This window comes from Psychrobacter fozii, assembly GCF_003217155.1.
Lineage (GTDB): Bacteria > Pseudomonadota > Gammaproteobacteria > Pseudomonadales > Moraxellaceae > Psychrobacter > Psychrobacter fozii.
In genome coordinates, this window is record NZ_QJSU01000002.1 from 1 (window position 1) to 115,343 (window position 115,343).

The 115,343-nt window shown below is 42.7% G+C and carries 94 protein-coding genes, 2 tRNA genes, 1 rRNA gene and 1 pseudogene (1 of these 98 running past the window's edge); 69 read left to right on the top strand and 29 right to left on the bottom strand.

All coding sequences use genetic code 11. The features are described from left to right. The 8 genes from rrf to DFP82_RS02840 all read left to right on the top strand — a co-directional run. Nucleotides 1-89, top strand: a 5S ribosomal RNA gene (gene rrf / locus DFP82_RS02805); the annotation flags it as partial. Nucleotides 90-190: 101 nt separating this feature from the next. After that, nucleotides 191-598, top strand: a complete 408-nt coding sequence (locus DFP82_RS02810; RefSeq protein ID WP_245905623.1) for a hypothetical protein — start codon at nucleotides 191-193, stop codon at nucleotides 596-598. A 258-nt stretch (nucleotides 599-856) separates the two neighbouring features. Further along, nucleotides 857-1,159: a hypothetical protein gene (locus DFP82_RS02815; RefSeq protein WP_110922232.1), complete on the top strand. Its 303-nt coding sequence runs from the start codon at nucleotides 857-859 to the stop codon at nucleotides 1,157-1,159. A gap of 67 nt (nucleotides 1,160-1,226) precedes the next feature. Beyond that, nucleotides 1,227-2,066 carry a TIGR02391 family protein gene (locus DFP82_RS02820; protein ID WP_110922233.1) on the top strand — a complete coding sequence of 280 codons (840 nt, stop codon included), beginning with the start codon at nucleotides 1,227-1,229 and terminating at the stop codon, nucleotides 2,064-2,066. Nucleotides 2,067-2,202: 136 nt separating this feature from the next. After that, complete coding sequence (locus DFP82_RS02825) at nucleotides 2,203-3,660, top strand: HEPN domain-containing protein (RefSeq protein ID WP_110922234.1); 1,458 nt, start codon at nucleotides 2,203-2,205, stop codon at nucleotides 3,658-3,660. 97 nt (nucleotides 3,661-3,757) lie between these two features. Beyond that, complete coding sequence (locus DFP82_RS02830) at nucleotides 3,758-4,171, top strand: OsmC family protein (RefSeq protein ID WP_110922235.1); 414 nt, start codon at nucleotides 3,758-3,760, stop codon at nucleotides 4,169-4,171. Between the two features lies 1 nt (nucleotide 4,172). Beyond that, the gene (locus tag DFP82_RS02835) at nucleotides 4,173-4,637 is read left to right on the top strand and encodes a flavodoxin family protein (RefSeq protein ID WP_110922236.1); all 465 of its coding nucleotides are present in this window, start codon (nucleotides 4,173-4,175) and stop codon (nucleotides 4,635-4,637) included. 79 nt (nucleotides 4,638-4,716) lie between these two features. Continuing rightward, entirely contained in the window at nucleotides 4,717-5,364 is a 648-nt protein-coding gene (locus tag DFP82_RS02840) for a DUF938 domain-containing protein (protein ID WP_110922237.1), read from the top strand. 418 nt (nucleotides 5,365-5,782) lie between these two features. On the opposite strand, the gene DFP82_RS02845 is transcribed toward DFP82_RS02840, so the two are convergent. Continuing rightward, the gene (locus DFP82_RS02845; RefSeq protein ID WP_110922238.1) at nucleotides 5,783-6,574 is read right to left on the bottom strand and encodes a dienelactone hydrolase family protein; all 792 of its coding nucleotides are present in this window, start codon (nucleotides 6,572-6,574) and stop codon (nucleotides 5,783-5,785) included. Between the two features lie 297 nt (nucleotides 6,575-6,871). On the opposite strand from DFP82_RS02845, the gene DFP82_RS02850 reads away from it, so the two are divergent. Continuing rightward, nucleotides 6,872-8,959 carry a catalase gene (locus DFP82_RS02850; RefSeq protein ID WP_110922239.1) on the top strand — a complete coding sequence of 696 codons (2,088 nt, stop codon included), beginning with the start codon at nucleotides 6,872-6,874 and terminating at the stop codon, nucleotides 8,957-8,959. Nucleotides 8,960-9,052: 93 nt separating this feature from the next. Here the strand turns inward: DFP82_RS02850 and DFP82_RS02855 are convergent, their stop codons facing one another. Both DFP82_RS02855 and DFP82_RS02860 read right to left on the bottom strand, forming a co-directional pair. Beyond that, complete coding sequence (locus tag DFP82_RS02855; RefSeq protein ID WP_110922240.1) at nucleotides 9,053-9,943, bottom strand: DUF3142 domain-containing protein; 891 nt, start codon at nucleotides 9,941-9,943, stop codon at nucleotides 9,053-9,055. Nucleotides 9,944-9,962: 19 nt separating this feature from the next. Next, nucleotides 9,963-12,236 (bottom strand): PA5441 family protein, encoded by a 2,274-nt coding sequence (locus DFP82_RS02860; protein WP_110922241.1) that lies wholly within the window; start codon nucleotides 12,234-12,236, stop codon nucleotides 9,963-9,965. Nucleotides 12,237-12,500: 264 nt separating this feature from the next. Between DFP82_RS02860 and DFP82_RS02865 the strand changes: the two genes are divergently transcribed. Next, nucleotides 12,501-13,289, top strand: a complete 789-nt coding sequence (locus DFP82_RS02865) for an MBL fold metallo-hydrolase (protein ID WP_110922242.1) — start codon at nucleotides 12,501-12,503, stop codon at nucleotides 13,287-13,289. Nucleotides 13,290-13,353: 64 nt separating this feature from the next. On the opposite strand, the gene DFP82_RS02870 is transcribed toward DFP82_RS02865, so the two are convergent. From DFP82_RS02870 to DFP82_RS02900, 6 genes and pseudogenes are all read right to left on the bottom strand, one after another. Continuing rightward, nucleotides 13,354-13,429 (bottom strand) — tRNA-Lys (locus DFP82_RS02870). Between the two features lie 160 nt (nucleotides 13,430-13,589). Beyond that, a tRNA-Lys gene (locus DFP82_RS02875) sits at nucleotides 13,590-13,665 on the bottom strand. Nucleotides 13,666-14,022: 357 nt separating this feature from the next. Then, complete coding sequence (locus DFP82_RS02880; protein WP_245905637.1) at nucleotides 14,023-15,972, bottom strand: MacB family efflux pump subunit; 1,950 nt, start codon at nucleotides 15,970-15,972, stop codon at nucleotides 14,023-14,025. A 198-nt stretch (nucleotides 15,973-16,170) separates the two neighbouring features. Then, nucleotides 16,171-17,508: an efflux RND transporter periplasmic adaptor subunit gene (locus tag DFP82_RS02885; protein WP_110922244.1), complete on the bottom strand. Its 1,338-nt coding sequence runs from the start codon at nucleotides 17,506-17,508 to the stop codon at nucleotides 16,171-16,173. Between the two features lie 263 nt (nucleotides 17,509-17,771). After that, complete coding sequence (locus DFP82_RS02890; protein ID WP_227680850.1) at nucleotides 17,772-17,948, bottom strand: hypothetical protein; 177 nt, start codon at nucleotides 17,946-17,948, stop codon at nucleotides 17,772-17,774. Between the two features lie 167 nt (nucleotides 17,949-18,115). After that, nucleotides 18,116-18,298, bottom strand: a pseudogene (locus DFP82_RS02900) (IS5/IS1182 family transposase); the annotation flags it as partial. Nucleotides 18,299-18,480: 182 nt separating this feature from the next. On the opposite strand from DFP82_RS02900, the gene DFP82_RS02905 reads away from it, so the two are divergent. Beyond that, nucleotides 18,481-19,419 carry a 3-hydroxyacyl-CoA dehydrogenase family protein gene (locus DFP82_RS02905; protein WP_110922246.1) on the top strand — a complete coding sequence of 313 codons (939 nt, stop codon included), beginning with the start codon at nucleotides 18,481-18,483 and terminating at the stop codon, nucleotides 19,417-19,419. A gap of 363 nt (nucleotides 19,420-19,782) precedes the next feature. On the opposite strand, the gene holA is transcribed toward DFP82_RS02905, so the two are convergent. The 3 genes from holA to leuS are packed head-to-tail and all read right to left on the bottom strand — an operon-like array spanning nucleotide 19,783 to nucleotide 24,362. Further along, a complete protein-coding gene (holA, locus tag DFP82_RS02910) occupies nucleotides 19,783-20,853 on the bottom strand; it encodes a DNA polymerase III subunit delta (protein WP_110922247.1) in 1,071 nt (356 codons plus the stop codon). A gap of 60 nt (nucleotides 20,854-20,913) precedes the next feature. Next, nucleotides 20,914-21,615 carry an LPS-assembly lipoprotein LptE gene (locus DFP82_RS02915; RefSeq protein WP_110922248.1) on the bottom strand — a complete coding sequence of 234 codons (702 nt, stop codon included), beginning with the start codon at nucleotides 21,613-21,615 and terminating at the stop codon, nucleotides 20,914-20,916. Between the two features lie 59 nt (nucleotides 21,616-21,674). After that, entirely contained in the window at nucleotides 21,675-24,362 is a 2,688-nt protein-coding gene (gene leuS, locus DFP82_RS02920) for a leucine--tRNA ligase (RefSeq protein ID WP_110922249.1), read from the bottom strand. Nucleotides 24,363-24,506: 144 nt separating this feature from the next. Here leuS and DFP82_RS02925 point away from each other — a divergent pair, with 144 nt between their 5' ends. From DFP82_RS02925 to DFP82_RS02935, 3 genes are all read left to right on the top strand, one after another. Then, the gene (locus DFP82_RS02925; protein ID WP_110922250.1) at nucleotides 24,507-25,127 is read left to right on the top strand and encodes an STM3941 family protein; all 621 of its coding nucleotides are present in this window, start codon (nucleotides 24,507-24,509) and stop codon (nucleotides 25,125-25,127) included. A gap of 37 nt (nucleotides 25,128-25,164) precedes the next feature. Next, a complete protein-coding gene (locus tag DFP82_RS02930; protein ID WP_110922251.1) occupies nucleotides 25,165-25,542 on the top strand; it encodes a Spx/MgsR family RNA polymerase-binding regulatory protein in 378 nt (125 codons plus the stop codon). Between the two features lie 85 nt (nucleotides 25,543-25,627). Continuing rightward, nucleotides 25,628-25,987 (top strand): hypothetical protein, encoded by a 360-nt coding sequence (locus tag DFP82_RS02935; RefSeq protein WP_110922252.1) that lies wholly within the window; start codon nucleotides 25,628-25,630, stop codon nucleotides 25,985-25,987. Nucleotides 25,988-26,089: 102 nt separating this feature from the next. On the opposite strand, the gene argB is transcribed toward DFP82_RS02935, so the two are convergent. The 5 genes from argB to DFP82_RS02960 form a co-directional block, all read right to left on the bottom strand. After that, on the bottom strand, nucleotides 26,090-26,992 hold the full coding sequence (argB, locus tag DFP82_RS02940; protein WP_110922253.1) for an acetylglutamate kinase: 903 nt from the start codon (nucleotides 26,990-26,992) through the stop codon (nucleotides 26,090-26,092). 218 nt (nucleotides 26,993-27,210) lie between these two features. Further along, nucleotides 27,211-29,004: a phosphohexomutase domain-containing protein gene (locus DFP82_RS02945; protein ID WP_110922254.1), complete on the bottom strand. Its 1,794-nt coding sequence runs from the start codon at nucleotides 29,002-29,004 to the stop codon at nucleotides 27,211-27,213. 137 nt (nucleotides 29,005-29,141) lie between these two features. Continuing rightward, a complete protein-coding gene (gene dut / locus DFP82_RS02950; protein ID WP_110922255.1) occupies nucleotides 29,142-29,606 on the bottom strand; it encodes a dUTP diphosphatase in 465 nt (154 codons plus the stop codon). Between the two features lie 104 nt (nucleotides 29,607-29,710). Next, nucleotides 29,711-31,114: a magnesium transporter gene (gene mgtE, locus DFP82_RS02955; RefSeq protein WP_110922256.1), complete on the bottom strand. Its 1,404-nt coding sequence runs from the start codon at nucleotides 31,112-31,114 to the stop codon at nucleotides 29,711-29,713. 129 nt (nucleotides 31,115-31,243) lie between these two features. Beyond that, nucleotides 31,244-33,277, bottom strand: coding sequence for a UvrD-helicase domain-containing protein (locus tag DFP82_RS02960; protein WP_110922257.1), 2,034 nt, complete (start codon nucleotides 33,275-33,277; stop codon nucleotides 31,244-31,246). 773 nt (nucleotides 33,278-34,050) lie between these two features. On the opposite strand from DFP82_RS02960, the gene ndhC reads away from it, so the two are divergent. The 14 genes from ndhC to DFP82_RS03030 all read left to right on the top strand — a co-directional run bounded on the left by ndhC (nucleotide 34,051) and on the right by DFP82_RS03030 (nucleotide 51,336). Beyond that, entirely contained in the window at nucleotides 34,051-34,674 is a 624-nt protein-coding gene (gene ndhC, locus DFP82_RS02965; protein ID WP_110922258.1) for an NADH-quinone oxidoreductase subunit A, read from the top strand. A 164-nt stretch (nucleotides 34,675-34,838) separates the two neighbouring features. Next, nucleotides 34,839-35,507 carry a NuoB/complex I 20 kDa subunit family protein gene (locus DFP82_RS02970; RefSeq protein ID WP_110922259.1) on the top strand — a complete coding sequence of 223 codons (669 nt, stop codon included), beginning with the start codon at nucleotides 34,839-34,841 and terminating at the stop codon, nucleotides 35,505-35,507. A 108-nt stretch (nucleotides 35,508-35,615) separates the two neighbouring features. Further along, on the top strand, nucleotides 35,616-37,391 hold the full coding sequence (nuoC, locus tag DFP82_RS02975; RefSeq protein ID WP_110922260.1) for an NADH-quinone oxidoreductase subunit C/D: 1,776 nt from the start codon (nucleotides 35,616-35,618) through the stop codon (nucleotides 37,389-37,391). A 174-nt stretch (nucleotides 37,392-37,565) separates the two neighbouring features. After that, complete coding sequence (gene nuoE / locus DFP82_RS02980; RefSeq protein ID WP_110922261.1) at nucleotides 37,566-38,075, top strand: NADH-quinone oxidoreductase subunit NuoE; 510 nt, start codon at nucleotides 37,566-37,568, stop codon at nucleotides 38,073-38,075. Next, a complete protein-coding gene (gene nuoF, locus DFP82_RS02985; protein WP_110922262.1) occupies nucleotides 38,072-39,496 on the top strand; it encodes an NADH-quinone oxidoreductase subunit NuoF in 1,425 nt (474 codons plus the stop codon). Before nuoE ends, nuoF begins: the two co-directional genes overlap by 4 nt. A gap of 10 nt (nucleotides 39,497-39,506) precedes the next feature. Next, the gene (gene nuoG, locus DFP82_RS02990) at nucleotides 39,507-42,590 is read left to right on the top strand and encodes an NADH-quinone oxidoreductase subunit NuoG (RefSeq protein WP_110922263.1); all 3,084 of its coding nucleotides are present in this window, start codon (nucleotides 39,507-39,509) and stop codon (nucleotides 42,588-42,590) included. A 1-nt stretch (nucleotide 42,591) separates the two neighbouring features. Then, nucleotides 42,592-43,635 carry an NADH-quinone oxidoreductase subunit NuoH gene (gene nuoH, locus DFP82_RS02995; RefSeq protein ID WP_110922264.1) on the top strand — a complete coding sequence of 348 codons (1,044 nt, stop codon included), beginning with the start codon at nucleotides 42,592-42,594 and terminating at the stop codon, nucleotides 43,633-43,635. A gap of 55 nt (nucleotides 43,636-43,690) precedes the next feature. Next, nucleotides 43,691-44,239: an NADH-quinone oxidoreductase subunit NuoI gene (gene nuoI, locus DFP82_RS03000; protein ID WP_110922265.1), complete on the top strand. Its 549-nt coding sequence runs from the start codon at nucleotides 43,691-43,693 to the stop codon at nucleotides 44,237-44,239. Further along, nucleotides 44,236-44,955: an NADH-quinone oxidoreductase subunit J gene (gene nuoJ, locus DFP82_RS03005; protein ID WP_110922266.1), complete on the top strand. Its 720-nt coding sequence runs from the start codon at nucleotides 44,236-44,238 to the stop codon at nucleotides 44,953-44,955. Before nuoI ends, nuoJ begins: the two co-directional genes overlap by 4 nt. 98 nt (nucleotides 44,956-45,053) lie before the next feature. Then, nucleotides 45,054-45,362, top strand: coding sequence for an NADH-quinone oxidoreductase subunit NuoK (gene nuoK / locus DFP82_RS03010; protein WP_041753378.1), 309 nt, complete (start codon nucleotides 45,054-45,056; stop codon nucleotides 45,360-45,362). A 4-nt stretch (nucleotides 45,363-45,366) separates the two neighbouring features. Beyond that, entirely contained in the window at nucleotides 45,367-47,241 is a 1,875-nt protein-coding gene (nuoL, locus tag DFP82_RS03015; RefSeq protein WP_110922267.1) for an NADH-quinone oxidoreductase subunit L, read from the top strand. Between the two features lies 1 nt (nucleotide 47,242). After that, nucleotides 47,243-48,868 carry an NADH-quinone oxidoreductase subunit M gene (gene nuoM, locus DFP82_RS03020; protein ID WP_110922268.1) on the top strand — a complete coding sequence of 542 codons (1,626 nt, stop codon included), beginning with the start codon at nucleotides 47,243-47,245 and terminating at the stop codon, nucleotides 48,866-48,868. A 3-nt stretch (nucleotides 48,869-48,871) separates the two neighbouring features. Further along, nucleotides 48,872-50,350 (top strand): NADH-quinone oxidoreductase subunit NuoN, encoded by a 1,479-nt coding sequence (gene nuoN / locus DFP82_RS03025; RefSeq protein WP_110922269.1) that lies wholly within the window; start codon nucleotides 48,872-48,874, stop codon nucleotides 50,348-50,350. 164 nt (nucleotides 50,351-50,514) lie between these two features. After that, nucleotides 50,515-51,336, top strand: a complete 822-nt coding sequence (locus tag DFP82_RS03030) for a ferredoxin--NADP reductase (protein ID WP_110922270.1) — start codon at nucleotides 50,515-50,517, stop codon at nucleotides 51,334-51,336. A 108-nt stretch (nucleotides 51,337-51,444) separates the two neighbouring features. Here DFP82_RS03030 and DFP82_RS03035 read toward each other — a convergent pair whose 3' ends face one another. Continuing rightward, nucleotides 51,445-52,242, bottom strand: coding sequence for a hypothetical protein (locus DFP82_RS03035; protein WP_110922271.1), 798 nt, complete (start codon nucleotides 52,240-52,242; stop codon nucleotides 51,445-51,447). A 533-nt stretch (nucleotides 52,243-52,775) separates the two neighbouring features. Between DFP82_RS03035 and DFP82_RS03040 the strand changes: the two genes are divergently transcribed. Together DFP82_RS03040 and DFP82_RS03045 are read left to right on the top strand one after the other, a co-directional pair. Then, the gene (locus tag DFP82_RS03040; RefSeq protein ID WP_110922272.1) at nucleotides 52,776-53,663 is read left to right on the top strand and encodes an energy transducer TonB; all 888 of its coding nucleotides are present in this window, start codon (nucleotides 52,776-52,778) and stop codon (nucleotides 53,661-53,663) included. 134 nt (nucleotides 53,664-53,797) lie between these two features. Next, nucleotides 53,798-54,682: a mechanosensitive ion channel family protein gene (locus DFP82_RS03045; protein ID WP_110922273.1), complete on the top strand. Its 885-nt coding sequence runs from the start codon at nucleotides 53,798-53,800 to the stop codon at nucleotides 54,680-54,682. A 10-nt stretch (nucleotides 54,683-54,692) separates the two neighbouring features. Here DFP82_RS03045 and ybeY read toward each other — a convergent pair whose 3' ends face one another. Continuing rightward, nucleotides 54,693-55,307 (bottom strand): rRNA maturation RNase YbeY, encoded by a 615-nt coding sequence (ybeY, locus tag DFP82_RS03050; protein ID WP_110922274.1) that lies wholly within the window; start codon nucleotides 55,305-55,307, stop codon nucleotides 54,693-54,695. Nucleotides 55,308-55,497: 190 nt separating this feature from the next. Further along, the gene (locus DFP82_RS03055; RefSeq protein WP_110922275.1) at nucleotides 55,498-56,589 is read right to left on the bottom strand and encodes a PhoH family protein; all 1,092 of its coding nucleotides are present in this window, start codon (nucleotides 56,587-56,589) and stop codon (nucleotides 55,498-55,500) included. A 559-nt stretch (nucleotides 56,590-57,148) separates the two neighbouring features. On the opposite strand from DFP82_RS03055, the gene DFP82_RS03060 reads away from it, so the two are divergent. The 4 genes from DFP82_RS03060 (at nucleotide 57,149) to DFP82_RS03075 (ending at nucleotide 62,496) form a co-directional block, all read left to right on the top strand. Further along, nucleotides 57,149-58,495: an FAD-dependent monooxygenase gene (locus tag DFP82_RS03060; protein WP_245905638.1), complete on the top strand. Its 1,347-nt coding sequence runs from the start codon at nucleotides 57,149-57,151 to the stop codon at nucleotides 58,493-58,495. Nucleotides 58,496-58,596: 101 nt separating this feature from the next. After that, nucleotides 58,597-59,886, top strand: coding sequence for an FAD-dependent monooxygenase (locus tag DFP82_RS03065; protein WP_110922277.1), 1,290 nt, complete (start codon nucleotides 58,597-58,599; stop codon nucleotides 59,884-59,886). Nucleotides 59,887-59,942: 56 nt separating this feature from the next. Beyond that, nucleotides 59,943-61,220: a hypothetical protein gene (locus tag DFP82_RS03070; protein WP_110922278.1), complete on the top strand. Its 1,278-nt coding sequence runs from the start codon at nucleotides 59,943-59,945 to the stop codon at nucleotides 61,218-61,220. A gap of 31 nt (nucleotides 61,221-61,251) precedes the next feature. After that, nucleotides 61,252-62,496 (top strand): hypothetical protein, encoded by a 1,245-nt coding sequence (locus DFP82_RS03075; RefSeq protein ID WP_110922279.1) that lies wholly within the window; start codon nucleotides 61,252-61,254, stop codon nucleotides 62,494-62,496. A gap of 3 nt (nucleotides 62,497-62,499) precedes the next feature. On the opposite strand, the gene DFP82_RS03080 is transcribed toward DFP82_RS03075, so the two are convergent. Then, nucleotides 62,500-63,411 (bottom strand): LysO family transporter, encoded by a 912-nt coding sequence (locus tag DFP82_RS03080; protein WP_110922280.1) that lies wholly within the window; start codon nucleotides 63,409-63,411, stop codon nucleotides 62,500-62,502. A 206-nt stretch (nucleotides 63,412-63,617) separates the two neighbouring features. On the opposite strand from DFP82_RS03080, the gene DFP82_RS03085 reads away from it, so the two are divergent. The 3 genes from DFP82_RS03085 to DFP82_RS03095 are packed head-to-tail and all read left to right on the top strand — an operon-like array spanning nucleotide 63,618 to nucleotide 68,266. Continuing rightward, the gene (locus DFP82_RS03085) at nucleotides 63,618-66,257 is read left to right on the top strand and encodes an alpha/beta fold hydrolase (RefSeq protein ID WP_110922281.1); all 2,640 of its coding nucleotides are present in this window, start codon (nucleotides 63,618-63,620) and stop codon (nucleotides 66,255-66,257) included. A 3-nt stretch (nucleotides 66,258-66,260) separates the two neighbouring features. Then, on the top strand, nucleotides 66,261-67,454 hold the full coding sequence (locus DFP82_RS03090; protein ID WP_110922282.1) for a patatin-like phospholipase family protein: 1,194 nt from the start codon (nucleotides 66,261-66,263) through the stop codon (nucleotides 67,452-67,454). Next, the gene (locus DFP82_RS03095; RefSeq protein ID WP_110922283.1) at nucleotides 67,451-68,266 is read left to right on the top strand and encodes an SDR family NAD(P)-dependent oxidoreductase; all 816 of its coding nucleotides are present in this window, start codon (nucleotides 67,451-67,453) and stop codon (nucleotides 68,264-68,266) included. The genes DFP82_RS03090 and DFP82_RS03095 overlap by 4 nt, the downstream gene beginning before the upstream one ends. Nucleotides 68,267-68,297: 31 nt before the next feature. On the opposite strand, the gene DFP82_RS03100 is transcribed toward DFP82_RS03095, so the two are convergent. The 3 genes from DFP82_RS03100 to nadA all read right to left on the bottom strand — a co-directional run bounded on the left by DFP82_RS03100 (nucleotide 68,298) and on the right by nadA (nucleotide 72,304). After that, a complete protein-coding gene (locus tag DFP82_RS03100; RefSeq protein WP_181416231.1) occupies nucleotides 68,298-69,173 on the bottom strand; it encodes a phosphatidate cytidylyltransferase in 876 nt (291 codons plus the stop codon). Nucleotides 69,174-69,252: 79 nt separating this feature from the next. After that, complete coding sequence (gene nadB, locus DFP82_RS03105; protein ID WP_110922285.1) at nucleotides 69,253-71,163, bottom strand: L-aspartate oxidase; 1,911 nt, start codon at nucleotides 71,161-71,163, stop codon at nucleotides 69,253-69,255. 1 nt (nucleotide 71,164) lies between these two features. Then, complete coding sequence (nadA, locus tag DFP82_RS03110; protein ID WP_110922286.1) at nucleotides 71,165-72,304, bottom strand: quinolinate synthase NadA; 1,140 nt, start codon at nucleotides 72,302-72,304, stop codon at nucleotides 71,165-71,167. 418 nt (nucleotides 72,305-72,722) lie between these two features. On the opposite strand from nadA, the gene DFP82_RS03115 reads away from it, so the two are divergent. From DFP82_RS03115 to DFP82_RS03130, 4 genes are all read left to right on the top strand, one after another. Beyond that, on the top strand, nucleotides 72,723-73,742 hold the full coding sequence (locus DFP82_RS03115) for an NUDIX hydrolase (RefSeq protein WP_110922287.1): 1,020 nt from the start codon (nucleotides 72,723-72,725) through the stop codon (nucleotides 73,740-73,742). 170 nt (nucleotides 73,743-73,912) lie between these two features. Then, nucleotides 73,913-74,773 (top strand): carboxylating nicotinate-nucleotide diphosphorylase, encoded by an 861-nt coding sequence (gene nadC / locus DFP82_RS03120; RefSeq protein ID WP_110922288.1) that lies wholly within the window; start codon nucleotides 73,913-73,915, stop codon nucleotides 74,771-74,773. Nucleotides 74,774-75,105: 332 nt separating this feature from the next. After that, a complete protein-coding gene (locus DFP82_RS03125; protein WP_110922289.1) occupies nucleotides 75,106-75,747 on the top strand; it encodes a MarC family protein in 642 nt (213 codons plus the stop codon). 275 nt (nucleotides 75,748-76,022) lie between these two features. After that, a complete protein-coding gene (locus DFP82_RS03130) occupies nucleotides 76,023-77,405 on the top strand; it encodes an NAD(P)-binding domain-containing protein (protein WP_110922290.1) in 1,383 nt (460 codons plus the stop codon). Nucleotides 77,406-77,643: 238 nt separating this feature from the next. On the opposite strand, the gene DFP82_RS03135 is transcribed toward DFP82_RS03130, so the two are convergent. Next, nucleotides 77,644-78,246, bottom strand: a complete 603-nt coding sequence (locus DFP82_RS03135; RefSeq protein ID WP_110922291.1) for a LysE/ArgO family amino acid transporter — start codon at nucleotides 78,244-78,246, stop codon at nucleotides 77,644-77,646. 183 nt (nucleotides 78,247-78,429) lie between these two features. On the opposite strand from DFP82_RS03135, the gene DFP82_RS03140 reads away from it, so the two are divergent. From DFP82_RS03140 to DFP82_RS03150, 3 genes are all read left to right on the top strand, one after another. Further along, on the top strand, nucleotides 78,430-79,161 hold the full coding sequence (locus DFP82_RS03140; RefSeq protein WP_110922292.1) for a hypothetical protein: 732 nt from the start codon (nucleotides 78,430-78,432) through the stop codon (nucleotides 79,159-79,161). Nucleotides 79,162-79,381: 220 nt separating this feature from the next. Then, the gene (locus DFP82_RS03145) at nucleotides 79,382-80,065 is read left to right on the top strand and encodes a hypothetical protein (RefSeq protein ID WP_110922293.1); all 684 of its coding nucleotides are present in this window, start codon (nucleotides 79,382-79,384) and stop codon (nucleotides 80,063-80,065) included. A gap of 45 nt (nucleotides 80,066-80,110) precedes the next feature. After that, nucleotides 80,111-80,662, top strand: coding sequence for a hypothetical protein (locus tag DFP82_RS03150; protein ID WP_110922294.1), 552 nt, complete (start codon nucleotides 80,111-80,113; stop codon nucleotides 80,660-80,662). A gap of 253 nt (nucleotides 80,663-80,915) precedes the next feature. Here the strand turns inward: DFP82_RS03150 and rluB are convergent, their stop codons facing one another. Then, the gene (gene rluB / locus DFP82_RS03155; protein ID WP_110922295.1) at nucleotides 80,916-81,863 is read right to left on the bottom strand and encodes a 23S rRNA pseudouridine(2605) synthase RluB; all 948 of its coding nucleotides are present in this window, start codon (nucleotides 81,861-81,863) and stop codon (nucleotides 80,916-80,918) included. A 552-nt stretch (nucleotides 81,864-82,415) separates the two neighbouring features. Here rluB and DFP82_RS03160 point away from each other — a divergent pair. The 17 genes from DFP82_RS03160 to DFP82_RS03240 all read left to right on the top strand — a co-directional run bounded on the left by DFP82_RS03160 (nucleotide 82,416) and on the right by DFP82_RS03240 (nucleotide 102,251). Continuing rightward, complete coding sequence (locus DFP82_RS03160; protein WP_181416232.1) at nucleotides 82,416-83,507, top strand: polysaccharide biosynthesis/export family protein; 1,092 nt, start codon at nucleotides 82,416-82,418, stop codon at nucleotides 83,505-83,507. Nucleotides 83,508-83,516: 9 nt separating this feature from the next. Continuing rightward, a complete protein-coding gene (locus tag DFP82_RS03165) occupies nucleotides 83,517-83,993 on the top strand; it encodes a low molecular weight protein-tyrosine-phosphatase (RefSeq protein ID WP_110922296.1) in 477 nt (158 codons plus the stop codon). 31 nt (nucleotides 83,994-84,024) lie between these two features. After that, complete coding sequence (locus DFP82_RS03170; RefSeq protein ID WP_110922297.1) at nucleotides 84,025-86,286, top strand: polysaccharide biosynthesis tyrosine autokinase; 2,262 nt, start codon at nucleotides 84,025-84,027, stop codon at nucleotides 86,284-86,286. 54 nt (nucleotides 86,287-86,340) lie between these two features. Beyond that, nucleotides 86,341-88,344 (top strand): polysaccharide biosynthesis protein, encoded by a 2,004-nt coding sequence (locus DFP82_RS03175; protein WP_110922298.1) that lies wholly within the window; start codon nucleotides 86,341-86,343, stop codon nucleotides 88,342-88,344. A gap of 73 nt (nucleotides 88,345-88,417) precedes the next feature. Continuing rightward, nucleotides 88,418-89,734 (top strand): lipopolysaccharide biosynthesis protein, encoded by a 1,317-nt coding sequence (locus tag DFP82_RS03180; protein WP_110922299.1) that lies wholly within the window; start codon nucleotides 88,418-88,420, stop codon nucleotides 89,732-89,734. Between the two features lie 69 nt (nucleotides 89,735-89,803). Next, nucleotides 89,804-90,820 (top strand): glycosyltransferase family 2 protein, encoded by a 1,017-nt coding sequence (locus DFP82_RS03185; RefSeq protein ID WP_110922300.1) that lies wholly within the window; start codon nucleotides 89,804-89,806, stop codon nucleotides 90,818-90,820. Then, nucleotides 90,813-92,003: a hypothetical protein gene (locus DFP82_RS03190; protein ID WP_110922301.1), complete on the top strand. Its 1,191-nt coding sequence runs from the start codon at nucleotides 90,813-90,815 to the stop codon at nucleotides 92,001-92,003. The genes DFP82_RS03185 and DFP82_RS03190 overlap by 8 nt, the downstream gene beginning before the upstream one ends. Nucleotides 92,004-92,016: 13 nt before the next feature. After that, nucleotides 92,017-93,099 (top strand): polysaccharide pyruvyl transferase family protein, encoded by a 1,083-nt coding sequence (locus DFP82_RS03195; RefSeq protein ID WP_110922302.1) that lies wholly within the window; start codon nucleotides 92,017-92,019, stop codon nucleotides 93,097-93,099. Then, nucleotides 93,096-94,088, top strand: coding sequence for a glycosyltransferase family 2 protein (locus tag DFP82_RS03200; RefSeq protein WP_110922303.1), 993 nt, complete (start codon nucleotides 93,096-93,098; stop codon nucleotides 94,086-94,088). Before DFP82_RS03195 ends, DFP82_RS03200 begins: the two co-directional genes overlap by 4 nt. Nucleotides 94,089-94,153: 65 nt before the next feature. Next, nucleotides 94,154-95,266 carry a glycosyltransferase gene (locus DFP82_RS03205; RefSeq protein WP_245905625.1) on the top strand — a complete coding sequence of 371 codons (1,113 nt, stop codon included), beginning with the start codon at nucleotides 94,154-94,156 and terminating at the stop codon, nucleotides 95,264-95,266. A 146-nt stretch (nucleotides 95,267-95,412) separates the two neighbouring features. Continuing rightward, entirely contained in the window at nucleotides 95,413-96,453 is a 1,041-nt protein-coding gene (locus tag DFP82_RS03210) for an EpsG family protein (RefSeq protein WP_110922305.1), read from the top strand. After that, complete coding sequence (locus DFP82_RS03215) at nucleotides 96,453-97,316, top strand: glycosyltransferase family 2 protein (protein WP_110922306.1); 864 nt, start codon at nucleotides 96,453-96,455, stop codon at nucleotides 97,314-97,316. The genes DFP82_RS03210 and DFP82_RS03215 overlap by 1 nt, the downstream gene beginning before the upstream one ends. A 31-nt stretch (nucleotides 97,317-97,347) precedes the next feature. Next, nucleotides 97,348-98,529 carry a glycosyltransferase gene (locus DFP82_RS03220; protein ID WP_110922307.1) on the top strand — a complete coding sequence of 394 codons (1,182 nt, stop codon included), beginning with the start codon at nucleotides 97,348-97,350 and terminating at the stop codon, nucleotides 98,527-98,529. After that, nucleotides 98,526-99,149 (top strand): sugar transferase, encoded by a 624-nt coding sequence (locus DFP82_RS03225; RefSeq protein ID WP_110922308.1) that lies wholly within the window; start codon nucleotides 98,526-98,528, stop codon nucleotides 99,147-99,149. The genes DFP82_RS03220 and DFP82_RS03225 overlap by 4 nt, the downstream gene beginning before the upstream one ends. Before the next feature lie 102 nt (nucleotides 99,150-99,251). Then, nucleotides 99,252-100,451 carry a DegT/DnrJ/EryC1/StrS family aminotransferase gene (locus DFP82_RS03230; protein WP_110922309.1) on the top strand — a complete coding sequence of 400 codons (1,200 nt, stop codon included), beginning with the start codon at nucleotides 99,252-99,254 and terminating at the stop codon, nucleotides 100,449-100,451. A gap of 294 nt (nucleotides 100,452-100,745) precedes the next feature. Beyond that, complete coding sequence (gene folD, locus DFP82_RS03235) at nucleotides 100,746-101,624, top strand: bifunctional methylenetetrahydrofolate dehydrogenase/methenyltetrahydrofolate cyclohydrolase FolD (RefSeq protein ID WP_110922310.1); 879 nt, start codon at nucleotides 100,746-100,748, stop codon at nucleotides 101,622-101,624. Nucleotides 101,625-101,732: 108 nt separating this feature from the next. Continuing rightward, nucleotides 101,733-102,251 (top strand): phosphate-starvation-inducible protein PsiE, encoded by a 519-nt coding sequence (locus DFP82_RS03240; protein ID WP_110922311.1) that lies wholly within the window; start codon nucleotides 101,733-101,735, stop codon nucleotides 102,249-102,251. Between the two features lie 351 nt (nucleotides 102,252-102,602). Here DFP82_RS03240 and DFP82_RS03245 read toward each other — a convergent pair whose 3' ends face one another. The 3 genes from DFP82_RS03245 to DFP82_RS03255 form a co-directional block, all read right to left on the bottom strand. Then, on the bottom strand, nucleotides 102,603-103,004 hold the full coding sequence (locus DFP82_RS03245) for a hypothetical protein (RefSeq protein WP_110922312.1): 402 nt from the start codon (nucleotides 103,002-103,004) through the stop codon (nucleotides 102,603-102,605). A 273-nt stretch (nucleotides 103,005-103,277) separates the two neighbouring features. Next, nucleotides 103,278-104,492, bottom strand: a complete 1,215-nt coding sequence (gene corA / locus DFP82_RS03250; RefSeq protein ID WP_110922313.1) for a magnesium/cobalt transporter CorA — start codon at nucleotides 104,490-104,492, stop codon at nucleotides 103,278-103,280. A gap of 269 nt (nucleotides 104,493-104,761) precedes the next feature. After that, on the bottom strand, nucleotides 104,762-105,151 hold the full coding sequence (locus DFP82_RS03255; RefSeq protein ID WP_110922314.1) for a DUF2237 family protein: 390 nt from the start codon (nucleotides 105,149-105,151) through the stop codon (nucleotides 104,762-104,764). A 480-nt stretch (nucleotides 105,152-105,631) separates the two neighbouring features. Between DFP82_RS03255 and DFP82_RS03260 the strand changes: the two genes are divergently transcribed. The 8 genes from DFP82_RS03260 to hisS all read left to right on the top strand — a co-directional run. Then, nucleotides 105,632-106,933 (top strand): ATP phosphoribosyltransferase regulatory subunit, encoded by a 1,302-nt coding sequence (locus tag DFP82_RS03260; RefSeq protein WP_110922315.1) that lies wholly within the window; start codon nucleotides 105,632-105,634, stop codon nucleotides 106,931-106,933. A gap of 222 nt (nucleotides 106,934-107,155) precedes the next feature. Further along, nucleotides 107,156-108,445 (top strand): adenylosuccinate synthase, encoded by a 1,290-nt coding sequence (locus DFP82_RS03265; protein WP_110922316.1) that lies wholly within the window; start codon nucleotides 107,156-107,158, stop codon nucleotides 108,443-108,445. 434 nt (nucleotides 108,446-108,879) lie between these two features. Then, entirely contained in the window at nucleotides 108,880-109,311 is a 432-nt protein-coding gene (gene ndk, locus DFP82_RS03270) for a nucleoside-diphosphate kinase (RefSeq protein ID WP_110922317.1), read from the top strand. A gap of 521 nt (nucleotides 109,312-109,832) precedes the next feature. Further along, nucleotides 109,833-111,062 carry a dual-specificity RNA methyltransferase RlmN gene (gene rlmN / locus DFP82_RS03275; protein WP_181416233.1) on the top strand — a complete coding sequence of 410 codons (1,230 nt, stop codon included), beginning with the start codon at nucleotides 109,833-109,835 and terminating at the stop codon, nucleotides 111,060-111,062. A gap of 376 nt (nucleotides 111,063-111,438) precedes the next feature. Continuing rightward, nucleotides 111,439-112,374 (top strand): type IV pilus biogenesis/stability protein PilW, encoded by a 936-nt coding sequence (pilW, locus tag DFP82_RS03280; RefSeq protein ID WP_245905627.1) that lies wholly within the window; start codon nucleotides 111,439-111,441, stop codon nucleotides 112,372-112,374. Then, nucleotides 112,371-113,186 carry a helix-turn-helix domain-containing protein gene (locus DFP82_RS03285; RefSeq protein ID WP_110922319.1) on the top strand — a complete coding sequence of 272 codons (816 nt, stop codon included), beginning with the start codon at nucleotides 112,371-112,373 and terminating at the stop codon, nucleotides 113,184-113,186. Before pilW ends, DFP82_RS03285 begins: the two co-directional genes overlap by 4 nt. Before the next feature lie 97 nt (nucleotides 113,187-113,283). Further along, on the top strand, nucleotides 113,284-114,399 hold the full coding sequence (gene ispG / locus DFP82_RS03290) for a flavodoxin-dependent (E)-4-hydroxy-3-methylbut-2-enyl-diphosphate synthase (protein WP_110922320.1): 1,116 nt from the start codon (nucleotides 113,284-113,286) through the stop codon (nucleotides 114,397-114,399). Between the two features lie 65 nt (nucleotides 114,400-114,464). Further along, a protein-coding gene (gene hisS / locus DFP82_RS03295) for a histidine--tRNA ligase (protein WP_110922321.1) crosses the window boundary here: on the top strand, nucleotides 114,465-115,343 show its 5' portion. 411 nt of this gene lie beyond the right edge of the window; 879 of the gene's 1,290 nt are visible here — the first part of the coding sequence; it begins with the start codon at nucleotides 114,465-114,467; the stop codon falls past the right edge of the window.

A 115,343-nucleotide genomic window follows, 5' to 3' on the forward strand; every position in this document is an offset into this window, starting at 1 on the left:
ACCTGATCCCTTCCCGAACTCAGAAGTGAAACATCGTTGCGCCAATGGTAGTGTGGATTCGTCCATGTGAGAGTAGGTCATCGTCAGCTCTCTATTCAAAGTAAAACCCCCTTTCGCTAACGCGAAAGGGGGTTTTCTTTGCTTGTGAAAAATGCAGTGTAGTATTATCTGTGATATCGGTTTAAAGTAGATGAGTAAAACAATCAATAAAACCAAACTAGAAAGCAAATTAGGACATAAACCGATGTTAATTATCAAACTGACTGATAGCAGAGAAACTCTAGATGACATTGAGAAAGTATGTCTATATTTAACAACGCACAAAGAGTTGTTGCCTTTGATAAACACTGAAGAATGTCATGATATTTCTTATATTTTAAAGCCAACATTTAGAGCTGATCATAACGAGTCTGAAAAGAAAGCTCACTGGGAAAAAGTATTTAATGAGTTTACGCTCGCTGATAATAATGGCGATGAAATGCGTTTTTATAGAGAAAAGCAAACAGACGCTTTATACTTTGGTACTAAGAAAGGGTTCGAGACGCTAGAAAGCATCAATAATGACGAACCTGCCATTAAAAGTAGATTTAACAGCTAAAGTGTATGGATTACTCAAAGGTAGGCACTACTGATTGACCAAACGGTTTTAGACAAGGCGTAAAACGATGGTAATGCTTGTCTTTAACTAGGTTTATACCACACTGCTTATATAGTCGTTGAACTACTAAACCGCTATGGCGTTCCCCGTCCTTAGATGTACTACTTGTAAAATCTGCAGTCAGCTGCCTTGTCCCATTTTAGAGTTCTTTGACTATAGATCTGGTAGGAAAGCGTTAAGTCAATAAAGGAAGGATTTATGTCGATTTGGTCACTAGTTCTAATATCATTTTTGCATATTACGATTGGTGGGGCTTTTTCACTTGGTTTTCTCTTTTATATTTGTGCAGAAAATAGCCCAGATTTATCTGAATTTGAAAATACTGCTCTGTTTACTTTACTCATTGCATATTCAGCCTCTCTTTTGGTGAGCATGGGATTGGCTATTTATTTTTATGTGGCACTTGATAGCGAGTCGTACTACTTATGCTTTTCATTATCTTGGGGTTTGCTCATACTGCTGTTAGGTTATTGGACCTATATTTCAGCGAGAGTTAGCTAATAGCTTATTTGAGACTATTTGGTAATTAGGAATTTTTTTACTATAGATTAGACTGAGGTAAAGAAAGTTGATTAAAGTTAAATTTGCAGGTATTCAATATTTAGGCGACAGCGGTATTACGCAAACATGTAAAGAGGCAGTTATACAGCTCATACATAGTGGTAAAAACATACAAGACGTAAAGATACTTACCTTTGAAGAAACCCATTCAAAAGCCCATGCATTGTTGTTAACCGTTGAATATGACATTCAAATAGTAATTAAAGGTGGTTTTGCTTCTGGTTACAATGGAGAGGCACCAAAAGGATATGCATATGTCTTAAATTTATTGCGCAACTACACAGATAGTATTAATGAATACATAGTCTCAAAATCAACTTTTGAGCGTGTATCTAATTCAAGCCTAACAGTAAAAGATTTAGAGTATATCAATAGTATAAAACCAGTGCGTCCTTCTAGGTGGTATGATTCCGCTTATCTATATAAGGAATGTGAGCGCAGTATTTTTAGTGAGTTTCCGCTTACTATTCCTATGGCACTGCTTGACCCACGCCTGATCCAGCTAGCACTGGATTTTGATAAGAATCCAGATAATGCAATCATGAGTGCATATCGAAAGATTGAATCTATAGTCAGAGAGCGAACTGGCTTAGATCATGAAAGTAGTACTAAGCTGTTTGCAAAAGCTTTTCAAGGTGATGATTCAATTTTGTATTGGGGAAACCTAGATTCAGGCGAATCTAAAGGAAGGGCATCCTTGTTTGCTAGTGTATTTATGGCTTATCGCAACAATCGAGCACATCAAGAACCTCGCCATAATTTGAGCGATGATATTCGAGAATTTATGTTAATCAATCAGCTATTTATTTTAGAAAGTGAGGCAGTTGTGAGGTACGCGCAAGAGTAATAAAATTCCCAAGTGAACTTATCTAACAGATGCAAAAATTTTAGATTAGGTCTGATGGTTTATGGATATCAAACTCAGTAATAATATTGATGTGTTTACTATTTAAAATTTGTATTTTTATCTTAAGGTTACGAAAATGGAATTAGAACACAGTATCTTTAAAAGAATAGAAAATAAAAGGGAGGAGTTTGGCTTACTCTTGAATGCTGCGATAAAGGATGGTCTATCCAAAATTTCCGATAGAGTGTCTTCAAAAAAATATATCAGTGGATACTATAATTGGCCTTCAATTTCGTTTAGAGAAAATGGTTTGCCTAATCTTTCATCATCAAATTTTCAAGAAATTAAAGAGTATAGAGGTTGTTTTGGATCTAAAGAGGGAGACATTATTGCATCAGATATAAATTCTTTTACTGATTTTCTAAAATTTATAAAGTCTAATGAAGAGCTTGAAAGCCGATTTATAATGCAAGAGTGGAAGAAGATAGAGGGTAAGGCTTTTGTAAATTTTATAGATGTATTGATTTATAATATTATAACAAATGGTATTGAGCGTTATATACATGTTTACGATAGTTTTGAGTACAATGAAAATAAAGTCAAAGATATTATTGACGAAATACAAAATTTTGTATTTCTAGGTACATTGCCAGTTGATATAGTAATCCCGATTCTTTTTGTCAATTTTGAATTTGAATCATATGTTTTGTCTGAAGCGATTGAGGTTAGACGGTTGGTAGACAAAGAACACCTAGCTAGATGTAATATAATATCAAATAACGTCAGTGTTCATAAGTCCGTACTTTCTTCGGCAACACATGCATTGGTCTTAAAGGGATGGGAAGTAAAGAATAGCGATTATGATATGGATTTCAATACTTTGAACGATATACGAGCATACCCAACTGATCGTATTGATAAGTTCTTTGCTTCAATACGGCTAGTTGAAAACGTAAGCACAGGATACGCTCAGATATTTTCTCTAGCTAAATCTTGGATTGGACATTGTAAAGCAGACTTACCTTATGCTGTTGGTGCTACTACGCGTTCTTACCCATCAAATTTCGAAGACTACTATTGGAATATTGACACCGTTCCGGTAGTTACAAATATCAAAATGGATGAAATTAGTAAAATATATAGCTTATTAATTGATTCGGAAAAAAACTCAATAGATTTGTCAGTCAAGAGGTTAAATCAATGTCTCGTCCGAGATAGTGAAGAAGATGCTGTGCTTGATGCAACTATTGCACTGGAAGCATTGCTTGCGGATGACGGAAATCAAGAAATGACTCATAAGTTAGCGATGAGAATAGGAGCTTTGGTAAATTTAGATGATTGCTTTAAAAAATCTCCAGAGCAAGCTTTTAAAGATGTAAAAAGTATTTACGCTTACCGTTCAGCGATTGTACATGGAAGCAAAAAACTAGATAAAAAGCGAGTTATTAAGCTTGAGGGCGATAAAGAAACTACAACTCATATCCTTGCCGTAGAGTATCTCAAATTTGTACTTAAAGTCCTACTTGAAAATCCTAAATATCAAGATTCGAAATTAATTGATTCAGAGCTCTTGCTTGGTGGAAAAAACGTCTAAGTAACTGTGAATTCTATGCCTTAGCTTTGTTTCTATTGATACTTTCTAATTGATTAATGCATTTAAACACACAATAATAACCACTAAAGAGAAACCCATGATAACCTCAAAAGTAACCTATCAAGGCAATTTACGTACACAAGCCATCCATCTACAGTCAAACAATCAAATCATTACTGATGCGCCGACAGACAATCATGGCAAGGGCGAAGCGTTTTCTCCCACTGATTTGCTAGCCACCAGTCTGGGCAGTTGTATCTTAACGATTATCGGTATCAAAGCCGAAGCGATGGATATCGATATCTCAGGTACGACCGCCGAAATCACCAAAGTCATGGCTGCCAAACCAAGGCGTGTGAGTGAAATACACATTATCGTTAATTTTCCGCGTGCATTAGATGAGAGCACCTTAAAACGATTTTATAAAACCGCATTAACGTGTCCAGTAGGCAATAGCTTGGATCCTGCTATTACTCAAAACTTAGTATTTCATAATGGCACAGAAGCCTAACATGGCTAATAAGACTTTACTGATTGTGGCTCATGCGCCATCACCCAATACTCAGAAATTGGCGCAGGCGGCCTATGACGGTGCCAATCATCCTGATATAGATATCACTGTCGTTCTGAAATCACCGCAGGACACGCAGCCAGAAGATGTATTGACTGCTGATGCGTTATTATTAGGCACGACTGAGAATTTGTCGTATATGGCAGGGCTGACCAAGGACTTTTTTGATCGTTGTTATTATCCTGTGCTAGAAGAAAAGCAGGGTATGCCATTTGCGGTATATATTCGAGCTGGGCATGATGGGACAGGTACTAAGCTTGCTATCAGAACCATTACCACAGGACTGCGTTGGTCATGGGTGCAAGAGGTGCTGATACTACAAGGCGATTGGCAAGAGGGCTTTGCTGAGCAAGTAGAAGAGTTGGCGATGACGCTAGCTGCTGGGGTCGAGGCAGGTATTTATTAATAGTGAGTGGTTTGGCAATGCCTGTGAATATATTGCAACTACTGCCAAAAGCACCATAGACAGTTTGGAGAGAGCCGTAATGCACCATGATGATGTGAATAGTAAAGTGGATATTTCTGCACTGCCATTTTCCCAAGCGTGTGAGAATAATAAACAGCCTATTTTAGAAGTACTACAAACAGAGTTACAAGACTTTAATCATGTATTAGAGATTGGTTCTGGAACTGGTCAGCATAGTGTTTATTTTGCGCCTCATTTATCACATTTAAAATGGCAAACCAGTGATGTCACTAGTAATCATCGTCACATAATCGCTTGGCATGATGCTTATCCTGCGCCAAATCTATATCCCCCTTTGGCTTTTGATTTAACCATTAACTTAAGACCTATTAACGGCCAATTAAATACACCTTATGATGCGATATTTACGGCCAATACCTTACATATTATTGGTTGGAGTTTGGTCAAAAAGTTATTTGCATTGGCAGGCGATACCTTACAAACGGATAATAAGCTGATTGTATATGGCCCTTTCAATGAGCATGGTGACTATACCAGTGAAGGCAACCAGCGATTTGATGCGATGTTGAGAGCAGGCAATCCTGACAGCGGGATTCGTCATAAAGAAGATGTTGTCAGTTTAGCCAGTGAACATCATCTGCAACTTGTCACTACTTATGCGATGCCTGCCAATAATCAATTATTGGTATTTCAAAAAGCTAAATAGTTAAAGTTTTAGCAAAAACTTTATAATAAAAAAGACATTTCAATAGATCGTTTTTAGATCCTGATTAAGGTGTCTTTTTATTTGGGTTTGCTTAGGGCGTGTTGAACATTCAAATATTAGGGCTGCTGATTGCTAAAATTGCACCAAACTAGGCGCAAGCCGACGATAATGTCGAGACCTTAACTAGGCTTGTAACGACGTTTGGTGCAATTTTAGCATCAGCCTTTCAGGGCAGTACTCTTTTTTGCCAATATATGGCGAAATTGTTTAACCTAGAATGACTAGGCATCAAAAATTTCACTGCATATTGTCTAAAAAATAGTTGCTGCCAGCACCACATTTGAATGTTCAACACGCCCTATATGATTATTGATATTGCTACTTATATTATTGCTAATATGATTTTTATACCGTTAGACTATTTATATTCTTCTGCTAAAAAATCCAAGTAACGTTTCCAAGAGCGCTCATCGGCACGCTCATTATAGTTTTTGCTACCAAACACACTAAAGGCGTGTGGCGCGCCGCTATAGGTGACCATTTCATGCGGTATCTTAGCCGCTTCTAATGTTTTACCCAGTGTCGCAAAGCTTTCAAGAGACACCACCTCATCCGCTGAGCCATGGAACACCAGTATCTCGCCTGTGGTCTTATCATAACTCTGACCGGTTGGCACCTCAAAAGCTCCATGGAATGGTACAAACGCTTTTTGCTCAAATCCTGAGCGTGCCAGCTCTAGCGCAACCGTACCGCCAAAACAATATCCCATAGTCGTGCCTTTTCGCACATCATTGCCTTGCAGTTGTCCTGCCGTTAATGCCCCTGCTAATATCCGACGCATTTTATTACGGTCGTCATATAGCTCACCAGTTAAGCGTTTGTTTTCTTCAATAGACGTCGGGCGAATACCTTGTCCAAACATGTCAGCTGCTAAGACGTTGTAGCCTTCAGTCGCTAACATGTCAGCGCGTTTGCGTTCGTAGTCGGTTAGACCATCCCAATCATGAATCAGTAGGATAAAAGGCGCATTAGGATTATCCGCTTTGGCGTAATAGCCTTCGTAGGCTTTATCGTCCACTGTATAGGTAACGTGTTTGGTCGTGATGGCGGCGGCGGTTTGGCTGATCATTAATGCCATCATGCCCATAGAAGTGCCCAGTACCAATGAGCGAAAGGGAGTGAAGGTGGTATCTGATGAATTAAATAACATAAGTAGCCTCATTGTTTTAGAGTAAAAGAGAAGTAAGCTAACTAAATGGATATTTATTACTGTCAGGAGTAATTACTCTCAACAATACTTTTGGATGATTTATCGTAAAGAATAACTACAATATAGAAATGGACTATTAATAATAGCATGAGGTACAAAATATAATAAAGACGTTTGTTAGTGTGCAAAATTTAAACAAATATCAACAAGGAGTGCCATGAGTTAATCATAAATCTTGGCTAATATTAAATACAGCTCAGCATAGAGCCTACTTTTAACTACTAGCTAGGATGCATAATGAAAAATAATATTGATCATACTGACCCCGCTAAAGATATGAATACGGAACGTGGCAATGGGGGCGAAACCCATCAGCGTGCTGGTGATGACGCCAAAATTTTGACGACGCAACAAGGCGTTGCCATCTCTGATAACCAAAACTCTCTAAAATCTGGCAGTCGTGGCCCCACACTGCTAGAGGATTTTGTATTGCGTGAAAAAATTCATCATTTTGATCATGAGCGTATTCCTGAGCGTATTGTCCATGCGCGCGGTAGTGCCGCACACGGTTATTTTGAGCTGACAGAATCATTAGAAGAATACACCACAGCGAAAATTTTGACCGAGACGGGTAAGCAGACACCTTTGTTTACCCGCTTTTCAACTGTGGCTGGTAACAAAGGTTCAAAAGATACGCCACGTGATGTTCGTGGTTTTGCCGTGAAGATTTATACCGAAGAAGGCAATTGGGATATCGTTGGTAACAACATGCCAATTTTCTTTATTCAAGATGCGATGAAGTTTCCAGACTTGATTCATGCGGTAAAACCTGAGCCTGATCGCGGCTTCCCGCAAGCGGCCTCTGCGCACGATACCTTTTGGGATTTCGTCTCATTAAGCCCTGAAACCATGCACAATCTGATTTGGCTGATGAGTGACCGCGGTTTACCGCGCAGTCTGCGAATGATGGAAGGCTTTGGCATTCATAGCTATCGTCTCATCAATGAAGCAGGCAAGAGCACCTTTGTACGTTTCCATTGGAAGCCAGTATTGGGTGTGCAGTCAACCACATGGGATGAAGCAGTAAAAATATCAGGTGCTGATCCTGATTATCATCGTCGTGATTTGTTTGAATCAATTAACAATGGCGACTATCCTGAATGGGAGTTTGGCGTTCAGTTATTTACCGAAGAAGAAGCCAATGAGTTTCCATTTGACCATTTAGATGCGACCAAACTGATTCCAGAAGAAATGGTGCCAGTGAAGGTAGTTGGTAAAATGGTGCTCAATCGTTATCCGGATAATTTCTTTGCGGAAACGGAGCAAGTCGCATTCTGTCCATCGCATCTACCACCGGGTATCGACTTCAGTAACGATCCATTATTGCAAGGTCGTCTATTCAGCTATCTAGACACGCAGCTGTCTCGTTTGGGTTCGCCTAACTTTGCGCAGATTCCAATCAATGCGCCTAAATGTCCGTTTGCGAATAATCAGCAAGATGGCCATATGCAAATGCAAGTGCCTAAAACTCGTACGCTTTATGAGCCACAGAGCTTAGATCCAACGAGACCTCGTGAAAGCGCCAAACGTGGTTTTGAATCATTCCATGAGCAGTTGGATGATGGGGTAAAAGGTCGAGTACGTGCAGAGAGCTTCGCAGATCACTATAGTCAACCACGTATGTTCTATCGCAGTCAGACGCCGACTGAGCAAGCACATATTGCAACAGCCTATGCCTTTGAGCTGGGTAAAGTGGATACCGCACATGTACGTGCCCGTACACTCAGTCATCTGATTCATATCGATGAAGATTTGGCCAATCGTGTGGCAACCGCGCTCGGTATGGAATTGCCAGAGCCTGCGGATGCCGCTGCACCTGTCCAAGATATGGCAACGTCTAACGCCGTACAAACCATCGGTCTGACACCTGACAGCCTAAAAGGTCGTATGATCGGTATATTGGTCGCAGAAGGCTCTAACAGTAGCGAAATCAAGAAGTTTGAAGCAGCAGCGATGGAGCAGGGTGCTAGCGTAAAAATCGTTGCGCCCAATAAAGAAGTGGTACTGGATGATGGTACTCGTATACAAGCCGATGAGCGTCTCGCTGGTGGCCCGTCAGTGATGTTCGATGCGGTAGTGAGTATCATCATGCCTGAACAGGCTAAGAAGCTCGCAAAAGACAGCTCAGCACTAGACTGGTTCAATGATGCGTATAATCATTGCAAAGCGATTGCTTATTGCGGTGCGACGGATGAATTTATCTTGAGTAAACTCCCCGTTGAAAAAGACAGTTTTGTCACGCCACTGGCTGAACTAGAGAGCTTCATTGAAAATGCAAAGTCTCGTCTGTGGGAGCGTGAGCCAAAGGTTCGTGATCTTGCTTAATATGACGTTTTATTACCATAATCAGAACCAGCCATAGCAATATGGCTGGTTTTTTAGTTTGGGTAAGAGGTTACATCCAAACTACCTTATCCTTTACCGCAAAAACACCACATAACCTTTAAAGTGTGGATTGTTTTCCAAAAACGCTGCGCCTTGCCATTGACCATCTTCAACAATACCAACCTTGAAATCAAAGGGTAAGTTTTCTAACTTTTTTAGATATCGAGAGTAATTGGTCAAAGTAGTCGTTCCTTGATAGGTTTGGATAACCAGTTCATCGACGGCATCACTGAGTTGCATAAACTGAGGGTCCTCAGCTTGGTTGGACCAATCAAGCAATCCAGTCACACTCAATTGATAATGCGCTGGTAGCTGCTGACGAACATGCCTAAGTAATTTTGCATACTTATCCAATTGATAGGTAGGGGCGTCATAGTCTATTTGAATCCCCATAACTTGATTGCCCGCACGCTGCCATTTCTCTAAGCGTTCAATCAGCTGTGCCATCACTTCGTCCGACCACTCTTGACTGGTTGCACGATAGACGAGCCAAATCTTTTTATCACTTAAAGAACGAACACCTAAACCTTGCGGTGTCAGCGTTGCAAGTGCAGCATGAACCGCATTCTCATTGGTATTGGGACGATAATACGGAATATTAGGCGGACGAATTTCACCTTGTAAGATATACAAGGTATGAGCTTGGCTAAGCTTGGCATCATCTTCGGGCGGTGTCCATATCCAAAACTGCTCATAATCCTTAGTATTAATAATCTCATCGCCAGTAGCAGTAGCAGTAGCAGTATTGAGAGAATGAACGCTATTGAGATGACTATCTACTGATTGGGTTTTCTGAGAATTCTCAGACTTATGAGTTGCAGCAGGACTAGTGATTTGATTATAAATAAAAGCCGCAAAAACCAGTACGATTAAGCCAATAGACCTTAATACCAATCCTTTATATTTCTGCTGATTTTTTATCAAATCAATAAGCCCTTAAATATTACCAGTAATATTTCTGATTTTGTGCCCAAGTAGTATGGCTAAAGTCTGATTTTAAACGTTTAAACCAAGCTTTGCGGACTGACATATCTATGTTCTCATCGCTGCACTGGTTACTACCAGAACTTGCAAAACAGCCAATCGCACGATGTAGCGCATAAGCGGATAACTCGTCATCTCGATTGCTAGCAAATATGGACTGATAGATGTCCAGTCGGTTTAGTGCCTGACCTTTAAAACGACTGGGTATATCACCCAAGTAAGGATAGCGATAGCCCGAATCGCTTTGACCAGAAGAATGATAGGACTTGTCATAATCTTCTAGATAGTAAGTGATGGTTGTATCATCCATAAACTCGGCCAGACATAGGGTTCGCAGCCTGTCTTTTGGGTTTTGGCTTAAACGAGTCACTGTTTTCGTTAAGTCTTGGCAGTTTATGCTAGGACTAATCTTTTCACCCTGCCAATTAAATTCACTGAATGTAGGCAAGTATTTCAATGTTTCGTTCTCACTATCAAAGCCTATATATTTTTGTGAGTTCTTTGGAAGGTAGTTCTGCTGGTATGTTAAGTAATCAGTATAGCGTCCCTGTATTAGTGATTTGGCCAGTAGCGCGTAACGAGCCTCTGCGCCAATCGTATCAGTAGCTGAATGACTGTCAGCAACTTGTTTTAAAAGCGCTGGATCAGCAGAATATTTTATCATGCGTATCATTAAATTATGAGATTGTACCGTAGCGTTATTGCCAAAAAGTTTGCTGTAATCATTGGTCTGATCTGCTTGAAGCGCTAACCCCAGCTCAGTTATTCTGTTTTGGAACGGTTGTTTTGGTAATTGATGTAGACGATCCCATATTGCGTTTGCTTCATCGACACGGTCTATCTGTTGTAAGGCTTTTGCTTTTAGGACGTATTGGCTAAATTTTGAGTATGACATCTCGCCTGTCGGTAGCGTGGTTGGTGAATACTTTATGGCAAGTTTTGGATTATTCTCCTGCACGAAATAATAGGTCGCTATGAGATACTGGTACAAATCCATGCGATCTTTAAACTTAGGTTTTAGACGCTCAAGCTCTGTTCGCGTTAGCGGTGTAGGAGCGTTGAGAGAGTCGGCAGGTCTTAAACGGTATAGTGCAAAACTGGTGAGCAAGATTGGGTCATTAAGCTTGTTAATATCGATTGGCTCATCAAAATTTGCAAAGAAGACTTTTTGTTCGATCTCTTCTGGCAATAAGCGACTATCAAGATTAAAGCGTAGTGAGTTTGTATGATCGATTTGCCATTCGATCTCATCAACCAGCTTTTCTTGTTGACCTGCCAGCCAATATAGTCGGCGTTGTAAGCCACGAGCCGAGGCAGTATAGTGGCCGTCTTTGAAGCGGCTAAGATAAGTATTAATCGCCTTTTGAGTGCTAGCAAACAGTCTTGGATCAACGGTCTCACTCTTATAGCGGTAGTCTCCCATGCCATGCTGATAAATACGATTAATACCAGTACGAATCAGCATATAGTTGGCGGTATCGACTAGCCAAGCAAGCCCTACATTGTTACCTGTTTTAAGATCAATCAACGCACTATAGAGATTATGGGCACTGTCAAAGTCTGATTTTTCACCCAAATAAAACAATTGAGTGGCCATAATATAGTCTGCGTATGGCTGAGCATGGATAGACCATTTTAATGGAAAAACAGGTGCGTCCTCTGCTGATGATGTGTCATGACCGAACGAGTCCGTACATTCGCTGCGAATGGCTTGGCGAAACTGCCTCAGTTGTAAGCGTTCTTTAGACGTCAATTGAGTATCAATTTTGAGCGCGCCTTCTAGCGCCTCTTCACCCGTATAAAAACTATTACAATATTCGGCGTAATGACTTTTTTCAGAGTGCTCTAAAAAATTCTGATTGGGGTTTTTGACTTCATTCACAGCCGTTTGTCTTAAAGTCCTTAAGTTTAACGGAAAGTCATGAGCCTGATAAGAGTCTGAGTCATGCGTATTAGGCTCGTCAAAGCGAATTAAGCCTTTATCTGCGAGTAGTAGATATAAGTTGGTTTGGGTGTCATTGCCTGTGTCTAGGATTGGAAAATTAATCTGACATTCGTTATAGGTGCGATTGTCCAATGAAAAATTAGAGCCGCAGTATTCACCACCTCCGGCTTTTGCAGAGATAGAGAGCCCCATTAGTGCTGTGGTCAGTATGGTTAAAACACAATGTTTGGTTATAAGGTTTAAGAAGGGCGGTGTAGGCCGTTTGATAGTTTCTGCAAGGTGATTCATGAATGGCTCATTCGTTATACTTTTGTTGATTGATATAATCATAGCAGAATTTTATTTTAACTGTTCCTTGTTTTATCTCAAACTCAGCCTATGTGCTGAGTTTTTGCTTTTATGAAGAAGAATGATTTATAGTCACAAGCGTTCACTCAAAGTCATTACAATCTACATGGCGAGGGTTATACTAAATTCTATTAAGACGCGTTAAAAGCGTCCTATATAGTAGGGATACTATAAAAGTGACCAATCATGTAGCAGGGAATGCAAATGAGTTTATGTGAAATTGTGCGTTTAGAAGGATATATTCAAAGCACGTATCTGGCGGTGTATCCAGATAAGATTATGCTGCTAGATGGGGCATGTCGCCCTGATGTGCCGATGGTATTAGAGTATATCAAGACAACGTTGCAGCGACCAATAACTGATCTAAAGGTCGTCGTCGTCACTCATATGCATCCAGATCATGCAGGCGGCGCACACAAATTCCGAGAGCAGACGGGTTGCCTGATTGTCTCAGCGGACAAAGATACGCAGTGGTATAGCCGTATCGCTGGGCGTACTATGCACCTTGTCGATATGAATCTTGCGCATTATGTGGCGAGACGTCAAGGTCGCTCTCCAAGAAATCTATATTATCCAGCGCATCTCAAGGCCGATATCACTGTTGGTGAAGGCGACTGCGTGCCTGGGTTTGATGAATGGCAGGTGTTAGAGACCCCAGGTCATACAGACCGTGATTTGTCTTTATTTCACATGCCCAGTCGACAGGTATATACCGCTGATTTGATTATTAAGCTGCGTCACAAGTTTGTCGCACCATTTCCTATCTATGATCCTAAAGTCTATATTCAATCACTCCAAAAAATAAAAGCGTTAAAACCTTCTGTGGTCATGATGGCACATGGGTGTGAGCTGGAGATAGATGAGGCTACTTTTGATATGTTGATTACGCAAGCACCCAAGCATCCACGTACGATTAAAGACACGATCAAGCATAAACTGCTGTGGCGGAAAAATAGCGACTTTACTGTCTTTAAGAAAAAACATAAAAAGTGAAATAGAAATTTAAACGAAAAAAAGCCCAGTTACTATGCGATATAGTAACTGGGCTCTCTAAATATGGTGGGCCGACCGCGACTCGAACGCGGGACCAATTGATTAAAAGTCAACTGCTCTACCAACTGAGCTATCGGCCCTGAAGAGCGTATAAAAAAAGCACTGCTTTTTTAACTCTACAAGTGAATTTACAGTTTCGTAAATTCGGTGAAGTTTTCTAAAAGAAACCTTCTTAAACTTTGTGACTTATTATGCCGCTACCTGATAGGGTAAGGTACATAACAAGCGTAATACTAAATATGGTGGGCCGACCGCGACTCGAACGCGGGACCAATTGATTAAAAGTCAACTGCTCTACCAACTGAGCTATCGGCCCTGAGCGAGGATAAAATGAAGTACTACTTCATCCGAGTGCAAGAGGATTTACATTTTCGTAAATTCTAAAAACTCGATATCAACACTAGGTTTGCATTTAACTGCAAGTCAAAGTTCTTTAAACAAAAACTTTGTTAATCAAACTTAATTTTAATAAGCACATTAAGTTTGTTTCAACGTTTAAAGTTTTTGTATCCCTAAACGTGAGAGCACATTATATATATAATTATGACAATTACAACCCTAAATGACAAAGAAAGTGAAAATATTAGGAAAAAAGTCATATTTTTTCAGAATTTTGCCATTAGAGCCATTTTAGGCTCTAAATATTCTGATTTAGTGCGTTAATTATTAACGATTAGTCTCTAGATAGAGCGTCAACAGGGTCAAGTTTGGCTGCATTGCGTGCTGGTAAGAAGCCAAATACGACACCAATCAGTGTTGAACATATAAATGCAGCAATAATAGAGGTGGATGAGTAAATAACTTTAAAGCTATCGCCAGCAAAATTATTGATGAGCTCACCGATAGCGAACGCGAGTCCAATGCCTAGCAGACCACCTAAAATACAGACCAGTACGGCTTCTATTAAAAACTGCTGCATGATATCGCTTTGCCGTGCGCCAACAGCCATTCGCACACCAATCTCATTGGTACGCTCAGTGACAGACACCAGCATGATATTCATCACGCCAATACCACCAACTATTAATGAGATAACAGCAACGGATGAGATAAGCAGCGTCATCGTGCCTGTCGTCGACTCAATGGTTTGACGGATAGAGTCTGAGTTGCGAAGCTCAAAATCATCTTTGCCGTGGCGACCCTCTATTATGTCGGAGATAGCTGACTCAGCTGCACTGGATGAGATACTGTCATCTAATAAAGCCACAAAGCTATCAATATTTGCACTGCCGGTGATACGTGACATCACCGTGGTATAGGGCATATATATAGTGGGTGTCGAAATATCTGGACCAAAACCGCTATCATTTTCTTCGAGTACGCCAATCACGCGTCCAGGTACACTGCCGATGAGTATCACTTCACCAATAGGATTATCAATGTCTGCAAAAAATGCATTCTTAGCATTGTCATCGAGAATGATATCTTGACTGCGCAGCTTAATACTTTGCGAATCGAAACCTTGACCAAGTGCTAGCGTCTCACCAGTAACTTCTAGATAATACTCACCAACACCATTAATGGTCGAGTCTTCCTGCACGCTGCGATAGCGTACACTAGAGCTGGCATTGACTTGAGGGCTCACATTGGTAACATACGGTTGACTGCTGATCGCATCTGCATCTTCTGGTGTGAGGTTGTCGTCATTATATTTACGTCGCGGGTCGCCTCTAGGGTATCCATCATTGACGGTGATGGTATTGGTTCCTAGCGAGCTGATATTTGAGAGAATTTGCTGCTGAGAGCCTTGACCAAGACCAACGATAGAGACAACCGCAGCGATACCGATGATAATACCTAACATGGTCAGCAGGGTGCGCATCTTGTGTGCACGCATGGCGAGCAAGGACATCTTAAAGGCTTCGAGCAAACGATCGACAAAGCTAGCAAAGGCGCTTTTTCGATGTCCACCGAGGATAGAATCAGGCTGCCGCGTTGTCGGTTTATAATGCTCAGTTTTATAATCAGCAATGACATAACCATCTTTCAGCTCAATCACGCGCTCGGCTTGGGCGGCAAGTTTGGGATCATGAGTGACCATGATGATGGTATGACCTTTAGCATTTAGGTCATGTAAGATCGCCATCACGTCTTCGCCAGATTTGCTATCTAGTGCACCAGTTGGCTCATCTGCTAAGATCACATCGCCACCATTCATCAAGGCACGAGCAACAGAAACACGCTGCTGTTGTCCACCTGAGAGCTGACTGGGTCGATTGTTTACTTTTTCTCCAAGACCTAGATCGGTTAATAGCTCTTCGGCACGATTGATGCGTGCATCAGTATTCATACCAGCGTATACGGCGGGGACGGCGACGTTGTCTTTGGCACTGATATCACCAAGCAGATGATAGCGCTGAAAGATAAAGCCAAAATGCTCTCGGCGTAACTCAGCCAGCTCATCAGCGTCTAGCCTATTTGCTGATTGGCCGTAAATCTTATAGTCACCAGCCGTCGCTTGATCTAAGCAGCCCAAGATATTCATCAGCGTGGACTTACCAGAGCCAGATTGACCGATGATCGCGACCATTTCACCTTGATTAATCGTTAAATTAACCTCGTGCAATACGCGAATGGTTTGCTCGCCGGCAGCAAACTCTCGAATAATACCAGACAGCTCCATAATTGGCTTGTCAGCGGTAGTTGCCGTATTAGTATTATTCGGTGAGTTGTTTTCTATCGAGGTGCTAGCGTTGTTGGGCGGCTGTTTAGCAGATTGAGATATAGTCATAGCAATGTCTTTAATCAGAGATAGTGAGTGTCGTGATAAAAGGGCCAAGGTTTTTCAGCCCCTCCATCGTTAACATAGTCAAAGAATTAATTACATCCTTGGAGTACCAGGTATACGAGTACCACCACCACCTTTACCTGAAGCATTGGCACTACCTTCACCAATAATGACTTGCTCACCTTCTTCCAATCCGCTTAAAATTTGCGCATTTACTCGGTTATCAATGCCTACTTCTACTGTGCGAGATTCTACTGTGCCGTCATCATTTAGTACGCGTACAACCTTGCTGGTTTTTGCTTGACCTTCCGTTTTATTTTTCGTAGGTTTTTCTTGTATGGCTGCTGATGGCACAAGCAACGCATCTTTGGCTTGATCGATGATGATGTAGATCTGGGCGGTCATATCAATGCGGAATAAACGCTCAGGGTTTGGTACTTCGACATAGCCCACATAGTAGATCGCAGCATCCGTCGAGCTGGTATCACTAATCTCTTCAGGTGCTGGTTCAATGGCTGTCAAGGTCGCATCATATTGTTGGTCTGGATTACCGATGATATTGAAGTAAGAAGGCATCCCAGCACTGACATTGATGACATCTGCTTCGGATATTTGCGCATTGATACGAACCGTTGATAAATCGGCTAGAGTGACCAGAGTCGGTGCCGTTTGATTGGCGTTGACGGTCGTGCCTTGCTCAGTCGTGATAGAGACCACCGTACCGGACATGGGCGCACGAATAGTGGTATAGCTGAGATCTTCCTCTGCTGTGCTTACATTCGTCTCGGATATGCGTATGGCCGCCTGTTGACTATTAATATTAGCGTTTGTAGTAGCGATGGCTGCTTTTGCTGTATCAATGGCAGCACTCGCATTGGCAACCGCTGCTTCGGCTGTCTCAACACTAGTCGCTTGCGTATCATACTCCTGCTGAGAGATTGCATCGATGGCAACCAAAGACTGCAAGCGGGCAAAGTCGGACTTTGCTTGTTTGAGCTCAGACTGACGGCTAGCAAGGTCGGCATAGGCACTTTTTAGACTGGCTTGCTTGCTTAGCGCTTCTGCTTTTGCACTTTGAAGTGCGGCTTCACTTTGCTGAAGGCCGGCTTGTTGATTGCTTAAATTGTTGTTCTGCGTGACCTGATCAATCTGTGCAATCAAATCGCCTTTCTGTACCTCATCACCGACTTCAACATAGAGACGAGTTACTTCACCAGAGACCTGTGCACCGACATCAACCGTATTTAAGGCTTTGACTTTGCCTGAAGCCATGACATTTTGTTCAATATCACCGACTTCAACAGCCGCTGTCAGGAAGTTAGGTTTTTCTTCTTCTGGTTTCAACGTGGCATAAGCCAACGCCGCCAATGCTGCAATAATCAGGACAATGACGCCCCATTTGATAGCAGATTTTTTGCTTATTTTGCGCATAACAACAATCCAATGACAGTAAACTCAAGTATGGTTATAGTAGATGCTTCATCCCTAAAAGGGAATGGCAATTAGTTTAAGAAAGGTTAAGGTGTTTTTGAACGTGGTTGGAATAGAGGAATAATAGAAGTTGAGTGATGAATAGTAAAAATGGGTGAGTCTGAGAATGATAGAAAGGGCAAAAGCTGTGCTAGAGATGGTGATAGGTGTCACTGTCTAAAGCGTCGCATGTGCAAGACAGGAATGGCGATAGTGATTGATATTTATCGCGCAGTAAACAGGCGCTTTCCCGCTAGCTCTAATGCCGCTTGTAGTAATAGCACCCAAGCTGGCTGACAAACCAGTCCTTTGATGGCTTGGTCACAGCGGTATAAGAGCGCAGGAGATACTTTTAGATCAGATACTACGGCCTTCTCATCCGTCCATGGCACAAACTTCATTAGGGCGTGTCCTCATTTTAAAAATGGTGATAAAAATGAGATAAATTGCCGTCAAACGAGGAAAATAGTGCAGATAATATCGAGATATTGACCAACTATTTGACGGTGTTTGGCAAAATTTAGCTATTTTTAGCCCATTTAAAGGACACTCGTTTGAATTGAGGACATGCCCTAATATGAGTACCATCTATAAATACCCGCTCAAGGTCTGAATCTGTGATTAGGGTCTGTTGAAGTAATCGGTAGATCACGGCAAGGACAGCCAACGTGCATACGATAAAGACGCCTCCAACCGTTTGTCTCACATTCTCTTTGTTATAAACATTAAGTTCCAGTAATATAAGTTTCAGTCTGGTTCAGTGTTCATCTTTGAGTATTATGCGAGGCATAGGAAACGAGGTCTTTTGGTGTAAGAACTTAAAGATTAACGGTTTGCTATTTTTATCATCACATTATGACCAATGTTCAACACGCCCTGAAGGTTTGTTGGGTAGTCTGCGTCATACAATCCAGATATAAAGGAATATAGAAAATGGAAAATATTACAATTCTTGGTGCTGGGACGATGGGGCATTCAATTGCTTTATCAGCAGCATGGGCCAACCAAACCGTAAACATATACGGCATCGATGAATATGATCTTGAAAACGCTGTTAAAGGCTTGAATAATAAGCTCAAGGTAATGACTGAAAACGAGCTGTTTACATCCGAACAAATGAACGAAATTAGACAACGTATCCAATTTACTACTTCCCTAGAAGAAGCAGTGTCGGAGGCAACTTTTATTATTGAAGTTATCCCTGAGGTTTTAGATTTAAAAAAAGAGCTATATAGCAGGTTGGAAGCGTTAGTTGAAGACGATGTAGTGATTGCCAGTAATACCTCAGGATTTACACCGAGTATATTAGCGGCGGATATGCTGCATCCTGCACGTTTTGTTGTAACCCATTTCTGGAACCCAGCTCATCTCATTCCTTTGGTGGAGGTGGTAAAAGGCGAGCATACAGATGCAGTTACAGTCCAGCGAGCAATGGATGTTTTAACGTTGATGAACAAAAAGGCAATAGTACTTAACAAAGAAATCCCAGGGTTTATTGGGAATCGTTTGCAGTATGCACTGTTTCGGGAAGCACAGGCATTATTAGATGCTGGAGCTGCTTCAAAAGAAGATATCGATGCTGCTGTGACCTACAGCATAGGCCGCCGGCTGCCTGTGACAGGGCCACTGATGTCTGCGGATATGGGTGGGCTAGATGTCTGCTCGTCTATTTCCAATTATTTATTCGAAGATTTGTCGACAGATCAACGTTCAGGTAAAGTGCTGTCTCAACTTGCGAATGAAAATAAGCTAGGAAATAAAACAGGAGAGGGCTTTTATTCGTGGGAACCAGATGTGTCGGCAAAAATGAATGAAGAACGGGAAAAAACACTGATTTATTTCCTCAAAAATGATTTAAAGGCAGGAATATAAAAATTAAAGTAGAGGCTGCCCTCATTTTTAGCCCATTGAGGCGATTTCGTTCAGATTGAGGACACGCTCTAGATAACCAGTTCAGTTCCTGCGTGACCCATTGTTTTAGCTGACGTAATTGACGTTTTGGGTCACTGTAGTTAAAACGCCTATCACATTAATTATTCAAAATAGATGGAAATACTCTTTTGAATAATTAATGAGTCAGTGGTATCAAGCTCTGGCGTTAGGTATGAGACAAGCATAAACGCTTAGAATGACTAAACTTACTATTTTTAACGTCGAACTGTCTAAAAAACAATCTCTGCCAGTGCCATGATCGAATATCAAACACGGCCTAAGTTATTGAATTTTTCCAACCAATCAAACGGTAAATAAACGCTTTCCTGCTAGCTCTAGTGCAGCTTGTAATAATAACTCCCACGCTGGCTGGCGAACGAGTCCTTTGATTGCTTGGTCACAGCGGTATAAGAGCGCAGGCCATTCAGCCGTTTGCGTTTTTGATTGGCGACGGCAGGCTTGTTGATATAACCCCTGTTTGCTGCGCCAAATGCCAAGCGCTTGCGGATCTTGTCCATCCATCAGTTGTATAATCTGACGCATGTCTTTGCTAATTGCCCATAATACTAAGGTCGTCGGCTCATCAGTCGCTTTGAGTTGAAAGATGATTTTTGCCACTTGCGCGCTATTACCTGCCAGCATTGCATCCGACAAATCAAACACGCTAAATTGAGCGTCACTGACCAGTGCTGCTTGTAAATCTTTGATATCGAGTGCTACAGTATTTGTAGGCTGTGCAAAATCGCCAGCTGTTTCGGTATCTTCATGAGGAGCCATTAACTGCGGCGCAAACAGATAAGAGAGTCGCCACAAGGTTTGATAAGCACTTAATAGATGATGCTCAGTATGTGACATCAGTAGTTGCCATGCTTCTTGAGACAGCCGTAACCCAAACTTTTGAGCCTGAATCTGCAATAGCTGCTGCCGTTGCTGCTCGTTGTATAAATTACAATCAATGATGTGACCGTATTGAGAAAATGGCGCAAACCACTTACTGCTCTGGCTACGTTTGTCTTGCTTAGGCGTAAGCCATAATACACTATGACCGTGTGTACCTGCTTGTGCTTCAATCGCAAAGCGTTCGAGCTCAGCAATGACAGTTTTATCGGGCTTATGATTGCCGGTCACGATCAAGGCGCTGGCATCATCAAACAATGATTGGCTACCCAACTCTGACAGTACTTCTTGCCAGCTTTTGACTGATATCAGCTCTATGCGCTTGATGGCATAATTCTGCGCGCGCCAATGTGGACGCAGCGCATCGATAAGCCATTGACTCAGCAACGGCTCATCACCGTGTGCCAGCCACAAGCCCGCGACTGCAACGGAGGGTTGTAGTAGTTTTGGATAGGCTTGTATAAAGGTATCTTGCATAAATAGATGGGTAGTACACAGGTTAATGGAAATAAGTATGGAGCGTATCGTAATAAGACACTAAGGTGTTGGTACGACCACGGCTGTCGATGCTGAGCCGTTACCGATTTTCACTGGTGTTTTAGTGCCAGTGGACGGTACTTTAGGCAGAGAGATAGCAACATATTGGTCAGTGATACGGCGTGCCAAACTGTCGTAGAGCCATTCGCGAATTTGCTCGCCTTGCTGATCATCCGTACTCACCGAGGCATCATTGTACTGATAGCTACGCTCGATTTGGATAGGATTGCTCAGTGTAACGGGCTTACCATTTTCAGTGGTTTGATAGCTAACATCTGCTGATATGATCAAGCGAATCTCTGTTAATACACCGACTAATTCATACTGTCTAAAGCGCAGGTTATTGACGCTGATAACAGAAACAGGATCAGCGCTGGCTTGTTTATTATTAAGCGCAACGTCTGCGGCTGTCATGTTACTAATAACATCGACACCTAATGTTTCTAGACGTCGCGTTAATGGTAGCTTAAGCGGGAAGGCGGTGCGATTGTCTTCGATAATGACCGCTGTTTTGGCAACATCGAGGAGCATCGGCGCATCATAACCACGTAGCTGAAAGCCGCAACCACTAAGCGCAGCCGTTGCACCGAGCACCGTAAACATCGGCAGTGCAGTAAGTAATGCAGTCACTAGCTTTTGTCCGCCGGACTTTTTTGCAGTAGGGCTTTTGCTACTTGATGGGGCTTGCTGCTTATACGACATAATCGCTATCCTCAAATGATAAGAAGGCTTAGATAGAACATCTACTAAGCCTAAAATATCTAACCTACAACCACGATATTCACGAGTTTATTCGGGACGACGATTTCTTTTTTGATTTCGCCAGTGATGAATTTTGCCACGCTTTCCATGGTTCGAGCTTGTGCTTTTAGCTGCTCTGGATCGCTATTTGGCGCCACATCCATCTTACCGCGCATTTTACCATTGACCTGTACGACCATCGTGATCATATCCTGCACCAGTGCAGCTTCATCAACGGCTGGATAGTCCAGCGTGACGGTGTCTAAGCCTAACTGCTCAAGTAAGTGCTCACCAACGTGCGGTGCATACACTGATAACATGATAAGCAAATCAGTCACTGCCTCGTGCTGTACTTTTAGGTCTTGCTCATTAGCTGCCTTAAAGCTCGTCAGCTCATTAGCAAGCTCCATAAGGCTTGATACTGGTGTGTTCAATGCCAAACGATCACCTAAATCATTATCAATTTTGGCAATGGTTTCATGGGTCTTACGACGTAAGTTTTTGGCTGCTTTGCTCAAATCGTCAGTATTCAATGCTTCGCTATTGAGCGTCGCAAGATCTAAGTTCGCTGCGGTAAGTGCTTGCGTGTGCTCTGTTGCCAGACGCCAGACTTTTTTGACGAAATTATAAGGGCCTTTTAGGGCATCGTCTGACCATTCTAGCGTTTGATCAGCAGGCGCAGTAAATAGTGTGTACAGACGAACCGTATCAGCACCATATTTGTCGATGGTGATTTGTGGATCGACACCATTGTTTTTTGACTTAGACATTTTTTCGATTTTGCCAATGGTTACTGGCTGTCCATCAGTCTTTAAGATGGCTTTGATCGGCTGACCACGCTCGTCATAATCGATATCGACATCTTCGGTAAAGTAATAAGTGGTACTACCATCAGCGTTGACACGATAGAAAGTACCTGCAAGTACCATACCTTGGGTCATCAAGTTGGCAAACGGTTCGTTTCCTGAGACTAGGTTTTCGTCACGCATAAGCTTATGGAAGAAACGTGCGTAAAGTAAATGCATAACTGCGTGCTCAACACCGCCGATGTACTGGTCGACAGGCAGCCATTTGTTGGCAGCAGATTTGTTGACCATGCTTTGTGCATCATTCGGGCTAGCAAAGCGCGCATAGTACCAGCTTGACTCAACAAAGGTGTCAAAGGTATCGGTTTCACGCTCAGCAGGGTTACCACATTTAGGGCAGGTGGTATTTACAAATTCTGGAATGTTTTTGAGTGGGTTGCCGCGGCCATCAGGAACGACATCAGTCGGTAGAATGACTGGCAAATCTTGCTCTTCGACAGGTATCGTACCGCAATGTTCGCAATTGATCATTGGAATAGGGCAGCCCCAATAGCGTTGACGCGATACACCCCAATCACGTAAGCGATATTGAATTTTTTTCTTGGCCAATTCTTGTGGCTCAAGCTTGGCAAGCATCGCTTCGAAAGCTTGCTCAAAGTCTAGATCATCAAATTCGCCTGAATTGACTAAGGTATTGCGTTCAGTATAGGCAAGATTGATTTTAGTATCATTCGCTTTGGCATCTGCTTCTGCTTCATCAAAATAACCAGCAGGTACGTCGATAACTTGCTTAATAGGCAGGCTGTATTTGGTTGCAAACTCATAGTCACGCTCATCATGTGCCGGTACTGCCATGACCGCGCCTGAACCGTAGCTCATTAGGACATAGTTGGCGACCCAAACAGGCACTTCTTCACCCGTCAATGGATGCGTTACGGTCAGACCTGTGTCCATACCGATTTTTTCAGCTTTGGCCAAGTCAGCTTCAGCAACTGAGCCTTTTTTGCACAAGGCACAAAAATCTGCAATGGCTTTATTATTCTCAGATGCATACTGTGCGAGTGGATGCTCAGCGGCAACGGCAACATAAGTCACACCCATCAAGGTATCAGGGCGGGTAGTGAACACGTCTAAAGTGTTTGTTTCACCAGCCAACTCATATGGGAAATGCACTTCCATACCCGCACTACGACCAATCCAGTTGCGCTGCATGGTCAATACTTCAGATGGCCAATGCCCTTCCAAATCATCCAAATCATCCAATAGCTCATCGGCATAATCAGTGATATTAAAGTAGTACATTGGGATGTCACGCTTTTCGACTGCAGCGCCACTACGCCAACCTTTGCCATCGATAACTTGCTCATTGGCCAAGACGGTATTGTCAATCGGATCCCAGTTGACAGTCGCTAGCTTTTTGTAGACTAAGCCTTTTTTGTATAACTGCAAAAATAACCACTGTTCCCACTGATAATACTCAGGGCTACAAGTGGCAAATTCACGTGACCAGTCAATAGATAAGCCTAGTAATTTAAGCTGTGCACGCATGTTGTCAATATTGGCAAACGTCCATTTGGCAGGTGGTGTTTGATTGGCAATAGCAGCGTTTTCTGCTGGCAGGCCAAAACCATCCCAACCCATTGGTTGCATGACTTCATAGCCTTTGAGGCGGTAGTAACGGCTCAGCACATCTGAGATGGTATAGTTACGCACATGGCCCATATGCAGCTTGCCACTTGGGTAAGGGAACATAGACAGCATATAACGACTTGGCTTGTCGCTAGGCTCATTACCTACTTCATAGCGCTTGTCAGTTGCCCATTTGGCTTGTTGCGCCGCTTCGATAGCTTGTGGGTTATAATAATTGTTTTCTGCTTGGTCAGATGTCACAGTATTACTCATAGTGGGCTCTAGATTGAATATTTTGATAAGAAAATTAGATACGATAGAATAGCGCAAATCGGCAAAAAATGCGATGGGGCAACGTAATAATAGAGCAGTATTAAGAAGTATATAACGACTTATGAATTGATAGTAAGGCTAGACATGCAAAAACTAAAGAAAGGTCAGGTATTAAAGTATCCTATTGATTTGTATTTATCAAAAAAGAACATAGCGCTTATGCTTGCTTTGGGTATGTTGCTTTTCCCCTTGTTTTTTTATGGAATACCTTGGGCACAAGAAAAAAATGATTGGCTTTTTCTGATGAGCATATGGTTTTTCATCGTTTTAATTTTTTTTGGTGTGATTGTAGTGTTACTCACGCTAATAAAAGGTAAGCCTGTCTTGCAAATTACGGATACAGGTATAACGCTTCTACAAGTTATTCGACGACCACAACAGAGATATTTGTCATGGCAGGATATTGAATGTATAGGCATCGATTGTCGGGTTGTTAAGCACCACGAAATTTGGTTGCTAGTGATTCAGCCCAAGCAAGGCAAGCTCATACAACTCCCGATAAAACCTATGAGATATAAAGACGCTATCTTGAATGAGATGGAGGTTGTACATCTAGTGCAACTCGCCTTTGAAGGCCAATCCGCTATACACTACAAACCGATAGAAATGGAGAGAATGAAACTGCTCACGCCAAGAATGAAGTGGCTAATATTAGCCTTGATTCTGATCTGTCTCGCTGTTTATCTATTTCTACTTTTTAAGTAAAACGCACATAATCCATATTATATTTAAAGGAACAATAATGACCATCACCATTTACGGTATCAAATCATGCAGCACCATGAAAAAAGCATTTACCAAGTTGGATGAATTGAATATAAGTTACGATTTCCATGACTATAAAAAACAAGGCATCGACAAAGAAACAGTACAGTGTTGGGTAGATGGGCTAGGTATTGATAAAGTACTGAACAAGCGTGGCACCACATGGCGTAAGCTGACTGACGAGCAAAAGCAATCAGCTGATGCCAGTGTAGATAACGCGATTGACCTGCTAGTAGAAAATACCAGTATGATTAAGCGTCCGATTGTAAAAGGTCAGATCGACGATAAAAACCAAGGTCAGCCAATATTGCTTTGCGGTTTTGATGAGGCTGTATTCGATACAACTTTTTCATAAAAAAGCTGTCACTTTGACACGTTATAAACTATGATTTCATTAATGGAATTAAGTTTGCTTGTTTATAGTGCTCAAGGATAAAATCATGAAAAAATTATTACTAATGGCCACCCTTGCAGTAGCGCCTTTAATGGCCACAAGTGTGCAAGCGGCGGAAACCTCTACTAAGGTTACCTTCGCAAAAGACAGCTATTGCGGCAGTTTTACAGGTAATATTAAAAACGGAAAAGTGTTTCGCCTATGGCTTGCGTCAGATCAGAATCTAGTGATTCGCAATGTCGGTGATGACCGCATCAATATGGCTTATGTCTCAGGGCCAAGTGGTCGTTTGGATGGTGACCGCTATGACAATGAAACGTCTTACATTACTGAGAGTAAAGGCAATCATTATATGAAGGTTTATGGCAATAGTAGCCATAGTTCTGTCGAGTTCTGTGCTTATTAAATTTCTCTCATTTAAATGAGCATTGATAGCTAGTTAAAAAGCCCGAGCTTGGTATCCAAGCTCGGGCTTTTTTATGCTAATAATTATAGATTGTTAGCGCAATTATGCATCTAGCTCACGACTGATTAACGTACCGACACCTTCATTGGTGAAAATCTCAAGCAAAGTAGCATGAGGCACACGGCCATCAACGATAACAGCGCTTTTTACGCCGCTACGTACGGCATCAAGCGCACACTGAATTTTAGGAATCATGCCACCTGAGATGGTGCCATCTTCGATTAAGCTGTCGACTTTCTTTGGTGTCAGTCCAGTCACAACTTCGCCATCACGACCCAATACGCCTTTGATGTTGGTCAGCAGCATTAACTTTTCTGCTTGCAAAAACTCTGCGACTTTACCTGCGACTAGATCAGCATTGATATTATAGGTGTTGCCTTCGCTATCGACGCCGAGTGGGGCGATGACAGGGATAAAGTCAGACGCAATGAGCATGTTAATCACGTCTTTATTGACACTGACCACATCACCGACAAACCCTAGATCTATAGGAACAGCGATGCCATCTTCGCCGATTTTTTCCATCTTTAACTTTTTGGCTAGGATTAAGTTGGCATCTTTACCCGTTAAACCAATCGCGCGTCCACCATGCTTATTGATTAAGCTAACAATCGATTTATTGACGCCGCCGCCTAACACCATCTCGACGATATCCATGGTGCTTTTATCAGTGACACGCATACCATCGATACGGTCAGACTGACGACCAAGCTCTTTTAACAAGTTATCCACTTGCGGGCCACCGCCATGTACGACGACAGGATGCATGCCAACGGTTTTTAACAAGACGATATCGCGGGCAAATGAGCTTTCTAGCGCAGGATCAGTCATCGCATTGCCGCCGTATTTGACGACGATGATCTTATCGACAAAGCGCTGGATATAAGGCAGTGCCGTGGTCAATACTTCAGCGGTGTTTTTGGCATCATCTAAGTTAAGCGTCATTACAAACTCCTAAAGTACGGTTTTGAGCGGGTTGGTTATTTTTGCGATACAAATCTATCGCCACTATAGTCATTCCACTATAAAAGCATTACAGCGTTAACCTCGCTTGAGGTATCACATATACATCTGCACTCGGTTGCCTTGTACTACTTTTAAATTGAATCGACTAGATCAATATCGTCAATATTATTGATAAGGTCACAATGTGTTTAATACAATTATTCGGCAGGAATAGCGACAATTTTGGCTGCCAGTTCTTCATCGAATGGGTGACATAATGCGGCAAACTTTGCCTGAATATCTGCTAGGTCATCGATGCTATCACCAGCAAAACGTGCCGTCAGATGGTGACTGGTGTTTGATTGGCGCAGCACCCCAAAGCCATGTGGAAAATCCAAACGAACGCCATCGATACAGCTCAGCGTTGTCCCTACTGGCATTAGATCTCTGGCTTGCTTGAGTGTTAAGTGAGGCTCTACCACTGAGCAATGACAATCTAATAGCAGGTCAGTATTTATTAAATGATGGACAGAATCTGCTGCTGTCGCTTCCAAAAGTTGGCGTAAATAACGACAGAATCTGGCCAGCTGTTCTACGAGTGAGTACTCTGTCCCAAAAGTTGTTGGCATTGGCAAATAATGATCAGCTGTACTTACCATTGCCGGTAGACTTTCCGTAATGTCCGTCAGTGCTCGTTTGCTATCGACGAGCTCATCAGTAGCCAACCAGTGCAACAGCCGTAATGCTGCGTACGTGGCATCATCATAAACAATAAAGCGGCTATCATTAAAGATAAAGTGCCCTGATAATTCTCCGGCAAAGACAATTTGATAATCAGAGCTCTGTATCTGTTGGCGCATAAAACTGCTACCCGTTCTACTCATTACGGGTGTTGCATCAAGATCAGATAACAGCTTTGGTAAATGATGTGAGCATTTAATATCAAAAAGGACTTGAGGCGAGCGTTGTGAGCTTATTGACTCTGCATCATATATTGAGTCTGCATCGTATAAAGTGTCAGGGCGTTCCGCGATAGCCACTTGCGCTAATAAATATAATAGATGGTCAGGCGAGACGACTTTGCCATTGGTATCGACGATCATTAATCGATCACCATCACCGTCAAAAGCAATCCCTATATCTGCTTGATGATGAATTACGTTGTGCTGTAATTGCGTGAGACGGTGCGGTTCAGTAGGATCAGGATTGCCAGAAGGAAAGTTGCCATCTGCTATGTCATTCATCATGATGACATCTTGGCAGAAACGACCAAATAAACGCTGCGCAATAGCGCTGGTCGCGCCATGCATACAGTCAATAACGACTCGAAAATCAAGTTTAGATAAGGGCTGTTGACTCTCTTTTGGATGTTGTCTACTTGCATTTTGTCTATTTGAATGTGGCTTACTGGATTGATCAATCTGCTGAAAAACTTGAGCGATTGCTTCAATATAAGCCGTTGCTATGTCCTCAGTAGATAAGCCTGTATCCTGAGTATTTTGCTTGAGAGTATTCGCTTGAATGACGCTATTATTTTTTGAATTGCTTTTAGTCAACTGATGATAAAGCAATTGAATCTCTGAGCTACTAGGAGATTGGTGGTTTACCAACCATTTGATGCCTAAAATCTCTTTAGCAGAATGACTGGCCGTCACAATGATGCCATGCCCCTGATATTGCTCTGCCCAAAAGACCATCATTGGCGTCGTAACGAGACCTAGTTGCACCACTTGCAAACCACGTTGAGCCAATATATCAGCGAGTTTCTGTGCAATAGCATTACTACCATTACGCACATCATAACCAATAACAATAATGGTTTCTAAAGAAGTTAACGATTGCGTTAGCAGGCTGTTTTGTGAATCGTTATCTTCTGATAGACAAAGTAGACCACTATAAAGGTGAGCAAAAGCATTGCCGAGCGCTTGTATAAAGTTAGTGGTGAAATACTGGTGTGAACCACGAATATCATAAGCACGAAATAAGGACTGCTGCTCAGCAAAAGTTGGCATCGCTTACGCTCCTTATAATCGTGGTTATGATGGTTGTGGCTATTATTGTTAATATCGTGATTGTTGTCATCGTAATTGTTATTATCGTGATGAGTAACAATAGTTAAAACGGTCAATCAGTCATGATTACCGATTGATTACTGGCGACCTGAATGTCCAAATCCACCAGCACCGCGTTCGCTTTCATCACTGAACTCTGCTACCACTGAAAACTCAGGGCGGGCAACAGGTACAACGATATATTGTGCCATACGCTCTGCTGGATTAAGCACAAAGTCGTCGTTACTACGATTCCAAATACTAACCATTAGCTCACCTTGATAATCAGCATCGATTAGCCCAACCAGATTACCCAAAACGATACCGTGCTTATGACCAAGACCTGAACGCGGTAAAATCATACCTGCATAATTAGGATCTTGGATATAAACGGCGAGACCTGTGCCGATTAAGTGTGTTTCACCTGCTTTAATGGTTAATGGCTCATCGATGCAAGCGCGCAAGTCAATACCCGCACTGCCATCGGTGGCACGAGTCGGAAGAGAAAATGCTGCGTCTTCAGTAATTTTAGGGTTTACAACTTTAACTTGTACAGCTTGCATAACGAACTCACTTAACGATTTGATGGTTTTTAAATTATGATTTTGAACAAAGCTTATTCAATATTTTGAAACAATGACGATGTTTTTTAGAGCTCAGTATTTGATTATAGTATTAATACGCTGGCTAATCCTAAGAATGACATAAAACCGACGATATCGGTTACGGTGGTCAAAATAACGGAAGCAGATAGCGCAGGGTCGATATTCATACGTTTGAGCATCAGCGGTATACTGATACCCGAAACGTTTGCGGCCGTCATATTAATCGCAATGGCAAAGCCAATGACCGCACTAATCTTAATATCATGAAACCACAGCTGGGCAATAAACGCCATGATTATAGCCCATATGATGCCGTTTATCGCGCCGACCCACAGCTCTTTGTTTAATAGCCACACGCGGTTAGAACCACCGATTTGACCCATAGCCATACCACGAATGACGACGGTAAGGGTCTGAGATCCGGCGATACCACCCATACTGGCGACAACTGGCATAAGTATCGCTAGCGCCACGACTTGTGCCAATACTTCCTCAAACTGGCCAATCACCGCTGCGGCCAATAGGGCGGTACACAAGTTAATGCCTAGCCAAACACTACGGCTTTTAGCACTGGTTAAAATAGGGGCAAACAGCTCTTCATCTTGGCTAACACCTGCCAAGTTTTTCATGGTGCTGTCGACATCATCTTGGATAATCTCCATGATGTCCTCACCATTTAGCTGACCGACCAACTCGCCGTGGCTATTAATAACAGGGGCGAAGCGAATATCTTCTGAACGGAAAATCGCAGCGGCATCTTGGATATCTAAGCGATCATTAATGGTAATGGCGGTGTCGATTAATTTCGATACCAAAGTAGTTTGATGGTGTTTAATCAAATCAACCAAACTTAATAGACCGAGTAGTTGCTGGCTTTGATCAACGACCAATAGCTCCTGACTTTCATCATCAAGCAAGTCGTCATTCTCTCGTAGCCAGTGTTGTACTTCTTCTAGCGTAATGTCTTCTCGCACCTGAATAATATCAGGATCCATATAGCTACCAACTTCCCAGTCCTCATAAGTATCGAGTTTGTTGACCTGAACACGGGTCTCTTCGTCTAGCGTTGCCATGACGGAGGTACGTACGCTCTCGGTCACGGTATCCAAAATCTCAGAGATGTCTTGTGCGTCGAGGTCTTGGGTAAATAAAGAAATCTCTTTTGAAGAGATGTTCTCCATCAACGGCTGGCGAGTATCGACATCTAGCTCAGCGAGAACTTCACCTTTAATACTCTCTGGAACCTGCGCCCAAATTAAGAGCCGGTTTTGAGTCGGAAAAGACTCTAGTAAGTTGGCGATCTCATATTCAGACTGCTTTGTTAAAAACTCGGTAATGGCTTCATATGCCTTATCAGCCACCAGCCCCTGCAGATACAGCAGCTTATATTCAGCATTATATTCAGCTGGATTGTAATCTCCCTGTAGCGTAGATGGTCGTTCTTGATTCGGCATAGGGGTAAGCATAAAATTTCCAAGGTTTTCAAAAAATATAAATAACAATAACGACTAAAGCAGTCATTTTTCGCCCAGTCTCAGGTGTGTGTTTTCAAGCATTTTCATTTAGGTGTTTTCATTAAGGCATTTTCATTAAGGCTAGCGATTGCCTAATAACGCTCTAATATTTGCCAAATACTCATCAGCGACAGCTTCTGGGTCTTTGGTGGCTTTTTTCTTTTTCGCTTTGGCTGGCCAGTCTATATGATCTTCTGGTAACTCATCTAAAAATCGTGACTCTGAAGTAACCCGCATCTGACCGCCTGCACGGCGCTGTGTGGCTAGCGTCAATGTTAGCTCACGACGAGCGCGAGTGATACCTACGTACATTAATCGTCGTTCTTCTTCTACGGTTTCGCTGAGGATAGAGTTACGGTGCGGTAGCATCTCTTCCTCAAGTCCCATGATATAAACGAAATCAAACTCCAAGCCTTTTGCCGCATGCAAAGTCATTAAGTTGACCTTGTTGGTATTCTCTTCTTCTTGCTGCTGCTCGAGCATATCAAGCAATACCAGCTTACGAATGATGGTATCAATCGTCCGATCCTCGTCTTCTTCGGCCCGATTAATCAGCGATTGAATACTGGTATAGAGCATATCGATATTATCAATACGATTTTTTTCTTGTTGCGGCGTTTTGGCATCACTGCGCACAAAGTCGATATAGCCGGTCTCATCGATCATTTGACGTACGATTGGTACAGGGTCGGGGTGTTGGTCTAACTCACGAGTATAGTGCTCGATAAATTCACCAAACTCTTTTATGGTGCTATAAGATTTAGACGGTAACACATGGGTTAAGCCAGCATGTGTACAAGAGGCCAACAGCGATATGCTGTGCTCTTGCGCAAATAAACCAAGCTTTTCAAGCGTTGCTGGTCCCATACCGCGCTTAGGCGTATTGATAATACGCAAAAATGCGCTGTCATCTTCAGGGTTCAAGATTAGACGCAGGTATCCCATGATGTCTTTGATCTCACTACGCGCAAAGAATGACTGGCCGCCAGACAGTTTATAAGGGACTTGTAGCTGACGCAGTTGCGCTTCTAACATCCGCGCTTGAAAGTTACTGCGATAAAGGACGGCATATTGTTCCCACTCATTACCAAAGCGCAGTTTATGAGTGACGATTTCTTTTGCCACGCGTTCGGACTCATCGTCATCATTACGGCAGTTGATAATACGAATTTTTTCGCCTTGACCTTTATCTGACCACAGTTTCTTTTCAAATAAATGCTCATTATTCATAATGACTGCGTTGGCTGAGGTCAAAATACGAGTGGTCGAGCGGTAATTTTGTTCCAGCATGACAATTTTTAGCTTAGGAAAGTCTTCCTTTAGCAGTGCCATGTTTTCAGGCTTTGCCCCGCGCCACGCATAGATAGATTGGTCATCATCGCCAACCACGGTAAAGCGACCTTGCGGGCCAACCAAGTATTTGATCATTTCATACTGGGCCGTATTGGTATCTTGATACTCATCGACCAAGAGGTAACGAATGCGGTTTTGCCATTTATCCCGTAGCTCTCTATTTTCGCGAAGTATTTTCGTTGGCAAGACAATCAAGTCATCAAAATCGACAGCGTTATAAGCACGCAAATTACGCTCATATAATGCATACAACGTGGCAAAAATCATATCTTCTGGATCGTCTAACGTTTCCATTGCCTTGTCAGGATCAATCAGATCGTTTTTCCAGTCGGAAATCATTTTGATTGCTTTACCAACCAACTCACGACTTTCAGCGCCACTTAGGTTGTCGCGCATCATCAGCTCCATCAGCAAGCGCTTACTATCGTCGCTGTCCATGATAGAAAAGTTACCCTTTAGCGGGGTATGAATCAGCTCGTAGCGCAAAAACTGCAGACCGAACTGGTGAAAGGTCGACACGGTCAGGCCACGCATTTTTTCACTTGGCAGCAGTTTACTGACACGGGCTTTCATTTCACGGGCAGCTTTATTGGTGAAAGTCACCGCCGTGATGCGCTCAGCAGGCATGTCGCATTCTTCGATCAGGTAGGCAATCTTTCGGGTAATTACGGACGTCTTACCGGAGCCTGCACCTGCGAGTACAAGTAACGGACCAGATACGTAGAGCATGGCTTCTTGTTGTTTGGGATTGAGTTGACTCATAACGTAACCTGTAAGACAAAAGCAAAAAAAGAGAGTGGCACTGATGGCGGCATCATTAAATATACGCCGATTGTCTTATTAACATGAGTGTCATGATGATGTTTTAATCAAAAAACACCCAATAAAGGCAATAAAATTAAGTGGGTTATTATAAAGCAAAAACATAAACTTTGGGGAATGAGTTGGGCGAAGAGTAGGGGTTTAAAGGCTGAATTTTTGACCATATTTACAATTACGGCCTATGATAATTCATAAGATGGATTTGATGTTAATATAAGGTAAAACCCCTATCATAATTTTTGATAAAAAAAACATGTTTTATTACATATAAAATGACCGCTCAATACAGTTAAAAACTAGCTTTTGAACACCGAAATGCGTATAGTACGTACATAATTTATGCCAGTTGTCTCGTCATTATTGACTACGTGTAATGAGCTATTAAATCAATTAAGTAAACTATCGAATATGATATTGATTTAATAAGTTGATCTTACGTTTTTAGAAGATGCGTTAGACGACCAGCCATCTTTCCGTGCGTATATCGGAATCCCTGCTGTTGGTTATGTCTGACATCGTCGTCAATACACTTGATAATTGGTTGTTACTAGCAAAATACCTAAAATGTGACTTAATAACAGTTGCTTAAATAAAGCGACTGAATGACAGTCGCTTTGTGTTTTCGTTTGTGTGATGCCTGTGGCTAGACGACCTTGATAGGTCGGTACTTGCGCTGTGCTAAACACTCGATTGGGTGAGGAGCACGTATTATCATGTCTGCTTTTAATTGGTCAGCAATCGCTTTTATCTTAGCCGCCATTGGGCTAGTTGTCTTCATGCTGGTCGTGCCGCGTTTGCTTGGCGGTCGCTCTCATGGCTCACAAAAAGAAGAAGTATTTGAAGCGGGTGTTGTCGGATCTGGCAACGCCCGTATTCGTTTGTCTGCCAAATTCTATTTGGTGGCAATCTTCTTCGTCATCTTTGATCTAGAAGCGCTGTATTTGTATGCTTACGCCGTTTCAGTACGTGAGGCTGGCTGGTTAGGTTTTGCCGCTGCTGCTATATTTATCACCATCTTAATCATCGGTTTGATCTATGAGCTAAGTTTGGGCGCGATGAACTGGGCACCTGCTGATAAACTGCGCAAAAAAGTACGTCTATATGCCGCACCTGCTGGTTTCAACCTAGCAGACATCACCAAATTCGATGGTGCTCACGAGCTGATGGTCGATCCGACAGGCAAAGTACCCGCACAGTCCTCAGGACAAATCAACGTCTCGAACAATATTGAAGTCAATCGTCATCATTTAGAAAATATCGATCATATTAATACTACAGGTAATGTTACTTCTGTAGATTTTGCGACGTCTGCTCGACAAGATAACGGTAAGCGTTAGTCTTGTTAAACGGTCTTAGTTTTCGATAGTCTATAAAGGCTAGTAGTAAGATTACGACGACGCGAGTATGTTTGGATTAATGATCACTTGTTAATAATAGAAGTTAAGGCGCTAGCGAGGGCAAGACGATTGCCACGCGACGTCTAATATAAAGGTTGTATGTTATGAAATACACATTAACAAAAGCCAACCCTGATGCAGATACCTATCCTGCACAGACCAGTCAAACGGTCAATGACCCTATCGAAGACGAAGTGAATAAAAACGTCTTTATGGGTCGTCTCGAAGACCTCGTCCATTCGACAGCAAACTGGGGGCGCAAGCACTCACTATGGCCATTTAACTTTGGTACTTCTTGCTGCTATGTAGAATACGCCACCACCCTGACAGCCGTTCATGATTTATCACGCTTTGGTGCTGAGGTTATTCGTGCCTCGCCTCGTCAAGCAGATGTCATGATCGTTGCCGGCACTTGTTTTGTCAAAATGGCGCCTGTTATTCAGCGTCTATATGAGCAAATGCTTGAGCCAAAATGGGTCATCTCAATGGGTGCCTGTGCCAACTCTGGTGGTATGTATGATATCTACTCTGTGGTACAAGGCGTAGATAAAATCATTCCAGTCGATGTCTATGTGCCGGGTTGTCCACCGCGTCCAGAAGCTTTGATTCAAGGTTTGATGTTATTGCAAGAATCTATCACTAAAGAGCGTCGTCCATTAGGTATCCATGTCAATGAGCAGGGTGTTTATAAGCCACAGATGACACCTGAACGTGACCGTAAGCAAGCAGATCGTATCGCTGTTAAAAACTTGCGTAGCCCAGACAGTATTTAGATTTGTGTGTTTAGATTTATAGCGATAGCAACAACCTCAACGTTTTATACGCTCATCACAGTGTAGTTATGATGAATCAGTTATGATTAATGAAGGAATACATCATTCATGGTCACGGTAGTCGAAAACATAGATCCTAAGATTAAGCCTGTCCCAGCGGTTATCAAAGAGCTGGAGCAGAAGTATGCCGGTAAGTTTGTCGTGCAGCACACTGTTGATGAGATTCCAACGGTTTGGGTTGCGCGTGCGGATTTGCTCGATGTTCTCTTATTCCTGCGTAAATTGCCACAGCCATACGTCATGCTATTTGACTTGTCAGCGATAGATGAGCGTTTACGCCAACATCGCCAAGGTTTGCCTGATAGTGACTTTACAGTGTTTTATCACTTGATGTCGCTTGAGCGCAATAGTGACGTACGTATTAAAGTCGCGCTGAGCGAAGACGACGTCAATGTGCCGAGCGCCACGCAGATTTGGCCAAATGCCAACTGGTATGAGCGTGAAGTGTGGGACATGTTCGGTATTGTCTTTACAGGTCATCCGCATTTGACCCGCATCTTATTACCAAAATACTGGGAAGGTCATCCGCTGCGTAAAGAGTATCATGCGCGTGCGACGGAATTTACCCCGTATTTCTTGAATACCGCAAAGCAACAATATGAGCAAGAGAACCTACGTTTTGTCCCAGAAGAATGGGGCATGAAGCGTTCAGGTCGTGATGAAGACTTTATGTTCTTGAACATCGGTCCTAACCATCCTTCTGCTCACGGTGCATTCCGTTTAGTACTACAGCTCGATGGTGAAGAAGTCGTCGATTGCATCCCTGATATCGGCTATCACCATCGCGGTGCAGAAAAGATGGCTGAGCGTCAAACTTGGCACTCATTTATTCCGTATACCGACCGTATCGATTATCTCGGCGGTGTGATGAATGAGCTGCCGTACATCATGTCGGTCGAAAAGCTTGCGGGAATCACCATTCCGCCGCGCGCTGAGACCATCCGCGTAATGATGAGTGAGTTTTTCCGTATTACCAATAACTTACTATTCGTTGGTACGTTCATTCAGGATGCGGGCGGCATGACCCCGGTATTCTATATGTTTACCGATCGCCAAAAAGCCTATGACGTCATCGAAGCCGTGACTGGCTATCGTATGCATCCTGCTTGGTTCCGTATCGGCGGTACTGCTGCTGATCTACCGCGTGGCTGGCAGCGTCTGGTTCGTGAGTTCTTAGATTGGATGCCAAAACGCTTGGACGAGTATGTCAAAGCGGCATTACAAAACAGCGTGCTCAAAGGCCGTACTCAAGGGGTTGCTCAGTATAATGCCAAGCAAGCATTGGCTTGGGGCGTCACTGGTGCAGGTCTGCGCGCGACAGGCGTTGACTTTGATCTGCGTAAAGCACGTCCATACATGGGCTATGAAAATTACGATTTTGAAGTGCCAGTCGGTTACAACGGTGATGCTTATGATCGTTGTATGGTCAAAGTCGAAGAGATGCGTCAGTCATTACGTATTATTCGCCAGTGCATGGATAACATGCCACAAGGCCCTTATAAAGCGGATCATCCACTAGCGGTACCACCGCCGAAAGACCGTACCTTAAACGATATTGAGACTTTGATTAATCACTTTATCTCAGTATCTTGGGGTCCTGTGATGCCAGCGGGCGAGTGTACGACGATTGTAGAAGCAACCAAAGGTCTCAACAGCTATTACATCACCTCAGATAAGGCGACGATGAGCTATCGTACCCGTATCCGTACACCGACATTTGCGCATTTGCAGCAGATGCCATCAGTGATTAATGGTTCGCTCGTCTCTGATGCCATTATGTATCTGGCATCGATTGATATTGTGATGGCTGATTGTGATCGCTAATACTTTGATCGTTGATGCTTTGATCAGAAAATTATCGTTATTAAAGAAATACGTTTATCAATATATCATTGCCAAATGGCACACCAAAATGCTGATATTTTGCCATGTAGCGACACTCATAAGACTGTCGTTATTAGCTGATAAAGCGTGATGAGTGAGGACAGATAGAAGACTATGAAAATTGTTTCCGACAAAATGCCAAAAGTAGATGTGGCAAGCATCCTCACTAGCGAGGAAATTACGGCTATTCATGAGTTTATGCACCATTATCCACAGGCGCGTGCTGCCTCGTTAGATGCGCTAAAAATTGTGCAAAAGCGCAACGGCTGGGTCGATGATGCACAAGTGAATGCCATTGCCAATATTCTAGATATTCCAATGTCAGATATGGATGGGGTCGCTACCTTCTTTAACCGTATTTATCGTCAGCCTGTCGGTCGCCACGTCATCCTTATTTGTGATTCAGTGGCTTGTTTTCTGACAGGTTATGAGGCGTTATCAGCTGAAATTAGATCGCAGCTGGGTATTGAATATGGTCAGACGACGGCTGATGGTCGTTTTACGCTATTGCCAATTTGCTGTTTAGGTAACTGTGACAAGGGTCCTGCTGTGTTGATTGACGAAGACACATATGGTCCAGTCCAGCCTGAAGAAGTCACGCAATTATTGGAGTTATACGCATGAGATTAACACTTTCAGAGCAGATTGCTCAACGTAGCCAAGGCAAAGCGCCAAGCCAGCTTAATGAGCAGCGCATTCCAATTTATGGTGATAAAGCTACAGCGACTAGCGAAACCAAGCCGCTAACATGGCGTCTAGCACATCATGATGCAGTGCTTGATTTGGCCACCTACGAATCTCTAAAAGGTTTCACTGGTTTAAAGCAAGCTTTGAGTCAATCTCCTAAAGAAGTCGGGAATATGATCAAAGCTGCCAACGTCAGAGGCCGCGGCGGTGCAGGTTTTAATGCTGGCTTGAAGTGGACATTTATGTCACCGCCAGATGGCTTACCGCGTTATCTCATCTGTAATGCTGATGAGATGGAGCCGGGCACGTTTAAAGACCGTCTATTGATGGAGCGTCTACCGTTTCAGTTAATTGAAGGTATGTTGATTACCGCGCATGCGATTGGCGCAACTGATGGTTATATCTTTATCCGCGGTGAGTATATCTTGGCCGCTGAACGTTTGGTCGCTGCCATTGAAGAATGCTTGGCCAACAATCTAATGGGCGCTAACATTTTAGGCTCAGACTTTAGTTTTAATCTGCATGTTCATACGGGTGCTGGACGCTATATCTGCGGTGAAGAAACCGCATTGATTAATTGTCTAGAAGGTCGCCGTGCTAACCCACGTACCAAACCGCCTTTCCCGCAAATTTCTGGTGCATGGGGTCGTCCAACGGTTGTTAACAACGTTGAGACTTTGTGCAATATGCCAGCCATCTTAAATCATGGCGTCGAATGGTATCAGTCGTTATCTACTATTAAAGGTAAGAGTCAGACACCAGGTACTAAACTATTTGGTTGTTCAGGTTTGGTCAATGACCCAGGTCTGTGGGAATTACCATTTGGTTATACGGCACGCGAAATCATTGAAGATTTAGCGGGTGGTATGATCGAGGGCAAAACCCTCAAAGCTTGGCTACCGGGCGGTGCTTCTACTGACTTTTTAACCACTGAGCATTTAGATGTGGTGGTGGATTTCGACACCATTCAAAAAGCAGGTAGCCGTATGGGTACTGGGCTGATTATGGTGGTGGATGAATCACAAGATATGGTGCCACTCGTTCGCAATCTCGAAATTTTCTTTCAACGCGAATCATGCGGTTGGTGTACACCGTGCCGTGATGGTCTACCGTGGGGTGTCAAGCTGCTTACCGCTATCAACGATGGCGAAGGGCAAGTAGGCGATGTGGAAAAACTAGAAGGCCTCACGCGTGACTTATGGATTGGTAAAACATTCTGTGCGCATGCGCCAGGCGCGATGGAGCCACTAATGAGTGCGATTAAATATTTCCGTCCAGAGTTTGATCAAAAAATCACTCAGGCGGTTGGTGTAGATATCATTGATGCTGCAGCCAATCAACAGCCAGTAGTGAAATAAGGAGAGCGGCATGGCAGTCATACATATTGATGGAACCACTGTCGAAGTAGATAGCGCGGATAACTTGCTACAAGCTTGTCTATCCCTCGGCATTGATGTGCCGTATTTTTGTTATCATCCAGCCCTTGGCTCAGTAGGCTCGTGCCGTCAGTGCGCGGTCAAGCAATTCCAAAACAAAGAAGATATGGAAGCAGGTCGCGGTCGTCTCGTGATGTCATGTATGGTCGCTCCTGGCGATGACATGTACATCTCGGTCACTGACGATGAAGCCAAAGCATTTCGCAAGTCGATGGTTGAGTTACTCATGACCAACCATCCACATGACTGTCCAACCTGTGAAGAGGGTGGACATTGCCATCTGCAAGACATGACATATATGTCAGGTCATAGCCGTCGCCGTTATCGCTTTACCAAGCGCACGCATCACAATCAAGAGCTTGGTCCATTCATCGCACATGAGATGAACCGTTGTATCGCTTGCTATCGCTGTGTACGTTTTTATAAAGACTACGCAGGCGGTGAAGACTTGGGTGTTTATGGCTCAAACAACCGCGTCTATTTTGGTCGTGATAAAGATGGTCAGTTTGAAAGCGAATTCTCAGGCAACTTAACGGAAGTATGCCCAACCGGTGTATTTACTGACAAAACACATTCTGAACGTTATAACCGTAAATGGGACATGCAGTATGCGCCAAGCATCTGTCATGGCTGTTCGGCTGGCTGCAATATCTCACCAGGTGAGCGTTATGGTGAATTACGCCGTATCGAAAACCGCTATAACGGTGAAGTAAACCGCTATTTCTTATGTGACCGTGGTCGCTTCGGTTATGGCTATGTCAATCGTGAAGATCGTCCAACGCAAGCGCTTGAACGTATCAATGATAAGCATGTCAAAATCAATATTGACTACGCACTCGATGAAACCATTAAGCGTATCAAAGATAAAAAAGTCATCGGTATTGGCTCACCACGTGCCAGTCTAGAGACCAACTTTGCGCTAAAAAATCTCGTTGGCTTTGATAACTTCTCAACAGGTTTGAACCATCAGCAGCAAGCACTGGTTAATAAATGCATCGAAGTATTAAGTACTGATGGCATTTATAACCCAAGTATGACGGATATTGAAAGCCATGATGCGGTACTGGTGTTGGGTGAAGATATCACGCAAACCTCATCACGTGTCGCATTGTCAGTACGCCAAGCCGCAAAAAATGAAGGCCTGAAAATGGCAGCGGCGTTGCAAACACAGCCTTGGCTTGCAGAACCGGTTAAGCGTATTGCTCAAGATGCGTTAAGCCCAGTCTATGTCATCGACGTGATGCAGACTAAGCTAGAAGACATCAGTAAAGTGAGTGTGGTGGCGACACCTGAAGACATCACTAAACTTGGCTTTAAAGTCGCTGATGAGATTGCTAACTTTGCTGATGATTTATCAGAAATATTAGATCCACAAGCGGCTGAACAAAATGTTGACGCTGATGCTAATGTTGATGGCATGCAAGTGTTGGCTCAGCAAATCGCTTATGACTTGATTCAAGCGGACAAGCCACTGGTTATTTCGGGTAGTAGTTTGTCGTCTACCGCATTGATAGAAGCAGCGGCGCAGATTACCCAAGCATTGACGCAAAAACGCTCGGCTATTAGAGCCACTGAGCAGCAGCAAGTTGAAGCGCATAACGCCAAAGTAAAAGCAGCCCAAGCAAAAGCAGCTAATGACCAGCCTGAAGAAGATCAAGATTTATCTGCCAAGCCAAACAAACCTGAAACGGGCGTGAATACAGAAGCGCAAGATGATGTAGAACGCGCACCTGCCGAACCGCTCGAATTAAAAGAAGTAAACAATAAATATCAGGCACAAGCAGGTATCTACTTAACGGTTACCGATGCCAATAGCATGGGTGTTTGCATGCTCGGCGGACAGTCAGTTGAAGAGTTGTTAGCGACTGATTTCGATGTGGTTATTGTTGCTGAAAACCAACTGACTGATGCCATCGATGCCAATAAATTAACGCAATTATTATCTGATAAGACGGTCATTGCACTGGATCATCAGCTACTTGATTGGCATAAGGATGTCGATATCGTATTGCCAGCGGCTAGTTTTGCAGAAGCAGACGGCACATTGATATCTGCTGAAGGCCGTGCACAGCGTTTCTTCCAAGTCTATGACAACGAATACTACCATCCGATGAGTAGTATCAAAGAAGGCTGGCGCTGGTTGCATGCAGTGCATAGCAGCATCGAGGGCCGTGATGTCGATTGGACGCAGTTAGATGATGTGATCAATGCGTTGATTGCCACCCATCCTAAGCTTGTTGGGATTAAAGGCGCTGCACCTGATGCTGCTTACCGTATGACTGGTCTGAAAATTGCTCGTCAGCCACGCCGCTATTCAGGTCGTACCGCCATGCGTGCCCCGATATCAGTTCATGAGCCGATGCAACCAAAAGATTTAGATACCGGTTTAACTTTCTCAATGGAAGGCTATAGCGGTAAAGAAACGCCAAGCTCGATGATTCCTTTTGCTAATGCGGCAGGCTGGAACTCACCGCAAGCGTGGAACAAATACCAAGACAAAGTCGGCGGTCATCTCAAAAATGGTGATCCAGGCGTACGCTTATTTGATCAGCTAGCACGTTTAGAGACACGCCAATATGTTGCGCCGGAAGCGATGTCTGCGACGACGACTGATATGCAGCAAGGCCAAGCGAAGCTAGTGCCTATCTATAATATCTATGCCAGTTCAATGATGGCTTCTCGTAGTCCAATCGTCGCTGAGCAACTGCCTGTTGCCGCATGGCGTATCGGTATGGATGATGCTAAGGACTGGAATATTGCTGCTGGTGATTACTTGGCGATTGAGATTGATAAGCAACAAATCACTTTGCCAGTACAGATTGTTGGTTACTTAGCGGAAGGTTGTATCGGTTACCCAGTTGGGCAGGTGAGTATCATTCACCCATCGATGCCAGCGTCGGTACGTAAAGTCGATGCACCAGTGACGATGATGGGCAGTATGGCTAACGATAGTACTTTGATAAATAATGATGCTGCGCACGTAAATGCAGCGCCGATCACCACACAGGAGGTGTAATATGCAAGTTACCCGTATTATCCCTGATGTGCCAAGCTTTTTGACTGGTAGCCTGAGCTTTGATGCTTGGTCTATCTTATTTCTGGTTGGGCAGTCACTGGTTATCTTCTTAGTCGTGGTATTGGTTGCGGCGATGATGATTATCTATGAGCGCCGTATGTTGGCCTTATGGCAAGATCGTTATGGTCCAAACCGTGTGGGTCCATTTGGTTCGTTGCAGCTGGTCGCTGATATGCTCAAAATCTTCTTTAAAGAAGATTGGACACCGAAATTTACTGATAAGTTTATGTTTACATTGGCACCTGCGGTCGCGATGTTTACCGCACTGGCCTCATTTGCCATCATTCCTATCTCGCCAACGCTTGGCGTGGTTGATTGGGATATCGGTATTCTGTTCTTCTTTGCTATGGCAGGTATTGCTGTCTATGCAGTGATGTTCGGTGGTTGGGCTTCTGCCAACAAGTTCTCATTATTGGGCGGCCTACGTTCAGCGGCACAAACCATCAGTTATGAAGTCTTTTTAGGCTTATCTTTGATGGGTGTGGTTGCACTGACAGGCTCATTTAACTTACGTGCTATTGTTGAAGCACAAGCAGACGGTTGGTATATCATTCCGCAGTTTTTTGGCTTTTTGACTTTTGTGGTTGCTGGTGTTGCCGTTACGCATAGACATCCATTTGATCAACCAGAAGCAGAGCAAGAGCTGGCCGAAGGGTATCATGTTGAATATTCTGGCATGAAGTTTGGTATGTTCTTTATCGGAGAATATGTCAACGTTGTCTTGATTTCTGCATTGATGACTTGCTTGTTCTTTGGCGGTTGGCTTGCGCCTTTCAATTTAGATATTCCATTTATTCCACCAGCTTTTTGGTTCATGATTAAAACACTGTTTTTTATGACGATGTTTGTTTTGGCTCGTGGCTCACTTATGCGTCCGCGCTATGATCAGGTAATGAATTTTGGTTGGAAAGTCTGTCTGCCAGTAACACTGATTAATCTGTTGGTTACTGCTGCAGTCATTTTGATCTTTTCCCCAACGTTGTAATCATCACTAGCCATCATTGATGAACTAGGGTAAAGCTGATAAGGATAATAATCCCATGTTTACTACCATAAAAAAGACCGTCATTGGTATATTTACCATTGTTCGCAGTATGTGGATGGTCAATAGTCATGCGCTCAGGCCACGCGACACCATTCTTTATCCTGAAGAGCCCGTACCAGTACCGCCGCGTTTTCGTGGGCGCATTGTGTTGACGCGTGACCCTGATGGTGATGAGCGCTGTGTTGCTTGTAACTTATGTGCTGTGGCATGTCCCGTTGGCTGTATCTCATTACAGAAAGCTGAGCGTGAAGACGGCCGCTGGTATCCAGAGTTTTTTAGAATTAACTTTTCGCGCTGTATTTTTTGCGGATTGTGTGAAGAGGCGTGTCCAACGACAGCCATTCAAATGACACCTGACTTTGAGTTGGGTGAATATAAGCGCCAAGATTTGGTCTACGAAAAAGAGCATTTGCTTATTTCAGGACCAGGTAAATATCCCGATTATAACTATTATCGTGTGACGGGTATGGCGGTAGCGGACAAACCAAAAGGGGCGGCGCAAAATGAAGCTGCACCTATTGATCTAAGGAGTTTGCTGCCATGATGAACATTTTGAACCATCCTGAGTTGGCAGGGTTTTATTCGCTCGCAGCAGTGGCAGTATTTGCCAGTTTGCGCGTGGTGACCCAAGCCAATCCGGTGCATGCTATTTTGTCGATGATTGTGTCATTGTTAGCGATTGCTGGCATATTCTTTGTGCTCGGTGCACCATTTGCAGGGGCACTAGAAATCGTTGTTTACGCTGGTGCCATTATGGTGCTGTTTGTCTTTGTCATTATGATGCTGAACTTGGGCATGAGCAATGATGAGCGTGAAGAGCGTTGGCTTGATGCGGGCACTTGGGCGATACCGACAGGGTTGACGATAATCATTGCCGTTGTGCTATATGCGATGATTGGTCTCAATCATGACGAAGCAGCGATGATTGGCGGTACGACAATATCTGCCAAAGTAGTCGGCACGGTGTTATTTACCAAATATGTCATGCTGATAGAAGTGGCGGCATTATTGTTGCTAGCTGCTCTGGTCGCTGCTTATCATCTAGGTAAAGAATCTATAGATGACGAAGTTGAGAGTAATGCTAGTCAAGCATTCAAACCAAGTGCGGGTAGTGTTAAACAGCATGAAAATAATGGCACTCATACACAGCATGATGCCGTAGAAATGGCTCAGCCTTACGAGTATAAAGATGTTGACCCGCTTGATTATGTCAGTATGAACATAGGTGCGAACAAAGTCACGCGCAAGGAGTCAGACTAATGGTACTAGCAGCAAGCGTGGCACAAGACGTGTCAAACGTGCCGTTTGCCCACGAGGTAGCAGGCTTAATGCAGCCAGCTGTTGAGGTGCAACAGGTATTGGGTCTGATACCCATGAGCCATGGATTGATTTTGGCAGGTATTTTATTTGCTATCGGTCTATGTGGTGTCATGGTACGTCGCAATTTTCTCTTTATGCTTATGAGCCTTGAGATCATGATGAACGCGGCAGCACTAGCATTTGTGGTGGCAGGTAGTCGCTGGGTCGATCCAGATGGACAGATTATGTTTATCTTTATTTTGACGTTAGCAGCAGCAGAGGCCGCCATTGGTTTGGCAATATTATTGCGGTTTTATCATCAGCGTGGGCATTTAGATGTCGATAGCGCCAATGAGATGAAAGGATGATGTCATGAGTTTATTACCATTAACCTTTATATTCCCGCTCGTTGGCTTTTTGATTTTAGCCTTTATGCGCGACAAGCTAACAGAGCAGGTGGCAGCGATTGTCGGTGTGGGTAGCATGCTGTTATCAGCACTATGTACGCTATTCGTTAGCTATACTTTTTTAACCAGTAACCCAGCAGGTACGGTAGTCGAGATTCCACTTTGGACATGGTTCCAAGTCGGTGATTTTGCGCCAAGCTTTGGTCTTAGTTTTGACGGCTTGGCTCTAACGATGACGGGTGTCATTACGGGTATTGGCTTTTTAATCCATCTGTTTGCCGCTTGGTACATGAAAGGCGACACTGGATTTGCCCGTTTCTTTAGCTATATGAATTTGTTCGTTGCTAGCATGCTATTGCTAGTATTGGCAGATAACTTGTTCTTGCTATATCTCGGTTGGGAAGGCGTCGGTATTTGTTCTTACCTGTTGATTGGTTTTTATTACCATGACCGAGCCAATGGTATTGCGGCGATGAAAGCCTTTACCGTCACGCGTGTAGGTGATGTATTCCTAGCGTTTGGTTTGTTTTTATTATTTCGAGAATTCGGCACGCTTAATATCCAAGAGATTATTACGCGCGCGCCAGAAATATTCGATATTAATAATCCAACGATGATGCTGACTACGATGATGTTGGTTGGCGGCGCGATGGGTAAATCAGCCCAGCTACCACTACATACGTGGCTTGCTGATGCTATGGCTGGTCCAACACCTGTATCGGCATTGATTCACGCCGCGACGATGGTCACAGCAGGCGTTTATCTAATCGCCCGTCTACATCCATTGTTTGAGCTGACCCCTGGTATTTTATTGTATTGGGTCGGTGGTGTCGGTGCATTGACGCTTATCGTTGCAGGCTTCTGTGCACTGGCACAGACGGATATCAAACGTATTCTTGCTTATTCGACCATGAGTCAGATCGGTTATATGTTCCTAGCACTCGGTGTGGGCGCATGGCAAGGCGCTATCTTCCATCTGATGACGCATGCTTTCTTTAAAGCATTGCTGTTCTTATCATCAGGTGCGGTCATCCTTGCCGTACACCATGAGCAAGACATCTTCAAGATGGGCGGTCTACGCAAAAAGATACCATTGGTATTTTGGTGCTATGTCGTCGGTGGTGGTGCACTTGCAGCCATACCTTGGGTCACCGTTGGCTTTTATTCTAAAGAAGCGATTCTTTGGGAGACTTATGCCACAGGTCATCTAGTATTGTTCTATATGGGTGTGTTTGGCGCTTTCTTAACCGCGATTTATACGTTCCGTATGATTTGGATTATCTTCTTTGGTGAAGAAAAAACGCCTGCACACAAATTATCAGGTATGTCGTATTGGTTGCCTTTGACGGTATTGTTAGTATTATCTACCGCCGTTGGTGCATGGATTACACCGCCATTAGATGGTGTCTTACCAGAGAGTGTTGGTCACTTATTAGAAGTTGCGGGTCAAGCACATGCTAAGCATACTGCAGAGTATATTGCGATGGGTGCAATGGCGGCAGGTTTAATATTGGCAGCATTATTGTATGTCGTCGATAAAGGTAGAATGCTCACCAGCTTTAAGCGCTCACGTATTGGTGGGGCGCTATATCACTGGTGCTATCATGGCCTAGGTTTTGATGCGCTATATGATGTAATTTTTGTAAAACCCTTTTTATTCATCGGCCGCTTATTAAAAGCCGACCCTATTGATAAAACGTGGCTCATCCTACCTAAGCTGGCTTCAGCAGGTAACAAGGTGTTGTCTGCGACGCAAACAGGGTCACTTCGAGGTTATGCTGCAAGCTTTGGCTTGGGTATGGCTGTATTGCTGGTGCTGGTAATGATGACGGTGGTATAAGATGATTGAGTTACAACAAACGTGGATGCTACCAGCATTAATCGCAATTCCTTTTATTGCAGGATTGCTATGTTGGTTGGTCGAACGGTTTAATAAACGTCTACCGCGCTGGATTGCCTTAATCGGCATGACGCTGACCTTTGTATTGTCACTAGTATTGTGGCATTACGGTGACTTTAGCGGAATGAGTAAGCAAGTGATTGCCCCAAGTGCAAACGTGCCTTGGGTCGCTGAATTCAGTGTGCCATGGATACCGAGCTTTGGTATCAGCTTTCATTTAGCGTTAGATGGTTTGTCACTGATGATGGTGGCTTTGACAGGACTGCTCGGTATTGCAGCGGTTGCCTGTTCGTGGAATGAGATTCAACGCCGAGTTGGTTTCTTCCATCTGAACTTGTTATGGAGCTTAGGCGGCGTCATTGGTGTTTTCTTAGCTATTGATTTGTTCTTATTCTTCTTCTTTTGGGAGATGATGCTGGTTCCTATCTACTTCTTGATCGCGATTTGGGGTCATGATGTGGTTGGCAAAACCAAAGAGTATGCAGCAACCAAGTTCTTTATTTATACCCAAGCTTCTGGGCTTATCATGCTCATTGGTATCTTGATGTTGGTCATTATTAGCTATGCCCAAAAAGGTGTGGTTAGCTTTAATTATAATGACTTGCTTGGTACGTCGTTGGGTGGTTGGGAATATCCAATCATGCTGTGTTTCTTTATCGGTTTTGCGGTGAAATTGCCAATTATCCCTTTCCATGGTTGGTTGCCAGATGCGCATGCACAAGCACCAACGGCAGGCTCAGTGGATTTGGCGGGTGTACTGATTAAAACTGCGGCATATGGTCTGATTCGTTTTGTGTTGCCATTGTTTCCAGTAGCGTCACAAGAGTTTGCACCGATTGCCATTACTTTAGGTACGATTGGTATCTTCTACGGTGCATGGTTAGCCTTTATGCAGACCGATATGAAGCGTCTGCTGGCTTATACCAGTATCTCGCACATGGGTTTTGTAGTATTGGCAATCTATGCTGGTACATTACTCAGCTTGCAAGGTCTGATGATTCAGATGTTGGCACACGGTCTGAGTTCAGCGGCATTGTTCATTATGGCAGGTCAGTTATATGAGCGCCTGCACACACGTGATTTGACCTTGATGGGCGGTATGTGGGGACAGTTCCGTTACTATGCGCCGATATTGATGTTCTTCTGTGCAGCGTTACTGGGTATTCCAGGTACAGGTAACTTCATTGGCGAGTTCATGATTTTATTTGGCTCATTTGCTCAATACCCTGTGTTTGTCGTCTTTGCGACATTCAGTTTGGTACTAGCAGGTCTTTACTCGCTTATTCTGATTCATCGCGCATTATTTGGTAAAAACAACATCGAAGCAGTCGCAATTCAAGAAACCAAATCACATGGTTTGCCACCGCGCAAACTCAAAGATTTGGGCAAACGTGAGTTGTCATTACTACTGATGTTAGCTGCCGGACTGGTCTGGTTGGGTCTATATCCACAGCCTTTCCTTGATACATCGAGTCACGCGATGCAGTGGATTAACAATGCATATACCTATAGTCAAGTAACACAAGTAGATGCATCGCACCTGCTTGATGCAATGGAGGCACGTTAAGTCATGAATGATATTACGATGAATGATTTGATGGGATTATTGCCTTATGCACCAATCATTACCGTAGTGATTACGGTACTGGTGGTCATGATTGCCATCGCAGTTAAACGCTCACATATGGTGACGGGTACAGTTACCGTCGTTGGTTTAAACATTGGTTTATTTACTTTGCTTGGTCAAATGACTGGCATCGTGAATAGTGGAACCATGATACCAAGTGCTGAACAGTTATTTGTGATTGATAACTTTGCTCAGTTTAATATGGTAATCATTTTTATCTGTGCATTGGCTTGTTGTACGTTGTCTTATGCGTACTTAGCAAACCTTAAGGATAATAAAGAAGAGCTATATTTGCTTATGTTGTTATCGACGATTGGTGCTTTGCTGATGGTCAGTGCTCAGCATTTAGCGTCATTCTTTATGAGCTTAGAGATGCTGTCTATACCACTGTACGGTATGCTGTCATATACCTATATGCGCAAAAACTCGCTAGAGTCTGGTCTAAAGTACCTAGTGCTATCTGCAACGGCCTCGGCCACTTTATTGATGGGTATGGCGTTTATTTATGCAGAAGTAGGGTCGCTAGCCTTTAAGCCTATTAGTGTGGAATTGAGCAATCTTTTTGAATCGCCACTGTTGATATTGGGCGCGGCGATGATGATGTTTGGTATCGCCTTTAAACTCTCAGCTGCGCCTTTCCATATGTGGACGCCAGATGTGTACGAGGGTGCACCAGCGCCTATCGCGACCTTCTTAGCATCCGTATCAAAAGTGGCGATGATGGCGCTTGCGGTTCGTTTCTTAATTGATACCGCTTTGCTAGCACTGCCATCTGTACAAATGCTATTGATGGTAATGGCGACCTTATCGATCTTAGTCGGTAACTTATTAGCCGTACGTCAGACCAGTCTGAAACGCCTACTGGGTTATTCTTCTATTTCCCATATGGGTTATGTGATGATCGTGATTGTCAGTATTGGTACGGCAGCGGATAGCATCTCTAGTATGTATATGGCCGTTTATGCGTTGACCTCTATCGGTGCCTTTGGCGTAGTGACTCTCATGTCGAGTCCTTATCGACTATCTGGTGAAGCTGATGAGTTAACTCATTATCAAGGGCTGTTCTGGCGTCGTCCAGTGCTGACTGCTGTCATGACTATCATGATGTTGTCATTGGCGGGTATTCCGTTGACGGCAGGCTTTATCACTAAGCTATTTGCGATATTGGCTGCGGTACAAGGAACCAACTGGTTCTTAGCAGCGATGATTATTTTAGGCAGCTCGATTGGTCTATTCTATTATTTGCGCGTGATGCTTACGCTGTTCAAACGTCCTAAACAGTTTATTGAGTTTGACGTCTCTGGACAGTGGGCGATGCGTACTGGCGGTATCATGATTATTGCGGTGACAGCGATGATTATCTTCTTCGGTATCTTGCCGAGCAATATGATTGAATGGTCAAGTTTGGCACGTATCTGGTAGTCTTGAGAGAAAGGTGAGATAAGTCGCTGCATGTGGCTTATCTGCTGTTACGGTTAGAAAACCAAGATGCGCCAGCTTTGTGATAAGCTTGGCGCATCTTTTATTTTGTATCGTTTAAAATTTTATAAAAATAATTAACAATAAAAAGCGAGTGGCCAGTTCTTATGAGTGACAATATTCAAACGGTAACCGTGCTTAGCAAAACCACGTGGACGCCAAACCTATTTAGTTTTACGGTCAGCCGTCCTGACAGCTTTAAGTTTACTGCTGGCCAGTTCGTGCGCTTGGGCGTCAATCCCAGTCGATTGAAGTACTATACAGAGCAGGGTGGCATGTCTGATGCTGATATATCTGATGAGGATATCTTTCGCGCTTATTCGATTATCTCTTCACCATTCGACGAAGTATTAGAGTTTTTCTCTATCGTCATCCCTGAAGGGGGATTTACCTCACAGTTGCAACATCTACAAGTAGGGGATGAGTTACTTCTTAATACCTTGCCATTTGGATTTTTGACATTGGCGCGTTACCAAAAACCATTGCCAAAAGATCTATGGTTGCTCGCAACAGGTACGGGTCTGGCACCATTTTTATCCATGCTACAAGATTTGAAGACATGGGAAGATTATGAGCACATTGTATTGGCTTATAGCGCGCGCTCGATAGAAGAGCTCGCTTATGTTGAAAAGATTGAAAGCTTACAAGAAGATTTTGGTTCGTTGGTTGAGAATCCAGCAAAGTTAATATTTATTCCTATCGTGACTCGTGAGCCTGTTGAAGGCGCATTAACAGAACGTCTGCCAAAGCTGTTACTGGATGGTACGTTACAAGGGCGTGCAGGCATCGATTTAGATATCGATACTACCCATGTCATGCTGTGTGGCAACCCAGATATGGTGGATGACACCAAAGAAGCATTAAAGTCGCTAGGACTGGTGATGAATCGACGAGGCGAGGGTAATATTGCCGTAGAGAACTATTGGTAGCCATATAACTGATTTGAGTATTCTATAGATCTGCTTTGACAAAATAAAAACGCTGAGCTTCAAAGACTATTGTTTTTGAAGGTCAGCGTTTTTTATACGGTGAAATAGTTAAACTTGGCTTGGTTCAGTCGCATCATCTACGGGATTGACAGGACCTTGCATCAACTCAGGTTCATCATCGTCACTAATGATATCTTCGTTGCTACTTGCGGCTAGTAAGTCACGATAATTAATCTGAGTCTTTAAAATCATTTGCTCTTCTTCAAGTTCGCCATAATTCACTTGTACCTTATGCAAGGTACTCATGATTTTTTTATTCTTTTTTAGCCAGCGATTAATATCAATGTAGATGACTTCATCTTTTGCACGAGCAATATTGATATAAGAGAGCAAAAATCCTAACGGGTCTTTTTTAAGAATACTGTGATAGAACCAGACAAACAGTTTGACACCTTGGCGTTTAAGAAAAGACTCGCAGCGTAAGTTGAGGACGTCAGTATATGTCTGCTGACCAAATACAAAACGTTGGACATTGCGATCGAGCTGAACATGAATCAATCCAAAGTTACTCGCGATTTCCACATAAATGCCTGCCACGTTAATCGTACAGTACAAACGAAACCAGTCGTCATGCATCTCAACACGCAACTCTAAGATGGCCTTTACATTATCAGTGACGAACTTCTGTAGCGAGTCATTGACGTACTCTTGTGTCACTGGCAGCGCAAGTTCATCTTCAAATTTATCCGTTGTTCTATCATATATCTGTCTGATAGATTGGGTAAGGCGCTCCCAGCCACCGCTAAACGACTCATCGAATCGATAGCCTAAATTGTCAAAGAATTCGTCAAAATTGTCTGAAGTATCCATGTTGTCAAAATCACTCAAACTTCTTATCCTTATCATTATAGGGGTGCATCATCGTATAGCGCGCGCTCAGCATCGCTAATCAAAAATGGTCGATGAACGTTTATTTGATAATACGATGCTTATTAAACAGTATATATTAAATATGATGGCTTCAAAATGCACACATGTACTTTGTAGTCATTCATTTGGTCAATATTGAATATCAGAAGACAGCACTGACAGCGATTATGTTTTAGAAAATATGAATCGCGGATAATAAAAAAGCCTATTTGGTTTATCTATGTTCACTATATAGATGCTGATATCTAGGGTGCTTGCAGCCCAATCGTCAATGTTCTTTCATCTGGCGTATGGGTTTTGTATTAAGTTTGACGGTATTTTTTTAAGCGTTTGCCTAAAGAATTGTAAAGTTTGCGTGAGTGGGTTAGATTGCTAACGCACAGGTTCTCGTGGCGACACAATTCTATGTCATGGTATGATAGCGCCAGAATAAATCATACATACCATTATGATGCTTATTATTTGCTGTTTTGTATTTATAAGCTCGTACCCATAAGCTGAGATCGACTGTGGCCTATATTAAAGATTCACAAAGCTATCACTTTTCCGCACAAGTACCTAAGCGAGATATTAGCTTACCTGTTGCTATCGTTATCGCAGTTGGTGTACATGTGCTTATTATTTTTGGTGTTAGCTTTTCTATGGGGAAAGACCCTGCTGCGATGATGCAAGATGTCGCAAAAGCGCTGACTGACAATATGAAGCCAAATGAGGATGCTCACTTTATTGCTGATGCCTCCCAAGAAGGTGGTGGTACGGTACAAGAGCAACTGAGACAAGAGACGGATCAGATTAGCCCATTGTCTGCTGAGCAAATGAGTGAGACACAAGATGTGATTAGCTTGCAACGGCAAGTTCGACAGCAGCAGTATCAAGAGAGCTATCTACGCACGACATTAAGTTGGCGCCAGGCCAATGTAGAGTCGGATAATGATAGCAAAGAAGCACAAGACGATATGATTGCACAAGAAGAGCGTCTGCGAAAACAAGTCGCTACCTTGGAAGCTCAGTTGTCTCAGCGCCAGCAAGTGTATGCCACCAAATCGAAAGTGGTGACTGTCGATAGTAATTCAACGACACGCGGTGCAGCAGCGGACTATATCAATACGTTTCGTGAGCATGTCGAGCGCATCGGCAATCTACATTATCCCGTACAAGCGCGCGCGCAAGGCATCACTGGTGAAGTACGTCTAATGGTAATCATCAGTAGCGATGGTAATATTAAAGCCATTCGCTTACTTGAGAGCTCAAACTCAACGATATTAGACGAAGCAGCCAAACAGTCGGTTAGACAAGCCGCGCCTTTTGGTGCATTCACCAAAGATATGAGTGATATTGTCGAGTTACGTTTGATTCGTACTTATCAATACAGCGATAAAGTGAATGTGACTTATTAAGATACTTCTTAAGATGGTTCGAATGTAATCGATGATGAAAACTAGCATAAAGCATAGTCATTCGTGCGTTATTCTAGTTTTGATATGACAGACACTCAAATTCATAAAACACAGCTATAAAATAAAGAGTCAGTATGGAATTTTTAGGTTTTACCATAGATATTGCGGCCTTAACCAGTAATGCAGTAAGTTTGGTTATAAAAGTAGCACTAGCGATATTGATATTCGTCGTAGGACGTTGGCTTGCCAAAAAAGCCGTCGCTATCGCACAAAAAATTATGCTGCGTAGTCACTTAGATGACACGGTTGCTAGCTTTTTGGGTCGTTTAATCTACGGCGTGCTATTAGTAGTAGTTGCACTAGCAGCACTTAGCAAAGTTGGTGTGCAGACGACTTCAGTTGTCGCCATATTAGGTGGTGCGGCCGTTGCGATCGGTCTGTCACTAAAAGATCAGCTGTCTAACTTTGCCGCTGGTATTATGATTGTGACGTTTCGCCCGTTTGTACGCGGTGATTACGTGCAAATACTGGGTCACACAGGCACGGTGACAGAGATCAGTTTGATTAATACGCATCTGACCACGACCACCAATCACGATATTATCATCCCTAACGGTGACATCACCACAACCGCGACTATCAACTATTCGTCGTTACCGAATCGCCGCGTGGATATCACTATCGGTATTGGCTATGATGCCGATATTAAGACAGCAAAAGACATCATGATAAAGCTGGCCACCGATAATCCGCTGGCATTTACTGATCCTGCACCTATCGTCCGTGTGACCAATTTAGGGGACAATTCAGTTGATTTGACCTTAAACGTTTGGACTACCAATGCGGACTGGTGGAGCATGCAATGTGATTTGCTTGAGCAGTTTAAATACGCGCTTGATGACAATAAAATCGACATTCCATTCCCACAGCGCAGTGTACATGTCAAAGGTTTAGAGATGTTGATGGGCAACAAAAACGAATCGCCATTGCCATCTTTAGACAAAGATCAAAACCTTTAAATCGTATTCATTATAAATAGGGGTTTGGTAGGTTTAGGCCTGCCAAAACCTCAATTTCAAACTGCTCCATCTCATCTTGTTCAGCTTGTCCGAGCTCATGATCAAATCCTAGTAAGTGCAGCACACCATGTATTAACAAGTGGCTAATGTGCTGTGCGACTGTCTTTTCTTGTTCTGCTGCTTCATGCACGATCACATCATGACAAATAATCAGCTCACCAAGCGCTAGCGTTGGCATCAGCTCGATGATAGCGGCTGGCAATTCACTAGGATAAGACAGAATGTTGGTCGCATAATCCTTGCCTCGTGCCTCCAAATTCAACTCACGACCTTCAGTCTCATCAGTGATATATATATCGAGTGATTTGGCTTTTTCTTGCCATAATTCAACATCAATATCTGCAAAATAAGGCAGTACTAAATCACTATTAATTTGCTTATCTATGTAATCTAAAGTTGCCATCATCACAGGTAGTAGTGTGTCACGATGATAAAAAGTATCGAGTAGTGTGTCATCAATACTACTCGTTGCACTGATGTCTAATATCTCAAAGCTTTCATCATTATTAGTGATATCAGTTGCCTTATTTTGGTTAAGATTATCATCGTCATTATACTGGCTCATGTTGTTCTCTCCTTACTGTATTGTCATGTCGTTTGTTTAATTTGCTAAAACTGCCCAAGGCTAACTTACCAACCCTAATCTACTACGCTAATTATCAGTCTAGCAGCAAAAAACCGGACTACTAATCAGTAATCCGGTTTTGCATTTCTATATTTGCGGTTCTAGGGTGGCAAATATCAAACCTGCCATTTTATAGTTTTGCCGCAGCATTAGCGATAGCTTGTCTACGCTCTTGCTCTTTGATACGCTCAAACTTACGCTTTTCTTCTAATATGATTTGCTCTTCATCAAACACATCATAGGCTTCGACAATTTTTTGTACCAATTGATGGCGTACCACATCTTTTGAGTCAAACTTAGTGATATGAATCTCTTCGATACCGCTTAAGATTTCCATCGCTTGCGCCAAGCCAGACTTATGACCCCGTGGCAAATCAACTTGGGTCACGTCACCAGTGATCACGGCTCGTGAGCCAAAACCCAGACGGGTCAAAAACATTTTCATCTGCTCAGGTGTAGTATTTTGCGCTTCATCCAAGATGACAAACGAGTTGTTTAATGTACGACCACGCATATAGGCGAGAGGTGCAATTTCGATAACTTGTTTTTCAATCAGTTTGCCCACCTTTTCAACACCGATCATCTCATATAGCGCATCGTATAATGGACGCAAGTAAGGGTCGATTTTTTGCGTTAAATCACCCGGCAAAAACCCCAGTTTCTCACCAGCTTCTACCGCTGGACGCACGAGTAAAATCCGCTCAATCTCATTACGCTCAAGCATATCTACGGCGCAAGCAACGGCTAGATACGTTTTACCAGTACCAGCAGGGCCAATACCGAATGAGACGTCAGAGTTCAGCACACTTTGGACATAGGTTTGCTGGTTGCCACCGCGAGGAATGATACGACCCTTACGGGTGCGCAAGCTAACTGGCGTAAACTCACTAGCGATATCGAAATCTTCTTCTTCGGCAGCATCTTCTGCCTGTTGTGCATCCGCTGCCATGTCTTCGTCACGAGAGATACTAGATTGGATGATGAGATGCAGCTCTTCGGCACTGATGTCTTTTTTATTTTGGGCTTCATCCACCATTTTATAAATAATACGTTCACCACGCTCAACACCGGTCACATCACCGCTCAGGCAAAAATCGCCTTGACGCTGCATGATTTTGATATCGAGGCGTTTTTGGATATATTTCATGTGATTATTGTATTCACCTAGCACGATTTTAAGCTGTGCTGGCGTCAATGATTCAAACTTTATACGGCGGCTCATGGAATCAGTCAAGCGATTATCCTTTTATTGTGTGCCCAAAGTGATGTTGTTTTATTAAGCTTTGGACTTAAGAGATAAAGTAGTCGGTCGTTATTGTCTTGGCTTTAAATTGTAGAGATAGAAATGACGGTAGCAATGCTGTTGGTTTTGTTGTTTGTTTTAGGAGTGGTGATAAGTAACGGTCTTGCCTTTATTATGGTAGATAGTTTTTAAATTTCAAGCCATACATCATATACGTGACGCTGTTTTTGTATGGTGATTGCAACGGTCATGCTTTATTTAATGCTTTTGGCTTTTACGTGTCAATCTGATATTAAATTAGTCTTCAGTAGTACAAGATATCACGAATTTTTAGTACACGCTTTGTCTACCGTTAAGAGCGCGGAGTGATAGGTAATTTGTGGTAATCTAACAGTGATATCATAGCGCCTATAATTAAATTTAAAACACGAATAAAATGAGCAGGATTATAAAGTATAAGTGGTTGCTAGCGGCAATTAATAGCCCATTCATCAATTATAGAAAGCACTTCCCATACAATAAAGTAGGAATAATAATGATACAAAATACTGATGTAAACTTATCGAATGCTAAAGACAAAGTTGAGAATGCAGTTGAAAAAAATGTAGTCAAAAACATAGCTGATAATAGTAAGGCTATCACGGCGCAGCAAGTACTTATCGCAGGTGGCGGGCATGTCGGTTTATCCTTTGCACTGCTGCTAGCAAATCATGGCATTGCGAGCACGTTATTAGAAAAAAACAGCTATCCAACTATTAGTCCAAAAGATGATGATAATCGCAGTCACTATTTGGACAGTCGCAATACCGCATTATCACGCCGCACCGTACAGATTTACCAAGAGATTGGCCTGTGGGATGAGTTGCAAAGCCATGCCTGCCGTATCGATGCAGTACAGGTAAGCGAACAAGGCAGCTTTGGCCGTGCGCAGCTCAATAAAGCTGAAGAAAAAGTAGAGTCATTTGGTCAAGTAATAGAAAATGCATGGCTCGGACGCAAGCTTTTATTGGCCGCGCAACATGAGCCGTTGATTACCTTGATTGATAATGCCAATGTCAGCGCAGTGACACAAAAAGCGGATGGTGTCACGCTGAGCTTTAGCTATTACGGTGAAGAGGAACAAGCGCAGCAATTGCAGGGCAGTGTCTTGGTCGCTTGTGATGGACGTGATTCTACCGTGCGTCAGCTATTGGATATCGGCACAACCACTTATGATTATCAACAAACAGCTATTGTGGGTGTGGTAGAAACTGACAAGGCGCATGAGCATGTCGCGATTGAGCGCTTTAGCCCAGCAGGTCCACTTGCCGTACTACCACTGACAGATCCAAATGGCGACGGCAATGATGAGTATCAGAATGGCTATAGACGCTCGGTCGTTTGGGTATGTCCAAAGGGCGAAGAGAAACGCTATCTAGAAGACGATGCGCATTTTTTACAGACGTTACAGCAAGCCTTTGGTCAACGAGCTGGAAAATTCATCGCTGCTGGTCGTCGCGGTGCTTATCCATTGACACGTGTGCTAGCAGACAAGCAAGTAGATGGTCGCTGCGTGGTCATGGGCAATGCTGCTCACACACTGCATCCCGTAGCAGGGCAAGGTTTTAACCTGTGTATGCGTGACGCGCATGTATTGGCGCAGATGATGAATGCGCAAGTACTGAAGGGCGCAGATATTGGTGATCCAACGCTACTCAAACGTTATGAAAAAGCACGTCTAAGCGATCAAAAACGAGTCATTCGTTTTTGCGATGCTGTGGTACATGGATTTACCCATCCTAATCCAGTCATAAAGCTAGCAAGAAATGTGGCTCTAGTTGCCTTTGATAAACTGCCAAATATCAAGCCGTTGGTTGCGACCTACGCGATGGGTTTAAAGTCATAGCGATATAGCTAATCCTCTATAAAAAAGTGACAGTGTTAATATTGCTTGAAGTAAGATTGATAACAAGCATTCTAATATCGACTAGTATTGAGAGACACCTTATGAAAAACAACCATACGCTGATTATCGGTAGCGGTATCGTTGGTGCGACACTTGCGCTAAAACTGGCACAAGCAAAAATGCCTGTGACGTTAATTGATGCTCGTCCCGCACGAGATGAATTAGCTTGGCAAGGCGTGCTGAGCAAACGTGATGCTCGAGTCTATGCACTGAGCTTGGCCAGTATTAATCTGCTTAAAGACGTGGGTGCTTGGCAAAAGATTGCGAGCTCTGAGCGCAAGGCGGATTACTCACAAATGCAGGTATGGCAACTGAATGGTAGGGGTGAGCTGTTATTTGGTGAGAGTAGCGATAACTTTGGTGATAGTAGTGATGATCCGTCTAACTCTGTTATGCAGCAAATGCTGGGTAGCATGGTCGAGCCAGCCGTTATTGAGCATGCATTATGGCAGCGTTTGTGTGAGGATGACGTCAGTGATTATCTAACCATTATCGCGGGGCAAAAAGTCACAAATATGGATTGGCTCGGTGCAGCGTCAGGATACCGTGTAACCGTTGATGATGGTACTGTGATTGACGCTCAATTATTGGTTGGCGCGGATGGTCGGGGTTCATTTGTACGTAAACAGGCAGCGATTGGTCTAGATACACTCGATTATAATCAAACCGCGATTTGCTGTGCGATTCACACCGAAAAACCACATCAGGCAACCGCACGTCAGGCGATGTTGCCCACAGGTACGCTGGCGTTGTTGCCGTTAGCGGATATTACCGATGACGATAAAGCCAATCCACAGCATTGGCAATCGATTGTATGGACATTGCCACGCAATCAAGCATTGGCATTGATAGAGGAAGATGGACGCGTTATCGCCGATAAACTGGCTGCTGCCTGTCATTATGAGTTAGGCGCTATCAGTCAGATTGAGTCAATCGCTAGTTTTCCATTGACCGCGCAACAAGCAAAAAGCTACGTCGCTGATAACTTGGTATTAATCGGTGATGCGGCACATGGTGTGCATCCGCTGGCGGGTCAAGGGCTGAATCTGGGCATGCTTGATGTGCAAGTATTGAGCGAACAATTAGCACACGACTTTACTCGTAGTGGCGGTACGATTTGGGGCAGCAATCAAACGTTGCGTCGTTACGAGCGTCTGCGTCGTCCGCATAATAGCCTGATGATGCACAGCTTTTCGGCACTGAACTGGTTGTTTGCGGGGTCGCTTGCGCAATTACGTCCCGTGCAGCAGATACGCAGTGAAGGCATGTACCGTGTTGGTAAAATGAAGCCGTTGATGCGCTTGTTTGCTAAGCAGGCGAGTGGCGTCTAAGCGCTTAAAGCTCAACCACCGTCTATCTTAAATCAAATACCTTAAGGTAATCCCTTATGCTCATCCCTAAATACTGGGCGCAATATAAACAGCGCTTTGAATTGTCAAAAATGGCTGATAACGCATCCGATGACTTTAATTCTAAGCAAGCAACTATTAAGCGCTATGGCTGGTCAGATATCAGTCAAGTAGAGGCCTTGGCCCATGCTAAGGCACGAGTGAAGGAGGCTCATCAACGCTGGCTAGAGGGTGAGGATATTGTCAGACGTGAGCGTAGGGAAGAGTATAACGAAAGTAATGGCATTCCTATTCGTGAGCAGATTATTTCTAAACAGAGTTTTTCAAAGAGTGGCCTAACTGCAGGTGGTTTAGAGAGTAAGGCACCTAATACGCAGCTCATTGTCACACGTAACAGTTACGGCGCGCAGGTTGCCAATGTCAGTAATATTGTGATTATAGATGTTGATAATAACGACTTATTGCATCAAAAGTATCCTGATGAGTATGATAGTCATGGCTTTATAGGGATAATTAGGAAGTCGAATAATGTCTCAAAGAAAACTAAGGCAACCGATCCCGATCCGTCATCGCCAAAAAACAATGAAAAACCAGTATCGATGAAACCGTTTGTATGGACTGTCGTAATTGCTGCAATTATTTTAGCAACTTTTATCGCGATGAAATCATTATCATGGCTATGGCTGCTATTATTTTTAGGAGTAGCGACGGCAATACTATGGCATCAAGCCAGTAAGTATGATCAGGAACAGCATCAAAGATATATGGGTCATGTGGCCTCATTGCAGACCTATATGATAGATTTGATTCAGCAGCGCGTCGCCAGCCATCCACAAGAATCCTTTCGTTTATATGAGACACCTGCAGGCTTTCGTATTATGGCTACCCACGATACTATCTCGCCAAATGATGCGTTAGTTGTAGATTGGTTTGAGTATTTCCATGCCGATGCCAATTACGTGCGTCTCTGTCAGGCGCAGCAGTGCTTTCGAGCGCGGCTCACTGCTAAACCGTGGCGTATGGCTGAGGTTGCGGATAAAAAACTGACTAAAGATATTCCTGCTAAAAACTTTTGGTTTGATGCTGAGAGCGCGGATGCATATAGTAGTATTGAGCAACGTCAAAAAGAGTTAAAGGCGCGGAAAGAGTGGATTAACAATTACGATAAGTATGCTAAAAACTATCGAGCCTGTCGCTATGTTGAGGATTTTTCTGGTAAAGAAGCTAGCCATCAGTTAGAGCACAAATCCATACAAGCATTTATTGCATGGCATGATAGAGCTTGTCAGATGGATAAAGCCTTATCGATGGCTTGATGGATTTTAAATTGTGACTTAAGGATTATCTATGAATGAAAGCAACTTTCAAGAAATTTTGAGAAATGTTGATAAAAGACCTATTACTTTAATAAAAATGGATATCGAAAAATCTAGTGCTTTGAAAGAATCTGTAGGGAATCGTGAATACATAACTCTTGCTCTTCGTCACAATTATTTTGAAAAAACAAGAAAAAACAGTATATGTATTTTAGAGCTAAACTATGACAATAGAGCAAACATGACAGAGTATCTGTTGGGAGTGGTGACTAATAAGTCGGCAATTACAACATTTGAAACAAGAGTATCTATCAATAGTTTGAGTAAAATATACATGTCATCTTTTGTTGATTTATCTTCAAAATTTAAAGATGAAAAAATAGAAAAAACCTTTAAGACTAAACTATCTTCAGAGTTAGAAGTAATAAATCTTACTTCTGCCACTAGTAAGGCTGCTATTAATGCATTACTTGAAGATAAGAATAATCACTATGCCCTAAATAAAGCTTCTAAGATATTAAATATATCTAAATCAAAAGATTACATAGATCTTGTTCAAGAAGATGCTGAAAATATGGCATTAAAAATCTTCGGAATTGATGTCAATAAAAAGACTAGATATGAAAGTAGGCTCTATGAAGATAATGTAATTCAAACCGATCTTAATAATTTGGAAGGTTTCACTAAAGTTGCGGCAGATTATACAGGTAGAGTTTGTTATGTTAAAAATCAAGAGCGGTTAACCATATACCATTCTAATAAACTACCTTTAGAGAAAATGCTTGGTGTGGATTTAATTTACATTAACGAAACGATGGGTTCTATAGTAATGATTCAGTACAAAATGCTTGAGAAAGAGTATGAAGACTGGGTTTTTAGACCTGATTTACAAATGACAAAAGAAATATCAAGAATGAAGATCCCAGAGTCTTCAGGGAGTCGCGAAGGCTATAGACTGAACAGTAACCCATTCTTTTTTAAGTTTATAAAAAGAGAGGCCGAGGGCTTAGGTTCTTCGTTTGTGATTTCCTTAGACCATTACCAACACTATATTTCTACAGAAAATGCTAAAGGCCCTAGAGGTGGTGAGCGCATAGGTTTTGAAACACTTAAACGCAACTACTTAACTTCAAGTGATATTATAAATTTGATTCGTTCTGGATATGTTGGTACTCATGTTCAAGAAACTAAAGCGATAAAAATTATTGTTGATGAAGTCGCAAAAGGAAATAAAGAAGTAATCATTGCATGGCAAGATAAAGTTGAGCAAAGTTAGTTATCACCCTAACGCCGAAAACAACACCATCAATACGGGTGAGACAATATTAATAATAAAGCCAAAACTAATTGCCAATGGTACAACCTTTAGACCGCCTGATTGCTGAATGATTGGCAAGGTAAAATCTAAGCTCGTCGCCCCGCCAAGCCCTACTGCAGCTGATGGATATTTTCGCATAAATACTGGGATAAATATCAAGGCAAAGAACTCACGCACCAAGTCATTGAATAAGGCGACACTGCCCCAGACGGCGCCATAAGCATCGGTCATCACAATGGCAGATAGTGAATACCAACCAAATCCTGATGACAGAGCCAAGCCTTTTGTCCATGATACATCACTGAACATCAGCGCAAAAGTTAAGCCACCTGCCAATACTGCTATCGTAAAGACAACACTCATCTCAACGCCACGTTTATTGAGTAGGACTTCTTTGAGCGTAATGCCTGAACCCTTTAAACCAATACCGACCAGCAAGATTAGTATCATTAGCAGAGCAGTCATGGTGTTTTCTGGTGGCATGTAGTTCGCTGGTAGGAAATAGCCAATTACCATGCCGATTACTACGCAAACGACTTGGGCGAGGCTGCCACGAATACTGACGCGATGCTCTTTAGATTTGACGCTGGGTTTTTTAGCCTGCCATGGGCGCATGTTATCGAATATCATCAAAGCTAGTAGACCAGAGCCGATAGTGAGGATTGAAAGCACAGCAACATAAAGCGCAATCTCACCTACTTGACCGCCTAAGCCCTCGACTTGCGATAGCTCAATGCCAATTAGCGCTAAAATGACAAACACTAAATAAGATAAGCCCTTATCCGCAAGCCTTGTCATAGTGGGATTAGAAGGAATGGCAAAGCCAATAAACATTGGCATTAAGACCAAAATAAGGGTAACTATGCTTTGCATAACGGCAGACTCGTGGGTTTTAATAAGGCATTTTTAAGAAGCTGAAGATTGTAACATATCAAGTTATAAATACTGACATTGGCAAACCATATTCTTTATAAAGCCCGATTTTTATGGATTATAATTAGATTTATCGCCACGTTTAAGTATTTACTTAATAAACTTTTGTTGTTAAATTAAGACACCGAAAATACGTGGTTGGCATTATGTCGCTATATCAGCTCAAGCCTAAATTTCAAGATCAGCTGCGACCGCTGAGTAATGCGTTGGTCGCAAAGAACATCACTGCCAATCAAGTCACTGTATCCGCAGTATTATTGAGTGTGGGTACGGCTTACGTGATTGCTAAGCCTGCGATTGAGCAGCAAGCGTTATGGCTTCTACTGCCTTCATCACTGTTTGTACGTATGGCACTCAATGCCATCGACGGCATGATGGCGCGTGAGCATGGCCAGGCCTCTAGATTGGGTGCAGTGCTCAATGAAATAGGTGATATTGTTGCTGATACGGCGCTCATTGCCAGTTTGGCTCCGCATGTCGCTAAACATGATTTACGAATTAATTCTGAACGACAAACTCTCACGAGTAAGTCGCTAACCACTCAGCGGCATGTCAGCAGTATTGTAGCGTTGAGTGTTAGTAGTGAGCTACTCGGTATCGCCAGCAATACTTTACTAGGGGTTCGTGCTAACCAAGGGCCTTTAGGCAAAAGTGATCGCGCTTTAATACTAGGCGTGCTTGGGGCTTTTATGGGTAGCAAGGTACCGTTATCGCGCGCTCATCTCAGCATCACACCGCTATTCATATTGACCGAAGTACTACTATTAAAAACTTGCCTAAACCGCTTACGTTATATGGCAAATCTATATTTGATGCATCAGCCACCAGCACTTCGAGCAGTAACGTGTGAGTCAACAAACAACTCGCTATCTCTTACTACTGTTTTGCCAAATAATTCTATTGATAACGCTCGCCCATTGGAGTTCAAAGAAATGCCAACCACCACTGTTAATAGTCAAAAATTAAAAGAACAGGCTAGCGTTAGTTTTGAGCAGTCTTTAGCAAAAATTATTGGTGGTGAAAGTTGCTACAACGCTTATGACAGCACTGCTATTTATTATCGCTATTGGTTAACGATGCCTTTAGAGGACGTGCAAAAAGCCAATCAGCCGTTACGCCAAGTTATTCTGTTACATCGTGGACACGAGCATTCGGGTCGATTAGCAGAGTTAGGAGAGCAGTTTGCAAAAGCTGGCTATCAAGTTTTTGCTTGGGATGCACGTGGCAATGGGCGCTCGGGTGGTATCAAAGACCATGCCGAGAGTGTTACCGAGCTAGAACGAGATTTAGACGGTTTTGTGCAATTGGTTATTGGGCAGACAGGCATTGCTATTGAAGATACCTTAATCGTCGCCAGTAGTATCGGTGCGGTACTGGCAGCAGCATGGGTGCATGATTATGCGCCCAGTATTCGCGGGATGATATTGGGCACGCCTGCGCTAAGTATTCGCTTATATCTGCCTTTTGCGATACCGTCATTGAAGGTAGCACGTACGTTAGGTCTGATGTCGCGTGTTAGTAGCTATGTCAAAGCGCAAGTATTGACTCATGATAAGGACGCGCAGCAAGCTTATAATGCTGATCCATTGATATCGAATAGTATTTCAACCGACTTACTCATCGATACCCATGCGACGGGTCAGCGTTTGCTCGACGATGCAGGGGCTATCACTGTACCGACGTTTGTCTTATGCGCGGGCAAAGATTATGTGGTCGATAAGCAGGCTGAACGCACGTTTTATGAAGCGATTAATACACCTACCAAACGCTGGCAGTTGTACCCAGACAGTTATCATGCGATTTTCCACGAGACCAATAAGGCTGATGTGTTTGCCGACTGCATAGATTTTGCTGAGCAGGTCTTTGCCGCGCCAGTACAAGCGCCTGATCTGAGTACCGCTCATTTGAATAGCGCGAGTAAAGATAAGGTAGACCGCTTAGCGATTAAGCCATTTAATCCAAGTTTTGCGATTACCCGTTTTGCGATGCAAAAGTTCGGTCATGTGAGCGATGCGATTGCGACAGGGCTTGAGCATGGATTTGACTCGGGTCATTCGCTGGATCACGTTTACTATAATCAGCCTAGCGGTCAGAATAAATTTGGTCACGCAATCGATAAATTTTATTTGAACAATATCGGCTGGCAAGGTATTCGTATTCGCCGTGAGCATATATTAGAGCTGGCACGTTTAGCACTCGCAGATATCGAAGATAAAAACCAAAGTAGCGTCAAACCATATCAACCAAAACTATTAGATATTGCCAGTGGCCATGGTTTTTATGCGTTTGATCTGTTGACAGCGTTTACCGATTTGCAGGCAGAGCTACGAGATTATGAGATGCATAATATCAAAGCACTACAAGCAAAAGCGGAGCAGTTAGCGATTTCTGATCGAGTCATTGCTTGTCAAAAAGATGCGTTTGACGTGGTAAGTTATCCTGATTCTGATAACACAAAATTTGATGTGGCCATTAGCTCAGGCGTGTTTGAGTTGTTTTCTGACAATACACTACCCGAAACGGCATTGGCAGGTATTTATGATAGTTTAAAAGCGGATGGTTATCTAATTTACACCAACCAACCGTGGCATCCTGAGCAAGAGTTTATCAGTAAAACGTTGAACAACCACCGTGGCAGCAGTTGGGTGATGCGTTGTCGCTCACAAGCCGAGATGGATCAATTGATTGAACGTGCGGGCTTTAAAAAGGTTGCCATGCGTATCGACCGCTTTGGTATCTTTACCGTGTCATTGGCGATCAAAACGGCACCAATCAATGATAAGTAATAAATGAATAATAAACCTACTAAGCCTTATGAGCGTGTCCAGCTTTTTTCAGGAGGAGGCTCGCGTTTTGGCTATTACTTAGGCAGCTATGCAGCATTAGTTGCACATGATTTGACGCCAGATATGATCATTGGTACTTGCGGCGGGAGCTTATCCGCTTATTTGGTCAACCTAGCGCCTGACCCTAGGGACTTGCAAGCGCTGATGTGCAGTCGCGAATTGTCTCGTGTTATTGCTGCAATTAGGCATGTTTCACCAGATGAAGCTAATAGGCGTTTAAAAATGCGTTATATGACTCATGCACTCAAGCGTTTGGGTTTATCCTTATCACGTCAAGCGTCTAAAGCACAACGGCATCGACATACAGACAGCTATGCGCGACTCTTAGATGAGTTACAGCAGCTGGCGATGTTTCGGGTCGATAATGAAGGGCAATGGCTCGATGAGCTATCTAGCTTTGCATCTAGCGAAAATGGCAGTCGTCGGTCTAACGCTAATACGCCTGAGATAGCCATCATTGCCAGCCGACTGTATCAAGCGCCTGTTGATGGTTTATATAATGAACAATTAAAGCTACAAGAATTATTATTTGCACCGCCACGCTTTGAGCATTCTGTATCAAGTCTGACCGACGAGGAAATGAGATCTTCTGCGCACGCCTTTGCCAGTGAGCGGATACATCCGTCTGTAAAGGTAGAAACACAATGGGATTTTGCACCAGTGGTTCGTGCTTCTATGGCAGACATGTATTATTTACCGCCCACGTATATCGCAGAGCTTGGCTGGTGCTTAGGTGGGGTTATTAATCTCACACCTATTGAGCTAGCATGTCAGTTGGGTGATAGCGTATTTGCAGAGACTAAGGCAGGTTATGACTCATGGCTGGCTGCTCCCGCGATTCAGCGTGTTTTTGGTTTTGATCCTAATGAGCGACTGGCAGCAGTACACGGTTATCAACCGATGGAAGTGTCGTCGCACACTAATACTGCTAGCGAAAAACATCGGCTACACTGGCTACCATTTGCCGATAATGAGCAGCAGTTAGCGGGCCAAAATGTGCAAAAGCGTTTTAATATAAAACAAATGATTGTTGAGCTGATACACAGTAATTACGACGGCTTTGTGCAGCAAATGCAGGCGCAATGGCAATATGGCTACCAGCGCACGGCCGACTATATACAGCAGCATAATTTATGAAAATTCTCGTAGAAGATACCGCCGAAAATCATACGCCGCATATTATTGTCGTTGGTGGTACGAGTGGTCTTGGCTTGGCATTGGCTTTGCATCATTTGCAGCTTGGCTGGCAGGTGAGCATTATTGGAAGTAACGAGGCAAAGATAGCCGACATTAATAACCAGCATCCTACCGTCGTGACTTATGTGTGCGACTTAACGGATGTTATCCAAACACAGAGTCTATTAGATGAATTGTCAGCTACAAGCTTTCAAAGGCTCATATATAGTGCGGGTAGTTACACCAATGAGCGTGTCCAACATCTGAGTCAAGCAGACAGTGATAAAATGTTAGCGATTAACTTGCAGGCATTTGAGCAGGTTTTTAGATGGGCAAGTGTGCAGTTAAAGCAGCAACATCAGTCACTGGACTTTGCCAAAGACTGTAGACCAAGCCTCATCTGTATCGCCTCTATCGCTGGCACGATGGATTATCCGTATGCCAGCCTTTATGCGAAAAGTAAGCGCGCGATGATTGCGGCTGCTAGCGCTTATCGAGCAGCACTTGCGCCTTATAATATCCAAGTGACGTGCATTGCCTCAGGCTATATTGATACCCAAGCATTGCGCGACTTAAATGACGGTGATGCCAGTCATAAGCCCTTTATCATGAGCACGCAAACAGCGGTTGATCAGGTTATGCAAGCGATTGACGATGATATAGAACTGGCAATATTCCCACGCTCAATGCGCTATATCACGAGGGTCTTGAACCATTTACCTAAACCCTTACTCAACCTAATATTGCGCGGTAAGCTAGACAAGCCTTCTTAACCAAGAACTGTTTTAATCAAAAATGGTCAGCTCAGCCAAAGAGCCAGTAGAGCAGGGTGAATATTGGTACTCCAATCAGTAAGCTGTCTATCCGATCTAATACGCCGCCATGTCCAGCGAGCATCGTTCCAGTGTCTTTTATGCCATGTTGACGCTTAAATGCTGACTCTAATAAATCTCCAAAGATACCGCTCACCGCCAAACCATAAGCGGCTAATAAACAAAGCCACCCGCTGAAAGGCGTGAGCCAGTGACCTAGTACTGCTGCCAACATCGCTGCAAAAAAACTGCCAAAGACCGCGCCTTCAATGCTTTTATTTGGGCTAATAGTCGGGGCGAGACCTCGCTTAAACAGTTTGCGTCCCAGTAGTCGCCCACATAAATATTGGGCAATATCGTTGAACTGGCTGGCGAAGAATACAAAAAGTAAAATACCATATTGCTCACGCTGCCATGTCAATTGCTGCAATACGATAAGGCTTAGAATCAGAGAGATAAAGGCGCTACTAAATATGATGTCCAATAGATTGAGACGCGTATAGGAGTGTATCAGTACTGATTTTGGTTTATCAGATATGATTTTTGGTTGTAGCCCGCGTGCTTGGAGCTTGCTAATCAGCCCTGCTTTGTCATATATGCTCCATACGCGTTTAATCTCATAGCAGCCGCGTAGCCCGATTAACATAAAAAACGCAATGAGTACCCATTGATAAGGATAACCATGCTGACTATTATCTATTTTGGCGATAACATAGCATACGCACAGCGCCACTAGCATGAGCCACCAAGAGCGTGCAATCAGATAAATCTTAGGCAAGCGAGTACGTAGACGAGGGATAGCCAGTATGCCCCAAACCAAACTTACTACCGTCATAAGTCCGATAACAAACAGCGTATCAGTAGACATGTTTTTGACACTTTGAGAGATATAAAAAGCAGTCATCAACCACTTTAAGAATGACTAGAATGCAAATTGACTGCTGCTTTTATGTGGCAGTCGTCGCTTTTATTGCTCTAGCTCCTGAATGAACAATTATAGGCTGAATGAGCCAGTCAATACTACCTTCTCTCGTGTCTAATAATGGATTAATCACACTCGTCTGAGGTGTGACGGCTAGATTTGGATAGTCTGTTCTATAATGCCCACCACGACTTTCAATGCGCTGATAGGCAGACTGTACAATCAATGTCGCTAATTGTAACTGTCTTTCTAACTGTAAATGTGTAAGCTCATCAATGCTAACAGCGCTATTTTTGCGATTGATGTTGCTATCACTATCATTACTATTAAGTGAACTTAACTCAGGTTTTTTCAACCATTTCTGCCATTTTTGTATTTGTTTAAGCGCTTCCTCTAACTCTTTAGCACTACGTGTAATGCCCATGTTGGCGGTCATCAAGGCTTTTAGTTTTATAATAATTTCTGTCATGTCAGCATCAGAATGGCAGTGCTTACTGGCTTCATGATAATCGTATAAATTTGATGTCGACGATGTAAAATATGGCAGAGTAATAGTTTGGGTGTTCTTCAGTATGGGTGTTTTCCAAATGTCATTGGCACTTACATTCAAATTATGACGATACGCCGATGTATGTAGCTCTGCATCTAATACTTCTATTTCTGTCAAATAACGAGGCAAGTCAGCAGCGATATTGCGACCAACCACCACACACTCCAATAATGAATTACTTGCTAAGCGATTGGCTCCATGTAGCCCTGTATAAGCAACTTCACCTGCTGCATAAAGACCCACTATATCCGTCATACCGTTCACAGATGTGACGACCCCCCCACAACTATAGTGGGCGGTAGGGGCGACTGGTATCGGATCCGTCGTAATATCAATACCAAGCGTTAGCAACGTCTGATAAATTTGCGGAAAATGCTCTTGTAAAAATGGCGCTGGTAGATGACTGACATCAAGATGTACGTAGCCAAGACCATTTACATTAATCTGCTCAGCGATCGCTCGTGCAACGATGTCTCTGGGTGCCAATTCAGCACGCTCATCAACGTCTAGCATAAATCGTCGACCTGTCTGCGGACAGTACAGCCGTCCACCTTCACCGCGTAACGCTTCAGATATCAAAAAGCTGCTGTCATCTAATGCTAAGCCCGTAGGATGAAATTGAATGAATTCTAAATTTGCCAAACGGCAACCCGCTTGCCAAGCCATCATGACGCCGTCACCGACACAAACATTGGGCGCGCTGGCACGTTGAAAAAGCTGTCCTAAACCGCCACTGGCCAGTACGACTGCGCGACTATAAACAGTGAGTTGACGATGACTCTTGTGGTCAAAAACGCGTGCACCTTGGCAATGGTTGTCTCTATTGCCTTTCAGCAAACTTAACGCTTCATGATACGGTAATATCGTGATATTACTTGCAGCATGTGCCTTTATAATTAAAGCTTCCATCACGTGCCGACCCGTTGCGTCATCAGCATGGGCCACTCGCCTGCAGCCATGGCCACCTTCTTTGGTAAGGTGTAAGTTGCTAATTTCTAAGTCACTAGTATTCAAATCAGTACTATTTAAATCAGTTAAAGTTTTTTGCTTCGTATCTTGTTGTGTGTTCTGAGTAAAAGGGACACCTTGTTCGCATAGCCACTGTATGGCCTGCTGTCCTTCACTTAGTATCTCCGTCGTATTATTGGCGTCGCATAACCCTGCGCCTGCGATTAAGGTATCAGCGACATGGTCGGTCACGGAGTCGTTTTTGTCCAAACTTGCAGCGATACCACCTTGCGCGTAATGGCTTGAGCAAACCTCCAAAGCGGCTTTACTCAGTACCATGATACTTAGCGATTTTGGTAGTGATAGCGCAGTACTTAAACCGGCCAATCCTGCACCGATAATAAGTACGTCTGTTCGCCTGACATTATCCGCGCTCATACTAGGCAGCCCCAACGTTAGCGAACAGTTTACGGTCTTTTACGATATCGCCACTGGCGGCCACACGTTGTTTTTGTGATTCAGCAAAATCAAGCATGCGTTGTAAAGGTTTTTTGGCAGCTGTTGCTAGCTCTAGTGTCATCAATACTTCACCGCTAAACTGCGTTAAACACTGTTCGATACCTTTTAGACCATTCATTGCCATCCAAGGGCAAAACGCACAGCTCTTGCAACTGGCACTTTCACCAGCGGTAGGCGCTGCCAAAAATCGCTTGGTGGGCGAGCGCTTTTGCATCTCGTGTAATATGCCCAAATCGGTAGCGACGATAAAGGTATCTGCATCCATCTCATAGGTTGACTGTAATAGTTTGCTGGTTGAGCCGACCACATCTGCCAGCTCAACGACGCTATCAGGTGATTCAGGATGTACCAAGACCTTGGCGTCTGGGTACTCATCTTTCAGCTGCAGCAGTTCGGTTGCCTTAAATTCATTATGTACGAGGCAAGACCCTTGCCAAAGCAACATATCTGCACCAGTCTCGCGCGCGATGTATTTACCCAAATGACGGTCAGGTCCCCAAATGATAGCTTCACCTTGAGCATGTAAGTGTCGGACGATGTCGATACCAACGGACGAGGTCACTACCCAGTCTGCACGTGCTTTGACCGCGGCGCTGGTATTGGCATACACCACCACGGTACGCTCAGGATGGGCATCACAAAAGGCTGAAAACTCATCAGCAGGGCAGCCCAAATCAAGCGAACACTCGGCTTCTAAGTCTGGCATCAGTACGGTTTTTTCCATGCTCAATATTTTTGCCGATTCACCCATGAAGCGTACGCCTGCGACCACCAATGTCTGTGCACTATGTGCTTGACCAAAGCGTGCCATCTCAAGAGAATCGCCAACACAGCCACCAGTCGCCAATGCCAAATCCTGAATAAAAGGATCGACATAATAATGCGCGACCAGTACGGCATTATTACCTTTCAATAATTGCTTAATATTTTCTTCAACCACGATACGTTCTGAACGCGGCAGATCCGCTGGCATCTTAGCTTTGGCATACTCGATATTCATTTTAGTCGCAATGCGGTTGTCATTGCTCATGATGGGTGCGTCATAGGGATAAGTTTTCATAAGTGCAAACCTTGTGTGCGATAACGACACGTTATATGTCGCTAAAAATGATACCAACCTCAAAAATATGATTAGCCGTATTAAACTTGTTCAGTCTACTAGGCGTAGTACGGACGATCGTTTTGCTTGCTGTTCTTATTTTGAGGAGTAATAAAAGTCGCCTAAATACAGCTTTAAAGTAAACGAGCTTTTATTATGCTCATTTTGAGCATAAATACAAGTGGTTTTTTATATTCTACTTTCCGTACAGTAGGTATTTATGCAAAATATGCTCTGTCACTTTTGCATTCAGCTGCTTATATTTACATCGGTAGACTATGATATTTTTAGATTCAAGCTATACTGATTCGTACTACAAATAACAAGTGTAATGGCTTTCTTATTGCACGCTCAAAGTTAAAAGGTAATTACTAACATCATGACGTTGTCTTATTCACATGCGCATCAGCAGGGTAGCGGTACTACTGAGGTTGTTGCAGTTTTGGTTGCGATTACGGATCATACCGCCCGGGTTTTAACAGTTGATCAAGGCAAGTTATTGCCCAATGGACCACTCATGCCATTACATCGCTCACTGCAAGCTGGTGTGCGCCAATGGGTTGAGGAACAGACGCAGCAACCACTTGGCTATTTGGAACAGTTATATACCTTTGTTGATACCAATAGGCGTAATATTGATGGCCATGCATTGGTTTACGTAAGCTACTTGGGCTTGGTGCAAGAGACGCAAATGCAGGTGCTCCAAAGCAAAGCCCTATGGCGAGATTGGTACGATTATTTTCCATGGGAAAATCACCTAGATGGTATGCCAGCTATCATTATGGATTTTATTGTGCCGGCATTATTGGACTGGGCAAATAGTGTGCCAGACTCAATTGCTCAGCAGCGCCGTCGTCGTCAGCGTATTCATTTATGTTGGGGTGTAGATACTGAGGTTTTAGACTCGGTTCAAGATAAAAATACCTATCATCAATCAAGCACTACTAACGGTTATGACTGGGTCTCAGAGCATGTATTACTGCGCTATGAGATGCTTTATGAAGCAGGACTGATTCCAGAATCATCTAACTATCAGCCGCAAAAATTGCCAAAGCATTGGGCACAGATCATAGGTACACCGATGTACTATGATCATCGCCGCGTCATTGCGACAGCGATCTCAAGACTGCGCGCCAAGATTGAATACCGACCGCTTATCTTTGGTCTGATGCCAGATGTCTTTACGTTGTCGCAGCTGCAGCAGAGTGTAGAAGCGCTCTCAGGCGTGCGCTTGCACAAGCAAAATTTTCGCCGTCTGCTAGATTCACAAAACTTAGTGACAGAAACAGGGCAGAGTAGTAGTGCCCAGCGTGGTCGTCCTGCCAAGCTTTATCGCTTTTGCCACGATATCGAATTGCAAAGTTTATTGATGGATAGCAAATTGCCTAAACGTAAATAGGTTTAAATAAGCGGTAAATGCTCTCACGTTTTTATGACTATCCGCGTTTAGCCATTGCATGAAATACTTCATTTCCTTGCGGTACTGTCAACTTTACGCTATATTTATGCTCATTTTGAGTTTAATTAAATTGAACCGATATCAATATAATGCGTATATAGGGGTGACAAATGACTGTTAAAAAAGAACCTGCATTGGATGAAGTGTTGTTAAGACCTTTGGTAGAAACTGCCTTGACTGAAGACTTGGGCAGACGTGGTGATGTGACGTCTCAAGCGACTATCCCTGCTGATCTGCAAGCAAAACTAGAGATTAAGGCGCGGCAAGCAGGCGTGATATGCGGTATGGACTTGGCGCGTTTATCATTTGCTTTGGTTGATGCTCAGATTGAGTTTATCGCTCAAGTAGATGATGGTGAATTGGTTGAAGCGGGCACAGTATTGGCCAGTGTCAGCGGGAATGCACGTCATCTATTGACAGCCGAACGCACTGCGCTTAATTTTATGACGCACCTCAGTGGCATTGCTACAGATACCAGAAAAATTGTAGACAGTGTGGCGCAATATCCTGCGCAAATTACTTGTACACGTAAAACCATACCAGGCTTGCGTATTGTACAAAAATACGCAGTACGCTGCGGCGGCGGGCGCAATCATCGTCTAGGGTTGGATGATGCTATTTTAATCAAAGACAATCATATTGCTATCGCTGGTGATATAAAAACGGCCATTCAACAAGCCCAAGATTTTGCTGGTCATCTGATTCCAGTAGAAGTGGAAGTGGATACTTTGGAGCAGCTAGAGCAAGCGTTGGATGCTGGTGTGAGTTTGGTGCTTTTGGACAATATGTCCCCTGACGTGTTATCAAAGGCAGTAGCCATGTGTAAGGGTCGCGCCAGAACAGAAGCTTCAGGAGGTATTACTCCTGCGACCGTGGAAGCCGCCGCCAAGACAGGGGTGGACTTTATTGCGATGGGGTATTTAACTCACAGTACCACTGCATTGGATATTGGTTTGGATTTTAGCGCATAGGTTGGCGACTGAATTTTCATGGTAAAAAATCTATTTATCTTATGTATAAAGCTGATTAGAAGCGTTGCTCTGCACTTAACTTTTTTAATGAGATGGTACAGAGGAATTAGGGCATATCTTCATTTTTAACCCATTTAACAGTTATGATTCGAATTGAGGACACGCCTTAAGCAAAGTTAATGATTTTATTAGCTTATCTGCCTATGTTACAATACAAGCTACAATGCTATTTTTAGTCAGATATTGTTTTAGTTAGATATGGGGTCATCGTTGCACTCGCACGATGGCCTTGCTTTTTTCAGCAGTTGTATCAATAGACAAGCGAGCGCTCAGTGAATACTGAAATCATTAAGATAATCTTAGCCTTTATGGTGTTGATTAATCCCTTTAGCGCTTTGACGTTATTTTTGGATTTGACCCGCGGTTATTCAATGAATAATCGACGTAAAGTCGCGCGTGTGGCTTGTTTGACGATTTTTATCACCATCAGCTTTTTTACGGTCGCAGGTGAGACGCTACTAAAAGCGCTTGGTATCTCAATTGGCTCGTTTCAGTTGGCAGGTGGTATTTTGGTATTTTTGATTGCCCTGAATATGATGAATGGCGATGGTAATCCTGTTAAGCCTGATCAAGAAAACTTCGATGTCGATCATGTACAAGATTCGCCAGTCTCAATGGCAGCTGCTGTCGTTCCACTCGCTATTCCAATGATGATTGGACCGGGCGGTATCTCAACGGTGATTATTTATTCTTCACAAGTTTCTGGTGTACTACAAGTATCGGCCATATTAATAGCTGGGTTGTTGATCAGTTTGTTTTGTTATTTGGCATTGATGGCAGCAGGTCGTATTAGCCGTTTATTGGGTGATACGGGTCTGAACATTATGAGCAGAATCATGGGCATGTTGTTGGCGGCAGTTTCTATTGAAATCATCGTTAATGGCCTACGCACGCTGTTTCCTGCTTTAGTTTAACGAAAAAATTGATTGCCTGTACCTTTGTTTATTTTATTTAGAGTTACCCCTCAATTTTTAGGTTGTAAAGAAAGCTTATATCTTACTTCTACTATTAGCTAAAAAACCTTTAAAACGCCCCAAAATTATAAATATTCTATAAAAATGGCTAAAAGCGATTTTTATAGAATAGCTATGTCTAAAATAATGTTATCAATCACCAAAAGTATCCGAAAAAATGCTACCTATAAAAATATGTTACAGTGGAGGAACAACTAATATTATAGGAGTTAAACTTGAGTAATAAAAGAATTGCTATTTTAGGGGCAGGTCCAAGTGGTCTAGCACAATTACGCGCTTTTGAAGCAGCACGATTGGCTGGTGCAACCGACTTACCTGAGATAGTTTGTTATGAAAAGCAAAATGCTATCGGTGGTATGTGGAATTATAGCTGGCGTACTGGTTTGGATAGAAACGGTGAACCCGTTCACGGCAGTATGTATCGTTATTTGTGGTCGAATGGCCCAAAAGAATGCTTAGAGTTTGCTGATTATTCATTCGATGAGCACTTTGGTGATGCCATCCCTTCATATCCGCCACGTGAAGTCCTAAAAGACTACATCATGGGCCGTATCGACAAGCAAGACATCCAAAAGTATATCCGCTTTGAATGCCCAGTACGTTGGGTCTCATTCGACGATGACACGCAGAAATTTACTGTGACAGTCATGAACCATAAAACCAATGAGCAAGAAGTCGAAGAATTTGATTATGTCGTGGTAGCGACGGGTCACTTTTCAACACCAAATATGCCATATTTTGAAGGTTTAGAAACTTTTCCAGGTCGTATCCTGCATGCTCATGATTTCCGTGATGCATTAGAGTTCAAAGATGAAGATATCTTGCTCATTGGCAGTAGTTATTCAGCTGAAGATATTGGTACACAGTGTTATAAGTATGGCACCAAATCAGTAACCATTAGCTATCGCACACAAGCACTGGGTTATGACTGGCCAGAGGGTATCAAAGAAGTGCCGCTTGTCACCCACTTTGAAGATGACGTGGCGCATTTTGCCGATGGTACTAGCCAAAAATTTGACGCAATCATTATGTGCACAGGTTACCTGTTCCATTTCCCGTTTATGCCGGATGAGCTACGCTTGCAGACACATAATTGCTTATATCCAGCCAATCTATACAAAGGGACTTTTTGGCAGCCCAATCCAAAGCTCATTTACTTAGGCATGCATGATCAGTATTTCACCTTTAACATGTTTGATGCTCAAGCGTGGTATGCACGTGATGTCATCATGGATGATATCGAGCTGCCTGATTTGGCGACTCGTGAGGCCGACGAAAAAGAATGGTTAGCAACGTATGCTAAGTGTGTCACGGTCAGCGACTCAATTGACTTCCAAGCCGCTTATATTCGTGATTTAACCAATGCGACAGATTATCCAGAGTTTGCAGTAGAGAAGCAGGGTGAAATCCTAAAAGAATGGCAAAAAGATAAGACCGACAATATCATGACTTTTAGAGAAAAAGGCTATCGTTCAACATTGACGGGTACGCTATCACCCGAATTACCAGAGCCTTGGCTAGATGTCCTTGATGACTCGCTTGAGCACTTTTTGAACTTAACGCTTGTTAAGCCTAAAAAGCGCAAGAAAGCATCATAGATAGTCGCTGCTACAAAGAGTAGGGGCCGTAAAAAATTAGTTGCTATTAAAAGCATCTGATATAAAAAATAAAAAGCCAAATACGTTTAGATGTATTTGGCTTTTTTGTGAACGGTATTTTTAGCTACTATAGTCGGTTTAATATAATGTGGATACAAGGAAGGCGAGTGAAAGTACTATAATTAGTAGACTAAGCGAGACTGACACGGTATCCAACCTATAGAGGATTGACGATATATTAACTATTATACAAGTGCCAAGCCAAGTACAGCATCAGTATGCCCACCAATCCGTCAAGTATATTCCATGCCTTTGGTTTGGAAAATAACGGTCTAAGCAATCGTGCAGCATAACCCAAAGCAAAAAAGAAAAAGAACGAAGCACTGACAGCACCCACACCAAAGGCCAATTTGCTACTAGCACCCGTTGAAACCATGCCGACGAGCACCAATGTATCTAGATAGACGTGCGGGTTGAGCCAGGTAAAGCCAAAACACAGCAACAGTGCTTTTTTCAAGCTGGTAACGGCTTGACCATCGACAGTTAACGCATGTGAGCGTCGAACACTAGCATATAAACTTTGCAAACCGTAAACGAGCAAAAACAACGCACCTGCGAATCTGGCAATATCTACTGCATGTGGATAACGAGCGGTTACAGCACCAAAACCAGCAACGCCCGCTGAGATTAACAACGCATCGCTAATGGCACAGAATAAGCAGATAAAAAAGATGTGTTCACGTTTGATGCCTTGTTTAAGTACAAAAGCATTTTGTGATCCAATTGCTAAGATAAGCGATAGCCCAAGCAAAAAGCCAGAGGTATAATCGGTCGCGTTCATAGTAAAGTGCTTATCATTTAGAGAGTAGATGTTTTTAGGGTGTCGGAATATTGACACTTTGCTTACTGGCAGTGCCAAAAAAAGCTGTTAAGATACGTCATTGAATCAATATATGCAATACTTGCACAATACGAGTGCACGGAACGAGAGGCAAAGTAGGTCATGGTGGTAAGTTTGACAAGAATGCTAAAGTCATTTGGGCAAGCTCAAGAAGACCTGCCAACACAAGCGGCTAAAAATGCTCAACAGATGAGTGTCAGTCAAGATATAGAGATGGAGGGTAGCAATGATGAAAACGATCAAGCTATCAGTCAGCGCTCTGTGCTTACGCCACCTGAGCGTGCAGGTCGTATTCGTGATGCATTAGCACAAGTGAGTGATATTCGAACGCCGACGCCCTTGACCGATCGCTATTTGTCCAATCGTGCCCAAATGCGCCCGACCAATAGACCTCCTTTTGACCCAGATACTTTGTGGTATCTCAAACATGGACGCTGTCCGATTATGACTGAGCTTGTTGATGTGGTCGATGAAGCCACCCTAAATGCCATGCCTATTGAGGCTGTCGCAATTCTAGATCGAATTAATGGTAAATTGAAGCGTTACCGTGAATGGAGCAGCGAGCTCAACGAGCAGCAACAGCAGCAACATAATGAGCGTCAGTTCGTCATCGATAAGCTGGTGTCTGAGAGTATTCCAGAAGCGCTGCATCATTATGAGCAACTACAACGGTTCAGCCCACATCGTACCAAAAACAATATGGTACAAGGCAAGATGACTGCAGGGGATATGCTGACCGATTTGTTTCTTGAGATTGATTATGAGCTTGATGAGTTGCTAGATGAGCTGCATCAAACGGTAATGAATCGTCTGGCCTCAACGCATCGTTATGTCAAAAGCCGCACGAAAAGTTAGTTAACAATGGCTTAAATGATCATTGTCAACTTAAGATAGCTAAGTGCCATTAAATCCAATCGACTCACTATGATGCATAACAATATAGGGCTTTAATAAAGCCTTATTTTTTTGTTTAATAATAGCAACTCATAAAAATATGAAAGGCCTAAGCATCAAGACTTATCAAAAATAATAATAAGCTTGCCACAAAATTCTACTAAATAATAAGGACAGTCTAATGACCCAAGTTACTGCGATGTTTGTCATGTTTGTTTTGTATGGGCTGTTGCCAGTCGCTGGGTTATACCTAGGGTATCGTGGTATCAAAAAATTCACCGCGCCCAAAATGCTTGAATATAAAGCGATGCCGCAGTTGGGTTATATCCCTGAAAAGAGTCTACCTGTGGAAGTTAAAACAGCTCTTGAGCAAATCAATGAAAAAGGTGAGAAGCTGCGTGTCATTTATGGTGATACCAATAATGATGGAAAGATTGATGATAAAGATACCGTCACCGAAACGTATATCATGATTCAAAATTTAATGGACAGGCATGTGCCACTTGCCGTGGCGGACTATCGCCGCTTGCACGACTTAGATGGTAAGGACGGTGCACTCGCTGATACGACCAAAATTAAGCACTCTAACGTCACTGGTAAAGAGGCGCTGCTAGATGTACTAAGTACGATTAATACGCAGTTCGATGATCTGCTCAATGCCTCCTATCATCAAGATGGACAAAAACTGCTCGCGACCAATCGCTATTTACAAAAACGCTTTGACAATCCTACTGGTAATACGGAGATTCGAAAGCTCGATAGCAATGTCAGTAGTGCCAGCAGTGATGTGAGCAGTGATGTAAGTATTCAAGCGATTGAAAGCCCAACGGCTACCAATGTAAGTGCTGAAGACATTAAACTATAAATGCAGGGTTTTATGATTAAAGGATAGAATGAAGAGTAAGTGTATATGAGCATCTTAATAGGCATTGGCATTGTAACGACAGTCACTACCTTTTATTTGGGTAAAAAAGGCTGGCAAGCTTTCCACAAAGCTGTCGGTATTAAGCCAGGTGTGCTTGTCTATCAGGATTATGATGCTCCTCTATCATTATCCAAACTCAGTTGGCAGCAACTAAGTTTAAATAAGAGACATCTGCAAAATCTGCCAGAGCGTCAATTGTACCAACTGCAACGTATTGATGAAAGAGTGAATCACTATCAAGCGTATCAGAAATCACTAAAAGCTCAGCATAAGACGCCTGCCATAACAGAAGAGCAGTTTGTATTGAATAAGATGCTGCATACTCGGCTTCCAGAAATGTTAGCCAGTCATTACCATTTAACAAATATAAGTGCTAACAATAGGAATGACGAAAAGAAAATAGAAGCCAATGAGTTATTACAGAGCGTGTTAAATAATATTGAGCAGCGTTTAGATAAGTTACTGGCGCAAATGGATACGCAGCAGTTGCAGGAATTGCGAGTCATGAAAAACTATATCAACAGTCATGATAGCTAAGTCTACGTCATTAGATTTATAACGACTTACTATAAATGATACAAAAAAAGCTGCCAATGATGAATAATCACTGGCAGCTTTTTTTATGCGTCACTTTAAACCTATAGCTTTGAAACTATGAATTTAAAGCTCTAAAGTCACTGTCATGCCATTCACAAAAATTAGAGTAGCAAGGAAACCGAGTGCAAGTACTACGAATGGTAGACTAAACGAGTTTGACACAGCTAATCGCACTTTTTGAGTTTGGTATTACCTAGCGTTTATCGTTGCGGTCACGGGTATTACGCGTACCACGGCTGGCAGGACTAGCACTACTTTTAGGTTTTGCGCTGCTGTTGCGATTGTCGCTACCACTGCGGGTATCACTACGACTGTCAGTAGCGCGACGCGCTTTAAGCGGCTTGCTTCTGATACGCTCTTGCTTCTCTTTCGCTGCGCCATGCAGACCCGTACCATAACGAGGACGCAAGCTTACTAAATCAGTCAAGGTATTGATGTCTTTTCTGTCGAGTTCTAAGAAACGACCAGTACGTAACTCTTTTGGTAGGGCAATCGTACCGTAGCGCGTGCGTAGTAGACGGCTTACTTTTAGGCCTTGTGATTCAAACAAGCGACGTACTTCACGGTTACGGCCTTCTTTTAGCTGGACGTGATACCATTTGTTGACGCCTTCACCGCCACCGTCTTTGATATCTTCAAACTTTGCAAGGCCATCTTCTAGCATGACGCCAGCCGTTAATGCACGGGCAATCTCAGGTGTCACTTCACCCAATACACGTACCGCATATTCACGAGTGACTTCACCAGATGGATGCATCAAGCGATGCGCCATTTCACCATCATTGGTAAACAATAACAGCCCCGTTGAGTTGATGTCCAAGCGTCCGACCATGACCCAGCGATCATGAGTCAGCTTTGGCAAACGCTCAAAAACGGTTGGGCGACCTTCTGGATCTTTAGCAGAACAAACTTCGCCTTCAGGTTTGTAATAAGCGATAACACGGCGACGCTTCTCGTTTTCAGAGGTGTATTTAATCTGACGGCCATCAACGCGAATCTCATCGCCTTGCTCAACACGATCACCAATAGTTGCAGGTCCGTTATTGACAGTGACGCGACCAGCTTTGATGACTTCTTCCATCTGACGGCGTGAACCAAGTCCCATGCGGGCGAGGGCTTTCTGTAATTTTTCGTCTTTCATAATCATAACCTTGAGTCGGTGGGTTTACATTTCTCAATGTAAAATTTTTTGGATTGACTATTCTACGCTATTTTGATGGCTTTAGCACGCAAACCTGTTGTTACTAATTATATAAGTTGTTGTTATGAAAATAAAATTGAATAAAAGTTTATTAATTATATACAGCTATTTCAACCAGATATCGGCTCAACTATATCGAGAATTATATTTTTATAAAAAATAGCCTTGTTTAATTGATACTAAATTATCGGTTGAATATAAAGTGCGACATCAATTTTTAAAAGTCACAGAATTCTTACTTGTATTCTTTGCTATCTGCTCACTATTTTATCCTACCAGTTGTGTCTACTTCTAAATAAATTGGTTAGGCATTGTTGTAAAAGGGCTGTATTAAAAATATAAAATAATTAGACGTAACTATATGAGGATTTATAAATATTGCGTTGTGTATAGTTTGAGTGTATATTTGATATATACATTCTTTTTAGTGAATATACTTATCATAGTGAGCGGCTTCGATTTTATGCAATATTATAAATATGAGTAACTGTTATGGTTTATAAATACATCATTTCTGTACGCAAGCGCTTTGTAATGACGAGCATTGTTGGCTTGTTATTAACACTCTCACTTGCGAGTTGCACAGTCAATTCAGGACTTCAGTCTGGAGATGTGCCAGAATCAGGTGCATTTACTGCAGAAAATGGACTACAGTTTTATATTCAACCTTTGAATTTGGCGACCTTGCCACGTACAGAAGCCATTACCCCAGATCAGGATTTATATCATTTAATAAAAACGTCTGGTCGAGTCAGTTATGGAATTTCTAAAGGTGACATTCTCAATATCATACTTACCAGTTATCCAGACATTAATGCATCGACATCTAGCCTAACCGTTGATCAGCAAGGCTTTATACAGTTCCCATTGATAGGACGCATTCAAGCCAGCGGAATGAGTGTGCCGCAATTCACCGCAACCTTACAAAGTAAACTACAACGCTATCTGAAATACTCAGATCCTCAGGTCAAAATTATCAACTATCGTGGCAGCAAGTTTTTCGTTGATGGTGAAGTCAAAGAGTCTGGTGAGTTTACGATTGCTGATGTGCCAATCTCCGTATATGGGGCAATCTCTATGGCAGGTGGTACCACTGATGCTGGTGATTCAAACCATATTGTATTAAATCGCCAAGGCAAGAGTTACAAGCTAGGTATCCAATCATTACAGCAAATGGGACTGTCTGCCAATCAAATATATTTACAAGATGGTGACGCCATTCATGTCAACAGCCAAAGTCGTAATAGAGTCTATGTATTGGGTGAGTTTGGCAAAATTGAACCAGTTTCTATTCCTGAGCAAGGGCTGAGCTTGGCACATGTGTTAGGCGAGTCGAACGGGTTAAATTCCAATACCGCCAATGCTGCAAAAGTATACATCGTTCGTGATAACCCGCAATCACAATATACACATATTTATTATGTCGATATGCAGAGCCTCACAAGTTTGGCATTGGCTAGCCGTTTTGACATGCAGGCCAACGACATACTTTATGTAGATCCAACAGGTTTAGCACGCTGGAATCGTATTATCAGCGCCATTCTTCCCTCAACATCAGCAATCAATCTGATTTCAGGGATATAGGAGTCAATCATGAATACGTTTGACAGTATCTTAGTCGTCTGCGTTGGCAATATATGCCGTAGTCCTATGGCCGCTGCTATTTTGACAGAGCGCTATCCAGATAGGCACGTAGACTCTGCGGGTCTATCAGCGTTAGTAGGGCACTTTGCAGATATCAAAGCAATAGAGTTGATGACCATTCACGATATAGATATTAGCTCACATATTGCCAAACCCATCAGCGAAGCGTTAGTCAGTCATGCAGATTTAATTTTGACGATGACAACTAGTCAAACCAAGTGGATTGAGAATCGGTGGCCACATTGCCGTGGCAGAATTTTTCGAATTGGGCATTGGATTGATAAAGATATTGTAGATCCTTATCAGCAGGATAAATCGGTATTTGAGACGAGTAGACAAGATATTGACGACAGTCTTGAACAGTGGGCTATTAAGATGAGTCAAGCGACTGAAATAAAAGAGCTGAAGGTTAGTGAGTGCTATTAAGCGATAAACATTGGGTAGTGAGTATATGGTTATGAATAAAACAGATTCAAAAAACCTATCAATGCCTACGGGCAAAAAAGACACTGACGACATCGACTTAATGGCGCTGGTTTTAGTATTGCTGCGCGGTTGGAAAATAATAGCGCTCATGGTGGTATTGGGTTTATTGATAGGCTTTTTGTATACCCGTCATGTCAATCCAACGTTTAAATCAGATGCGCTGATACAAATTGAAGAGAATGCCCAAGGGGTAGAAGCACTTGGCGCGAGTATCTCAGAGTTGGTCGGTGCAGAAACAAGCAAAGCAGAAACAGAAGCAGAGCTTATAAGATCACGCATGATACTAGAGCCTGTGGTAGATCTACTGCATCTGCGTATTAGACTCACGGATCCTAATATTGGATATATTGATACGATCAAAAGAAATTATATAGAGACTCAAGTTAATACAACCGATGAAGTGTCACTGAATACCGAAAACGGCGTAGTAGAAATCATTCAGTTTGATGTGTCGAAAGCTTATTTGAACCAATCTTTTACTTTGATTAGATCTGCCACTGGATTTGTTTTGAGCAATGGTTTGGATAACTTTAAAGGTCAGCTAGGTAAGCCGTATCAGTTTAAAGGGGCAAAAGGTCAGATTAACATCACCGTGACCGGATTACCGACGGGTAATTACCCGATTAGTATTAGTAAGCAGACGTTAAAAGCCACGACAGATAGTATCAATAGCGCCCTAACGGTTGAAGAAAAAGGTCAAAGCACGGGTATTATCCAGCTATCGATGACGGGTACAAACCAAGAGCAAATCACGACCATACTCAATCAAATAGTTCGATCTTATGTGGACCAAAACCAGTCACGCGGCTCTGAAGAAACCACTAAAACGCTCACCTTTATGGAAACGCAGATACCGCTATTAAAAGGGAAGCTAGAAGCGTCTGAAGCACTATTTAATGATTTTCGCAAAAAACACGGCACTATCGATGTGGCTCAAGAGGCTGGTTTATTATTAAGCGAAAAGTCTCGGATTGACGGGCAGCTCAATGATCTTAAGCTCAAAAAAGCAGACTTGACCACTTATTATACGGAAGAGCATCCCTTGGTCGTCCAAATTAATGAGCAGCTCAAAGTACTGAGTAATAGAACGAGACAAATCGAAAATACGGTGTCAGGTCTACCTGAAATTCAACGAGAGTTTTTAAAGCTATCAGAAGATACCGCCATCAATAGAGAAATCTATCTGACGTTACTCAAGAATTATGAACAACTAAAAATCGTGAAAGCGGGCCAAATCGGCTATGCTCGTGTCATCGATACACCCACCAGTACCTTTAATGCCATTGCCCCTAATAAGCTACAAATCATGATGCTAGCCATATTGGTCGGCACGATGCTTGGGGTAATATTGGTTTTACTCAGAAACTTAATGAGGACGGTTGTAAAAGATCCAGAGCGCTTAGAGTCTAAGACAGGTATTCCGGTGATTGCCACTATTTCGCGCTCACCTTTACTGTCCAGACTGAGTAAAAATAAAAAAACCACTGATCGAATGCTTGCTCATGTTGACCACAGTAGTTTGAGTTATGAAGCCATTAAAAGCTTGAGAACAAACCTGATGTTTGGCATGCCAACAGGCGCAGTGGCTGGCGAGTCCGCACAAGTCATATTGATTACTGGAGAGAGCCCAGGTGTCGGCAAGTCCTTTATCGCGGCCAATTTATCTGAGGTGTTTGCACAGCTTGATAAAAAGGTTTTGATCATTGATGGTGACATGCGCTTAGGTGCGCTGCATAAGATGTTTAAGCTGAGCCCGCAAGACGGTCTCGCCGATTATTTGTTGCAGAATAAAAAGAGTGCGTCTCCGATTAACGGTATTCAAGCCGCCAGCGAAGTATCTAGTCCAGAGATTGAGACTTTTATTCATCCTACTGGCATGGAAAACATTGATTTTATATCGCGCGGACAGTCGTCAAATAATCCTACTTCATTATTAATAGGTCAAAATTTCAACCAGCTAATGGAAGTGCTGAAGACGCAATATGACTATATTGTCATTGACTCACCACCGATATTGGCAGCTTCAGATGCGATGGTGTTGGCGCAACATGCGGACAAGGTGCTTATCGTTACTAAATTTAATCGCTCAGTAGAAGGTCAGTTGATGTATGCGGTCAAGCAAATGAGTAAAGCCAATGTGCAAGTGGATGGCATTATTCTCAATGATGTACAGCAAAGCCGTATGAACAAATACAGCTATCATTACCATTATTCCTATGGAAATAACCGCTAATTCGTATTTTGTGGTTGTTCATTATCATCAATACAACTTAAGTGAGTGGATCTTATGTTTATAAAAACAGAGTCTAACAATGCTTATCGGTCGACTGGTGAGTTGCATCAATGGTCGAAGCGTGCGGCTCTGCTTTTATTGTCATTACCACGGTTTGTCAAATGCTCTATTTTATTTAGCATAGATTATGCTGTATCAATTTCTTGCTTATTTTTAGCATTGGCATTACGACAAGGGTATGTAGCGCATCATGTCAGTCTTATAATATTGGTTTCATATGCATTTATCCCTGTGGCGAGCCTGTATCTTATCGGGTTTTATAGAGGTGCTTCTAGAGGTTTTTTTGATGCAGTAATGGGTCGTGTATTACAGTTGTTTTTGTTGCTTATTATCGTCTACCAAGTGCTTATCTATGTAAACCCACTGTCAATGATACCGCGCTCTGTACCCATCATATTTCTATTTTCTTTTTTTATCTGGTTATGGAACAGTCGCCTGATAATCCGTACCTTTTTGAAACGGCTGCAGAAAACAGACAGAAAATGTCGTCCAAATGATTGCTGCGATAATGTAATTATTTATGGCGCAGGAGAAGCGGGTAGAGAACTGCTAGAAAGCTTGAGACATTCCCATAAATATAACGTGGTGGCATATATCGATGATGATCAACAGCTGACGGGTGCTTATTTACATGGTAAAAAAATATATGCTGATCATGCTTTGCCATTGTTAATAGAGAAGTTTGCTGTGGCACAGGTGATTTTGGCGATGCCATCTATGAGCCGTGCCCGAAAAAAGCAGATTATGGATAGCCTATCAGGTATTTCTGTGAAGATAAAAGACCTACCGAGCTTACGAGAGTTGGCAGACGAGCGGGTGACGGTCAGTCATATACGCCCTGTCGATATTTTGGATGTGCTTGAACGAGATACTGTTGAACCAGTCGCTGAGTTGCTACAAAAAAACATCACTGGCAAAAACGTCCTCGTGACAGGTGCTGGAGGCTCTATTGGTAGTGAGTTGTGTCGGCAAATCATTAAAAATAAGCCTAGATGCTTGGTGTTATATGAGCAGTCTGAATATGCTCTATACACGATAGATCAAGAGCTTAGAAATAAAAAGACAGAAAATATTGATTATCAAGATATTGAGATTATTAGTATTATTGGAAACGTGGGTAATGAAAAAAAATTAATCAATATATTCAAAATTAACCATATAAATACGATTTATCATGCAGCTGCCTACAAGCATGTCCCGATTGTTGAGTCCAATCCTTTTGAGGGCACGATTAACAATACCAAAGGCACCTATCATTGTGCTCGTGCTGCGATACAGGCCAAAGCGGATACCTTTGTATTGATTTCTACGGACAAAGCGGTGCGACCTACTAATATTATGGGGGCATCCAAACGTTTGGCGGAGTTGGTTTGCCAAGGATTGAGCCAGCATAGTAGTCACACTTGTTTTAGCATGGTGCGTTTTGGCAATGTACTAGGATCTTCAGGCTCTGTTGTACCGTTATTTACCAAACAGATTGAGCAGGGTGGTCCGATTACCATCACTCATCCAGACATAACACGCTACTTTATGACGATTCCAGAAGCGGCCAGTTTGGTGATTCAGGCAGGTGCTATGGCATTTGGTGGAGAAGTGTTTGTACTTGATATGGGTGCACCCGTCAAAATTGTGGATCTTGCTAAGCGTATGATTCGTCTGACTGGCTGCGAGTTAAAAGATGCGAGTAATCCTAACGGAGATATCGAAATTGTGTTTACTGGATTGAGGCCGGGTGAGAAGCTCTATGAGGAGTTAATCATAGGCGAAGATAATATCGAAACCACGTTTCATCCGTTAATCATGCAAGCAATGGAGCATAGCTTTCCTTTAGAAGATATCGAAAATGTTTTGTTTGAATTTATAGAAAAAGCCAAACAACAGGATGTGGCATGGCTAAAAACACAATTTAGAGCGTTTGTGGAAGGTTATCGAGAAGGGGATGATGTCAGGGTTGAGGTCGAAAAACTGACATCATCGCTGGTAGATGAGATTGGTTAATACAGTAGATAGCTAACCGCGAGACTGTTAATTCTTTATAAGTTCTATGAAGTATCAAATTGGATGATGAGCAATGGCCTCTGAAGTGTTGTTATCGATACAGAACGTAATCAGTCGATTGAAAACTAGTCACTTTGTACGAGATGTGGCCATGGTTGGCGGCGGTATTGCGGCTGGTCAGGCAATCGCTATGATCTTTATGCCGTTTCTCACCAGATTATATAGCCCTGAAGATTTTGGTATTGCTGCCACCTTTGCCGCAATCATCAGTATTATTACTCCGATTGCGACCATGGGTTATGCCAATGCCATTGTGATGCCTGATAGTGACGAGGATGCTGCAGCCATTATCAGGTTGTCTGTGTTACTCAGTTTGTTTGTCGCTGCTATATCGTTCATCGTTGTCTATTTTGGTAATGTTTATTTGGCACGATGGACGGGTATGGAAAGTACACCATACATGTTGTATCTCATACCTTTGACGCTATTGGCAGGCGCGTTTCTATCTGTTGCTGATCAGTCTGCTATCAGAGTAGGTTTGTTTAAAGCCAAAGCTCGCGCTTATGTAGAGAGCAAGCTTGTGACAGATACCAGTAAGTTGATAGGGGGTATGTGGGCCCCCTCTGGTATGTTGCTTATTTTATTAACGATAGCAGGGCAGCTCACGAATTTTATGATGCAGATGCTTCGTGTGCCTAGGATTGGTGTATTAAATGTCCGAAATTGGTTTGGCACGGTTGGTATCCGTAACGCCGCTATATCTCAGCGTGACTTTGCCATATATCGCATGCCACAGAGCATGCTTAATGCTGCTTCAGTAGGGTTGCCAACTATCTTATTAGCATCACTATTTAGTGCTTCTTCTGCTGGGCAGTATTCGTTGGCTGTTCTTGTGCTCGGCGCACCAGCGATGTTGTTAGGCCAAGCTGTTGGAGAGGTTTTCTATCCTAAGATTACGCGTGCGATCACAGCAAAGTCACCAGAAGCTTATCAGTTTTTATTAAAAGTGACGGTAATTCTATTGGTGGTTGGTATTGTTCCATTTGGTACAGTGTTCGTTTTTGGCGATTATCTTTTTTCTTTAGTGTTTGGCGCAGAGTGGGCATTAGCAGGTAGTTATTCGCAGTGGCTTTCTATTTGGCTTTTGACCAGCTTGGTATCGGGTGCCAGTACTGCGGCATTGCCAGCATTACGTTTGCAGCGTTTTCTTTTAATTAGAGAAGTGTTTGCAGTGATATTTCGTGCTGCAGCGCTGTATATAGGTTTCTACGTTTTTGAGTCAGATATGGTCGCTATTGCCCTGTTCTCATTTGTTGGGGTCTTGCTTAGTTTATCTATCGTTTATGTCGCTTTTCGACGTCTTGTTCATATCCATGAAGTGCAGCAGTAGGTAAATATCTTGACTGCGTTGGATGGCACAAAGGATATGCATTAGAAGTCTCAACTCAAGAGGCTCACTATGATTTCAGTTATTATCGCCGCATTTAATGCCGCTGCTACTATTGATCGTTGTATTAGTAGTATTGACGTTGCGAAAAAAAGCCATGAGATTGAGTTGATAGTTATTGACGATGGTTCTAAAGATGAGACTGCTAGGTTATTGCATAGGTGGGAGAGTGATAGGGCGTGGATTACGGTGAAATATCAAAAAAATAGTGGCGTGGCAGACGCTCGTAATACTGGGCTTGATATCGCGACTGGTAACTACATCGTTTTTATAGATGCGGACGACACTATCGACGATTGGTATTTTGACTTTGTCATTGCACAAGTGATTGATCGGGATATCGAGATGTTGGCGTTTGGTCATAAGCGCATCATGCTAGATGGCTCTGTTATCGAGCGCCATAACATTTCAGCAGAATATTCACGGCAAGATATTGAGAGTTTGCAACTGAGAGTGACAGAGAATAGAAATATATATTGGTATGTAACTACCAAAGTTTATAGCAAAAGCCTGATAGCGGATTTACGGTTTAATTGTGACGTAAAGCTTGGTGAAGATGGTATTTTTAATATTGAGTGCTTGGATAAAGCGAACCATTTATCTGTCGTACCCGACTGTCCATATAACTACTATGAAAATGCTACTTCGATGACGAGTTTGCAATATAAGCCAGGGCTGTTGGAGTCTATTGAAGCAGACTATAAAGCCAGAGTTAGGATACATGACTGGTCTATCAGTGCTACTGAGAAGCAAGTGTTGCTATCAGATTTTGCTCGTAGTTATATCGAGCATATGCTGCCATATTTACTCAATAATTTGGCTCATATTCAGATGAGAAAACGCCATGCAGAGTTGATAAAAATACGCCAGTCTTTCGTTTATCAGAACTGTTTACTGCACTATCATCAACAACACCCAGCGCGAGGCATTCGTATCTTGATTTCATGTTTTTCACGACATTGGTATGTTATGACATTGGTTTTTCTTCAACTGTCTTGGACTAAAGCAAAGGTAAAAAGACATGTTTAATATTGATTTGTTTCCTCAGGCATTAAAGAGTGATGAAAGCGGACAGACTCGTTCTTGTTTGCTGAAACAAACGGCTGCGAGCGAAAATTCTACCGAACAAGAATTGTGGTTTGCGTATCCTATTAATTTACCAATGCCAGAAGACGATGATTGCGACTCTTATTTGTTAGCCACATTGTTGCCTGCGATGCAGCTGCGTGCGGCTATTCGTGTCCATGGCAGCGTGTCCCACGAGCTATTAGCCAACCTGACAGAACTACAGTATGTCTGGAATAAATGGTTACCAGAGCGTTATTTTCTGATTGATATACAAGTTGATCGTATTAGAGAGAGCAACGTACAAGTAGATGGTGCGATTGCTGCATTTTCTGGTGGCGTTGATGCTCAGTTTACCGCTTATCGTCATGCGACAGGTAGAGCAGGATACGCCACACGAGCTATTAAAGCTGGGGTTTTTGTGCATGGCTTTGATATACCTTTAGAGGATACCGAAGGCTTTGCCAGTGCAGCAAAAATAGCGGCAAAAGCACTCGCAGATATCAATATCGAGCTATTGCCAGTTGAGACAAATATTCGCACGCTTTGGTCTATCAACTGGGAAGACTATCATGCTGCTGCTATTGCCTCAGTATTATGCGGCTTGAAACGATATGCAGGAATTGGGCTCATTGGTAGTGGTGATTCTTATGACGTATTAATTAGTCCTTGGGGCTCACACCCAATCACTGATCCACTGCTGAGTTCTGGCGACTTTAGAGTGATTCATGATGGCGCTGGTTTTAGTCGTTCAGAAAAGCTTCAAACTCTTTCAGCATGGCCCTTGGGTATTGAAAGCCTGCGTTTCTGTTGGGCGGGTGAACAGAATGATAGCAACTGCGGCCGCTGTGAGAAATGTGTTAGGACGCGTCTCAACTTTTTGGTCGCAGGTATAGATAACCCTCAATGTTTTAGTGAACCCATTGATTCATCACTTTTTAAATCAATAGCTCTAAAGAGCAAGGCTGTCAGCATAGATTGGAATCTAATTCGTCATGAGATGATTAAAACGGGTAGAGGTCTTGAATGGCTGCCATACATTGAAAAAGCACTCAAACGTAAACCGCCTCCTAACTTGAATAGATTGTTTCCTTTTGGTTCAAGACGTCGTATGTGGGTGAAAAAAATGTTAATGAGAAACAAATAAGGGAGTGTCAAAAATGAATACTACCGCTATAAAAAAGCTCATACCACTCAGACTAAAAAAATATTTAGCCACCTATATGTGCGCGCGCGATTTACCACTTCCGAGCAGTAATCGATGCTTCATTTTTCTGGCTGCTGACTATGGCAATATTGGTGATATCGCTATCTCTCATGCTCAAAAGCAATATTTGCAACATGTGATGACCGATTATGAGGTGGTCAGTGTTCCTATTAGTCAAACCAGACTGGTGCTCAACTCGATTAAACAGCAAATAAAAGAGAATGATATTGTCACTATTATCGGCGGCGGTAATATGGGTGGCACATATCCTGATATTGAGGAGCTGCGCCAAGTAGTCATTAAGGCGTTTCCTGCGAATCGCATTGTTTGTTTTCCTCAGACATTAGATTGGAGTGATTTTGCTAAGTCTAAGCGTGTATTGCATCGTATCGTAAACGCCTACGCCAAACATCCAGATATACATATTTTTGCTAGAGAGTCGATGACAGCGGCCAAGCTTAGCAAGCTTTTTGCTGAGCATAGCAATGTCCATATTGGTCTTGTGCCAGATATCGTCATGAGTGCAAACGCAGCAGTACTTGGAACGACAGATAAGTTAGCACCTTCAGGTATTTTGCGTTGCTTACGAGATGACAAAGAAGCTGCGCTATCAGGTGAGCAATATGCAATGATAGACAAAGCCTTAGCAGATACTGGCTATCAGATTGAAAAGACAGACACCCATGCTGGCGGCTCTCAATTGGACGAGGCACATTGCTCAAAGTTGCTAACTGACAAGCTTAGCCAGTTTCGTGCTGCAAAGTTGGTGGTGACTGACCGTTTGCATGGCATGATTTTATGTTTGCTATCGGGTACGCCTTGCTTGGTATTACCGAACTCCAATCATAAGATAAGACAGACGCAGTTGGACTGGTTACGCAATCATCCAAGACTCGTATTTTTAGAACTAGATGAGATTTCTGAGATTCCGAAATTCATTGATAGGCTTCTATCACTACCTCACGGTACGATGATTGAGTCACCCGTTCACATCAATGAGTACAATGATTTAAAAAAATCGGTGGCCAGAATATGACCATCGCAGCCGAGCCATTAGTGAGCATTATCGTGCCAGTATATAACGTCGCGTCATATATTGACGCTTGCTTAGCATCTATCAAGCAGCAGACTTATAAAAATATTGAAATTATCGTCGTTGAAGATTGCTCCACTGATGACTCAAAACAAGCACTAACCCCACATCTCACAGATAAGCGCATAAAAGTCATTCAACATAATGAAAACAGTGGTCTTTCTGCTGCTCGTAATACCGGCATTAAATCTGCGATAGGCGAGTATATGATGTTCGTTGATTCTGATGACATTGTAGATACTCGCTTGGTAGCTGCTTGTGTGGATTGTGCTCTCAAAACAAACGCAGAAGTGGTTACGTATGGCTTTACACCGTTCGAAGACGGACTAGAGGATAAAGAGCTACCATACCTAGCTGAAAATATAGTAATTGAGTCAGTCCAAGAAAATCATTCATATTTTGACTTACCGCATTTTGCATGGCTAAAATTTATTCGGTCTAGTGTCGTGCGTTCTGCCTCGCTACATTTCCCAGTGGGTCTATATTACGAGGATTGGCCGTTTCATTGGCATCTCGGTTTATCTGCTAAGGTGAGATATCAACTGCCTATTGATTTTTATCTGTATAGACAGCGAGGCACGTCGATTACAGGTTCAACGGATAAAAAGCTATTAGACCTTTTCGTTATTCACTCAGAAGTCATAACTCTAGTAGAGAGCTATCAAGCGGATAAAGTTAAAAAAATACTCGCCAATAAAATCAGACAAAGTCATTGGAGTATTCTTACCCATATAGATAATGATTATTTAGCAGCTGCATTAGTACAAGCTAAAAAAGCAGATAAAACGCTGCGATTAAAAGGCTATGAGAGCGATTTGGCATTAAGACATCTAATGATCAGCAACATAGTACGTATGCCAAGCCAAGTCGCTTTGTCTATGTTGCAGGTGCTTCGTCAAGCGCTAGATAAAAGAGCAAGAATGAAAGGTTAGTAGACAATAGGTTGAAAATATTTCTGAAAATATGTTTGGCTTTATGTTTCTTGATAGGGAAAAAGATGGCTATTCAGAGAGTGCTGCACATAGTGGGAAAAATGGATCGTGCTGGGGCAGAGACCATGCTCATGAATCTATATCGCCATATGGATCATAATCAGATTCAGTTTGATTTTATTACCTTTACCGATGAGGTCGGTGACTATGATGCTGAGATAAAAGCGTTGGGGGGTAGAATTATACCCATTTTAGCCAGTCATTCATTGACGCGTATGCTAAAGCTTAAACGATTCCTTAAACAACACCCTGACTATCAAATCGTTCATGCTCATATGCTGTTGAACAATGCTTTTCATCTGTTGGCTGCTAAAAGTGCTGGCGTGCCGCATCGCATTTCGCACTCTCATAGCACCAGTAACGGTAAAACCAATATCGTTAAAAAAATATATGAGCAATGGGCATTAATTACCAATCGTACATTGGCTACTAAGAGAATCAGCTGCGGTGACTATGCTGCAAATTACCTATTTGGTACTACAAAGGAGGTGTGGCTACTGCCCAATGCTGTTGATATACAGAAGATGATGACAGTCGCTAACCAATCACGACATTATATCGATCAGGAGTTTGGTGCTAAAGGATTTGGAGATAAAGGGTTAAAAATTATTCAAGCCGGTCGTCTCAATGAGGTTAAAAACCATCAATTTTCTTTAGAAGTCGCTGAGCAGCTAAAAAAACGTCAGATTGACTTTACCTTGTATATCGTTGGACAAGGTCCATTGGCGGCGAGGCTAAAGCAGCAAGTGAAAGACAAATCACTGTGCAGCAATGTCAAGTTTTTGGGGCTGCGTACGGATATTACAGAACTGATGGCCAGCGCAGATTATATGATCATGCCTTCTTTGCATGAAGGGTTTCCGGTTGTATTGGTAGAGAGTCAAACCGTTGGGTTAACAGCGCTGGTCTCTGATCAAGTATCACCTGAAGTGGATTTAGGGCTCGGATTGGTGCAGTTTTTACCTATTCATTCGGCCAAGGAGTGGGTCGATTGTTTATTGAAACCTAAAAACATACGGCCTAATGAAAAAGAAATAACAGAAGCACTAAATCTATATGGATTCAGTGCTGTGACAAACGCGCAAAAATTAACGCAAATGTATTTGAATATGAAATGACAGCTTTTGCTGTTTATCTATAGCAGGTTTAGCGTTATTTAAGTACAAGGAATGAGAGTAAAAGTGCGACACATAATAGGCTGAGCGAGCCTGCAATCATATCTGATTGATATAGAATTGACCATATCCACCTTATCGAGGGTTAAATGCTTCCATACCTGTTGGTTCTTAGCCTTGTTATCTTTTGGATCGTACTGGAGAAAAAATCTCTCAACCGTACGTCTTTTTGGTTGCCGTTAATTATTCTGACTTTATTTGCAGGCGCTCGGAGTTATCGTGTCGGTACAGATACAGGAAACTATACAAGAAATTTTAACAGTCAATTGAATGTCGAGTATTTTAGATTTAACGAAGACATTGAGTTTGGTTATCAAGTTTTAGAGTATGCATTGTTAAGCGTGACAAGCAGCTACTTTTGGCTTTTGACGATTACCAGTTTAATCATTGTGTATTGCTATCTTAAGAGTATTAAGAGATACAGCGTCAACTATTGGTTTTCAGTATTTTTATTCATCACATTAGGTGTTTATACGTTTTTTTTCAACGGATTACGTCAAGGGTTGGCGATGGCAATATTTACATTGGCCGTCCCATATTTATTAGAAAAAAGACTTATCCCATATCTGTTGGTATGTGCGGTCGCCTCATTATTCCACGTTACCGCATTATTTATCATTCCATTTTATTTTATTGTCAACTTAAGGGTAAGACCTGTATATAAAATTTTGGCAACATTTCTAGGATCATTATTGGTGAGTGGCGTACTGGTCTCTTATATTTCTTCTACCAATGATAGGTATGAAAATTATGCAAAAGCTTCTGAAGAAGCAGGCGGGTTTTTAACGCTAGGATTTTATACTGTCCTCATGCTTTTAATTATGCTTGTGAGTTACGTATATAAAATTAAAGATGAAAATTTCCAGAAGCTAATAACGTTTTATGCATCAGGCGTGGTTTTTATCATACCTCTGGCGATGTTGGGTACGAGTCCTTCAGGTCCGCAAAGGTTACTGGCGTATTTTACGTGGACATTAATTTTGATACTGCCTGTGATGTTGAAAAAAATAAATAACATTTATCTTTATATCGCTAGTGTGCTGTTGTTTCTCACTTACTTTATGTTGACGACATCGAGATTTAGTAACTTGAGTCCGTATATTCTCAATCCGATATTTGAGGTTTTCTAATGAAAAATCAGCAGTACATATCCATTGGCATCCCTATTTATAACGCTGAAGCATACTTGGAAGATGCTATAAAGTCGGTATTGGCTCAAACGTATGAGCTATGGGAGTTGATATTAATTGATGATGGCTCTACGGATGGTTCATTAACCATCGCTCGACGTTTTGAGAAAGCCGATAATAGAATAAAAGTCATTTCTGATGGGAAAAACAAAAAACTGCCAACTCGCCTAAATCAGCTCATTGATGAGTCTCAATATGACTATATTGCACGTATGGATGCTGACGACCTCATTCATCCAGACAGACTGACGATTCAAATGGCATTTTTAGAAAATAATACAGATTGTGATCTGGTGTCCACGGGTGTGGTGTCTATTGATAATAATAATAAGGTATATGGCTGTCGCCATGTAGATGGTATTTATACAGAGTTTGATGCAATTGCGCCAGCATACCCTATTGTGCATGCTTCTGTATTGGCAAGAAAGAGTTGGTATGAACGCAATAGATATGATGAGAATTATCCAAGGTCTGAAGATTATGACCTATGGTGTAGAGCCATAACCAATCGAGATTTAAGATTGGCGGTATTGCCAGACTTATTATATTACTATCGAGAAGAGGGTAATTTATCATTAGCAAAAATCATTCGATCATACAAAGATAGCTTCAAGACCTACCGTGAATATAAAGGACGTAGTGGGTTAGGGTCTTTGAAACTCACCGCAAAAATAATAACAGTTAGATTGCTGGACTCTATGGGTTTGTTGCAACGCATAGCCAATAAAAGAAATAAATTAATGATGTCTAATGCACTTAAAACACGTCATCAAGCTGTCGTTGATAGCATCTGTGCTGAGTGAGTTCACTAATGAGAAACAATGAGGTGCTTAAATGAGTTTTAAAATATGCTTTCTTGTGACAGATGCCGTTTCATTTAATGCTCTATACCGCAATCAGCTTGAGTATATGAGGGACAATTCAGATTTTGACATTACGCTAATCTGTGGTGGTAATGAGGAGCAGCTGGATATTTTACGTGCGCGTAATATAGGTAACGTGGTCAATTTAAATTTTCAACGCAAACCGTCTTTATTTGAAGACACTAAGTCACTGGCGCTGTTAACTCGTTATTTTCTATTGAACCGCTTTGATGTGGTGGTTTATCTAACTCCCAAAGCGCTACTATTAGGAAGTATAGCAAGTGCATTTACTTTGCAAAAGAGACGGATTGCTTTCAGTGTGGGTAGAGCTTATGAGAATTTTTCAGGTTTTAAAAAGCGAATATTTCAGAGTTTTGACACATTAAGTTTTGCCTTGTCTCATGACGTTTTATTTGTGTCTGAGTCGCTATTGGATGTATGTCTAAAAGAAAATATTTTAAAAAAGAATAAATCAACTGTCATCGATAACGGCTCATTTAATGGCATAGATATTGATTTGCTTAGTCCTATAGATCAGCAGAAAGAAGATGCATTAAGAGAAAAATATAAAGTGCCTTTAGACTGTTTTTTACTTTGTGTAGTAGGAAGAGTGTGTGAGGATAAAGGTCTAACAGACATTGGTTATATATCTGAAACACTCAAAGAAGAAAATATCCACTTTATCTTTATTGGAGGTTTTGAAGATGATGTGGGGCAAACCGTCGTAGAAAAAATGGTTAAAGACAATAGAGCTGTATATATACCAGCTAACCCAAATGTACACGAGGTTTTTCAGTGTGCTGATTTACATTTATTTTTGAGCTATCGAGAAGGATTTGGCAGTGTGGCGATTGAAGCGGCAAGTTGCGGTGTTCCTACGTTTGCCTATGATGTTGTCGGTGTAAAAGACAGTGTAAAAGAAGGTGTTAGCGGTCAGAAATTTACATTTAAAGATGTGCAAGCGGTGGCAACGGCAATTAGTAATGCCGCTACTGATGAGGGCTTTAAAGATAAATACCCTGAGGCAAGAGACTGGGCCACTGCGAATTTCGAACAAAATAGATTATGGCAAAGTTTTTTAAGCTTTTATTTGCCCAGTGTTGATGATGTTATAAATAACAGCGTAGATGGAAAAAGGCGGGCGGAACAATGATAAAACGACTATTCGATATTGTAGGTGCAACAACTGCTCTAGTAGTACTGTCTCCTGTCTATGTTGCAACTGCCTACAAAGTTAGCAAGAATTTGGGTTCGCCCATCTTGTTCCGTCAGACTCGCCCAGGACTGCATGGTCAGCCGTTTGAGATGGTAAAATTTCGCTCAATGAAAGACAGTGTAGATACAGACGGCCATCTGTTAGAAGATGCTGAGCGGCTCACGGCATTTGGTAAAGCATTACGTAATACCAGTCTGGATGAGTTACCTGAGCTATGGAATGTGATTAAGGGTGACATGAGCTTGGTTGGCCCGCGCCCGTTATTGATGGAGTATCTGCCATTATACAGCGAGGAGCAAGCTCGCCGTCACAAGGTACGCCCAGGTATTACGGGGTATGCACAAATTAACGGTCGTAATGCTATTGGTTGGCAAGAGCGGTTTGAGCTTGATAACTGGTATGTGGTCAATCAATCGCTATGGCTAGATATAAAAATCTTACTTAAAACAGTAAAAAAAGTCATCGTAAAGGATGGTATTAGCGCAGAAGGTGAGGCGACCATGAGCAAGTTTACGGGTAATAACACCAGGGCGTGTCCTAGTAAAAATATGCTTTGATAGATTGAGAACACGCTCTAGCTATTCAATCAAGTCTTTGAGTATTAAAAGTATTATGTAAGAAGTAATAAACCATTAGACATAAGTACCATAGAGGAACATATGCTAAATACCCCTTTTTCACCTTGGCCAAGTTTTACGCAACAAGAAGCCGATGCCGTGAGTCAAGTATTGCTATCCAATAAAGTTAATTATTGGACAGGGCAAGAATGTCGTCAGTTTGAGCAGGAGTTCGCTGATTGGTCAGGTAGCAAGTACGCGATTGCGATGGGTAATGGTACTTTGGCCTTAGATGTGGCCTTGCAAGCGCTTGGAATAGGAGCAGGTGATGAAGTGGTCGTTACGCCGCGTACATTCATCGCTAGTATCTCATCAGTCGTCAATGCAGGTGCTACGCCTATTTTTGCAGAGGTTGATGATGCGACAGGTAATATCACAGCCGACACCATCGCTGCTGTGTTGACTGATAAAACCAAAGGTGTCGTCTGTGTACACTTGGCTGGCTGGCCATGTGATATGGACAACATCATGGCACTCGCAGATGAGTATGGTTTGTATGTCATTGAGGATTGTGCACAAGCTCATGGCGCACAGTATAAAGGCCGTAGTGTTGGGAGTATCGGTCATATTGGTGCGTGGAGCTTCTGTCAAGATAAGATCATGACCACGGGCGGCGAAGGCGGCATGGTCACTACCAATGATGAGCATCTGTGGCGCAAAATGTGGGCGTATAAAGACCATGGTAAGAGTTATGCGGCGGTCTATGAGACTGAGCATGAACCCGGTTATAATTGGCTGCATGAGAGCTTTGGCACCAACTGGCGCATGACTGAGATGCAAGGCGTCATAGGGCGGATTCAATTGGAGAGGATGAGTGACTGGACTGCCAAGCGTACTGCGAATGCCCAAGCGATACTAGATGCGTGTGCTGGTTGGGAGGCACAGGGCTATCTGTCGGTGCCAAGACTAGAGACATCTGCTCAGTTTTCAGACTCTAAACATGCGTACTATAAGCTCTATGTGTATGTGCAACCGGACAATCTACCTGATGATTGGTCTAGAGATATTATTATTCAAAAGATAAATGAGTTAGGCGTGCCTTGTTTTTCTGGATCTGCTTCAGAGGTCTATTTAGAAAAAGCATTTGATGACACAGGGTTACGCCCAGAGACTAGACTACCAGTTGCAAAGCAGTTGGGTGAGACCAGTTTGATGTTTTTGGTTCATCCCACATTGACCACCGCAGAGATAGAGCAGACGGTTCAAGCTATCGACAGCGTGTTTGGTTCAATAGCTAAATGAAGCATTGCTGATATGCATTGGTGTTCCGTACCGAAATGCCAGTCTGATATCAGCTTTATGGTTCATTAAGGTATGGATTTAAAGTCATTAGAGGTTTGTTTATTATAATGGGACACCGCTTAATAGAGTCTTTATAGAAATTTATGAGTATCTAACCTTATGCCATGCTAGGATTTTTGGACGCAGGCAGGTACAATATCACTATCAACCACACCTTGATTAAGGATAAGACAGGCATGCAAGCAATTGCGGCGCTGTCTTTATTTTTTTATCATACCCTCTATTGGAGTTCTTATGTCTATTGCGTCTACTACCCAAGAGTCTGCCACCATTTTAGACGGCAAAGCACTTGCCAAACAAATAGAACAACAACTGCGCACGCGCGTGGATGCCATTAAGGATAAGACGGGACGTACCCCAAGTTTAGCGACCATATTAGTTGGTGATGACCCAGCGTCTGCGACTTATGTACGCATGAAAGGCAATGCCTGTAAGCGTGTGGGTATGGACTCTATACGGGTTGAGATGCCAAGTGTCACCACTACTGAGCAGCTCATGGCAAAGATAGACGAGCTGAATAGCAACCCAGACGTACATGGCATTTTGCTACAGCATCCTGTCCCTGCACATATCGATGAGCGTGCGTGTTTTGAGCAGATTGATTTGGCAAAAGATGTCGATGGCGTGACTTGCCTCGGCTTTGGTCGCATGGCTATGCAGCAATCAGCTTATGGCTCATGTACGCCGCAGGGCATCATGCATTTGCTAGAGCATCACAATATTGAGCTCTCAGGCAAAGAAGCAGTCGTCGTCGGTCGCAGTGCTATCTTAGGTAAACCAATGGCGATGATGCTATTGAACGCTAACTGTACCGTGACCATTTGCCATTCTAGAACTCAGGATTTAGCGTCGCATATTAAGCGCGCTGATATCGTGGTTGGCGCTGTAGGTGTGCCAGAACTAATTAAAGCAGAGTGGATAAAAGCGGGCGCGGTCGTCATCGATGCAGGGTTCCATCCTACTGATAATGGCGGCGTGGGTGATATCGAGCTAGCAGGTGTAGAGAACATCGCTAGTGCTTATACGCCAGTACCTGGTGGTGTGGGTCCAATGACCATCAACACTTTGATTCGTCAGACCGTTGATGCTGCTGAAAAGTCAGCAGGTTTGTAGTTCGATTAAAAAGAGTGTGATAGGAATACTGATTGCCGAAATATAAGGGGCCTGAGGCAATAATAGCTCAGGCTAAATCAACCACATTTCAGTTGATAGGACCTAAACATGGCTAAAAAAAACGTAGGTATTCATGAGCGACTACAGAGTATCGGTAGAGAGTTTGTCGATATTTGCCACTACGTTATCTTATTTCTAATCAGTGTGGTGGTCGTGTGGACCGCAGGCAAAGAGTTCGTTGGCATTGTCCAAAAAGGCTCAGCAGATCTAAAAGATATCTTGATGCTATTTATTTATCTTGAGCTACTGGCCATGATAGGTATTTATTTTAAAACCCATCGTCTGCCCGTACAGTTTTTGATATTTATTGCGATAACTGCCTTATCACGTCACTTGGTGGTCGATGTGCAAGCCGTCTCAGATTACTTCCATTTATGGCTGCTGGCCACCATTTCTGTGGCTATTATGGTATTAAGTGCTTCTATCGTTGTGCTGACATGGACAGCGAGGACATTCGGGCGTCCCGAAGACAATCTCGACCAGCAGCATGCAAACCTAACGGTCAAAGCGCTGCTACCTGATGATGCAAAAGTACCGGATAGTCATACGAAACATCGCCGCGAGTGACATTTTGACTGGCTGATGTGATAAAAAAGGGCTACCAACGGGTAGCCCTTTTTTATTGCTTGCTCAAATTTTAAGCTTCACTTTGAACAATTTAGATATCTTACCTAGATGCTAACTGAGGTCAAGAGCGTTAACTTAGGCATGGTTATCAATCTTCTAATCATGCACCGAACCGCTATCCTCTTCCTAAGCGTTATTATACAACTAACTATTATATAAGGCAGTACCCTACAAGCCATTTGCGGTGACAGTACTTCCTAAATAGGAGATTTCTAGATAAGCGCCTTTTGAATAAGTAGCTTCTAAATTGAGGCTTTCTAAATAGGTGCTTTTTAAATAAGTACCTACTAGTTAGGCACTTTCTAAATAATTATTTTCGACATAAATCGTTTTGGTTGAGCGCATGATATTACCGGCATTGTCTATAGCTTCTAAGAGGATAGTATTGCTACCTGAGGCTAGCAAGATACGATCCTTAAAATACCCTTCAGTATCCACTTCTACAGTGTGTGCTGACTCTTCGTTGAGTGTATAAGTTAGCGATTTAACCCCATTACTGTCTTGCACTTGGCCTGAGACAAATAAGTCTGCAGTCGTACTATAGCCATCCGTAAAGTTACTATCGGTGGTTAATAAAGGCGGAGTCCCATCAATAATAGCGATGGCCATGTCAGAACGATCATCGCTACAAGCTGCAACTACCAAAGCAGTGGCAACGAAAGTCATGGTTCGAATAAGGTGAGATAAGCGCATAAAAAACCTTAATAAGTTCACAGTAGTATCATGTCAAAACATCAGGGGAGCGAAAGGTAGAAGTGCAATCACTACATTGAATAGGCATAGCACGTTTGACGTGGCTCATCATATTTTTGAAATTGAGGTTATATCAATCATGAGACAAGCTTAATAATAATATTGCAAATAGGAAATATTATCAATAATTAAATAAAAAAGCAGCATCATTGGCGATACTGCCTTTCATTTAACTATTGAAAAACCATTAACAACTTTATTGGTAAACGTGTGCTATAACCATTTGAGTCTCTTGAAGTTATAATACAGATAGCCACATAACGAACCAATAATGAGCATGATCACAAGGTATGAATATTGCCAGTGTAGCTCAGGCATAAAGTCAAAATTCATCCCATAGATACCAGCGATGGCTGTCGGCACAGCTAATATACCTGCCCAAGCTGCAAGCTTACGCACCACCTCATTCTGTCCCATATTGACCATGGCCATATAAGTGTTCATGACCACGCTGAGCATTTCATTAAGCCCGTTGATCGCATCTAACGAGTGTAATAGATGGTCATTGACGTCACGAAAGTAGGGCTTTGCCGCTTGAGAGAAGCCTGAGACCAACTCGCTTTTTTTATGATTGATAAAAAAGCTGCAGATGTCTTGTACCGGCAAAATAATGGCACGCATATGTACCAGTTGCGATTTCAGCTCATAAAGGTTTTTTAGCGTGCTCTTGTCAAACTCAGAGGTAAAAACATAGCGCTCTTGCTCACGTAGATATCGGCCCAAGCGATCGGTGACTGGCATATAGTTATCAACGATAAAATCGAGGATGGCATGCAGCACAAATATTGGTCCCATACGCAGCTTTTCAGGTCGACGATTACAATGCTCACGGACAGGTGCGTAGGAGTTTGATGGGCCATTACGAATAGTGATTAGGTAGTTTTTACCCATAAATATCGCTGTCGTACCATAACGAATAACTTTGTCTTCCAGCTTGGCCGTACGCAATACTACAAAGACCATGTCGTTGTCATAATTCTCGACTTTGGCGCGTTGATGATCAGCGAAAGCATCTTCAATCGCCAGTTCATGCAGACCAAACGCTTCTTTGACTTTGACCATAGTCTCTAGGCTAGGATCGTATAAACCCAGCCAAACAAATTGACCGTTGTTACTCAAAGCGCGACTGACATCGTTTAGGGCGACTCTATTAAGTTTTTCGCCCGTCTTACGCGAATAAGCATAGCAATTGACAACCTCATCCTCACTCGACAAGTCAATATCTTCATAGCGCTCAGAATCAGGATCGTAGACCGTCATGGTCTCGATAGTGTCCTCATTCGTTGCATCAGTATCGCCGTAGATATAACTGCCGTTATTGTCTAAATATAAATGTGAGTCATTCATATCGGCATAAAGACGGCTGATATTGGAGTCGGGTGCAATACGTGCTGTTTTTTGAATCAACGGATCATTATTTTTTTCCATACACCCTCCTTTAATAAGTAGTACCAATCCCAAAAAACACGATTAGCTGTGTCAAACTTGTTTAGTCTACAATGCGTAGTACTTGCACTCGTTTTCCTTGCGACTCTAATTTTTGTGAATGGTATAAAAAAATATATCGATACCGCAATTCATGTCACAACTTATGTCACAACTTATGTCACAACTTATGTCACAACTTATGTCACAACTTATGTCACAACTTATGTCACAACTTATGTCACAACTTATGTCACAACTTATGCCACGCTCTAAAGGGCATAGCGCTTTAACGTATCAATATCCACTAAGCTCAATAAACTCTCATGACAGGCTTCGAGTTTGATTTGCGGTGCAATATCGAAGTCTAGTGCTTCAACCCAGCGTAGGGCACAGATACACCAGTAGTCACCAGGTTTGAGGCCCGCAAAATTATATTCAGGGAGCGGCGTAATAAGGTCATTGCCACGACTGGCAGAAAAGTTTAAAAACTCGCTGGTCATCTTGACGCAAACAGTATGCTGACCGACGTCGTGATTGCCAGTATGACAAAAGCCATTGCGATAGTAGCCTGTGATAGGGTCGAAGCAGCAGCTGGCAAGTGCTGTACCTAAAACATTGGTTTGGTTGATGGCTGGGTTTGGGTGATAATCAGATGACATAAGGCTTCCGAGATAAAAGTATGCGTTAGTGTACCATGAGTCTATACTGAGGTCGTTGTTGAAACTCTGCTCAAGATGCTCTTTATTGTATAGAATGATTGTGACGTTTCTGAATCGAACTATTACTTGTGTAAGGTATAGATAATCTTCATGGCTTTAGTGTTGATAAGGCGTAATTAGATAGTGATTGTGGCCAATTGTCACTAGGCGAACCTTAACTGCTATGCTAAACTAAAACCGTAAAGCGCCTTGATTATTTATCGCCGTTTATTGGCGCATAAAGATACTCGTCTTATCATTCTAAATAATACTTATTACTCACCCTTTTGCGGTTACCTAGTTTGTTTATAAATAATTGGGTCAATGATGTTGTGCGTTAAAAATAAAAATGCGTGACGTCAATGCAATTGTAAATATAACCTTTAAGTACCGCATCAGTACCGCGTTTTTGGTAAGCGATACGCCAAACAAGGATTTATTGTGTCTGTCAGTCCTGATTTTGCAAAACCTGCCCCGTCAAATACTACCAATCAAGCAGCGACTCAGCATGCCAACGACGCTGCTGCATCTACGCCGTATCTAAGCCATTTCTCTAGCGATGTTGCCAACAGCTGGCTATTGCCTGATGGTGTGGTCGATGTGCTGTTTGAAGATGCGCATAAGCAAGAAGTGCTTAGACATCAATTGACCAAGCAGCTCATCTCTCATGGCTATCAGCTGGTCAGCCCACCAATGATTGAGTTTACTGAATCGTTGCTAAGTGGTGCCTCAGAAGATTTAAAGCGTCAAACCTTTAAAATCATCGATCAGTTGACAGGCCGATTGATGGGCTTGCGTGCGGATATCACACCACAGATTTTGCGTATTGATGCGCATCATGGTGGTACGGGTATTGCACGTTATTGTTATGCAGGCGATGTGATTCATACTTTGCCATCAGGGCTTTTTGGCTCACGTACGCCTTTGCAGCTCGGTGCTGAGATATTTGGTTGTGCCTCGCTTGCCGCAGATATTGAGCTGATAGATGTGTTATTCACGATGGTGAATACACTGAATATGAGTGCTGCGCTACATATAGACTTGGGTCACGTCGCCATATTTAAGCGTTTAGCAGAGTTGGCTCAATTGTCTGATCATGACACTGAGCAATTGATGCATTTATATGCTAATAAAAACTTGCCAGAGCTCAAGCGTGTCTGTCAGTCATTGCCATTGGGTGATGATTTTTATGCATTGGCACGCTTTGGCCACGATATTACCAATCTATTGGCGAGATTGTCAGAGACTACGCAGCAAGACACGCAAGTTGCGACTGCTATCAATGAATTACAACGTCTAAAAACACATCTGCAAGAGCAGTGGCAGTGCCCTGTGAGTATCGATGTGACGGAATTATCAGGCTATCATTATCACACTGGTATCGTATTCAATGGTTATATCAATAGTGAGACTCAGCCACTGGTACGTGGCGGTCGTTTCGACGGTATGCAAAGCAGTAATCAATTAGCAATCAATCAGCCACGTGAAGCCACCGGTTTTAGTATGGATGTCAGTCGTTTGCTAGCGCACACTCAGCTTGAAGCACCAATTATCGTATTGGTCGACTATGAAGCATTGAGCAGTGCTAGCCAAGAGCAAATGCAGACGCTGTTGCAGCAAGTTGAGAGTTTACGCCAGCAAGGCTATCGCGTCACTATGCCATTAGATATAGCAGATCGCCCAGTTGGCATGACGCATCGCTTGAGCTTTATCGATAATCATTGGCAGTTACAGAATATTTAATCATTAATTTTAATAGTATGACCATTTTTTAACGTTTTTAAAATCAAGATAACGAAAGTTATAGTTGATTCAGTCTAAAAGAGAGTCAAGGTAACCGAGTGCAGAGGTATATGTCATACTTCAAGCGAGGTTAACGCTGCCACTCTTTTATATAGGATTGGCTATATCACCGTTTTAAACCGTTATTGCACACACCTCAATACATAAAGGTAAGGATTGATCATGGGTAAGAATGTCGTAGTTTTGGGTAGCCAATGGGGCGATGAAGGTAAAGGTAAAATCGTTGATTTACTAACCGAAAAAGCCTCAGCAGTCGCGCGCTTTCAAGGCGGCCATAATGCTGGTCACACGTTAGTTGTCGATGGCAAAACCACCGTCCTGCATTTAATCCCATCAGGTATCTTACGTGAAGGCGTTACTTGCTTCATCGGTAACGGCGTCGTATTAGCCCCTGACGCATTGCTAAAAGAGATGAAAGAGCTAGAAGACAACAACGTACCTGTACGTGAGCGTCTGCGCATCTCACCGAATTGCCCACTAATCATGCCATATCACGTAGCGCTTGACCAAGCACGTGAAGCCAAGCGTGGTAGCGGTAAAATCGGTACAACGGGTCGTGGTATCGGCCCTGCGTATGAAGATAAAGTTGCACGCCGTGCCATTAAGCTTGCTGATTTATTCCGTGAAGACTTAGAAGAAAAACTACGTAACCTAATCGAATATCATAACTTCCAACTGACTCAGTATTATAAAGTTGAAGCGATTGATTTTGATGAAACACTTAAGCTTTGTAAAGAATGGAAAGAAGAGATTAAAGGGATGGTTACTGATGTAACTGAAGACCTAAATCAATTGCGTCTCGCTGGTGAAAACCTAATGTTTGAAGGTGCTCAAGGTACGCTACTGGATATCGATCATGGTACTTATCCGTTTGTGACCAGCTCAAGTGTAACTGCGGGTGGCGTGTCTACTGGTACTGGTATCGGTCCATTATATTTAGATTACGTACTTGGTATCACCAAAGCTTACACCACGCGTGTTGGTAGTGGCCCATTCCCAACTGAATTATTCGATGATGTTGGTGCTCATTTGGCCAAAGTCGGTCATGAGTTTGGTGCGACCACTGGTCGTGCGCGTCGCTGTGGTTGGTTCGATGCTGAAGCATTACGCCGTGCCGTGGTATTGAACTCTATGTCAGGTATCTGCTTGACTAAGCTTGACGTATTAGATGGTCTTGAAGAGTTGCTAATCGGTGTGGGTTACAATCTACCTGAGACTGAATGTGCAGGCGCACATGATGCTGAATTCTATGAGTCAGTTACGCCTAAGTACGAAACCATGCAAGGTTGGAGTGAATCAACCGTTGGTGTAACCAACTATGACGACCTACCAGAGAATGCTAAAAAATACATCAAACGTATCGAAGCATTGATTGGTTGCCCTGTTGATATCATCTCAACTGGTCCTGATCGCGAAGAGACTATCGTATTGCGTGACCCATACGATGCGTAAGGATAGTGAACCAACTATGAAGCTGCTACTGTGTCAGACTTGTTTAACGTACTAATTGTACAATTCACATTCGTCTTTCTTGTTTCAGCTTTATATTTGTTACACTCTCAACAAACTAAATAATCGAATGACAAAACCCCAATGCTAAGCATTGGGGTTTTTGCTTTTAGACCGTTTTATGGTTTATGAATAATTTATACATATTAAATAGCATCTATCAAATTTATGGTTATGCAAGGTACGGTCATAAATTAACCCTATCATTTATGGTCTCAATCATTATAATAGGCAGCAATCCTATGTTGGCGCTCAGGTTTTAGATTTGACCAACAATAAGTTAGTCAAGTTTGCCCAAGTCAACATTGTGGTCAAAGATAAAACAAAGCATTTACCATTTTACTTTTATCCAATTTATCATTTATTAGGAGCTTTTCATGGCTAACGAACGTACTTTATCTATCATCAAACCTGACGCAGTTGCTGGCAACCACATCGGTGCTATCTACAGCCGCTTCGAGCAAGCTGGTCTAAAAATTGTTGCTGCTAAAATGATGCAACTTGATGATGAAAAAGCAGGCGGTTTCTACGCTGAGCACGCTGAACGTCCATTTTACAACGACCTAAAATCTTTCATGATGTCAGGTCCAGTATTGGTGTCAGTATTAGAAGGCGAAAACGCCATCGCTAAGCATCGTGAAATCATGGGCGCCACTAACCCTAAAGACGCTGCTGAAGGTACTATCCGTGCTGATTTCGCTAACAGCATCGATGAAAACGCCGTTCATGGTTCAGATTCTGCAGAGTCAGCAGCACGTGAAATCAGCTACTTCTTCAATGAAGAAGACGTTTGTGCACGTACGCGCTAATATAGTAAACCAACTATAAACGATGACGGCATTAGACTTGTTTGCTGTAACTGCTATAATTAGCTAGTTACGATTTACATTCGTCTTATTTGTACTGGTTTTATATTTGATTCACTGTATACGACTGACGTAGCAAATTAGCTGTCAATCAGTCGTGTCGCGAGACGGCTTATATCTTATGGGTATAAGCCGTTTTAGCTATTATAATAATCCTATAGTCAAAGAATTATTAAACTGCTACGGCGTTACCCTCCTTAGATGTACGACTTGTACAATCTGCAGTCGGCTGCCTTGTATCCGCTTTAGAGTTTTGTGACCATATTATTCATTGAAATTCTTAATGACTTGCCTCATTATTAATTTTACGTAGCGTTATCAATCCCTTATCAGCATGTTTTTGTCACTTTGAAAAACCGCGCTCATAACGGATTGCTCATGCACTCATATATTATGTATGTATGACAACATTCATATAAACAATTGCACCGCTTATCTAAGCTTATGCAAAAAGGTTATCTATTATGTCCACTGTTCAGTCACCGATCCAACATATCCCTGCTAAGCTAACAGATAGCATTAAGCTAGTTGATGAAGCGCACGCAAAAACCAATCTGCTAGGAATGACGCAAGCCCAACTTGCAGAGTATTTTAAGAGCATTGGCGAAAAGCCTTTTCGCTCAACGCAGGTGGTTAGATGGATATATCAGCAGGGCGTGACAGATTTTGAGCAAATGACCAATCTGAGCAAATCATTGCGTGATAAATTATCACTCAACGCTTGTGTCATTCCGCCAAAAGTGATTCATCGTCAATATAGCGATGATGGCACGCGTAAATGGGTGTTTGAAGTCACGGGTGGCTCATTGGTTGAGACCGTTCTTATTCCTGCAGATGACAGCAAATTGAACGGCCGTAAGACGTTATGTGTGTCTTCACAAGTGGGCTGTGCGCTGGACTGTAGTTTTTGTAGTACCGGAAAGCAAGGGTTTGAGCGTGACTTAACCGCTGCTGAGATTATCGGTCAGTTGTGGGTGGCCAATGCCTCATATATGACTGACGAAAATGACAGCTTAGAAAACGTCGATCATAGCCTATGGGAAAACAACGTCACCAACGTCGTGATGATGGGCATGGGCGAACCGCTATTGAACTATAAACCAGTGGTTGGCTCAATGGAGCTGATGTTAAGCGATCATGCTTATGGGTTGTCAAAGCGTCGCGTCACATTATCGACTTCAGGCGTCGTGCCTAAGATGTATCAGCTTGCGCAAGATATCGATGTGGCATTGGCTATTTCATTACATGCGCCTAATGACGAGCTGCGTAATGAGTTGGTGCCAATTAATAAAAAGTATCCGCTAGAAGAGCTGATCGCTGCGGCAAAAAACTATGTGTTTGACGTCAATCCACGTCACAAAAAGCACGTCACGATTGAGTATGTAATGCTTGATGGCGTCAATGACAGCAACGAGCATGCTCATCAGTTGGTGACATTATTAGAAGGGCTACCAAGTAAGATTAACTTGATTCCGTTCAATCCGTTCCCGCATGCAAACTATGACAAATCAAGCAACAACCGCATTCACGCGTTTAGCAATATACTGAGCGAAGCAGGTTTTGTTTGTACCATTCGTCAAACTCGCGGTGATGATATTGATGCTGCTTGTGGCCAATTGGTTGGACAAGTGGCAGATCGTACTAGACGCTCAGCCGCATGGCAGCAAAGTATTAAAGACCGTGAAAACGTTTAGTAAAGCCTTAAACGGACAAGTTTAGTATTTAACGGTCTTAGAGCGTGTCATCAATTAATACATTTAGTGGCCTTAAAATGGCTAAATTTTGCTAAACATCATCAGAAATTTTGTCAATATGTTCATATTAACGGCAATTTATTTCTTGTTTATCTGCAATTTTTCTCATTTTAAGCCTCACAATCTAATTGATGACAGACCCTAGAAGATAAGCTGTCTTTTATCTGTCGCAATGGTAATAAAAATGTAGCAATAACAATCAGTATCGATGAGTACAGCAATTAATCACAACTAAATTGTACTTATGGGGGTTAAATCTATTAAACTGATGTTTCTTTGATCGAACGCATTGAATCACAGTTTTATGATGGCGGCTATGATGACTTCTAAAAATTCTTGTCAGTTCAAATATCAAACATTATTTTCTAAAGATGGTAAGCAGTTGATGACAGCAACTTCCCAGATGACGACGTCGAAGCATATGATGCTGGCAACGGCGTTTGCAGGGGTTCTGCTGACTGGTTGCCAAAGCACATCGACCAATGAGTTGATTAACAATACGGCTTATCAGACATCCACACGGTCCAGTGATAACCGCAAATCGGATCAACAAGAAGTCGCTCGTGTGCGCACCTCACTTGCTGCACAATACATTCGCGAAAAAGACCTCGATACTGCCCAACGCCAACTCGAAAAAGCCTTTATTGCTGATAGCCGTTACGCGCCAGCCTATGATATGATGGGCGTTTTGCTGCAGCAAGAGGGCAGTCAGCGCAATCTCGAAAAAGCCGATGAGTATTTCAAAAAAGCGATCTCACTCGATAAAGATTTTGAGCAAGCAAATAACAACTACGGCGTATATCTGTCACAGATGAAGCGTTATAGTGAAGCGGCTGAGCAGTTTCAGATTGCAGGTTCAGCATTGGGTTACGAAGGGCGTATTGGTGCGTTAGAAAACTTAGGGCGCACCTACTTACAGCTCGGCGACCGAAGTGCGGCTTCCAAAGCGTTTTTACGTGCGCTTGATGGCAATCGTAATAGTATTATTGCCCATATCGAATTGGTAGATTTGCTGCTTGAGCAACAGCGTGTTCCACAGGCTCAAAGGCTTTATGATGAAACATTAGTAATTGTACAAAGACAGGGTGTTAGCCCGCGCGTACTATTACAAGGTATCAAACTTGCTGCTGCGCAAAACAATATACCGACACGTCAAAGATTAGCACAGCAACTTTTATCCGCTTATCCATTAAGTGATGAAGCAAAAAAACTTAAGACTTGGCTTAACAATCCAGAGGCACCATGGAAATGACCACCCCATCATTAAACACTCAATCTAACGCTCAGGGATCATTTGGTGCCATGTTGCAGCAAGCCCGAAAATCTAAGCAAGTCAGTTTAGAAGAGGCGGCCGCCGAGTTATTTATTTTAAAGCGTCATTTACAAGCGCTAGAAAATGAGAATTTTGCTGATTTACCACAAGCAACGTTTGCTCGTGGTTTTGCAATAAACTATGCCAAATTTTTAGGATTGGATGCAACCAAAGTCGCTAGCAGTTTTGATGCGGCTTATCCCACTGAGCTTAAAGCTAAATCAGTCAATAATACCAATACCCCATTGCGTCCAATGGGCACGTTGCAGCGTGATACCCGCAACCGTATTCGCTTTAACCCATTACTGATTTTGGCGGTCATCGGCGTTATTGTTTTGGCAATTTTCTTATTCCGTATGGTAAGTAACGCCAGCAAAGAAAACAATGCAGAACCAGTACCTACAGTAGACGACGTATCTGAGATAGAACAAGCTCAAGGTGCTGCGATTGATAGCACAACTGGCGTTGGTGCGTCTGGCTCTGCATTGAACTTAGGCGGCGCTGAAGTAGGTCCGGCTGCGTTAACAGTCAAACTGACTGACACAGCGGTCATAAGTATCATTGATGCTTCTGGTAATAGCTTAATGGATGGTGCACAAACATCAGGTGATTATCAGTTGTCAGGCACGCCGCCGTTCAGTGTGAAAATTGATAACGTCGATAATGTTAGCTTAATGCTAAACCAAGAAGCAGTTGCATTGGATACTTATGCAGCAACTGATAAGCAAGCCAGTTTTGAGCTAGCACCTTAATTGCCAAAACTAACAGCTGTTTAAAGCCAATAGCTGTTCATAGTTATTATAAACACGTGTCTTCTATATTTTTTTGCTCTAATGAAAGGGTTTGTCTATGTCAACGTCAGCGCCTATTAACCGTCGCCTTACCAAAAAAATATATGTCGGTGATGTCGCGATTGGTGGTGATGCGCCGATCAGTGTGCAAAGCATGACAAACACTGATACTTGTGATGTGGCAGCGACGGTCGCGCAGATCGAACGCTGTGTTGAAGCAGGCGCTGACTTGATGCGTGTCTCAACGCCCACGATGGATACCGTCAAAGCGTTTGGTGAAATTCGTAAATTGGTCAGTGTCCCATTGATTGCCGACGTGCATTTTGATCATAAGATTGCATTGGCAGTAGCCGAAGCAGGAGCGGACTGTCTACGTATCAACCCAGGTAACATCGGCAGCGATGCCAAAGTACGTGAAGTCGTCGCTTGTGCCAAACATTATAATATTCCTATTCGCATTGGTGTGAATGCTGGTTCTTTAGAAAAAGATATTCAGCGTAAATATACTGAGCCAACTGGCGCTGCCATGCTCGAATCTGCGATGCGCCATATTGATATATTAGAGCGTCTCAATTTTGATCAATATAAAGTATCGGTCAAAGCCAGCAATGTGTTTTTGACATTGGACGCTTATCGCCTTATATCGGCTCAAATCGACAACCCATTACATTTGGGCGTGACCGAAGCTGGCGTCTATCGTACTGGTGCCGTGAAGTCTGCGATTGCGTTAGGTGGCCTACTGTTAGACGGTATCGGTGACACCATTCGTATCTCTCTAGCAGCAGAGCCTGAAGAAGAAATTAAAATCGGTTTTGATATTCTAAAATCGTTAAATATTCGTTCTAATGGCGTTAATTTTATCGCTTGTCCAAGTTGCTCACGCCAAGAGTTTGACGTGATTAGAGTGATGACTGCATTAGAGTCACGCTTAGAAGATGTCCGCGAACCGATGAATTTGTCAGTGATTGGCTGTAAAGTGAATGGCCCAGGTGAGGCGAAGGAATCTGATATAGGTATCGTTGGCGCTGCACGTAAGTCACTAGTCTATCGTATGGGTGAAAAAAGCCATCTTATTGATACCAATAACTTGGTTGATGAAATAGAAAGTATGGTACGCGCTCACGCCGAAGATTTGGCCAAAAAACGTGAGAATGAGATCATTCGAGTAAAATAACACGCCACTGTTAGTAAAAAAATTATAGATATACTTGTTAAAAATTTTAAGGATACGACCGTACCATGATTAAAGCTATCAAAGGGTTCAATGATATTTTGCCTGACCAGTCCGCAAAATGGTTACATTTAGAGGCAATACTGGCTGACGTTTTGGGCAGATACGGCTATGAGCATATTCGTTTGCCAATCGTTGAGCAAACCGATTTATTTGCACGTGCTATCGGTGGCGCAACAGACATCGTCGAAAAAGAGATGTATAGCTTTACTGATAAATCTGATCCACCAACGCCATTGGCATTACGTCCTGAAGGTACCGCTGGTGCAGTACGTGCAGTGATTGAGCACAACCTACTGCGCGGTGATACACCCAAATTATGGTATATCGGTCCGATGTTCCGCTATGAGCGTCCACAAAAAGGCCGTTATCGTCAGTTTCATCAGTTGGGTGTCGAAAGCTTCGGTAGTGCATTGCCAGATGCTGATGCGGAATTGATTGCGATGACCCATTTAATGTGGCAAGAGTTGGGTCTAAAAGACGAGATGCATTTGCAGCTGAATAGTCTGGGAGAGCTTGATGAGCGTTACGCTTATCGCGAAGCGCTCGTGGCTTATTTGACGGATAAAAAAGATCAGCTCGATGAAGACAGCAAGCGCCGCTTGACGACCAATCCGCTACGCATTCTAGACAGTAAAGAAGCGAGCACCCAAGCCGTATTGGCAGACGCGCCAAAGTTGGCTGAGTTTTTGGGTGCAGAAAGCATGGCGCACTTCGAGCAAGTACAAGCGTATCTGACGACACTTGGTATCAAATTCGAGATTAATCCGCATCTGGTACGTGGACTTGATTATTATAATAAGACTGTTTTTGAATGGGTGACAGACAAGCTTGGTAGTCAGGCTACTGTGTGTGCTGGCGGCCGTTATGATGGTTTGATCGGACAG

What these genes read in the sequence shown, in the direction of transcription:
- nuoF (WP_110922262.1), top strand. Translation starts at nt 38,072, where the DNA reads ATGAGATTAACACTTTCAGAGCAGATTGCTCAACGTAGCCAAGGCAAA.
- DFP82_RS02845 (WP_110922238.1), bottom strand. Translation starts at nt 6,574, where the DNA reads ATGTTATTTAATTCATCAGATACCACCTTCACTCCCTTTCGCTCATTG.
- DFP82_RS03170 (WP_110922297.1), top strand. Translation starts at nt 84,025, where the DNA reads ATGAATAAAACAGATTCAAAAAACCTATCAATGCCTACGGGCAAAAAA.
- DFP82_RS03185 (WP_110922300.1), top strand. Translation starts at nt 89,804, where the DNA reads ATGATTTCAGTTATTATCGCCGCATTTAATGCCGCTGCTACTATTGAT.
- DFP82_RS03210 (WP_110922305.1), top strand. Translation starts at nt 95,413, where the DNA reads ATGCTTCCATACCTGTTGGTTCTTAGCCTTGTTATCTTTTGGATCGTA.
- DFP82_RS02865 (WP_110922242.1), top strand. Translation starts at nt 12,501, where the DNA reads ATGAGTTTATGTGAAATTGTGCGTTTAGAAGGATATATTCAAAGCACG.
- DFP82_RS03090 (WP_110922282.1), top strand. Translation starts at nt 66,261, where the DNA reads ATGAATAATAAACCTACTAAGCCTTATGAGCGTGTCCAGCTTTTTTCA.
- DFP82_RS02935 (WP_110922252.1), top strand. Translation starts at nt 25,628, where the DNA reads ATGAAAAAATTATTACTAATGGCCACCCTTGCAGTAGCGCCTTTAATG.
- DFP82_RS03100 (WP_181416231.1), bottom strand. Translation starts at nt 69,173, where the DNA reads ATGTCTACTGATACGCTGTTTGTTATCGGACTTATGACGGTAGTAAGT.
- DFP82_RS02945 (WP_110922254.1), bottom strand. Translation starts at nt 29,004, where the DNA reads ATGCCAACTTTTGCTGAGCAGCAGTCCTTATTTCGTGCTTATGATATT.
- DFP82_RS02840 (WP_110922237.1), top strand. Translation starts at nt 4,717, where the DNA reads ATGCACCATGATGATGTGAATAGTAAAGTGGATATTTCTGCACTGCCA.
- DFP82_RS03160 (WP_181416232.1), top strand. Translation starts at nt 82,416, where the DNA reads ATGGTTTATAAATACATCATTTCTGTACGCAAGCGCTTTGTAATGACG.
- DFP82_RS03165 (WP_110922296.1), top strand. Translation starts at nt 83,517, where the DNA reads ATGAATACGTTTGACAGTATCTTAGTCGTCTGCGTTGGCAATATATGC.
- rluB (WP_110922295.1), bottom strand. Translation starts at nt 81,863, where the DNA reads ATGAAAGACGAAAAATTACAGAAAGCCCTCGCCCGCATGGGACTTGGT.
- DFP82_RS03195 (WP_110922302.1), top strand. Translation starts at nt 92,017, where the DNA reads ATGAATACTACCGCTATAAAAAAGCTCATACCACTCAGACTAAAAAAA.
- DFP82_RS03135 (WP_110922291.1), bottom strand. Translation starts at nt 78,246, where the DNA reads ATGAACGCGACCGATTATACCTCTGGCTTTTTGCTTGGGCTATCGCTT.
- nadB (WP_110922285.1), bottom strand. Translation starts at nt 71,163, where the DNA reads ATGAGCGCGGATAATGTCAGGCGAACAGACGTACTTATTATCGGTGCA.
- DFP82_RS03030 (WP_110922270.1), top strand. Translation starts at nt 50,515, where the DNA reads ATGAGTGACAATATTCAAACGGTAACCGTGCTTAGCAAAACCACGTGG.
- DFP82_RS02835 (WP_110922236.1), top strand. Translation starts at nt 4,173, where the DNA reads ATGGCTAATAAGACTTTACTGATTGTGGCTCATGCGCCATCACCCAAT.
- DFP82_RS03075 (WP_110922279.1), top strand. Translation starts at nt 61,252, where the DNA reads ATGAATGAAAGCAACTTTCAAGAAATTTTGAGAAATGTTGATAAAAGA.
- pilW (WP_245905627.1), top strand. Translation starts at nt 111,439, where the DNA reads ATGATGACTTCTAAAAATTCTTGTCAGTTCAAATATCAAACATTATTT.
- nuoG (WP_110922263.1), top strand. Translation starts at nt 39,507, where the DNA reads ATGGCAGTCATACATATTGATGGAACCACTGTCGAAGTAGATAGCGCG.
- DFP82_RS02815 (WP_110922232.1), top strand. Translation starts at nt 857, where the DNA reads ATGTCGATTTGGTCACTAGTTCTAATATCATTTTTGCATATTACGATT.
- DFP82_RS03240 (WP_110922311.1), top strand. Translation starts at nt 101,733, where the DNA reads ATGGCTAAAAAAAACGTAGGTATTCATGAGCGACTACAGAGTATCGGT.
- DFP82_RS03230 (WP_110922309.1), top strand. Translation starts at nt 99,252, where the DNA reads ATGCTAAATACCCCTTTTTCACCTTGGCCAAGTTTTACGCAACAAGAA.
- nuoI (WP_110922265.1), top strand. Translation starts at nt 43,691, where the DNA reads ATGTTTACTACCATAAAAAAGACCGTCATTGGTATATTTACCATTGTT.
- nuoN (WP_110922269.1), top strand. Translation starts at nt 48,872, where the DNA reads ATGAATGATATTACGATGAATGATTTGATGGGATTATTGCCTTATGCA.
- DFP82_RS03035 (WP_110922271.1), bottom strand. Translation starts at nt 52,242, where the DNA reads ATGATAAGGATAAGAAGTTTGAGTGATTTTGACAACATGGATACTTCA.
- rlmN (WP_181416233.1), top strand. Translation starts at nt 109,833, where the DNA reads ATGTCCACTGTTCAGTCACCGATCCAACATATCCCTGCTAAGCTAACA.
- DFP82_RS02860 (WP_110922241.1), bottom strand. Translation starts at nt 12,236, where the DNA reads ATGAATCACCTTGCAGAAACTATCAAACGGCCTACACCGCCCTTCTTA.
- nuoC (WP_110922260.1), top strand. Translation starts at nt 35,616, where the DNA reads ATGGTCACGGTAGTCGAAAACATAGATCCTAAGATTAAGCCTGTCCCA.
- DFP82_RS03180 (WP_110922299.1), top strand. Translation starts at nt 88,418, where the DNA reads ATGGCCTCTGAAGTGTTGTTATCGATACAGAACGTAATCAGTCGATTG.
- DFP82_RS03175 (WP_110922298.1), top strand. Translation starts at nt 86,341, where the DNA reads ATGTTTATAAAAACAGAGTCTAACAATGCTTATCGGTCGACTGGTGAG.
- DFP82_RS03215 (WP_110922306.1), top strand. Translation starts at nt 96,453, where the DNA reads ATGAAAAATCAGCAGTACATATCCATTGGCATCCCTATTTATAACGCT.
- DFP82_RS03190 (WP_110922301.1), top strand. Translation starts at nt 90,813, where the DNA reads ATGTTTAATATTGATTTGTTTCCTCAGGCATTAAAGAGTGATGAAAGC.
- DFP82_RS03070 (WP_110922278.1), top strand. Translation starts at nt 59,943, where the DNA reads ATGCTCATCCCTAAATACTGGGCGCAATATAAACAGCGCTTTGAATTG.
- DFP82_RS03095 (WP_110922283.1), top strand. Translation starts at nt 67,451, where the DNA reads ATGAAAATTCTCGTAGAAGATACCGCCGAAAATCATACGCCGCATATT.
- DFP82_RS02810 (WP_245905623.1), top strand. Translation starts at nt 191, where the DNA reads ATGAGTAAAACAATCAATAAAACCAAACTAGAAAGCAAATTAGGACAT.
- DFP82_RS02885 (WP_110922244.1), bottom strand. Translation starts at nt 17,508, where the DNA reads ATGCGCAAAATAAGCAAAAAATCTGCTATCAAATGGGGCGTCATTGTC.
- ybeY (WP_110922274.1), bottom strand. Translation starts at nt 55,307, where the DNA reads ATGAGCCAGTATAATGACGATGATAATCTTAACCAAAATAAGGCAACT.
- DFP82_RS02970 (WP_110922259.1), top strand. Translation starts at nt 34,839, where the DNA reads ATGAAATACACATTAACAAAAGCCAACCCTGATGCAGATACCTATCCT.
- nadC (WP_110922288.1), top strand. Translation starts at nt 73,913, where the DNA reads ATGACTGTTAAAAAAGAACCTGCATTGGATGAAGTGTTGTTAAGACCT.
- DFP82_RS03145 (WP_110922293.1), top strand. Translation starts at nt 79,382, where the DNA reads ATGACCCAAGTTACTGCGATGTTTGTCATGTTTGTTTTGTATGGGCTG.
- DFP82_RS03205 (WP_245905625.1), top strand. Translation starts at nt 94,154, where the DNA reads ATGGCTATTCAGAGAGTGCTGCACATAGTGGGAAAAATGGATCGTGCT.
- DFP82_RS03085 (WP_110922281.1), top strand. Translation starts at nt 63,618, where the DNA reads ATGTCGCTATATCAGCTCAAGCCTAAATTTCAAGATCAGCTGCGACCG.
- folD (WP_110922310.1), top strand. Translation starts at nt 100,746, where the DNA reads ATGTCTATTGCGTCTACTACCCAAGAGTCTGCCACCATTTTAGACGGC.
- nuoE (WP_110922261.1), top strand. Translation starts at nt 37,566, where the DNA reads ATGAAAATTGTTTCCGACAAAATGCCAAAAGTAGATGTGGCAAGCATC.
- DFP82_RS03255 (WP_110922314.1), bottom strand. Translation starts at nt 105,151, where the DNA reads ATGTCATCTGATTATCACCCAAACCCAGCCATCAACCAAACCAATGTT.
- argB (WP_110922253.1), bottom strand. Translation starts at nt 26,992, where the DNA reads ATGACGCTTAACTTAGATGATGCCAAAAACACCGCTGAAGTATTGACC.
- DFP82_RS03225 (WP_110922308.1), top strand. Translation starts at nt 98,526, where the DNA reads ATGATAAAACGACTATTCGATATTGTAGGTGCAACAACTGCTCTAGTA.
- nuoH (WP_110922264.1), top strand. Translation starts at nt 42,592, where the DNA reads ATGCAAGTTACCCGTATTATCCCTGATGTGCCAAGCTTTTTGACTGGT.
- holA (WP_110922247.1), bottom strand. Translation starts at nt 20,853, where the DNA reads ATGCAAGATACCTTTATACAAGCCTATCCAAAACTACTACAACCCTCC.
- DFP82_RS02890 (WP_227680850.1), bottom strand. Translation starts at nt 17,948, where the DNA reads ATGAAGTTTGTGCCATGGACGGATGAGAAGGCCGTAGTATCTGATCTA.
- nuoJ (WP_110922266.1), top strand. Translation starts at nt 44,236, where the DNA reads ATGATGAACATTTTGAACCATCCTGAGTTGGCAGGGTTTTATTCGCTC.
- DFP82_RS03115 (WP_110922287.1), top strand. Translation starts at nt 72,723, where the DNA reads ATGACGTTGTCTTATTCACATGCGCATCAGCAGGGTAGCGGTACTACT.
- DFP82_RS02930 (WP_110922251.1), top strand. Translation starts at nt 25,165, where the DNA reads ATGACCATCACCATTTACGGTATCAAATCATGCAGCACCATGAAAAAA.
- DFP82_RS03285 (WP_110922319.1), top strand. Translation starts at nt 112,371, where the DNA reads ATGACCACCCCATCATTAAACACTCAATCTAACGCTCAGGGATCATTT.
- DFP82_RS02830 (WP_110922235.1), top strand. Translation starts at nt 3,758, where the DNA reads ATGATAACCTCAAAAGTAACCTATCAAGGCAATTTACGTACACAAGCC.
- DFP82_RS03080 (WP_110922280.1), bottom strand. Translation starts at nt 63,411, where the DNA reads ATGCAAAGCATAGTTACCCTTATTTTGGTCTTAATGCCAATGTTTATT.
- DFP82_RS03245 (WP_110922312.1), bottom strand. Translation starts at nt 103,004, where the DNA reads ATGCGCTTATCTCACCTTATTCGAACCATGACTTTCGTTGCCACTGCT.
- ispG (WP_110922320.1), top strand. Translation starts at nt 113,284, where the DNA reads ATGTCAACGTCAGCGCCTATTAACCGTCGCCTTACCAAAAAAATATAT.
- DFP82_RS02850 (WP_110922239.1), top strand. Translation starts at nt 6,872, where the DNA reads ATGAAAAATAATATTGATCATACTGACCCCGCTAAAGATATGAATACG.
- DFP82_RS03150 (WP_110922294.1), top strand. Translation starts at nt 80,111, where the DNA reads ATGAGCATCTTAATAGGCATTGGCATTGTAACGACAGTCACTACCTTT.
- DFP82_RS03055 (WP_110922275.1), bottom strand. Translation starts at nt 56,589, where the DNA reads ATGAGCCGCCGTATAAAGTTTGAATCATTGACGCCAGCACAGCTTAAA.
- DFP82_RS03265 (WP_110922316.1), top strand. Translation starts at nt 107,156, where the DNA reads ATGGGTAAGAATGTCGTAGTTTTGGGTAGCCAATGGGGCGATGAAGGT.
- DFP82_RS02905 (WP_110922246.1), top strand. Translation starts at nt 18,481, where the DNA reads ATGGAAAATATTACAATTCTTGGTGCTGGGACGATGGGGCATTCAATT.
- DFP82_RS02825 (WP_110922234.1), top strand. Translation starts at nt 2,203, where the DNA reads ATGGAATTAGAACACAGTATCTTTAAAAGAATAGAAAATAAAAGGGAG.
- DFP82_RS03140 (WP_110922292.1), top strand. Translation starts at nt 78,430, where the DNA reads ATGCTAAAGTCATTTGGGCAAGCTCAAGAAGACCTGCCAACACAAGCG.
- nadA (WP_110922286.1), bottom strand. Translation starts at nt 72,304, where the DNA reads ATGAAAACTTATCCCTATGACGCACCCATCATGAGCAATGACAACCGC.
- nuoL (WP_110922267.1), top strand. Translation starts at nt 45,367, where the DNA reads ATGAGTTTATTACCATTAACCTTTATATTCCCGCTCGTTGGCTTTTTG.
- nuoM (WP_110922268.1), top strand. Translation starts at nt 47,243, where the DNA reads ATGATTGAGTTACAACAAACGTGGATGCTACCAGCATTAATCGCAATT.
- leuS (WP_110922249.1), bottom strand. Translation starts at nt 24,362, where the DNA reads ATGAGTAATACTGTGACATCTGACCAAGCAGAAAACAATTATTATAAC.
- ndhC (WP_110922258.1), top strand. Translation starts at nt 34,051, where the DNA reads ATGTCTGCTTTTAATTGGTCAGCAATCGCTTTTATCTTAGCCGCCATT.
- DFP82_RS03065 (WP_110922277.1), top strand. Translation starts at nt 58,597, where the DNA reads ATGAAAAACAACCATACGCTGATTATCGGTAGCGGTATCGTTGGTGCG.
- mgtE (WP_110922256.1), bottom strand. Translation starts at nt 31,114, where the DNA reads ATGCTTACCCCTATGCCGAATCAAGAACGACCATCTACGCTACAGGGA.
- DFP82_RS03200 (WP_110922303.1), top strand. Translation starts at nt 93,096, where the DNA reads ATGACCATCGCAGCCGAGCCATTAGTGAGCATTATCGTGCCAGTATAT.
- corA (WP_110922313.1), bottom strand. Translation starts at nt 104,492, where the DNA reads ATGGAAAAAAATAATGATCCGTTGATTCAAAAAACAGCACGTATTGCA.
- DFP82_RS02960 (WP_110922257.1), bottom strand. Translation starts at nt 33,277, where the DNA reads ATGAGTCAACTCAATCCCAAACAACAAGAAGCCATGCTCTACGTATCT.
- DFP82_RS02915 (WP_110922248.1), bottom strand. Translation starts at nt 21,615, where the DNA reads ATGTCGTATAAGCAGCAAGCCCCATCAAGTAGCAAAAGCCCTACTGCA.
- dut (WP_110922255.1), bottom strand. Translation starts at nt 29,606, where the DNA reads ATGCAAGCTGTACAAGTTAAAGTTGTAAACCCTAAAATTACTGAAGAC.
- DFP82_RS03220 (WP_110922307.1), top strand. Translation starts at nt 97,348, where the DNA reads ATGAGTTTTAAAATATGCTTTCTTGTGACAGATGCCGTTTCATTTAAT.
- DFP82_RS03045 (WP_110922273.1), top strand. Translation starts at nt 53,798, where the DNA reads ATGGAATTTTTAGGTTTTACCATAGATATTGCGGCCTTAACCAGTAAT.
- DFP82_RS02925 (WP_110922250.1), top strand. Translation starts at nt 24,507, where the DNA reads ATGCAAAAACTAAAGAAAGGTCAGGTATTAAAGTATCCTATTGATTTG.
- DFP82_RS02880 (WP_245905637.1), bottom strand. Translation starts at nt 15,972, where the DNA reads ATGGAGCTGTCTGGTATTATTCGAGAGTTTGCTGCCGGCGAGCAAACC.
- ndk (WP_110922317.1), top strand. Translation starts at nt 108,880, where the DNA reads ATGGCTAACGAACGTACTTTATCTATCATCAAACCTGACGCAGTTGCT.